At 45.1% G+C, this 115,343-nt stretch carries 112 protein-coding genes, 2 tRNA genes, 3 pseudogenes and 2 riboswitches (2 of these 119 running past the window's edge); of the genes and pseudogenes, 97 read left to right on the top strand and 20 right to left on the bottom strand.

The features are described from left to right. Positions 1–1,614, top strand: the 3' portion of a protein-coding gene (locus tag DESDE_RS13895; RefSeq protein ID WP_014794650.1) for a CBS domain-containing protein. 1,008 nt of this gene lie to the left of the window's left edge; 1,614 of the gene's 2,622 nt are visible here — the last part of the coding sequence; its start codon lies beyond the left edge, outside the window; the stop codon is at positions 1,612–1,614. Then, positions 1,602–2,246 carry a site-2 protease family protein gene (locus DESDE_RS13890; RefSeq protein ID WP_014794649.1) on the top strand — a complete coding sequence of 215 codons (645 nt, stop codon included), beginning with the start codon at positions 1,602–1,604 and terminating at the stop codon, positions 2,244–2,246. The genes DESDE_RS13895 and DESDE_RS13890 overlap by 13 nt, the downstream gene beginning before the upstream one ends. 103 nt (positions 2,247–2,349) lie before the next feature. On the opposite strand, the gene DESDE_RS21490 is transcribed toward DESDE_RS13890, so the two are convergent. Further along, the gene (locus DESDE_RS21490; RefSeq protein WP_148269922.1) at positions 2,350–2,607 is read right to left on the bottom strand and encodes a hypothetical protein; all 258 of its coding nucleotides are present in this window, start codon (positions 2,605–2,607) and stop codon (positions 2,350–2,352) included. A gap of 371 nt (positions 2,608–2,978) precedes the next feature. On the opposite strand from DESDE_RS21490, the gene trpS reads away from it, so the two are divergent. The 4 genes from trpS (at position 2,979) to DESDE_RS13870 (ending at position 6,154) form a co-directional block, all read left to right on the top strand. After that, on the top strand, positions 2,979–3,959 hold the full coding sequence (gene trpS / locus DESDE_RS13885; RefSeq protein WP_014794648.1) for a tryptophan--tRNA ligase: 981 nt from the start codon (positions 2,979–2,981) through the stop codon (positions 3,957–3,959). Then, positions 3,956–4,741 carry a segregation and condensation protein A gene (locus tag DESDE_RS13880; protein ID WP_014794647.1) on the top strand — a complete coding sequence of 262 codons (786 nt, stop codon included), beginning with the start codon at positions 3,956–3,958 and terminating at the stop codon, positions 4,739–4,741. Before trpS ends, DESDE_RS13880 begins: the two co-directional genes overlap by 4 nt. A gap of 3 nt (positions 4,742–4,744) precedes the next feature. Beyond that, the gene (gene scpB, locus DESDE_RS13875; RefSeq protein ID WP_014794646.1) at positions 4,745–5,371 is read left to right on the top strand and encodes an SMC-Scp complex subunit ScpB; all 627 of its coding nucleotides are present in this window, start codon (positions 4,745–4,747) and stop codon (positions 5,369–5,371) included. A 132-nt stretch (positions 5,372–5,503) separates the two neighbouring features. Continuing rightward, a complete protein-coding gene (locus tag DESDE_RS13870; RefSeq protein ID WP_019850883.1) occupies positions 5,504–6,154 on the top strand; it encodes a DUF2953 domain-containing protein in 651 nt (216 codons plus the stop codon). A 74-nt stretch (positions 6,155–6,228) separates the two neighbouring features. Here the strand turns inward: DESDE_RS13870 and DESDE_RS13865 are convergent, their stop codons facing one another. Further along, a complete protein-coding gene (locus DESDE_RS13865) occupies positions 6,229–6,678 on the bottom strand; it encodes a MarR family winged helix-turn-helix transcriptional regulator (protein WP_014794644.1) in 450 nt (149 codons plus the stop codon). Positions 6,679–6,814: 136 nt separating this feature from the next. Here DESDE_RS13865 and ytfJ point away from each other — a divergent pair, with 136 nt between their 5' ends. The 6 genes from ytfJ to DESDE_RS13835 all read left to right on the top strand — a co-directional run bounded on the left by ytfJ (position 6,815) and on the right by DESDE_RS13835 (position 11,647). Beyond that, the gene (ytfJ, locus tag DESDE_RS13860) at positions 6,815–7,264 is read left to right on the top strand and encodes a GerW family sporulation protein (RefSeq protein ID WP_014794643.1); all 450 of its coding nucleotides are present in this window, start codon (positions 6,815–6,817) and stop codon (positions 7,262–7,264) included. A 220-nt stretch (positions 7,265–7,484) separates the two neighbouring features. After that, complete coding sequence (locus tag DESDE_RS13855) at positions 7,485–8,066, top strand: nucleoside recognition domain-containing protein (protein ID WP_014794642.1); 582 nt, start codon at positions 7,485–7,487, stop codon at positions 8,064–8,066. Continuing rightward, positions 8,063–8,602 carry a spore maturation protein gene (locus DESDE_RS13850; RefSeq protein WP_014794641.1) on the top strand — a complete coding sequence of 180 codons (540 nt, stop codon included), beginning with the start codon at positions 8,063–8,065 and terminating at the stop codon, positions 8,600–8,602. The genes DESDE_RS13855 and DESDE_RS13850 overlap by 4 nt, the downstream gene beginning before the upstream one ends. 42 nt (positions 8,603–8,644) lie before the next feature. Beyond that, positions 8,645–9,436: a glycosyltransferase gene (locus DESDE_RS13845; RefSeq protein WP_014794640.1), complete on the top strand. Its 792-nt coding sequence runs from the start codon at positions 8,645–8,647 to the stop codon at positions 9,434–9,436. Further along, the gene (locus DESDE_RS13840; protein ID WP_014794639.1) at positions 9,406–10,824 is read left to right on the top strand and encodes an ArnT family glycosyltransferase; all 1,419 of its coding nucleotides are present in this window, start codon (positions 9,406–9,408) and stop codon (positions 10,822–10,824) included. The genes DESDE_RS13845 and DESDE_RS13840 overlap by 31 nt, the downstream gene beginning before the upstream one ends. A 55-nt stretch (positions 10,825–10,879) precedes the next feature. Next, positions 10,880–11,647: a pseudouridine synthase gene (locus DESDE_RS13835; RefSeq protein WP_014794638.1), complete on the top strand. Its 768-nt coding sequence runs from the start codon at positions 10,880–10,882 to the stop codon at positions 11,645–11,647. Here the strand turns inward: DESDE_RS13835 and DESDE_RS13830 are convergent, their stop codons facing one another. Beyond that, positions 11,648–12,160, bottom strand: coding sequence for a hypothetical protein (locus DESDE_RS13830; RefSeq protein ID WP_014794637.1), 513 nt, complete (start codon positions 12,158–12,160; stop codon positions 11,648–11,650). It lies immediately after the preceding gene. A gap of 165 nt (positions 12,161–12,325) precedes the next feature. On the opposite strand from DESDE_RS13830, the gene DESDE_RS13825 reads away from it, so the two are divergent. The 6 genes from DESDE_RS13825 (at position 12,326) to DESDE_RS13800 (ending at position 19,628) form a co-directional block, all read left to right on the top strand. Beyond that, positions 12,326–12,787 carry a hypothetical protein gene (locus DESDE_RS13825; RefSeq protein ID WP_014794636.1) on the top strand — a complete coding sequence of 154 codons (462 nt, stop codon included), beginning with the start codon at positions 12,326–12,328 and terminating at the stop codon, positions 12,785–12,787. Between the two features lie 143 nt (positions 12,788–12,930). Further along, entirely contained in the window at positions 12,931–14,589 is a 1,659-nt protein-coding gene (locus DESDE_RS13820; RefSeq protein ID WP_014794635.1) for an L-lactate permease, read from the top strand. A 406-nt stretch (positions 14,590–14,995) separates the two neighbouring features. Continuing rightward, positions 14,996–16,663 (top strand): L-lactate permease, encoded by a 1,668-nt coding sequence (locus DESDE_RS13815; RefSeq protein WP_014794633.1) that lies wholly within the window; start codon positions 14,996–14,998, stop codon positions 16,661–16,663. Between the two features lie 123 nt (positions 16,664–16,786). Next, positions 16,787–17,506: a FadR/GntR family transcriptional regulator gene (locus DESDE_RS13810; RefSeq protein WP_014794632.1), complete on the top strand. Its 720-nt coding sequence runs from the start codon at positions 16,787–16,789 to the stop codon at positions 17,504–17,506. Between the two features lie 186 nt (positions 17,507–17,692). Next, complete coding sequence (locus DESDE_RS13805) at positions 17,693–18,430, top strand: FadR/GntR family transcriptional regulator (protein ID WP_014794631.1); 738 nt, start codon at positions 17,693–17,695, stop codon at positions 18,428–18,430. Positions 18,431–18,587: 157 nt separating this feature from the next. Continuing rightward, positions 18,588–19,628 carry a 4Fe-4S dicluster domain-containing protein gene (locus DESDE_RS13800; RefSeq protein WP_014794630.1) on the top strand — a complete coding sequence of 347 codons (1,041 nt, stop codon included), beginning with the start codon at positions 18,588–18,590 and terminating at the stop codon, positions 19,626–19,628. A 98-nt stretch (positions 19,629–19,726) separates the two neighbouring features. Here the strand turns inward: DESDE_RS13800 and DESDE_RS13795 are convergent, their stop codons facing one another. Next, on the bottom strand, positions 19,727–20,035 hold the full coding sequence (locus tag DESDE_RS13795) for a hypothetical protein (RefSeq protein WP_014794629.1): 309 nt from the start codon (positions 20,033–20,035) through the stop codon (positions 19,727–19,729). Between the two features lie 125 nt (positions 20,036–20,160). Here DESDE_RS13795 and DESDE_RS13790 point away from each other — a divergent pair, with 125 nt between their 5' ends. The 9 genes from DESDE_RS13790 (at position 20,161) to DESDE_RS13750 (ending at position 30,352) form a co-directional block, all read left to right on the top strand. Then, a complete protein-coding gene (locus DESDE_RS13790; protein ID WP_014794628.1) occupies positions 20,161–21,420 on the top strand; it encodes a BaiN/RdsA family NAD(P)/FAD-dependent oxidoreductase in 1,260 nt (419 codons plus the stop codon). Between the two features lie 76 nt (positions 21,421–21,496). Then, a complete protein-coding gene (locus tag DESDE_RS13785; protein ID WP_014794627.1) occupies positions 21,497–22,066 on the top strand; it encodes a hypothetical protein in 570 nt (189 codons plus the stop codon). A gap of 83 nt (positions 22,067–22,149) precedes the next feature. Then, positions 22,150–22,244: riboswitch (cyclic di-GMP riboswitch) on the top strand. 147 nt (positions 22,245–22,391) lie between these two features. Beyond that, on the top strand, positions 22,392–23,561 hold the full coding sequence (locus DESDE_RS13780) for a Na+/H+ antiporter NhaA (RefSeq protein WP_014794626.1): 1,170 nt from the start codon (positions 22,392–22,394) through the stop codon (positions 23,559–23,561). 342 nt (positions 23,562–23,903) lie between these two features. Continuing rightward, the gene (locus DESDE_RS13775) at positions 23,904–24,332 is read left to right on the top strand and encodes a HutP family protein (RefSeq protein WP_014794625.1); all 429 of its coding nucleotides are present in this window, start codon (positions 23,904–23,906) and stop codon (positions 24,330–24,332) included. A 17-nt stretch (positions 24,333–24,349) separates the two neighbouring features. Then, positions 24,350–24,715: a chorismate mutase gene (gene aroH / locus DESDE_RS13770; RefSeq protein WP_014794624.1), complete on the top strand. Its 366-nt coding sequence runs from the start codon at positions 24,350–24,352 to the stop codon at positions 24,713–24,715. Positions 24,716–24,799: 84 nt separating this feature from the next. Then, positions 24,800–25,828 carry a 3-deoxy-7-phosphoheptulonate synthase gene (gene aroF, locus DESDE_RS13765; RefSeq protein ID WP_014794623.1) on the top strand — a complete coding sequence of 343 codons (1,029 nt, stop codon included), beginning with the start codon at positions 24,800–24,802 and terminating at the stop codon, positions 25,826–25,828. Further along, positions 25,828–26,739, top strand: a complete 912-nt coding sequence (locus DESDE_RS13760; RefSeq protein WP_014794622.1) for a prephenate dehydrogenase — start codon at positions 25,828–25,830, stop codon at positions 26,737–26,739. Before aroF ends, DESDE_RS13760 begins: the two co-directional genes overlap by 1 nt. Next, the gene (gene aroA / locus DESDE_RS13755; RefSeq protein ID WP_014794621.1) at positions 26,726–28,030 is read left to right on the top strand and encodes a 3-phosphoshikimate 1-carboxyvinyltransferase; all 1,305 of its coding nucleotides are present in this window, start codon (positions 26,726–26,728) and stop codon (positions 28,028–28,030) included. Before DESDE_RS13760 ends, aroA begins: the two co-directional genes overlap by 14 nt. A 591-nt stretch (positions 28,031–28,621) precedes the next feature. Further along, positions 28,622–30,352 (top strand): L-lactate permease, encoded by a 1,731-nt coding sequence (locus DESDE_RS13750; protein ID WP_014794620.1) that lies wholly within the window; start codon positions 28,622–28,624, stop codon positions 30,350–30,352. Between the two features lie 374 nt (positions 30,353–30,726). On the opposite strand, the gene DESDE_RS13745 is transcribed toward DESDE_RS13750, so the two are convergent. Beyond that, positions 30,727–31,008, bottom strand: a complete 282-nt coding sequence (locus DESDE_RS13745; protein WP_014794619.1) for a hypothetical protein — start codon at positions 31,006–31,008, stop codon at positions 30,727–30,729. Between the two features lie 67 nt (positions 31,009–31,075). Between DESDE_RS13745 and DESDE_RS13740 the strand changes: the two genes are divergently transcribed. From DESDE_RS13740 to DESDE_RS13685, 12 genes are all read left to right on the top strand, one after another. Then, the gene (locus tag DESDE_RS13740) at positions 31,076–31,831 is read left to right on the top strand and encodes a CPBP family intramembrane glutamic endopeptidase (protein ID WP_014794618.1); all 756 of its coding nucleotides are present in this window, start codon (positions 31,076–31,078) and stop codon (positions 31,829–31,831) included. A gap of 87 nt (positions 31,832–31,918) precedes the next feature. Beyond that, on the top strand, positions 31,919–32,596 hold the full coding sequence (gene cmk / locus DESDE_RS13735; protein ID WP_014794617.1) for a (d)CMP kinase: 678 nt from the start codon (positions 31,919–31,921) through the stop codon (positions 32,594–32,596). A gap of 18 nt (positions 32,597–32,614) precedes the next feature. After that, a complete protein-coding gene (locus tag DESDE_RS13730) occupies positions 32,615–33,205 on the top strand; it encodes a lysophospholipid acyltransferase family protein (protein ID WP_014794616.1) in 591 nt (196 codons plus the stop codon). 120 nt (positions 33,206–33,325) lie between these two features. After that, positions 33,326–35,311, top strand: a complete 1,986-nt coding sequence (locus tag DESDE_RS13725; RefSeq protein WP_014794615.1) for a bifunctional 4-hydroxy-3-methylbut-2-enyl diphosphate reductase/30S ribosomal protein S1 — start codon at positions 33,326–33,328, stop codon at positions 35,309–35,311. A gap of 108 nt (positions 35,312–35,419) precedes the next feature. Further along, positions 35,420–36,607 carry a putative lipid II flippase FtsW gene (gene ftsW, locus DESDE_RS13720; protein ID WP_014794614.1) on the top strand — a complete coding sequence of 396 codons (1,188 nt, stop codon included), beginning with the start codon at positions 35,420–35,422 and terminating at the stop codon, positions 36,605–36,607. A 26-nt stretch (positions 36,608–36,633) separates the two neighbouring features. Continuing rightward, entirely contained in the window at positions 36,634–37,269 is a 636-nt protein-coding gene (locus tag DESDE_RS13715; RefSeq protein WP_041917276.1) for a hypothetical protein, read from the top strand. Next, positions 37,238–38,599 (top strand): radical SAM protein, encoded by a 1,362-nt coding sequence (locus DESDE_RS13710; protein WP_014794612.1) that lies wholly within the window; start codon positions 37,238–37,240, stop codon positions 38,597–38,599. Before DESDE_RS13715 ends, DESDE_RS13710 begins: the two co-directional genes overlap by 32 nt. Further along, the gene (der, locus tag DESDE_RS13705) at positions 38,592–39,917 is read left to right on the top strand and encodes a ribosome biogenesis GTPase Der (RefSeq protein WP_014794611.1); all 1,326 of its coding nucleotides are present in this window, start codon (positions 38,592–38,594) and stop codon (positions 39,915–39,917) included. Before DESDE_RS13710 ends, der begins: the two co-directional genes overlap by 8 nt. Before the next feature lie 2 nt (positions 39,918–39,919). Beyond that, positions 39,920–40,507, top strand: coding sequence for a glycerol-3-phosphate 1-O-acyltransferase PlsY (gene plsY / locus DESDE_RS13700; protein ID WP_014794610.1), 588 nt, complete (start codon positions 39,920–39,922; stop codon positions 40,505–40,507). Positions 40,508–40,529: 22 nt separating this feature from the next. Continuing rightward, positions 40,530–41,588 carry an NAD(P)H-dependent glycerol-3-phosphate dehydrogenase gene (locus DESDE_RS13695; protein WP_014794609.1) on the top strand — a complete coding sequence of 353 codons (1,059 nt, stop codon included), beginning with the start codon at positions 40,530–40,532 and terminating at the stop codon, positions 41,586–41,588. A 356-nt stretch (positions 41,589–41,944) separates the two neighbouring features. Then, positions 41,945–43,429, top strand: coding sequence for a stage IV sporulation protein A (spoIVA, locus tag DESDE_RS13690; RefSeq protein WP_014794608.1), 1,485 nt, complete (start codon positions 41,945–41,947; stop codon positions 43,427–43,429). Positions 43,430–43,655: 226 nt separating this feature from the next. Continuing rightward, the gene (locus DESDE_RS13685; protein ID WP_014794607.1) at positions 43,656–44,108 is read left to right on the top strand and encodes an ACT domain-containing protein; all 453 of its coding nucleotides are present in this window, start codon (positions 43,656–43,658) and stop codon (positions 44,106–44,108) included. A gap of 101 nt (positions 44,109–44,209) precedes the next feature. Here DESDE_RS13685 and DESDE_RS13680 read toward each other — a convergent pair. Beyond that, a tRNA-Pro gene (locus DESDE_RS13680) sits at positions 44,210–44,286 on the bottom strand. Between the two features lie 277 nt (positions 44,287–44,563). On the opposite strand from DESDE_RS13680, the gene DESDE_RS13675 reads away from it, so the two are divergent. Genes DESDE_RS13675 through DESDE_RS13655 form a run of 4 tightly spaced genes read left to right on the top strand, consistent with a single transcriptional unit; the run spans position 44,564 to position 46,450 of the window. Continuing rightward, positions 44,564–44,908: a PadR family transcriptional regulator gene (locus tag DESDE_RS13675; RefSeq protein ID WP_014794606.1), complete on the top strand. Its 345-nt coding sequence runs from the start codon at positions 44,564–44,566 to the stop codon at positions 44,906–44,908. Continuing rightward, positions 44,895–45,605 (top strand): permease prefix domain 1-containing protein, encoded by a 711-nt coding sequence (locus DESDE_RS20805; protein ID WP_014794605.1) that lies wholly within the window; start codon positions 44,895–44,897, stop codon positions 45,603–45,605. The genes DESDE_RS13675 and DESDE_RS20805 overlap by 14 nt, the downstream gene beginning before the upstream one ends. A 31-nt stretch (positions 45,606–45,636) precedes the next feature. Continuing rightward, complete coding sequence (locus DESDE_RS13660; RefSeq protein WP_242831257.1) at positions 45,637–46,152, top strand: hypothetical protein; 516 nt, start codon at positions 45,637–45,639, stop codon at positions 46,150–46,152. 55 nt (positions 46,153–46,207) lie between these two features. Next, positions 46,208–46,450 (top strand): hypothetical protein, encoded by a 243-nt coding sequence (locus DESDE_RS13655; RefSeq protein WP_041917275.1) that lies wholly within the window; start codon positions 46,208–46,210, stop codon positions 46,448–46,450. A gap of 77 nt (positions 46,451–46,527) precedes the next feature. Here the strand turns inward: DESDE_RS13655 and DESDE_RS13650 are convergent, their stop codons facing one another. From DESDE_RS13650 to DESDE_RS13635, 4 genes are all read right to left on the bottom strand, one after another. After that, a complete protein-coding gene (locus tag DESDE_RS13650; protein WP_014794602.1) occupies positions 46,528–47,220 on the bottom strand; it encodes a TerC family protein in 693 nt (230 codons plus the stop codon). A 394-nt stretch (positions 47,221–47,614) separates the two neighbouring features. After that, positions 47,615–48,364: a Ni/Fe-hydrogenase, b-type cytochrome subunit gene (cybH, locus tag DESDE_RS13645; RefSeq protein ID WP_014794601.1), complete on the bottom strand. Its 750-nt coding sequence runs from the start codon at positions 48,362–48,364 to the stop codon at positions 47,615–47,617. A 19-nt stretch (positions 48,365–48,383) separates the two neighbouring features. Then, positions 48,384–50,096 carry a nickel-dependent hydrogenase large subunit gene (locus DESDE_RS13640; RefSeq protein ID WP_014794600.1) on the bottom strand — a complete coding sequence of 571 codons (1,713 nt, stop codon included), beginning with the start codon at positions 50,094–50,096 and terminating at the stop codon, positions 48,384–48,386. A gap of 17 nt (positions 50,097–50,113) precedes the next feature. Further along, positions 50,114–51,196, bottom strand: coding sequence for a hydrogenase small subunit (locus tag DESDE_RS13635; protein WP_014794599.1), 1,083 nt, complete (start codon positions 51,194–51,196; stop codon positions 50,114–50,116). A gap of 164 nt (positions 51,197–51,360) precedes the next feature. Between DESDE_RS13635 and DESDE_RS13630 the strand changes: the two genes are divergently transcribed. The 22 genes from DESDE_RS13630 to tatA all read left to right on the top strand — a co-directional run bounded on the left by DESDE_RS13630 (position 51,361) and on the right by tatA (position 73,054). Beyond that, entirely contained in the window at positions 51,361–52,515 is a 1,155-nt protein-coding gene (locus tag DESDE_RS13630) for an amidohydrolase (RefSeq protein WP_014794598.1), read from the top strand. A 611-nt stretch (positions 52,516–53,126) separates the two neighbouring features. Further along, positions 53,127–53,504 carry an adenosylmethionine decarboxylase gene (gene speD / locus DESDE_RS13625; RefSeq protein WP_014794597.1) on the top strand — a complete coding sequence of 126 codons (378 nt, stop codon included), beginning with the start codon at positions 53,127–53,129 and terminating at the stop codon, positions 53,502–53,504. A 244-nt stretch (positions 53,505–53,748) separates the two neighbouring features. Further along, positions 53,749–54,504, top strand: a complete 756-nt coding sequence (locus tag DESDE_RS13620) for a polyprenyl synthetase family protein (RefSeq protein ID WP_014794596.1) — start codon at positions 53,749–53,751, stop codon at positions 54,502–54,504. A gap of 126 nt (positions 54,505–54,630) precedes the next feature. After that, positions 54,631–55,383, top strand: coding sequence for a twin-arginine translocase subunit TatC (tatC, locus tag DESDE_RS13615; RefSeq protein ID WP_014794595.1), 753 nt, complete (start codon positions 54,631–54,633; stop codon positions 55,381–55,383). A gap of 11 nt (positions 55,384–55,394) precedes the next feature. Then, positions 55,395–55,802, top strand: a complete 408-nt coding sequence (locus DESDE_RS13610; RefSeq protein WP_014794594.1) for a Sec-independent protein translocase subunit TatA/TatB — start codon at positions 55,395–55,397, stop codon at positions 55,800–55,802. A 22-nt stretch (positions 55,803–55,824) separates the two neighbouring features. Further along, positions 55,825–56,793 (top strand): polyprenyl synthetase family protein, encoded by a 969-nt coding sequence (locus tag DESDE_RS13605; protein ID WP_014794593.1) that lies wholly within the window; start codon positions 55,825–55,827, stop codon positions 56,791–56,793. Positions 56,794–57,199: 406 nt separating this feature from the next. Next, positions 57,200–57,874: a 4Fe-4S dicluster domain-containing protein gene (locus tag DESDE_RS13600; protein WP_019850863.1), complete on the top strand. Its 675-nt coding sequence runs from the start codon at positions 57,200–57,202 to the stop codon at positions 57,872–57,874. Between the two features lie 22 nt (positions 57,875–57,896). Beyond that, positions 57,897–58,838 (top strand): NrfD/PsrC family molybdoenzyme membrane anchor subunit, encoded by a 942-nt coding sequence (gene nrfD / locus DESDE_RS13595; protein WP_014794591.1) that lies wholly within the window; start codon positions 57,897–57,899, stop codon positions 58,836–58,838. 326 nt (positions 58,839–59,164) lie between these two features. Continuing rightward, on the top strand, positions 59,165–60,463 hold the full coding sequence (gene resB / locus DESDE_RS13590) for a cytochrome c biogenesis protein ResB (RefSeq protein ID WP_014794590.1): 1,299 nt from the start codon (positions 59,165–59,167) through the stop codon (positions 60,461–60,463). 31 nt (positions 60,464–60,494) lie between these two features. Then, a complete protein-coding gene (gene ccsB / locus DESDE_RS13585; RefSeq protein ID WP_014794589.1) occupies positions 60,495–61,340 on the top strand; it encodes a c-type cytochrome biogenesis protein CcsB in 846 nt (281 codons plus the stop codon). 149 nt (positions 61,341–61,489) lie between these two features. Then, the gene (locus DESDE_RS13580; RefSeq protein WP_014794588.1) at positions 61,490–62,128 is read left to right on the top strand and encodes a precorrin-2 dehydrogenase/sirohydrochlorin ferrochelatase family protein; all 639 of its coding nucleotides are present in this window, start codon (positions 61,490–61,492) and stop codon (positions 62,126–62,128) included. After that, positions 62,104–63,435 carry a glutamyl-tRNA reductase gene (hemA, locus tag DESDE_RS13575; protein WP_014794587.1) on the top strand — a complete coding sequence of 444 codons (1,332 nt, stop codon included), beginning with the start codon at positions 62,104–62,106 and terminating at the stop codon, positions 63,433–63,435. The genes DESDE_RS13580 and hemA overlap by 25 nt, the downstream gene beginning before the upstream one ends. Before the next feature lie 10 nt (positions 63,436–63,445). Further along, positions 63,446–64,387: a hydroxymethylbilane synthase gene (hemC, locus tag DESDE_RS13570; protein ID WP_041917403.1), complete on the top strand. Its 942-nt coding sequence runs from the start codon at positions 63,446–63,448 to the stop codon at positions 64,385–64,387. Between the two features lie 12 nt (positions 64,388–64,399). Beyond that, positions 64,400–65,914, top strand: coding sequence for a uroporphyrinogen-III C-methyltransferase (gene cobA / locus DESDE_RS13565; RefSeq protein WP_014794585.1), 1,515 nt, complete (start codon positions 64,400–64,402; stop codon positions 65,912–65,914). Then, positions 65,911–67,086, top strand: a complete 1,176-nt coding sequence (nirJ1, locus tag DESDE_RS13560; RefSeq protein WP_014794584.1) for a putative heme d1 biosynthesis radical SAM protein NirJ1 — start codon at positions 65,911–65,913, stop codon at positions 67,084–67,086. Before cobA ends, nirJ1 begins: the two co-directional genes overlap by 4 nt. Before the next feature lie 22 nt (positions 67,087–67,108). Then, positions 67,109–68,089 carry a porphobilinogen synthase gene (hemB, locus tag DESDE_RS13555; RefSeq protein WP_014794583.1) on the top strand — a complete coding sequence of 327 codons (981 nt, stop codon included), beginning with the start codon at positions 67,109–67,111 and terminating at the stop codon, positions 68,087–68,089. After that, on the top strand, positions 68,086–69,084 hold the full coding sequence (nirJ2, locus tag DESDE_RS13550) for a putative heme d1 biosynthesis radical SAM protein NirJ2 (protein WP_014794582.1): 999 nt from the start codon (positions 68,086–68,088) through the stop codon (positions 69,082–69,084). Before hemB ends, nirJ2 begins: the two co-directional genes overlap by 4 nt. Beyond that, entirely contained in the window at positions 69,085–70,101 is a 1,017-nt protein-coding gene (ahbB, locus tag DESDE_RS13545; RefSeq protein ID WP_014794581.1) for a siroheme decarboxylase subunit beta, read from the top strand. A 12-nt stretch (positions 70,102–70,113) separates the two neighbouring features. After that, the gene (hemL, locus tag DESDE_RS13540; protein WP_014794580.1) at positions 70,114–71,406 is read left to right on the top strand and encodes a glutamate-1-semialdehyde 2,1-aminomutase; all 1,293 of its coding nucleotides are present in this window, start codon (positions 70,114–70,116) and stop codon (positions 71,404–71,406) included. A gap of 23 nt (positions 71,407–71,429) precedes the next feature. After that, entirely contained in the window at positions 71,430–71,714 is a 285-nt protein-coding gene (locus tag DESDE_RS13535) for a hypothetical protein (RefSeq protein ID WP_014794579.1), read from the top strand. Positions 71,715–71,903: 189 nt separating this feature from the next. Next, complete coding sequence (locus DESDE_RS13530; protein WP_014794578.1) at positions 71,904–72,680, top strand: SDH family Clp fold serine proteinase; 777 nt, start codon at positions 71,904–71,906, stop codon at positions 72,678–72,680. Between the two features lie 191 nt (positions 72,681–72,871). After that, a complete protein-coding gene (gene tatA / locus DESDE_RS13525; RefSeq protein ID WP_014794577.1) occupies positions 72,872–73,054 on the top strand; it encodes a twin-arginine translocase TatA/TatE family subunit in 183 nt (60 codons plus the stop codon). 405 nt (positions 73,055–73,459) lie between these two features. On the opposite strand, the gene DESDE_RS13520 is transcribed toward tatA, so the two are convergent. Continuing rightward, entirely contained in the window at positions 73,460–74,266 is an 807-nt protein-coding gene (locus tag DESDE_RS13520) for a hypothetical protein (RefSeq protein ID WP_014794576.1), read from the bottom strand. 290 nt (positions 74,267–74,556) lie between these two features. Here DESDE_RS13520 and DESDE_RS13515 point away from each other — a divergent pair, with 290 nt between their 5' ends. Next, complete coding sequence (locus DESDE_RS13515) at positions 74,557–75,621, top strand: tetraprenyl-beta-curcumene synthase family protein (RefSeq protein WP_014794575.1); 1,065 nt, start codon at positions 74,557–74,559, stop codon at positions 75,619–75,621. On the opposite strand, the gene DESDE_RS13510 is transcribed toward DESDE_RS13515, so the two are convergent. Further along, on the bottom strand, positions 75,616–76,650 hold the full coding sequence (locus tag DESDE_RS13510) for a polyprenyl synthetase family protein (protein WP_014794574.1): 1,035 nt from the start codon (positions 76,648–76,650) through the stop codon (positions 75,616–75,618). The two genes, DESDE_RS13515 and DESDE_RS13510, sit on opposite strands and share 6 nt — an antisense overlap. A gap of 163 nt (positions 76,651–76,813) precedes the next feature. Here DESDE_RS13510 and DESDE_RS13505 point away from each other — a divergent pair, with 163 nt between their 5' ends. Further along, positions 76,814–77,551 (top strand): SDR family NAD(P)-dependent oxidoreductase, encoded by a 738-nt coding sequence (locus DESDE_RS13505; RefSeq protein WP_014794573.1) that lies wholly within the window; start codon positions 76,814–76,816, stop codon positions 77,549–77,551. A 100-nt stretch (positions 77,552–77,651) separates the two neighbouring features. Here DESDE_RS13505 and DESDE_RS13500 read toward each other — a convergent pair whose 3' ends face one another. Beyond that, positions 77,652–78,080, bottom strand: a complete 429-nt coding sequence (locus DESDE_RS13500; protein ID WP_014794572.1) for a CBS domain-containing protein — start codon at positions 78,078–78,080, stop codon at positions 77,652–77,654. A 141-nt stretch (positions 78,081–78,221) separates the two neighbouring features. On the opposite strand from DESDE_RS13500, the gene larC reads away from it, so the two are divergent. The 9 genes from larC (at position 78,222) to rsgA (ending at position 85,410) form a co-directional block, all read left to right on the top strand. Then, on the top strand, positions 78,222–79,418 hold the full coding sequence (larC, locus tag DESDE_RS13495; protein ID WP_014794571.1) for a nickel pincer cofactor biosynthesis protein LarC: 1,197 nt from the start codon (positions 78,222–78,224) through the stop codon (positions 79,416–79,418). A 132-nt stretch (positions 79,419–79,550) separates the two neighbouring features. Next, on the top strand, positions 79,551–79,703 hold the full coding sequence (locus tag DESDE_RS13490; protein WP_014794570.1) for an aspartyl-phosphate phosphatase Spo0E family protein: 153 nt from the start codon (positions 79,551–79,553) through the stop codon (positions 79,701–79,703). Between the two features lie 393 nt (positions 79,704–80,096). Beyond that, positions 80,097–80,183, top strand: a tRNA-Leu gene (locus DESDE_RS13485). A gap of 422 nt (positions 80,184–80,605) precedes the next feature. Continuing rightward, the gene (locus tag DESDE_RS13480; RefSeq protein ID WP_014794569.1) at positions 80,606–81,676 is read left to right on the top strand and encodes an HD-GYP domain-containing protein; all 1,071 of its coding nucleotides are present in this window, start codon (positions 80,606–80,608) and stop codon (positions 81,674–81,676) included. Positions 81,677–81,818: 142 nt separating this feature from the next. After that, on the top strand, positions 81,819–82,403 hold the full coding sequence (locus tag DESDE_RS13475; protein ID WP_050981841.1) for a GNAT family N-acetyltransferase: 585 nt from the start codon (positions 81,819–81,821) through the stop codon (positions 82,401–82,403). Next, positions 82,366–82,644, top strand: coding sequence for a hypothetical protein (locus DESDE_RS22590; RefSeq protein ID WP_242831256.1), 279 nt, complete (start codon positions 82,366–82,368; stop codon positions 82,642–82,644). The genes DESDE_RS13475 and DESDE_RS22590 overlap by 38 nt, the downstream gene beginning before the upstream one ends. 458 nt (positions 82,645–83,102) lie before the next feature. Beyond that, on the top strand, positions 83,103–83,552 hold the full coding sequence (locus DESDE_RS13470) for an N-acetyltransferase (RefSeq protein WP_014794568.1): 450 nt from the start codon (positions 83,103–83,105) through the stop codon (positions 83,550–83,552). A 160-nt stretch (positions 83,553–83,712) separates the two neighbouring features. Continuing rightward, positions 83,713–83,991 carry a CD3324 family protein gene (locus DESDE_RS13465; RefSeq protein WP_014794567.1) on the top strand — a complete coding sequence of 93 codons (279 nt, stop codon included), beginning with the start codon at positions 83,713–83,715 and terminating at the stop codon, positions 83,989–83,991. A 135-nt stretch (positions 83,992–84,126) separates the two neighbouring features. Then, positions 84,127–85,410, top strand: coding sequence for a ribosome small subunit-dependent GTPase A (rsgA, locus tag DESDE_RS13460; RefSeq protein WP_014794566.1), 1,284 nt, complete (start codon positions 84,127–84,129; stop codon positions 85,408–85,410). A 107-nt stretch (positions 85,411–85,517) separates the two neighbouring features. Here rsgA and DESDE_RS13455 read toward each other — a convergent pair. Beyond that, positions 85,518–87,636: pseudogene (locus tag DESDE_RS13455) on the bottom strand (thioredoxin domain-containing protein). Between the two features lie 387 nt (positions 87,637–88,023). On the opposite strand from DESDE_RS13455, the gene DESDE_RS13445 reads away from it, so the two are divergent. The 11 genes and pseudogenes from DESDE_RS13445 (at position 88,024) to floT (ending at position 95,453) form a co-directional block, all read left to right on the top strand. Continuing rightward, positions 88,024–88,341, top strand: coding sequence for an ArsR/SmtB family transcription factor (locus tag DESDE_RS13445; RefSeq protein ID WP_014794565.1), 318 nt, complete (start codon positions 88,024–88,026; stop codon positions 88,339–88,341). Positions 88,342–88,360: 19 nt separating this feature from the next. After that, a pseudogene (locus tag DESDE_RS21680) lies at positions 88,361–88,489 on the top strand (hypothetical protein); the annotation flags it as partial. Then, complete coding sequence (locus DESDE_RS13440; RefSeq protein ID WP_014794564.1) at positions 88,489–88,890, top strand: arsenate reductase ArsC; 402 nt, start codon at positions 88,489–88,491, stop codon at positions 88,888–88,890. The pseudogene DESDE_RS21680 and the gene DESDE_RS13440, both read left to right, overlap by 1 nt. A gap of 31 nt (positions 88,891–88,921) precedes the next feature. After that, positions 88,922–89,926 carry a mercury methylation corrinoid protein HgcA gene (gene hgcA, locus DESDE_RS13435; protein WP_014794563.1) on the top strand — a complete coding sequence of 335 codons (1,005 nt, stop codon included), beginning with the start codon at positions 88,922–88,924 and terminating at the stop codon, positions 89,924–89,926. A 21-nt stretch (positions 89,927–89,947) separates the two neighbouring features. Continuing rightward, entirely contained in the window at positions 89,948–90,244 is a 297-nt protein-coding gene (hgcB, locus tag DESDE_RS21265) for a mercury methylation ferredoxin HgcB (RefSeq protein WP_014794562.1), read from the top strand. A gap of 169 nt (positions 90,245–90,413) precedes the next feature. Beyond that, positions 90,414–90,686, top strand: a pseudogene (locus tag DESDE_RS13430) (DUF3102 domain-containing protein); the annotation flags it as partial. Positions 90,687–90,887: 201 nt separating this feature from the next. Then, complete coding sequence (locus DESDE_RS13425) at positions 90,888–92,318, top strand: transposase (RefSeq protein ID WP_014794560.1); 1,431 nt, start codon at positions 90,888–90,890, stop codon at positions 92,316–92,318. Between the two features lie 139 nt (positions 92,319–92,457). After that, positions 92,458–92,610, top strand: a complete 153-nt coding sequence (locus tag DESDE_RS21675; RefSeq protein WP_242831255.1) for a DUF5937 family protein — start codon at positions 92,458–92,460, stop codon at positions 92,608–92,610. Between the two features lie 111 nt (positions 92,611–92,721). Beyond that, a complete protein-coding gene (locus DESDE_RS13420) occupies positions 92,722–93,390 on the top strand; it encodes a PspA/IM30 family protein (protein WP_014794559.1) in 669 nt (222 codons plus the stop codon). 36 nt (positions 93,391–93,426) lie between these two features. After that, complete coding sequence (locus DESDE_RS13415; RefSeq protein WP_014794558.1) at positions 93,427–93,963, top strand: NfeD family membrane protein; 537 nt, start codon at positions 93,427–93,429, stop codon at positions 93,961–93,963. Next, positions 93,963–95,453 (top strand): flotillin lipid rafts scaffold protein FloT, encoded by a 1,491-nt coding sequence (gene floT, locus DESDE_RS13410; RefSeq protein WP_014794557.1) that lies wholly within the window; start codon positions 93,963–93,965, stop codon positions 95,451–95,453. The genes DESDE_RS13415 and floT overlap by 1 nt, the downstream gene beginning before the upstream one ends. Positions 95,454–95,519: 66 nt before the next feature. Here the strand turns inward: floT and abc-f are convergent, their stop codons facing one another. Together abc-f and DESDE_RS23025 are read right to left on the bottom strand one after the other, a co-directional pair. Then, positions 95,520–97,415 (bottom strand): ribosomal protection-like ABC-F family protein, encoded by a 1,896-nt coding sequence (gene abc-f, locus DESDE_RS13405; RefSeq protein WP_014794556.1) that lies wholly within the window; start codon positions 97,413–97,415, stop codon positions 95,520–95,522. Positions 97,416–97,874: 459 nt separating this feature from the next. Then, positions 97,875–97,985 (bottom strand): RAxF-45 family protein, encoded by a 111-nt coding sequence (locus DESDE_RS23025; protein WP_014794555.1) that lies wholly within the window; start codon positions 97,983–97,985, stop codon positions 97,875–97,877. Positions 97,986–98,198: 213 nt separating this feature from the next. Here DESDE_RS23025 and DESDE_RS13400 point away from each other — a divergent pair, with 213 nt between their 5' ends. The 3 genes from DESDE_RS13400 to DESDE_RS13390 all read left to right on the top strand — a co-directional run bounded on the left by DESDE_RS13400 (position 98,199) and on the right by DESDE_RS13390 (position 102,393). Continuing rightward, the gene (locus tag DESDE_RS13400; protein WP_014794554.1) at positions 98,199–100,031 is read left to right on the top strand and encodes an ASKHA domain-containing protein; all 1,833 of its coding nucleotides are present in this window, start codon (positions 98,199–98,201) and stop codon (positions 100,029–100,031) included. A gap of 300 nt (positions 100,032–100,331) precedes the next feature. Beyond that, positions 100,332–101,024: a FadR/GntR family transcriptional regulator gene (locus tag DESDE_RS13395; RefSeq protein ID WP_014794553.1), complete on the top strand. Its 693-nt coding sequence runs from the start codon at positions 100,332–100,334 to the stop codon at positions 101,022–101,024. Positions 101,025–101,058: 34 nt separating this feature from the next. Next, positions 101,059–102,393: a CynX/NimT family MFS transporter gene (locus DESDE_RS13390; RefSeq protein ID WP_014794552.1), complete on the top strand. Its 1,335-nt coding sequence runs from the start codon at positions 101,059–101,061 to the stop codon at positions 102,391–102,393. A 130-nt stretch (positions 102,394–102,523) separates the two neighbouring features. On the opposite strand, the gene DESDE_RS13385 is transcribed toward DESDE_RS13390, so the two are convergent. Continuing rightward, on the bottom strand, positions 102,524–103,213 hold the full coding sequence (locus tag DESDE_RS13385; RefSeq protein WP_014794551.1) for a TerC family protein: 690 nt from the start codon (positions 103,211–103,213) through the stop codon (positions 102,524–102,526). A 392-nt stretch (positions 103,214–103,605) separates the two neighbouring features. On the opposite strand from DESDE_RS13385, the gene DESDE_RS13380 reads away from it, so the two are divergent. The 4 genes from DESDE_RS13380 (at position 103,606) to DESDE_RS13365 (ending at position 108,496) form a co-directional block, all read left to right on the top strand. Next, on the top strand, positions 103,606–104,742 hold the full coding sequence (locus DESDE_RS13380; RefSeq protein WP_014794550.1) for a glycerate kinase: 1,137 nt from the start codon (positions 103,606–103,608) through the stop codon (positions 104,740–104,742). A 458-nt stretch (positions 104,743–105,200) separates the two neighbouring features. Then, on the top strand, positions 105,201–106,640 hold the full coding sequence (locus DESDE_RS13375; RefSeq protein ID WP_041917273.1) for a diguanylate cyclase: 1,440 nt from the start codon (positions 105,201–105,203) through the stop codon (positions 106,638–106,640). 113 nt (positions 106,641–106,753) lie between these two features. Continuing rightward, complete coding sequence (gene lepB, locus DESDE_RS13370) at positions 106,754–107,275, top strand: signal peptidase I (RefSeq protein ID WP_014794548.1); 522 nt, start codon at positions 106,754–106,756, stop codon at positions 107,273–107,275. A gap of 60 nt (positions 107,276–107,335) precedes the next feature. Continuing rightward, positions 107,336–108,496, top strand: coding sequence for an aminotransferase-like domain-containing protein (locus DESDE_RS13365; protein ID WP_014794547.1), 1,161 nt, complete (start codon positions 107,336–107,338; stop codon positions 108,494–108,496). 121 nt (positions 108,497–108,617) lie between these two features. On the opposite strand, the gene cobS is transcribed toward DESDE_RS13365, so the two are convergent. Genes cobS through cobT form a run of 3 tightly spaced genes read right to left on the bottom strand, consistent with a single transcriptional unit; the run spans position 108,618 to position 111,144 of the window. Next, positions 108,618–109,370, bottom strand: a complete 753-nt coding sequence (gene cobS / locus DESDE_RS13360) for an adenosylcobinamide-GDP ribazoletransferase (protein ID WP_014794546.1) — start codon at positions 109,368–109,370, stop codon at positions 108,618–108,620. Position 109,371: 1 nt separating this feature from the next. Next, complete coding sequence (gene cobU / locus DESDE_RS13355) at positions 109,372–109,986, bottom strand: bifunctional adenosylcobinamide kinase/adenosylcobinamide-phosphate guanylyltransferase (protein ID WP_014794545.1); 615 nt, start codon at positions 109,984–109,986, stop codon at positions 109,372–109,374. A gap of 18 nt (positions 109,987–110,004) precedes the next feature. Then, positions 110,005–111,144 (bottom strand): nicotinate-nucleotide--dimethylbenzimidazole phosphoribosyltransferase, encoded by a 1,140-nt coding sequence (gene cobT / locus DESDE_RS13350; RefSeq protein ID WP_014794544.1) that lies wholly within the window; start codon positions 111,142–111,144, stop codon positions 110,005–110,007. Positions 111,145–111,244: 100 nt separating this feature from the next. After that, positions 111,245–111,422: riboswitch (cobalamin riboswitch) on the bottom strand. Between the two features lie 154 nt (positions 111,423–111,576). Here cobT and DESDE_RS13345 point away from each other — a divergent pair. The 3 genes from DESDE_RS13345 to DESDE_RS13335 all read left to right on the top strand — a co-directional run. Further along, positions 111,577–112,968, top strand: a complete 1,392-nt coding sequence (locus tag DESDE_RS13345; RefSeq protein ID WP_014794543.1) for an ATP-binding protein — start codon at positions 111,577–111,579, stop codon at positions 112,966–112,968. A gap of 176 nt (positions 112,969–113,144) precedes the next feature. Then, positions 113,145–114,251: a GerAB/ArcD/ProY family transporter gene (locus tag DESDE_RS13340; protein ID WP_014794542.1), complete on the top strand. Its 1,107-nt coding sequence runs from the start codon at positions 113,145–113,147 to the stop codon at positions 114,249–114,251. Then, positions 114,241–115,343, top strand: partial view of a spore germination protein gene (locus tag DESDE_RS13335; protein WP_014794541.1) — the 5' portion only. Its footprint extends 427 nt past the window's final position; the window shows 1,103 of its 1,530 coding nt (coding positions 1–1,103); the start codon lies at positions 114,241–114,243; its stop codon lies off the right edge, out of view. The genes DESDE_RS13340 and DESDE_RS13335 overlap by 11 nt, the downstream gene beginning before the upstream one ends.

The following is a 115,343-nucleotide window of genomic DNA, read 5'->3' as shown; positions in this document are numbered from 1 at the left end:
ACGGGGGTGCCGGTAGCTCAAGAAAACCAATTAGTTGGTATCATTTCCCGCCGGGATGTGGATAAAGCCATAAAACATGGCTTGGCTCATGCCCCGGTCAAAGGATTTATGACCAAGGATGTGGTGGTTGTAGATGCCGGTTCCAGCTGGGAAGATGTGCAAAGAACCATGGTCCAGCATGATATTGGCAGGGTTCCTGTTTTGGAAGATGGAAAACTAGCAGGGATCGTTTCCCGTTCCGATATCCTGCGGATTGTTCATGGCAGTGCGGTTCCCACAGAAATGTCCTTAACCCGCCATCGCAGTTTAGCTATGCGGGAAGATATCTTACACTTGTTTGAGGAGTTACCGGAGCGAATCCGCTCTTTGCTGGGATCGGCTCAACAGGTAGCCGATGAGTTAGGGTATTCCGTATTTGTGGTAGGGGGATTTGTACGGGATATTCTGCTTAAGGTGCCCACTCAGGACCTGGATTTTGTCATCGAAGGAGATGGACATGCCTTTGCCCGAGCTCTTGCCGATCAGCTTCAGGATGTTCAAGTGGTATTTCATGATCAATTCGGCACCGCTCGCTTGGATTTCTCCGACGGATCTCACCTGGATGTAGCCAGCTCACGTCGTGAGGACTATTCATCTCCCGGCGCGCTGCCTCAAGTGGAAGAATCTCGTTTGCGTGATGACATGTTCCGCAGGGACTTTACGATTAATGCCATGGCCATAGCCATTAATTCTATCCACTACGGGGAACTGGTGGATTATTATGGTGGTCTCAGAGATCTGAAACAAGGAGAAATTCGTTTTCTTCATAATCTTAGCTTCATCGAGGATCCCACTCGTATTCTCCGGGCCCTGCGCTTTGCCGGCCGTTATGGTTTTCGTCTGGCTAAAGAAACCCGTGAAGGGCTTTATACAGCTTTGGATGCAGGTGTCTTGCAGAAACTAAGTATAGAGCGATTCACTGAAGAATTCATGCATATGCTTTCTGAATTGAAATTTGGGGTCATGGGGGAATCCATGCTTCTTATGGGGGTGCTCCGCAAGTGGTTTGGAGCTGAGCTGCCCTGGGATTTTACTCATCCTAAGCTGAATCAGGAAATTTCACCGGAAAGAAAATTACTCATCTCCCTGCGCAGGATGGACAAATCCCAATTCGAAAAAGTTCAGGAAAAACTTCGTCTGCCCAGGGAAATAAAGGGGATTGCCTATAAATACTTTGACGTTATGACCGGACTGATCTCCCTGGGAATAGCGGGAGAACCTTCCGAAGCTTCTTCATATTCTAAGGAAAAGATTTCTTTAAGGAGTTTGGATCAATATCTTGAAGGTATACCGGCCATTCTCATGGAAGTTTTTCTATGGGATGAACGATTCTGCGATTCCGTAGAAACTTACGTAGAAGCAGTCAATGGCATTCATCAGACTACGGATGGAATGACTCTACGACAATGGGGAGTTAAGGAAGGACCGGATATTGGTCGCATTCTTAAAGCGGTTCGCCTTGCTTGGCTGGAAGGTAAAATACATACTGGAGAAGAAGAGAAGGAATTTGTGCTGAGTTTTTTAAAGGGTGGCTTGTCAAACCGACCGAAGGGGGAAACTACGTGTTCAACTTAACCACCATCATAGCTAATATACCTGCTTTACTTGTTGGATTTGCTTTTCATGAATATGCCCATGCTTGGGTTGCTGATCGTTTGGGAGATCCGACCCCGAGAAGTCAGGGACGATTAACCTTGAATCCCTTCGTTCATTTGGATATCTTTGGTACACTTATGGCTGTACTCTACTCCTTCGGCTGGGCTAAACCGGTCATGACCCAACCCCATTATTTCAAAGGAAATAAAGAACGGGGGAGAGTGTTGGTATCCATTGCCGGCCCTTTAGCCAATCTTTTGGCTGCATTTATCGCCATGATTCTTTGGATCATAACTTTAACCTTTATGAAGGATTCATCCTGGACGAATACAGTGTCGACAATATTCATGTCCATGGTATTTATGAATTTAGGTCTTGGGGTGTTCAATATCCTGCCTATTCCGCCTTTGGATGGCTTTTCCATCTTAAGAGGGGTTGTTCCCGGACGGTACAGCAAGGTTCTCAATACCCTGGAGACTTATGGTATGTTCATTTTGGTTATAATACTATTTACCAACTTTTTGGGAGTGGTATTACGGCCTGCTGTATCCGGCCTTTACGTCTTGTATCGTGACACCGCTTTGTTCCTGCTGTCACCTTTTATCAGTTAGGGTCAGAGAGTTTGCGCATGAAAGGTGACGCTGAAAAAGCCCCGAGAGCTAATTCTCCAGGATTTTGCTTTCGGCGTTCACTCCATAAGCTGCGCGGAACAATCTAATCGCTCAATACTTCTGCTCCGTCGGGTATCCGCCCAAATCGCTCCTCGAAAGCACTGCTTTCGCACTTGTTCTCAATGGGCGGTTGGAAACGTCCTGTTTCCAACCCGACTCCGCTGCAGTCTTTTCGCGAAGATTGCTTACCTGCTCGCTTAGAATCCGTTCTCTGCCTTAAAGCAAAATCCTTGGGCTGCCTTACGGGCTTGAGCAGCGCGATGTGGGGTAAGCTACCTGACCGGATTAGCTTTTTCATCATCTGCTGGTGCCGGCCGCGGCATGAAAGGCTACTCTGAAAAAGACCTGAGGGAGAATCGCAAAGGCCCCAGAAAAGCGCTGAAAAGGGACCCGCAAGCGTAGCTTTACGCACAGGAGCGAACGGATTTAGCGCAGGGGCGGTCGGGTCAACGAAGCTTTTTTAACGTAGCGAGCCATGGTTCACATCAGGTATTACCCAGAGGTTTGGCGTAGCTGTTAAGAAAGCGAGTTGACCAGCCCTGGAGCTATAGAGAGAGCGTTGTGCGTAAAGCTACGTGACCCGGATAAGAATTTTCATCTTTTGTTGTGCCACCCAGCGACAGAGACATTTACTAAGCAATAGAAAACCTACAATTGAAAGGAGTCTTACAAGTGAAAGGTAGAATTTTTAGTGGCATGCGTCCCACGGGGAGCTTGCATATTGGACATCTCAGTGTTATCCAAAATTGGGTTAAGTTGCAATCTGAATATCAAAGCTATTTTGGGATTGTGGATCAGCATGCTTTGACCACCGGTTATGAGGATGGTTTGGATTTTGGAACACTTATTCGGGAAATTGCCCTGGATTGGTTGAGTGTGGGAATTGATCCGGATAAGTCGGCTGTTTTCGTTCAATCCCATATTAAGGAACATGCGGAACTGCATCTCCTTTTATCCATGATTACCCCCCTTTCCTGGTTAGAGCGGGTGCCGACCTATAAGGATCAAATGCAGCAGTTAGGAAAAGAAGGGGGAAAGGACATCTCAACCTATGGCTTCCTGGGATATCCCCTCTTAATGGCTGCCGATATCTTAGTATACAAGGCTGATACTGTACCTGTAGGGGAAGATCAAATCCCTCATGTGGAGTTGTGCAGAGAGATTGCCAGACGATTTAATCACATCTATGGTCCGGTTTTTCCTGAACCGAAAGCCCTGATAGGCAAGGTTCCCCTGCTGCCCGGTGTTGATGGGCGTAAAATGAGTAAAAGCTATAACAATACCATCTCCTTAACCGCTTCCACAGAAGAAATCAAAGAAAAGGTTCAACAGATGGTGACGGATCCGGCCCGTTTGCGCAAAGATGACCCGGGTCATCCGGAGGTCTGTGTTGTCTACAAATTCCATGAGATTTATACCCCTGAAGTGGCAGAAGTTGAAGAAAACTGTCGCGGTGGCAAGATCGGCTGTGTGGCTTGTAAGCGTCATTTGGCCGAGAATCTCGATAAGCTGTTGAGTCCTTTCCGAGAGCGCCGTGCGGTGTGGGAAGAGCCGGGTAAGATTGAGAAGGTTTTAGAGCAGGGAGCTGAACAAGCTCGAAGCGTCACCCAAGTAACGATGAAAGAAGTTCGCCAAATGATGGGGCTGAAATGAACAACGGGTTATCGGTAAGTCATAGTACCAATACCGTTCCTTATGTGGAGCTGTCCGTATATCAGGGTCCCATGGATCTCCTTCTTCACCTGATTCAACAGGAAAAGGTGGATATCTACGATATTCCTATTGCCAAGATTACCGATCAATTTATCGATGCCCTGCGCCGGATGGATGATTTAGATATGGAAGTGACCAGCGAATTTCTGGTTTTGGCTGCCCAGCTTCTCCAGATTAAGTCTCGGTACTTGCTGCCAAAACCGGTTAAAGATGTTCCTGAAGAGGAGGAAGGGGATCCACGTCAGGAATTAGTAGAACGACTCCTGGCTTACCGGGCTTTTAAACAGGCTGCTGAAACATTGGGAGAGATTCAAATATCTTCCGGCCAACGGTATTTTCGTGAGGTGGATGTTGATGAGCTGCGCAGCCAATTCACTCCGGTGGATCCCTTGGAAGGAATTCAGTTCGAAGCGTTATGGCATGCTTTTCAACGGATTGTGGAAAGGGCGGAACAGGGGGAAGAGATCAGGACAGTGGAGCCTGATGAAATCCCCATTGAAGTCATGGTGAATGATGTGTTGCGCCGGGTTATCCTACATCCTCGTGGGCTGCGCTTCAGTCAATTGATTCGGGGCACTAAACGTATGGAGATTATCGTTTCTTTTTTGGCTTTACTGGAGCTGTTGAAGTCCGGAAAAGTACACTGTGAACAAAGTTCACAAAACGAAGAGATTTTTGTGTTTCCTACAGAAAAAGCTTGGGAATTTACTGAAGGGGAGTAGATAATGCTGTTTCGGGATAGAGAAATTGCGGGAGTCGAAGCGCTGTTATTTGTTGCCGATAAACCCCTGACCAAGGAGGGTTTAGCGGAGATCCTTCAGTTGAGTATTGAAGATATTGCTGAAATACTGTATGACCTTAAGGAGCGTTACGCTGCGCCGACCAGTGGGGTTACCCTTATTGAAGTCAATGAAGGTTATAAGCTGGGAACCAAACCGGAAATGTCCGCTTATATAGAAACTCTCTACCATCAACCCTCCCAAGGACTGTCGGGAGCGGCTTTAGAGGTACTGGCCATTATCGCCTATAAGCAACCTGTCACCCGGGGGGAAGTAGATTTTATTCGGGGAGTACAATCCGATCGTGCTTTAGGAACTTTGGTGGAAAAAGGTCTTGTGAAAGATGTGGGAAGAAAAGAAGGTCCAGGCCGACCTATTCTCTATGGAACTACAGAACAGTTTCTGATTCATTTTGGACTTAAGTCCCTGGAGGAACTGCCGGATTTAAACTTTGAGAGTATGCAGGAAGCAGCCCCGGCTGAAGAGCTTGCTGAACTATTATGGGAAAAATCCTCTGAAGAGCTGCCGATGGAGACTGCGGAGCCAATGAAAGAGAATGAAAACTGTGATTAAAAGAGGGAGTGTCGCAAAACTGCGTTTTAAAGTAGTGGCGATGCTCCCTTTCAATATCCCCTGCTGCATCATGGTGTATAAATACTCCCTTTTAGGGCATTCTAAACTGTTAAGATGGCGCTCGGAGGGATAATGGTGCAGATTCTCGCTCTTCTACTTGCGATATTCATTTGGTTAATCATGATCCTATGGGTCAAAGCAGTAATAGAATTTCGTTATTCCCGCATTGAAGAAAATGATCATCTGGAAATTAATCTCTCTGCCTTAGGAGGTTTTTGGAAATTCCGAATCACCATTCCGACGATCAAACTGGAATGGGAAGAGGGACCCAAAATAGCGGCAGAGCAGGAAGCACAAGTACGTACTGGCGAAAAGCGAAAAGCCTTTCAAGAATTGAAAGTTCGCTATTTCAAAAATAGTTTTTTCTATGAGTTCTTTCCCAATATCCCTTCCCTGCTCTTGGCCTTTGATCGTCTTAAAAAGAAATTCTATCGCGGAATCCATTGTACTGAGTACGACTGGAAAATCGAATATGGTCATGAGAATCCTGCGGTTACAGCTTTGGTCTCAGGGAGTTTTTGGGCAATGCTTGGCTATTCTCTGGGAAGAATGTATAACCAAGTTACCATGGATACTCAAGAACCGCAGATTATGGTGGTGCCTCAGTTCAAGAAGCCGGGTTTTCGCTGTGATATTCAAAGCACCTTCAATCTGCGCATCGGCCATATCATGTTAATAGGAGCCAATCTTGCCGGACTCATCTTGCGCAGAATCAGAAAGTAGGGTTGAGCTAAGCCTTGCTCTTTAGACGGAAAAAGGAGAGCATTTCCTCTCCTTTAATCATGATGTTCCTTTTCTTATTCTTCAGTAATCCATTCATATCCTAAATTCTCAGTCATCGTCTTTAGATTTTTAGCCAAGATATTGATTTGGTCAGGGCTTAATCCTTTCACCATCATAGAACTCCATTCGCCGAGGATGCCTTCTAGAATGGGCAATAGTTCCCTTCCTTGTTCGGTCAGGTAAATTCGCCAAATCCTTTTGTCCTCCTCGTCCGGTTTGCGGAGGATATAGCCCTCGTTCTGCAGCTTTGTGACTGCCCGGGTTATGTTAGCCCTGTCAATGCCTAATAGGGTGGATAATCTTTCCTGTGTTACCCCATCGTCCTTCTTTAAAGCAAGTAATACGGCGTACTGCCCGCTTCCAATCTTATAAGACTGCAGTTCCTTTGAAAAATGAGCCTGTGACTGACGATATAAAATGGAGATGCAACGTCCAATGGAAACCTCTTGCTCAACTTTCGACATATGACTTCACTCCCGTTTTGCAGATGAATACACCTTATCATAAAGCCGTTATGATTACAAAAACTTAATGCATATTATTAGCGAAAAAAGACCATATTGTTATTATGAATGATTAAGTTAGAAGGGGTGGATAACTATGGGGAATCATCCCATTGAAGCTTTAATGAAAAGTGCTATGGAAAGTATCCAAGCCATGGTTGATGTAAATACGATTGTTGGCGATCCAGTTGAATCCCCAGATGGTTCAGTCATTATCCCTGTTTCCCGGGTGTGTTGCGGCTTTGCCGCGGGAGGTAGTGAGTTTGCGCCTCCTGAAGGGGAGCGAGATGAAGGAGATAAAAAAGAAAAAGCCACAGCTTTCCCCTTTGGTGGGGGTAGCGGTGCCGGGGTATCGGTACAACCTGTAGGGTTCTTAGTGGTGGGACATGGTCAAATACGTCTGCTGCCCATCGATCACAATGTGGTGATTGATCGCGTATTTGATGAGATTCCCAACTTAATGGATAAGATCTCCAATATGATGAAGAAGGACAAATCTAAGGATCAGGCAACCAAGGAAGATATAATTATCGTTGGCGAGCCTTAATCACTTAGGGTAGCAAGTAAAACCAATAACGCCGTAATATCTGCGTGCATTAAAAAACGGTAATACGAAGAGTCGTAGTTACCGTTTTTTTCTATCCCGAAAAAGGCTCCAGAAGCAACACGAAAAAGGCTATTGAGCGAGCGATGTCCATGAAAGCTTCCCCTCCTCAGGTCTAAACCCCTTCATACCGACATAGATATTTACTTAAGGAGGGGAGGACATGGTTAATGCCATCTGGTTGTTTATGCTGATTACGGGCATTATCGTGGCTGCCCTGAATGGGAGGATAGACACGATCACAGAGTCGGCGATGAGAGCAGCAGAATTGGGGGTAGAGACGGCGTTTGGTCTCATTGGGGTCATGAGCCTTTGGCTGGGACTTATGAAGCTGGCAGAGGAGGCAGGCTTCGTAAGAGCCTTAGCCCGTTTTTTTGGGCCGGTAATTCGTCGGCTTTTTCCTACCCTTAGAGAAGATAGCCCAGCCCTTGGGGCTATTATTATGAACCTGAGCGCCAATGTCTTGGGATTAGGAAATGCTGCCACACCTTTTGGGCTAAAAGCCATGCAGGAGCTGCAAAAGGAAAACCCCACCCCGGACACGGCCAGCCCTGCCATGATAACTTTTCTTGCTTTAAATACCTCTTGTATTACCTTGATTCCGGCCACCATCATAGCGGTACGACTGAAGGCTCAATCCATTAATCCCACAGAAATTATTGGTCCGACAATTTTTGCTACAGGATGTGCCATGACGATGGCCATTCTTGTCGATTTTCTGATTCGGCGGAGGTCTAGGCTATGAGTTTTATTGCAGAAATCTCCCGTTGGGCCATTCCGTTTTTACTGTTGTTCATTCCCTTGCTTGCATTTCTACGCAAGGTACCTGTGTATGAATCCTTCGTCACGGGAGCTGAAGAAGGCTTTAAAACGGGGATCAAGATTCTCCCCTTTCTTGTGGGTATGCTTGTCTCCATTCGTATTTTTGTGGATTCGGGTGCTTTAGAGATTCTCGCCAAATTATTGCAGCCTGTCTTTACTGTCTTTGGCTTGGATTCCGATCTTACAGCGATTATACCCCTGGCGATCATGCGCCCTCTAAGTGGTTCAGGGGCTTTGGGGGTAGCGACCCAATTGATCAATCAGTATGGGCCGGACTCATTCATCGGCCGCTTAGCTTCTACCCTTCAGGGGAGCACGGACACCACCTTTTTTGTTTTAACCGTCTATTTTGGTTCGGTAGGAATCAAGAAGTATCGATATGCCTTGAAGCTGGGTCTCATGGCGGATTTGATCGGGTTGATTGCTTCCATGTGGATTGTGCATAGGATGTTTTATTAAAGCCGTTCATGAGCATACTAAGGAGGATAAGGAGGCCTTAGTATGCTTTTTGTTGTGTTGCCCGCTTACAATGAAGAGGCAGGTCTTGAACTGCTGCTTGATGATATCCGAAAGGCATGTCAAGGGATTCCGACTCAGATCATTGTCGTCAATGACGCCAGCACGGATCATACCCTGGATATCGCCCAAAATTATGCACAGAGCTTTCCGGAAGTTCAGGTCCTTTCTCATCCTCAGAACAAAGGATTGGGCGGCAGTTTGATGACAGGGTTCAAACACGCCTTTGCTCAGCGTAGAATCCTAAGGAAACAATGCAGTGAATGGGTAGGTTATGATGATATTATTCTGACGATGGATGCTGATAATACACACCCGGCGGATCGGATTCCTTTTATGGTAGAACAAATTGATCAAGGGGCGGATCTGGTCGTAGCCTCACGGTATGCTCCTGGTGGCAAACAATACGGGCTGAATCCACTGCGGCAGGTTCTCTCCTGGGGAGCAGGTCAAGTCATGACCCTGTTCTTTCCAGTACCGGGACTGAAGGATTATTCATGTGGGTACCGGGCTTATCGTGCTTCTGTCTTAGAGAGCACGTACATGATCTATGGAGAAAGGCTTATTGAAAGCCGCAGTTTCGCCGGAATGGTCGAGCTTTTAGTGAAGGTGGCGGGTTATTGTAGAGAGATACGGGAGATTCCCTTCGACCTGCATTATGAGAAGAAACAAGGAAAAAGTAAAATGAAAATTATGGCCACCATAATGGGCTATTTTGCTTTAATCCTTCGCTTGAAGAAGGAAAGATGGGGTTGGGTGGAATGGGTAGGAGAATAAATGGCATCTTCGTCCTTATTTTGGTTCTGGGAGCAGTGCTTCGCCTCAAAGGAGTCACGAATCCTTATCTGGATGATCAGAGCTGGCGGCAGGCAGACACAGCAAGCATGGCTTTAAATATGCTGGGACATCTGGGGGATTTTCCCGATGTCTTTTTTCCTATGCTTAATTATGATGGAGCAGGACCTCAGCCCGTGGAGCTGGAGTTTCCATTCTTACCCTATCTTCTGGCCTGGACTTGGGCCCTGTTGGGCTGGCAGGATCTATGGGGGAGATTGTGGGGGATTTGCTTTTCCCTGCTTACCCTTGGGGGAATCTATAAATTCGGCAAGTTGGCTTTATCGGAGAGAGCAGGGTTATGGGCTGCGGCTTTTTATGCCTTCATTCCCTTAACCACGTACTATGGCAGGGTGGTTATGCCGGAGCCTGTGGCCCAAGCTTTCAGTATCTGGGCTTTAGTCGCCATTTTCTCCTGGAGAAGAAACCCGACCTGGATTCGTCTGTTAGGGGCTTCAATCCTGATGTCAGGGGCTATTTTAGCTAAGCTTCCCCAATTGATGATTTTTCCGGTGGCCCTGATGCTTGGTTTTTATCCCTTTCAGAGAAGACTGGGAAAAATATTGGTCTATAGCTTTTTATCCTTACTTCTTCCTATGCTATACTATAGCTGGGTTCACCTCGGGGCAGGGGAGGCTAGTCAATTTGTTTCGGGGATCCTGTCCCACCAGGTTATGGAAGGCCCAACGAGCTATGCTGAAAAACTTTATAAAAATTTAAAATATGGATTGGGTTTGCCGATTCTCTTAGCCTTGATGGGGATAGCTCTCATGGTTCGGAAGAAAGTTCTCGGAAATGAAGTGCATCTTGGCTTGATTTTATGGTCTGGGATCAGTGGGGTTTATTTGGTAGTAGTCTGCCTTAAGATTCCCCTGGATTATTATCTGATTCCATTAGCCCTGCCTATGGTTCTGTTAACTGGTTATACATTAGATACCTGGGGCGGAGACAGTGAAGGGAATGGGATTCCTGCTTTTGTGGTGGGAGCATTGCTTGTTGGATTGCTTTGGGTTAATCAAATTTTATATTATGAATCAAAATACCAATGGGACGAGAGACTTCTTACCCAGGCCCAGTGGATTCGTCAACATACAGAAGAAAACAGTGTTTTGATTTTAAGCGGTTCCCAACCTATGACCTTATATTATTCCCAACGCTATGGCTATCGCTTAATCCGTGATGATCTACGAGCCTGGCTTGATTTGCAGGAGCTGCCCGGAGATTATTTGGTTGCTCTTCCCGACTCGCGGGGGGAAGATTTTTGGAAACGGATAGAAAGTGCTTACACCCAGGTTGGTCCCGGTGTGTACCAGATAAAGGACCAACAATAGCTTGGGTTGGGGTAAGGTAGAATGAGAATTTATAAGTATCTAGGAGCGATCAGATTTGAAAAGAAAGAATGAACAGAGTGTTCCAAGGCAAGAAGAGCGTTTGCAAAAGGTCTTAGCCCGGGCAGGGGTCGCCTCCCGTCGGCATGCTGAAGAAATCATTTTGCAGGGGAGAGTTCAGGTCAATGAGGAGGTCGTCCAAGCCTTGGGTACTAAGGTTGTGCCCACAGACCGGATTGTTGTGGACGGCTTACCACTTCAATTGCCCCAAAAAGAATATGCCTATTATCTATTGCACAAACCCACCGGGTATATCACCAGTGTTATCGACCCTCAAGGAAGAAAAACCGTTATGGACCTCATGAAAACAATTCCTCAGAGAGTATACCCTGTAGGTCGCTTGGATTATGATACCTCCGGACTGCTCCTTCTCACCAATGATGGGGATTTAGCTCACCGCTTAATGCATCCTTCTTATGGAGTGGAAAAGACCTACCGGGTAGAAGTGGGGGAGAAGATACCTGAACAAGTCTTAAAGCGTTTAGAAAAAGGAGTCATTCTGGAAGATGGAAAAACGGCCCCAGCCCGTGTAAAAGAAGTTTCACAAAAGGGCCGGGGCTCTGTGCCTACCTATGAGATTACGATTCATGAGGGACGGAATCGTCAAGTGCGAAGAATGTTTAAAACTATAGGTTTCCCTTTAATTACATTAAAACGGATTCGCTTTGGTTCCCTTCAATTAGATCATAATCTGGCACCAGGGGCCTTCCGCGCCTTGTCCCAAACGGAAATCCGACAATTGCGTCAGACAGTAAAGCTTACCTAGCTAGTGAGGCATATGCAAGGCATGATCAAGTGACTTATTCCATTTCTCAATGTCCCGTCCGCCGAACTTTTGGAGGGCGTTGGCTACAGAATTGACCTTTTCCTGTCCCGTAGTAATAAGGACAAGAAAATGTCCTGTTCTTACCTCGTATTCATAGTGACGGGCACGTTCGGGACTGAGGCCATAGCTTAACAAAGCTTCCGTTAACCCTTGCCCTTGAGGGCGATGGAGCAGGTCATTGGCTAGGGGGCCGGCCACCACACATTCCCCAAGATTGGGAATATCCATAGGTGGGGCTTGAACTAACCAAGCGTTAAAGCGGTCAAAATTAATTTCCGGCGGTACAAAGGCAAGCTCGTTAGCGATCTCTTCTTTAAAATCGCCTTGATGAAGATAGCCGGCCCGAACAATGACAGAAATATAGCTATTGGCTAAGGATTCTCCTTGGATTTCTTCCACAGCTTCTTTGGTTTGCTGCGGCCCCTTAAATACGGCAAGAATAGTTCTGGTCATTTTTATCCCCCTTCATGATTTTTGTTAGTATATCCATAAACAGCATGCTTCACACAAAGAGGAGAAGGAGAATTGGAAACCTTGCCGAATTAAGTGATAAACTTAGAGTGTAAGGATCTCTTTATAATCATTATAGAAGGACTAAGCGTGGCAGGGAGATGGAGAATGAAGATTCGTATTGGAAATGAAGTGCTTACAGAACATATTCGGGCTAGAATCCGCTTGGATTTTCGTGGGGAAGGAAAGGGCGGACGCTTTATATTCGGGGGGAGAAGCAACGAGGAAGCGGCAGAACAGGCTCGTGAGCAGGAAGTCGCTTTACTACGAAATGTGCCCTTGCAGGGACTATTCCTGGAAGACATTGATGTAAGCCTTGATGTGTATAGCGTCAATGAATCCGATGGTCGACGCAAACGGGAGGTTGCTTACGCTCCTATCATCCTGACCCTAAGATTGGAGAACCTGGATGATTTACTTCCTTTCATCGTGAAACCGGAATTTCGCAAAATTGAATTCCTGAGTCCGGAGAATTTGCAGATTCACCGGCTGGATGTGGAGCGGCTTTTCTTTCGGGTAAGCCAACATATCCAAGAAGAAATTAAAAAAGCAGAATTGCGCTTTCAATAAGTTACAACCCAGTTCATGAGCTGGGTTTATTTTTTTACCCATTTAGGGGGTATGTATGATATTTTCTCAAAAATTGCTAATAATAACCCGTGAGCATGACTCTTTCAACAAGTAATCTCAAAAAAGAAAGGTGGAATTTATTCATGCCTTGGACTCAAAACTATTCCGCATTAGGGGGAAGTATAGCACTTACTGCTTTAGTTGTTTCAATTCCTATCTTTTTCCTCCTATGGGCACTGGCCATTAAACGTATGAAAGGACATATTGCGGGTATATCGACTCTGCTCATTACCCTTGTCATAGTTGTCCTTGTCTACAAGATGCCTATCTCAATTGCTCTTTCGGCAAGCTTATATGGAATTCTTTATGGGTTATGGCCGATTTCCTGGATCGTGGTTACCGCTGTGTTCTTATATAATCTAACCGTTGAGGCCGGCCAATTCGATGTTATTAAAGGCTCCATTTCCGCAATTTCGGATGACCGGCGGATTCAAGCCTTGTTGGTGGCGTTCTGCTTTGGAGCTTTCTTAGAAGGAGCCGCCGGGTTCGGTGCCCCTGTGGCTATCACAGCCTCGATTCTGATCGGCTTAGGCTTTAATCCACTCTATGCGGCAGGGATTTGCTTAATTGCCAATACGGCACCCGTAGCCTTTGGTGCCATTGGAGCACCGATTATCGCAGCGGGTGCAGTCACCGGGATGGGGGACTTTGTCATTTCCCAGGCTATAGGACGTCAGCTTCCTTTCCTATCGGTGATCATCCCTATCTATCTAATTGTGCTCATGTCCGGTTGGAAAGGAGCCAAGGAGGTTCTTCCGGCAGCTCTTGTGGCAGGGATATCCTTCGCCATTGCCCAGTGGTGGTCTTCTAACCATCTGGGCGCCTATCTCCCGGATATTATCTCTTCTTTGTTTTCCTTGATTGCCCTGACCTTGTTCTTGCGTGTATGGAAACCTAAAAATAACTGGCGCTTTCCTCATGAAGAAGGTAAAGAAAAAAACGTGGTTACGCAAAGATTTACCGCAGGGCAAATTATTAAAGCCTGGTCGCCTTTTGCCATACTCACTGTCTTGGTCGGGATTTGGGGAACCCCTGGGTTCAAGAACTGGGCTACCAATGCAGGGCTTTATATCAATATACAGCATTGGCCGGGATTGGATGGGCTGGTCTATAAGGCGGCTCCCATTGTAGCCAAGCCGACCGTCTATGCGGCAGCTTATAAATGGGATTGGTTTTCTGCCGCTGGGACAGCCATTTTAATTTCCGCCATCATCTCCATGTTTATTCTCGGGGTTAGCCCGGGAAGAGCTTGGAAAGTCTTTGTCAAGACAATTAAGCAATTAATCTTTGCGATTATAAACATTGCCGCTGTTCTAGGGTTCGCATACTTAGCCAACTATTCAGGGCTGTCCTATACCCTGGGTCTGCTCTTTGCTTCGACAGGTTCTTTGTTCCCCTTCTTGTCTCCTGTATTAGGATGGCTGGCAGTGTTCCTTACCGGATCGGATACCTCTGCCAATGCTTTGTTTGGTAAATTGCAGCAGGTTACTGCCGAACAGATTGGGGTCAATCCGGTCTTAACCGTGGCGGCCAACAGCTCCGGCGGGGTTGTGGGCAAGATGATTTCTCCCCAATCCATTGCGGTAGCGGCGGCAGCCACATCCCTGGTGGGGAGGGAGTCGGAGCTTTTGCGGTTTACCCTGAAGCATTCCATAGTCCTTTTGCTGGTTATTTGTATCATGATTACCCTGCAGGCTTACGTGGTTCCGGGAATGATTCCCGTAATTTCAGCAGGACCATAAAGGAAAGTTCAGGTGGAGTTTTGACCCCATCTCTCAGAGGATAAAGCTTAAACAAGTTCTTAAAAATGTTATATATAATTAAACCAAGAGTATCTAGAGGGAAGGGGAGCATCTCCTTCCTTTTAGTTTGGGGAATTTTATATTGAATTCAAAATTAAAATTCTATTCGACATAATAAGTGAATTTATTCTTTTACTTGCTTTTCTATTGCAAATGATGTGAATTTAACATACAATTACGACTGGAGGTCAGACCAAAGTTACATAAAATACTTGGTCCGACCATTATAATTGGCTTTGTTGGCCTGACCATACTATGATAGGAGGAATTAAACAGAACATTATAAAAAATAAGAATATTTAAATCAAATTAAAAAAGACACATAATTTGAAAGGTGGATTAACTCATGCCATGGACACAGGATTACGCAGCACTTGGCGGTAGCCTTGGCTTAACTGCACTTGCTGTTTCAATTCCAATTGTATTTTTATTTTGGGCTTTAGCGGTAAAAGGAATGAAAGGGTATGTCGCAGGACTGATTACCCTTGCTATAACCATCGTGGACGTCATTATTGTTTATAAAATGCCGGTTACTCTGGCGCTTTCAGCGACTGCCTACGGTATGATTTATGGAATCTGGCCAATTGCCTGGATTGTTGTTACTGCAGTGTTCTTATATAATTTGACTGTAGTTTCGGGTCAATTTGAAGTTATTAAGAGTTCTATTGCCTCCATTTCCGATGACCGTCGTATTCAAGCTCTTATTGTAGCGTTCTGTTTTGGAGCGTTCTTAGAAGGTGCTGCAGGTTTCGGTGCACCCGTTGCTATTACCGGTGCTATTCTAATTGGTCTTGGCTTTGATCCTATTAAGGCGGCCGGACTTTGCTTGATTGCCAACACGGCTCCTGTTGCTTTCGGTGCTATCGGGGCCCCCATTATCACAGCGGGTGCTGTAACCGGTATGGGTGACTTTGTTATCTCCCAAGCGGTAGGTCGCCAGCTTCCTTTCCTCTCCGTCGTTATTCCTTTTTATCTCATTGTATTAATGGCTGGTTGGAAAGCCGCAAAAGAAATATGGCCAGTGATTCTTGTTACAGGTGCTTCCTTTGCAATAGCTCAATGGTGGTCTGCTAACTACTTGGGTGCATATCTTCCAGATATTATTTCTTCCTTATTCTCCTTGATTGCTACCACACTCTTCTTAAAAGTTTGGAAGCCAAAAACTACATGGCGTTTCCCTCATGAAAGAAACACCAAAGAACCAGAATACAAGAAGTATTCCGGTGGCCAAATCTTTAAAGCATGGTCTCCATTCCTTATCCTCACGGCTATGGTTACTATCTGGGGTACACCAGCGTTCAAAACATTTATCACCAAAGAATTAGGCCTTATTCTCCAATTCAAATGGCCTGGTCTTGATGGATTAATTTACAAAGCAGCTCCTATCGTTGCTAAACCTACTGTCTATGATGCAATCTTCAAATGGGACTTCTTATCTGCTGGTGGTACAGCAATTCTTATCTCTGCGATAATAAGTATGTTCGTTCTCGGAATCAAACCTTCTGTTGCAGGAAAAGTATTCATCGACACTTTGAAACAGCTCAAATTTCCTGTAATTAACATCTCTGCAGTACTTGGATTTGCTTATCTGGCAAACTATTCCGGTCTTTCCTATACATTAGGATTGGTTTGTGCATCCACTGGCCTGCTCTTCCCTGTTCTTTCCCCAGTATTAGGTTGGTTAGGTGTATTCCTCACCGGTTCCGATACATCGGCTAACGCTCTCTTTGCTAAATTACAACAAGTTACTGCTGAGCAACTTAATCTGAACCCAGTGCTCACCGTTGCAGCGAACAGCTCCGGTGGTGTAGTAGGTAAAATGATTTCTCCTCAATCCATTGCTGTTGCGGCTGCGGCTACGTCTCTAGTTGGTCGTGAGTCCGAGCTCTTCAAATTCACAGTGAAACACTCGCTGATTATGTTGGCAGCAGTCATTGTTATTATTGTTCTGCAAGCCTATGTGGTGCCTGGCATGATCCCTGTTATTGCTGATGCCGCCGCATTACTTCATTAAAATTGAATTGTATATATAGTGGACAACTTATTTCAAATAAGTTATATTAAAATTATTACGAATCAGTAATGGGAAGTAGTTAACTACTTCCCATTACTTTCTATATAGATAGAGGAGGGTATCATGGATTTAAAACCAATCAAAACGAAGAAAATATACGAAGAAATCATCGAGCAGATAAGGGTTTTGGTGGTTAAAGGGGATCTAAAACCGGGGGATCGTTTGCCATCTGAGCGGGATTTGGCAGTTCGCCTTAATGTCAGTCGTGCTTCTGTTCGAGAAGCCCTTAGTGCACTGGAAATGATGGGGCTTTTGGAGATTCGCAGTGGAGAAGGAACCTATATTAAGAAAATCAATTTAGATTCTATTGTGACACCTTTAACATGGGTTTTGAGTATGGAGAAAGATACTATTCTGGAATTACTGGAAGTTCGAAAAATGTTGGAGGGCCAAACCGTGGCTTTAGCTGCCAAAAGAGCAGCTTCTGACGATCTGAGTGAGTTGGAAGAGGCCCTGAAAGCTATGTATGACGATGTACAAACCGGTCAATTGGGGGAAGAAGCGGATCTGCGTTTTCATTACGCCATAGCCAGAGCCAGCAAAAATAAAATCCTGCTCCGACTTATGAATGCTATATCAGATACCATGCATCAATCCTTAAAAGCCAGTCGGGTGCGCCTTTATGAAGAGCATGCTACACCTGAAATCTTATATAAGGAACATGTTCTCATCGTAGATGCTATTCGGATAAAGAATGATGAACAAGCTCGTCATTATATGCTGGAGCATTTGGCGGGGGTTGAAGAACGGCTCTTGAGCTATTACTCCAGTAATAATGTCTAGGATGGTATGACCAAGTTGTAATGCTGATCCCTTATCTTTTGGGTGGTCAGTTTTTATTTTATTTAAATTATAGGTTCAGAATTGAGTAATTTATTTTAATTGACAGAAATATTGCTAGTCAATGCAGAGTTGTTCGTGATAAACTTAAGTGAGAATTGAGGGCTATCCTTAAGGAGAGAGTTAACATTGGAGCTTAAACCGATTAAGACACGTAAAATTTATGAAGAAATCGTGGAGCAAATTCGTGAACTGGTGGCTCGTGGAGAGCTTAAACCCGGCGATCGATTGCCTTCAGAGCGAGATCTGGTGGAGCGATTAAAGGTGAGTCGCGCTTCGATTCGGGAAGCCCTAAGTGCATTAGAATTGATGGGCTTGCTTGAAGTGCGTAGCGGTGAGGGAACTTTCGTCCGCAAATTGCGTTCCGAATCGGTGGTTGCGCCTTTAGCATGGATGCTCACCATGGAGAAGGGGACAGTGCTCGAATTGCTGGAGATTCGTAAGATTCTTGAGGTTCAAGCTGTAGGGATGGCTGCTGAGCGTGCCGAGGGAGAGGATTTAAGAGAATTATCCGCGGCATTAGAGCGGTTACAAGACGATTTAAACAGTCCAACCTCCGATGGCTCCTCGGACCATCGATTTCATTATGCTATTACACGTGCAACAAAGAATAAGATTATGATCCGGCTTATGGACACCATATCGGATCTTATGAAATACAGTCTTAAGACGAGTCGTTCGAAGCTGTATGAAGGAAAATATACACCTGCTCTTCTTTTTCAAGAGCATAAAAAGATTTATGAAGCTATTATGGCAAAGGATATACAAGGAGCAAAGGACTTTATGCTCGCCCACCTTACTGGGGTCGAGGAAGAAATCTTAAAAGGCTTTGATGAAGAAAATAATGCAGCAAAATCTATAAATTGATATGCTTTAGATAAGATATGAAAATATTGGGACAGAGCGTAAAAGGGCTCTGTCCTTTCTTTTCTCTGTTAAAACGTTTATACTAAGCTTGATGAAAATTTTTTTAGGGCTTTTGCAGGATAAAATAGATCAAGCGTTGTTCTAAGAGGTGAAGTAGATGCTAAACACATGTCAAATGATCTATCATCATAAGAATTGTTTAAATACAAAAAAACCCTATGCTAAGCCTTGTCGGTTATGTATAGAGGGTTGCCCTCATCAGGCTATTTCGGAATATCGCGAAATTGATGCCAAAAAGTGTACCGAATGTGGGGTGTGTATGGCCGTTTGTCCTAGCGATGGCTTTGTGGATCGTTCGACAGACCTCCTGCATACTTACATTGAGGAAGGTGAGGAGATTACTCTCAATTGTCCTCAGGCAGCACCTTTAGGATTTGAGATCCCCTGTTTGGGGATAATTGATGGTGATCTGTGGCTTACCCTAATGCACGCCGCGAAGGAGAAGAAGGTTATCATCCATACGGGGAAATGTGCAGAGTGCCCTGATAAAAGAGCCTGTGCTTTAAGTGTGAAGAGCTTCAAAGCCATCCATGAGGATTGGCCGGATCATCCCCCGATAGTCATCCAAGTAAGTCCTGACCAACCAGAAGAAGCTGAAACACCAGGAATTGGTCAAAAAAGCAGAGCTGCCCTACCCAAAAAGCCGGCGGAAAAAAGAGGGTGGAAGCAGAAAGGTTGGGAGAAGCTCGAAAGCATATTACCTGGGTTGACAGCTGATGAAGCCTACCCAATCCCCCGTACGCGCCAATTATTAGTAAGGCGGATGGAAGGAAGTCCCCAGGACAAGATCCCAATCCCTGCTTTGCAGGTGGGAAATAAATGTACTAACTGCGGGGTTTGTGCAGCCATCTGCCCCCAAACAGCACTTGCCAAGAGAGAAAATGGAGAGGAACTAACCCTTATTTATGAACCTTATAAATGCGTCCGCTGTCAGCGCTGTGTCAATATTTGCAACCCGAAGGCCCTGGAATTTGTGCAAAAGCAACTGTCTCATCGTCACTACACGGGTAAAATTCTTCTCCATAAAGGAAGTCCTAAGCATTGTACCCGTTGTGGTAAGCAAGTATTCGATAATTCTGAACCCCCGATGTGTGTCGCTTGCGCTTCTTCCTCAAGTGATAGCATCTTTAATTCTTAGATTCCTAAAATAAATAGAAAACACGGCTAAGCCGTGTTTTCTCTGCCTATCAGTGATTTCGTTTTCGGTAGGGCAACAGTGGGAAGACTCTTTCGTGATTAATGATTGTGATGATTACAGCCACAGCCACAGCTATGGCCGTGCACATGAAGAGCGGGGGAAGCGCCATCTTGTCCGGTGGACTTTTTCTTCGCAGGTTCCCTTAAGAGTTGATTCGTTAAATGCCGAGTATGAGAAAGTGGCTGTTGCTGAACTTCCAAAGCCAGCTCGATGGTTTGGCGCAGGGTTTCATTAGGTACCCCTAAGGCTTTGGCATCCGTAACGGCTGAACGAAGGTTGGCCAGGGCATTCGTAGCTGCGGCAGCAGATATTTGTATTAATAAAGTTGTTTTTTGATCCAATTCCATAGTGACTCCTCCCGTAGTTGAATTTAAACCTAATATAGCATAAGAATGCGATAATCACAAAAACTTTAAGCAAATTTATGTTTGTACAGTCAAAGAGGATATTGAGATTCAAGGAAGGATTAAAGATGAAAGAAGAACGTGTTATTGTGGTCGGAGCAGGAGCAGCCGGACTTATGGCTGCGGGGCAAGCTGCCTTAAAGGGGGCTGAAGTTCTGCTCATCGAAAAGAAAGAACGCCCTGGACGGAAAATCGCCATTTCGGGTAAAGGACGTTGCAACCTAACCAATGCCGAGAATGTGGGAGATTTTATCCGGAATTACCCAGGCAATGGGCGTTTTCTCCATGGGATCTTAAGAGAATTTGATAATGTAAGACTTCGCGACTTCTTCTCCCATTATGGTGTTGAGACCAAAATAGAACGGGGAGGGCGAGTATTCCCTATCTCTGATGATGCCGAGCAAATCGTTGAGGCCTTGCTCAAGTATAATATGGATGCGGGAGTGGAGTTGGCTACCGGACAAACGGTGGAAGAGATACTTCTTCGTGAAGAGAAGGTCTGGGGTGTGCGTTTAGGCAATGGAAAAATCCTTGAAGGAAAGTCGGTGATCATCTGTACGGGGGGCGGTTCTTATCCAGCTACAGGCTCCACAGGAGATGGCTACAAGATGGCTCATAAGCTAGGCCATAAGGTTATCCCCCCGCGGCCATCTCTTGTTCCGTTGAGAACTCACGAAGACTGGGTGACTCAGGTTCAAGGGCTTTCCCTAAGGAATGTGGAAGCCGCTTTGTGGTATAGCGGGAAAAAGCAGCAAACAGAATTTGGAGAGATGCTTTTTACTCACTTCGGTGTCTCCGGCCCGATTATTCTTACTTTGAGCCGCTGGGCGGGAGAAGTATTGGCCCGCGGAGAAAAGGTTCACCTGACTATCAACCTCAAACCTGCCTTGACGGCAGAACAATTGGATCAGAGGGTACAAAGAGATTTTAAGAAATACTTAAATAAGCAATTCAAGAACTCACTGGATGAGATCCTCCCTAAAAGCTTGATTCCCATAATCATCCAATTGTCTAAAATCCCCCCTGAGAGAGTGGTCAATAGTATCAATAGGGAAGAAAGAAAATACCTGGTGCATTTGTTGCAAGAGCTCCCTTTATCCATCAAAGAGACCTTACCTCTAGCTGCAGCCATCGTGACGGCTGGAGGAGTGGATGTCAAAGAAATCGATCCGAAGACCATGGCTTCCAAAAAGGTCAAGGGTCTGTATTGGGCCGGAGAAGTAGTGGATGTGGATGGAGTGACAGGAGGCTATAATCTGCAAGCAGCTTTTGCCATGGGATACCGGGCTGGCCGAGGAGCGGGAGAATACGCTTTAATAAATGACTAGAATCTGCACGCTCTAAAAATAATAATCATGTCTTAGTTCTACACAGGACGCATAAACTGGTGATGAGGTGAAGTTTATGCGTCCTTTGCAATTTTTTAGTAAGAATAAGAAGCGAAATGGATTTATTCCTCGTTCCGGGAGAACCACAGCCCGTGCCAATAAACGTCGGCATAATTATTCGTCAGGTCTGCTTAAATTCGAGAAGGCTATTATTCGGGCGGTCGTTCTCTCAGCTGTCTTCTTGGTTTTAGCTCAGATGGCTTTAGGGTTAGCTAAAGATCCTGTGGATTATTATATTTCCGTGGCACAGAACGTAGAAGCGCCTTCCTTGGACAGTACGCCGGTATCAAGTACGGTCACACCGAATTTAATTCAGGAAGCGACTTCTCAAACATCCCTGATAACCCTCAAAGCTGTTCCCGCCGCACCGGTCCGCGTGATCCAAAATGGAAAAGTTCTCGGAACCTTAGCACGAGGGGAATTGGAGATCCCTGTTCAAGGAGGAATACTTCAGTTGGATGGAACCAATGTATCCGCCATTGTGCGCATACAGGTGATCAGGAAAGATTCCGCCCTGACAGAGCCTCGGCTTAATCAGACGGTTATTATCGAGCATAATGTCCAAACTTTAAGAGTCAGCCGCTAGGACATGGGATAAAAGATGTTGCTCGGTTATTGCCTGAGGCAGTTTATCTATGCTATACTAAATTATTAAAAATTAAATATTTCTAATGGTTGGGGCAAACTTTGTTAAAGCAAAGGACGCTAAAGCTATGGGTCTAAGGTCGTTGCGCAAGATCGACTAAGATCGCCAAGCTACAAGTGCTTAGAACTTCTTAGGGGAGAGTAGTTCCTTTTTGGACTACTCTCTTTTTGTATGCTTTTTTAGGAAAGGAGTGCTTACAGGACCGCGACATTATGAATCTGTCTATCCTATTTACACATTATTATTGACTTGAGGGGGAGATCCAGTGAGTACGAAGAAAAAGACTATTAATTTTTTGCAGGAGTTTTCAATACCATTAATTCTAGGTGTTCTTATTGCACTTGTTTGGGCTAATTTAGCGCCGGAGAATTACCATCATTTTGTGCACAATGAAATTATGGGAGACCTATCCCTTCATTTCTTTGTTAACGATATTTTTATGGTGTTCTTTTTTGCTATAGCGGCTGTTGAAATCACCCAGAGCCTATTGCCTGGAGGGAGCTTAAATCCCATTAAACGGGCCGTCAACCCCTTAATGGCCACCCTTGGCGGTGTTCTGGGCCCGGCCCTTGTATTTATTGGTTTAAATGCCCTGATAGGGAGTTCCGAATTCGCTAAAGGTTGGGGCATACCTACAGCCACCGATATCGCCTTAGCTTGGTTAGTGGCAAGGGTAGTGTTTGGGGCTCATCATGCTGCCGTCTCCTTTTTATTGCTCTTGGCTATTGTCGATGATGGCATCGGTCTCATGATTATCGCCTTCTTTTACCCTGACCCCGCCAATCCGGTGGCCCCGATCTGGTTATTGCTCACTGTGGGAGGGATGCTGGTCGCTTATCTGCTTCGACGCAAAAATGTTCGGAGCTACTGGCCTTATATCGTCTTAGGGGGAGTGCTGAGTTGGGCAGGGCTTTATCTGGCTCATATTCATCCGGCTCTGGCCCTGGTTTTCATCGTTCCCTTCCTGCCCCACCCTCCCAGGGAGGAATTCGGCTTGTTTGAGGATGATCCCAAAGATCATTCTACTTTGAAAACATTTGAGCACGAGTGGAAAATTTTCGTGGATTTTGGCCTGCTTTTGTTCGGGTTAACCAATGCGGGCGTGGAGTTCTCGGAAATCAGCACCCTCACATGGCTCATTTTCATTGCCCTCTTAGGAGGAAAAACTCTGGGAATATTCCTAATGGGCTCTTTGGCAACAGTTATCGGCTTTCCCTTTCCCAAGGGCATGGGGTATAAAGAGCTTCTTGTGGCGGGCGTGGTAGCGGCTATGGGACTCACAGTCGCCCTGTTCGTTTCAGGCGTGGCCTTTATCGATCCGGGTCTGCAAGGAGCAGCAAAAATGGGAGCCCTCTTCAGTGCAGCTTCGGCAGTCATTGCCCTGGTCGCGGGTAAAGTGCTAGGAATTAAGAAAAGCCAAGACACTCAAGCTTAATTCTGAACCCAAATCTGTATGGTCATCCGCAATGGATTTTTCCTGTAGAACTATAGATTCGTGCTTGAAAGTTGATCGGATGCATCATATAATATAATTTAATATCCAATTCAACATCTGATGTAGAGATATGTAGTTGTAGGACGGTTTAGTTTTCTATTTTTCCCCCCAATTGAATAATGGAAGGATGGTAGGACGGTGGAATCAGATAATTGACACCGTAGGTGTCTTTTTTATTCTCTTTTTTAGGAAATGTACTAATGTCTAAAAGTACATAGTGTAGTACTATTAAAGATGGATAATCTAATCAAAGGAATCCCTTAAGGGAAAGGAATGAATAGAATGGTTGCAGAAAGTAAGAAAATTGCTATGGCGGCATTGCGCATGGCCATGGCCGAAAGCCGTGAAGAAGAAGCACACTTGAAGGATGGTTTTGGTCGCCACGGAATTCGTACTGTGGCTGTGGATTATGGCGGTGAGTATCTTACAGCTATTAAAAAAATCGTGGAAAGGGCCATAGTTGCCGCCAAGCGGGAAGGGGTCATTAAGGAAACCCATGGAGATGAAGGGGCTGTTGCCGGAGCCACCCGGGAAGCATTGAGTCAGATTATGCCAAAGGCTATGGGATTAAATATCGGTGGGAAAATCGGTATTGCCAGGAGAGATGAACATTTGTCGGTGGCGGTTTTCTTTGGAGTGGGCTTATTGCATCTGGATGAGGTGGCTGTGGGCCTGGGACATAGGGCGTCTCCGAAAGAAAATATGGATTAAAAGGGAGATGAAGTAATGTGACGAGGGTTCGTGGTATACGTGGCGCCATTACGATTCAAGAAAATGATGTAGAACAAATCCGTCAAGCGACACAGGAACTCTTGCAGGAGATGATGATGCGTAATTCCTTAGCGACGGAAGATATTATCAGTGCCATCTTCACCCTGACCAAGGATATCGATGTTGCATTTCCTGCCACTTTCGCACGTCAACTGGGTTGGGATAGGGTGCCTATGATCTGCCTGAATGAAATTCCTGTTCCAGGCTCGCTGCCACTATGTATTCGAGTGCTGCTTCATGTAGAGTCTTCTTTAACTCAAGAAGAAATCCACCCGGTGTACCTAAGGGATGCGGTTAACTTACGCAGAGATCTTGTGGAGTAGAGTTGTATTATGGTAGATTTTGCTCACGCTGCAAGTGAGTAATATAAACAAAAAAGTAGGATGGTAGTTAAGGAGTGGAAAATTATGATTATCGTATTAAAGCGTGGAGCCGGTGAGACAGAAGTTCAGGAAATCAATGAGCGTTTGAGCCAGGAGGGATTTAAGATTCATCTATCCCAAGGGGTAGAAAAGATTATCATTGGTGCCGTAGGAGATCGTTCGCGACTGAAGGCTCTGGACCTGGAAGCCCTGCCTTGGGTAGAAAAAGTGGTTCCCATTCTGGCACCCTATAAGCTTGTAAGTCGTGAGTTTCAGAGTGAGAATACCATCGTTAAGATAGGGGACTATGAGATTGGCGGGGACGAAATTCACGTAATGGCGGGACCCTGCAGCGTTGAAAGCCGGTCCCAGATTTTAGAGACTGCGCACGCTGTTAAAGAAGCAGGGGCTACCTTTTTGAGAGGAGGAGCTTTCAAACCCCGTACTTCTCCCTATGCTTTTCAGGGCTTGGAAGAGGATGGATTAAAACTTCTCGCCGAAGCCAGAGAAGAGACGGGGCTCCTGGTCGTAACTGAAGTAGTGGATGTGCGGGATGTGGAGCTTGTAGCCCATTATACGGATATCCTGCAAATCGGGGCCCGCAATATGCAGAACTTCTTCCTCCTTAAAGAAGTAGCCAAAACCAATAAACCCATCCTCTTGAAACGAGGACCCTCGGCGACCCTTGAAGAATGGATGATGGCTGCAGAGTACATTATGGATGGCGGCAACTACCAGGTCATGTTCTGTGAGCGGGGGATTCGTACCTTTGAAAGCTACACCAGAAATACTCTGGATTTAAGTATGGTTCCCGCTCTTCAGTCCCTTTCCCATCTTCCGGTTATTGTTGACCCCAGTCACGGAACCGGACGTTGGAATCTGGTGCCTGCCATGACGAAAGCCGCAGTAGCGGCCGGGGCGGATGGTATCCTTGTTGAGGTGCATCCTCAGCCGGAAAAGGCCGTATCTGACGGCAAGCAATCCTTAACCCTGGCTAATTTCGCCGCCATGATGGAGGAATTGGCTGTTCTGTCGCAAGCACTGGGCAGACCGGTGAAAGGGGCTCGTCGGTAATGGAAAAAGGTCGGGAAACTGTTTTGTCCGGAGGATGGACAGGGCAAAGGCAGCCCCGTGCTTGTGTCATCGGCCTCGGCCTGATTGGAGGGTCCTGGGCAGGTGCCTTAGCAGGGCAGGGCTGGACTGTCTGCGCTGTAGAATGCAATGAAGAAAGTCTGAAAGAAGCAGAAGCCCGGGGATGGATCAAAGAGGGCTGGCAGGATATACCGGAGATCCTTGACGTGGATATGGTTATCCTGGCGACACCAATTTCCCTGCTGGCAGAAAGTTTTGCCCAGGTCGTCGGTTGTGTGCCCGCCGGCAGCCTCATCACAGATGTAGGAAGTGTAAAAATAGACATATGCCGAGCAGCCAATCAGATGAATTCGGTCTATTTTATTGGGGGTCACCCGATGACAGGATCAGAGCAGCAGGGGTTTCAAGCGGCTAAACCGAATTTATTCCAGAGTTACCCTTATGTGATTACCCCTCCCCCATCTTGTCCTCAGGAGATGGTGGAAAAGTTTTCCCAATTGGTCCAGGGACTTGGGGCAAGAATCGTCTTGCGGGAAGCTGAGGATCACGATGATGAAGTGGCCTTGATCAGCCACCTGCCTCATGTGCTGTCCCTTGCGCTGGCCTTAACTGCATCAGAAGGGAATTTAAGAGGGAAACCCCTCGAAATAGCCGGTCGGAGCTTCAGAGAAATTACGCGGCTGGTGGATAGTTCACCGGAAATGTGGAGGGATATATTGTTTTCCAACGCCTCGGCAATTCTCCGCTCCCTGGATATCTGGGAAGAAAAGGTTAAGGAGATTCGGGAGATCATTGCAGGCGCTGATGGCGAAGAGATGTTTAAAGTGTTTGAGAGGGCTCAAAGGGCCAGGAGTCAAATGCTGAACCGGAGGGAATCAGATGCAAATAAATAATGAGTCTAAAGGAATACGAATTAATCCTATTCGGCGAATTCAAGGTGAAATAGAGGTCCCTGGAGATAAGTCCATATCCCATCGGGCTGCTTTGTTCGGCGGGATGGCTCAGGGTGAAACCCATATTACGAATTTTTTGCTGGGACAGGATTGCCTAAGTACGCTGGAATGCCTGAAGACACTGGGAGTAGAATGGGAACGGCGGGATGCGGAAGTCTGGATCAGAGGCCGGGGCTTTGAGAATTGGCATGAACCCCAGGATATTTTGGATGTGGGGAATTCCGGAACCACGATGAGGATCATGTTAGGCGTCTTAGCAGGCTGCCCCTTCAGCGCGACCTTGACCGGGGATTCTTCAATCAGGTCACGACCAATGGGCCGGGTTACCCTTCCTTTGCAGGAAATGGGAGCACGTATTCTCGGTAGGCAAGAAGGAAAATATGCCCCTTTGACCATTCAAGGCGGCCTCTTACATGGGGTTCAATTCAATTCGCCTGTTCCCTCCGCTCAGATAAAGTCCGCCATTCTTCTGGCCGGGCTGAGAGCAGAAGGAGAGACCAGGGTCACAGAACCCTTCCTTTCACGAGATCATACGGAACGAATGCTGAGGGGATTTGGAGTTGATCTAAAGAGCGAGGGCTGCACCGCAAGGGTAAAGGGTGGTGCGATCCTATCCGGACGAGAAGTAGCGGTGCCGGGGGATATTTCCTCTGCTGCATTTTTCCTGGTCCTAGGGACCGTCATTCCCCAGGGAGAGCTCCTTCTCAAGAATGTGGGGATAAATCCAACTCGAACAGGGATTTTGGATGCCCTTTGGCAAATGGGTGCAGATATCCAAGTAGAAGGGGAATGGGAAGAATGCAGTGAACCACGTGCCAATCTCCGCGTACGACCAGCCCAGCTCCATGGCATAGAGATTCAAGGCGAAATGATACCCAAGCTCATCGATGAAATTCCTGTCCTGGCAGTTGCGGCAAGTCTTGCCCAAGGTGAAACGATTATTCGTGATGCCGCTGAGCTTCGGGTCAAAGAGACGGACCGAATTCAGACGGTCGTCCAGGGTCTGCAGGATCTGGGTGCGACCATACAAGAGCTTCCCGATGGGTTGCGGATTCAAGGGGTTAAAAGCTTACGAGGGGGTTCTGCTCAGAGTCATGGAGATCATCGCCTGGCTATGGCTTGGGTGGTGGCAGGTCTGCTTTCTGAAGAAGGGGTAAGTCTGGAAGGTATAGAAGCAGCAGAGGTTTCCTTTCCTAATTTCTTGGACTTGATCCATGAGATAGCTCAATAGTGAGATTTTTAACTTAAGAATGGAATACTCCTTATAGAGTAAGAAGGACCGTTTATCCAACGAACGGTCCTTCTTTTTTTGCATCTTAGGATTATATTGATTTAGGAAACCGAATATTTAGATAATAAGTAAAATAATTAATAATTTAAAAAACTTGCACAAGTAAGAAGGATTTGACAATATAACGTCGAATTCTATCGCTCAGTGTTTTAAAATTATTTTTGGTCTAGTGGTCAGTTCGGCAGATGATATGCGTATTATTATTAAAACTTATGACTACCAGAATAGAATTAATTATTAAAATTTTTAGAAATTATTAATTTCACGAAGAAGGGAAATACACCGGTCCGTCGAATAAAGAAATTAAACAAACGTAATTTTCTGATTATTGGAAGTAGTTGGATACTTCGGAACTTGAAAGGGGGGGTGCTATAGAAAGATTTTAAAGCATAGCACTTTTATATTTATCCTAATCCAAGAACTTTATCCTAATGGACTCTAATCCTGTCCTAATCCTAATTATTCATCGAATGTCCCTTTATATAGCAATAACTTAAAGAGGGGATTAACAAAAGGAGGCGTCAACAAACAATGGCGGAGTATTTTCAAAATTATAACCCCACGGGTAATGTGTGGCTATCGACGTTCTTAGCAGCGCTGCCTATTATTGTATTACTCTATTTGCTCGCTTTACATCCGCACAAGGATAAACAAGGTAATAAGCAGCTTGGAATCTTTGCTCCCTATGCAGCTATTACTGCGGCCATAGTAGCTATTTTAGTGGCTATCTTTATGATGAAGATGCCTGTTCCAACCACTTTAGCTGCCTTTGGTTATGGTGCGTTAAGTGGCCTGTTCCCAATCGGATGGATTATCTTTGCTGCTATTTTCCTTTATAATACTACTTTAATCACAGGTAAATTTGAAATTCTCAAAAACTCTGTAGCATCTCTTTCACCTGACCGTCGTTTGCAAGCATTGCTGATTGCTTTCAGCTTTGGTGCTTTCATTGAAGGTGCTTCCGGTTTCGGTACTCCGGTTGCTGTGTCCGGTGCTATCATGGTGGGCTTGGGCTTCCGTCCGATGACAGCTGCGGTAATCTGCTTGATCGCTAATACTGCTCCTGTTGCTTGGGGAGCTATCGGTACACCAATTCTTACCTTGGGTCAAGTTACAGGAATTCCAGCTGAGCTGATCAGTATGCAAGCTGGACGTCAACTTCCTTTCTTCTCCGTTATCGTTCCTTTCTGGCTCGTTGCTACCCTCGTCTTCATGGATAAAGGATCCTGGAAAGATGTCTGGGAAGTATGGCCCGCAACCTTAGTTTCCGGCCTTTCCTTCGCTATCACCCAGTTCGCTATGTCCCAAGCTGGAAACGTTATGCTTGTCGATATCGGTTCCGGTATCGTAAGTATGGTTGTAACCGCACTCTTCTTAAAAGTATGGTCTCCCAAGAATATCATGGGTCACGAAGATGCCCATGAGAACAAAGGTGCTGCTACCCAGCTGAATAAGAAGAAGCTGGAGGTTCCCAAGCACAGCATGAAGGAACTCATCACCGCTTGGATGCCTTGGGCTTTCCTTGCTATCGCAGTATTCTTCTGGGGTATGGGTGATGTTAAGACCTTCTTGAATGGGATCTTTAATCCAAAATTCCCTGTGCCTTTCCTTGATGGAATGGTTCACCATACCGCACCGGTCGGTTCACCTGATACACCGATGGCTGCAGTCTACAGCTGGAATATCCTAACCATGGCTGGTACAGGAATTATGTTGGCTGCAATTCTTTCCAATATTTTTGTCCTGAGACTCTCTGCAGCTCAATGGGCTCAAGCCTTCAATATGACAGCTAAACGGATGGTTGTTCCCATCACCGTTATCTGCTCCGTATTAGGATTAGGTTACCTGACACGTTATGCAGGAACCGATGCTATCCTCGGTTTGGCCTTCACTAAGACAGGATCAGCCTATCCCTTCTTTGCTTCCATGCTCGGTTGGCTAGGGGTGTTCCTGACGGGTAGTGATACATCCTCCAACGCTATGTTCGGTGGACTCCAAAAAATTACTGCTGAACAGCTTGGCTTGAACCCTGTCCTCATCGTTACCGCAAACAGTACCGGTGGTGTTATGGGTAAAATGATCGATGCTCAAAGTATCGTGGTTGCTACCGTTGCTTGCTATGAGAACCATCAAGAAGGTATGGCTGCCGTTGGACCAATCTTCCGTGCAGTTATCTGGCATAGTATTGCACTAGCCGTTCTGCTCAGCGGACTGGTCTGGGCTCAAGCGTATATCTTCCCATGGATGCAGGTTACTATGTAATCTATCATGATTCATACAGGAGCATTGAGCTTCTAAAATAAAGGGGCTGTTGCATTACGAAAATAATTCGTATGCAGCAGCCCCTTTGATTATAGCAACGCTTGAGATGAGTTCTCTGCAACAGTACCCGAAAGCGGATTCTCCTGGATTTTGCTTATTCTACAGAAGAGAGCGAATTGCACGGAAGAACGGCAAGGCGGGCGATGTTTTCGCAGCGATAGCGGAGCCACTGGTTCACATCAGGTATTACCAGGAGGTTTGGCGCAGCTGCTGCGGAAACCAGGCCGCCAGCTCTGGAGCGCCTGAGCGGCGCGGATGTAGGATAAAGCTACCCGACCCGGACAACGTTTTTCATCCTCTGTTGGCACCTGAGTCTATTGGAAATTCAAAGGGGACTCTGTGGGGTAACGGATGGCTGCATCAAGATAAACATAGTCGGAATCATGTTCTTGCCGGACCATTCCAATGATGCCAGAATCTTCGATTTCATCTAAATAACCCTGAACAAAAAACTGATAAGCTTTTTCATCCCAAGGATCTGTAAATTCCCCTACCTTATTGAGATAAACAGAAAGAGGAATTCTCAATCGCTTATGAAAAACTTGAAGTGTGGTAACAGGGGCAGTATCTACAACAATTGAATCTAGAATACTCATGCTTTGACCTCCTGAGGACTTTGTTTTACAATAAGAATAGTATTGCCGTAAACCCAATTAATTAGAGGTGAGAGGAATCGAAAATCAAGAGCATGAACTGGGACAGGAGTCCCTTTTAACGAAAGAGGATGGAACTGAGATTCTACCTAGGCGTTTGACCTGGGTCGACTTATTTTATGCCCTTCTGGGAATCGTCGTCCTTTATCTTGGCGTAGGCTATGTGATGGCTTGGTTCGCCAGTTGGTGGGAATATGAGCGTATCCTGCTTTACGTTAATGGATTTATAACTCAGGGTATGTTTTTAGTCGTTATTTTAGCCATCATGAGAGTTCGCAAATGGACATGGAGTGACTTGGGATGGAAGGACGTGAAGGGCAGATATGCAGGAAATGTACTGGCCTTTTATGCCCTGACTTGGATTATTAATATTTTTTATGCGGCTTATTTATTCCAAAAAGGTTTTACACCTCCCGAAACGGATATTTATTCTAAATTATTGGGCAATGCCACGGTGGTGACCTTTTGTCTCAATCTTATCCTGGCAGGGGTCCTTGCCCCGATTATTGAAGAGACCATGTTTCGCGGGATTATCTTTGGCAGCTTGCAGACCTATATGGGCAAGTGGACTGCCGCCGGGGTAAGTGCAGCAATTTTTTCAGGTTTACATTTACAGTCTTACGGCTTTATACCGCGTTTTGTCTTGGGGATGGTCCTTGCTTATCTTGTCATGAAGCATAAGTCCATTAAGCCTGCCGTAGCTTTACATGCCGTCAATAATATTGTGGCCTTACTTTTGGTTGCCCTTTCAGAGGGATTGTTGTGATGAAACGATAAGGTACGGATTGTTGGTCAAGGGCCATTATGGTATAATAAAATGTCTTTTTAAAGTTGCCAAATTGAGGGTGTTACTATGAAAAAAAATCTTCAGATAGCTATTGATGGCCCTGCAGGTGCGGGTAAAAGTACAATTGCCAAGGCAATCGCCAAGCGCTTAGAGCTTTTTTATGTTGACACAGGGGCAATGTACAGAGCCATAGCTTACAAGGCTCTGAACCTAAATATACCGTTGAAACAGGAAGAGGACATTACAAGAATGGCCCGGCAAACGGATATCACTCTGGAGCACTCAGAGGCAAGAAGGGTGTTTTGTGATGGCTTGGATGTTACTGAAGCCATACGCAGCCCTGAAGTATCCCGTTCAGTTTCTGTGATTGCTGCCTACCCTGAAGTCAGAGAACGATTAGTAGAACTTCAACGTCAGGAAGCCGGGCGCGGAGGGGTGGTTATGGACGGCAGAGACATCGGAACCTATGTCTTGCCTGATGCCGACCTCAAAGTATTTTTGACCGCTTCTTCTGAAGAAAGGGCCAAACGGCGCTGGCTGGAACTTCAGCAATCCGGGAAAAGACTGTCCTTAGATGAGGTGCAAAAGGACATGGAAGCCCGGGATCACCATGATCAACAGCGGGCAGTCTCTCCTTTAGTTCCGGCTTCTGATGCGATCATACTGGATACAACCGGTTTGCAGGTCGAGGAGATTGTTGAACGTATTCTTAACTTAATTAAGAATAAACCGGAGATAGGATAAAGTAAGGAGATAGGACCAATGAGCCTCTATCAGTTTTTTAGAAGATTATTTCGCCTTCAGTTTCGAGTGATGGGCTGGAAGGTTCATGGTATTGAGAATTTCCCCAAGAGCGGTCCGGTGATCATGGTCAGCAATCATGTCAGCAACTGGGATCCTGTGGTAGCGGCCTGTAGTGTTGCCCGTGATGTTTCTTTTATGGCTAAGGAGGAATTATTCGCCAACCCACTTTTGGGAGGGGTTTTCCATAGACTAGGGGCATTTCCTGTCAAACGGGGACAAGGAGATACCAGTGCCATTCGTAACTCCTTGAAGGTTCTTAAAGAAGGGAAAGTCCTTGGGCTTTTTCCCGAAGGAACCCGCTCTAAAACCGGTGAAATGCAAAAGGGTTTTCCCGGGATGATTTTATTGATGGAAAAAAGCCAAGCTCCCATTGTACCTGTGCGAGTCAATGGAACCCAAAACCTCCTTACGCGGGGATGGGGACATCTGGAAGTGATTATCGGAAAGCCCATCACTCCTGAACAACTCAAGGCGCCTGAAGGAGTTGAAAACCGCAGGGAGTGGGCCGCCGAACAAATTATGAAGGCTATTGAGGAATTAAAGGTATAATGATTTGTCCGCAAACGGACAATGAATTTTTTTTCTCGGAGAGGGCAATTTAATTCTGATGAAGGAATTTTGGGAATTATATCGAATTTTAAGCGTAATGCGAGTTAAGGAGGGGCAAACTTGAAAATCATCCGGGCGGAAAAAGCCGGATTTTGCTTTGGTGTTAAACGAGCCTTAGATATGGCAGAGCGAACTGTTCAATCTTCAAGCACCGCGTCTTTAGGACCCTTAATTCATAACAAGCAGGTTGTGGAGAAGATGGAGAGGCAAGGGGTTCGTGTGGTAGGGGAAGTGAAGGAGACTCAAGCGGGTGACACCTTGATTATTCGCTCCCACGGGGTGCCTCCGGATATCTATGATGAAGCCCAACGCTGTCAAGTCAAGGTAGTGGATGCCACTTGTCCATTTGTGCAAAAGGCTCAGCAGCTGGCTGCAGAATCCTCTCAATCCAGTCAAGTGGTAGTAGTGGGGGATCGGCAGCACCCTGAAGTCCAAGGAATCTTAGGCTGGGCCGGTGGGAGTGCCATTGCCATTGAGACCCTTGAGGAAGCCGTGGAACTTCCCTTTTATGAGAAGCTTTCCGTACTTGCTCAAACAACCCAACCGGCAGCTAATTTCCATGGAATTGTGGATGAGTTAAAAAAACATACCCATGAGCTCAAGGTACATAATACGATTTGCAATGCCACCGAAGAGCGACAGACCGTAGCCCGTGAATTGGCGGGTAATGTTGAGGTGATGATTGTGGTCGGAGGCAAAAACAGCGCCAACACCAGAAAATTGGCGGGGATTTGCTCAGAACGAACCCGGACCTATCTCATCGAAACAGCTGACGAATTGGAAAATAACTGGTTTACAGGGGTCGAAACCGTAGGATTAACGGCGGGGGCCTCGACACCAGATTGGATTATTGAGGAGGTTTATAAGAAGATGTCGACAATGGAAAATAACGAAACCCATGAAATGATGAATATGGAGGACTGGGCTGAAGAAATGCAAAATTTGCATCGGGGAGCCTTAGTCACAGGAACCGTAGTGAAAATCAATCACGATGAAGTATTTGTTGACTTAGGTTGGAAATCGGAAGGAGTTATCTCCTTGAAGGAACTCACCGTAGCTTCTGGCCTTCAACCCAGCGATATCGTATCCATCGGCGATAAAATCAGTGCTGTCGTCCTGCGTGTGGAGAATGAAGAAGGAAACCCTGTTCTCTCTAAACGCCGGGCTGATGAAATGGCTGCTGTGGACAAGCTGAAAGAATTGGCGGAGAGTAAAGAAGAGATTCAAGGAAAAGTGGCTGATGTGGTCAAAGGTGGTCTTATTGTTGACGTAGGTATGCGAGGCTTTGTCCCTGCCTCCCAAATTCAGCCAGGTTATGTAGAGGATTTAAATCAATTTAAAGGCCAGACTCTGCGTCTCCGGGTGATTGAGTTTGATCCGGCTAAGCGGCGTGTTGTCCTTTCCCAGAAAGAAATTCTGCAAGAAGAGCAAGCTGCTAAGAAAGAGCACCTTCTTGGGACCCTTCAGGAAGGGGATGTGGTCAGTGGCGTCGTGAAGAGACTGGCTCAGTTCGGTGCGTTTGTGGATATCGGTGGAGTTGACGGATTGCTTCATGTTTCCGATATAGCTTATACCCGGGTTAAGCATCCTTCTGAATATGTTAATGTGGGGGATGAAGTAGAAGTCCAAATCCTCAAAGTGGATAAAGATCAGGGCAAAATTTCCCTGGGTCTAAAACAATTAAAACCCAGCCCATGGGAAAGCGCTCCTGAAAAATATGCCTTAGGCTCTTTGGTTACAGGAAAAGTGGTGCGCATAGCTCCCTTTGGAGCCTTTGTCCAATTGGAGGATGGTATTGATGCGCTGATTCATATCTCCCAGCTTTCTGAAAAACGGGTCAACAAAGTTGAAGATATAGTGAAAGTCGGTGACATGGTTCAAGCAAAGGTCATTGAATGCAAGCCGGAAGAAAAACGGATTAGCTTAAGTATCCGTGAAGCTGCTGCTGAAGCACAGGCTACGGAAGATGCAGAACTTTTAGCCAGTCAGTCAGAAGCGCCTCAGGTTACTATCGGTGATATAATTCAATCTGAATCAGAATCCTAAAGGATAAAACTTGATCATTTGGCATGTATGACTTCTTGCAAGGTTGCAGGAAGTCATTTGCTGTCCATAGAATTATCCTTTGATGGAAGTTAAAGTGAGGGATCAGCAGTGCCGAAAAGACGAAAACGCTCTACTCTCGTAAAAATACCCAAACCTTTGCGTGAGGTGGATTTTTATTTATTGATCTCGGTTCTTGCTATTCTGGTTTTTGGGATGGTCATGGTTCTCACGGCAGGTTCGGTTCGGGGCTACAGCGAGAGTGAGAATGTATTCTTCTATGTGGTGAGGCAGGGGAAATGGGCTTTATTGGGTGGCTTTGCAGCACTGATTATGACAAGGATTCCTTATCCTTTGCTCAAGAAATTGTCCGGTATCGGTATGGGAGTTACGTTGATCCTACTGGTCATGGTCCTTGGCTCAGATAGTGGGATTGAAGCCGGTGGAGCTTCTCGCTGGCTGCAAATCGGCCCTATGAAACTCCAGCCTTCGGAAATTGCCAAAATAGCCATGGTTCTTTTTTTGGCTCATTATATCGATCGTTATCCCGTGAAAAGATTAAGGGATCTGGCCTGGCCGGTCCTCATCCTTATTCCGCTGTTTGCTTTAGTTTATAAACAACCGGATTTAGGAACGACCATGGTCCTGGTGTTTACAGCCGCCGCTCTTTTCTGGCAGACCGAGCTGTCGACATGGTGGTTTATATTAGCCGTTCCTTGTTTTGGTGCCCCTCTTCTCTACCTGATTTATAATACTACCTACCAATGGAACCGTATTCTCGTTTGGCTGGATCCCTGGAAATATGCCTCCAAACTGGGTTATCAAATCATTAATGCGGAGATTGCTTTTGGGTCTGGGGGGATTTTCGGTGTAGGTTTGGGAAGGAGTATGCAAAAATTCGGCTACCTGCCGGAGGTTTATACGGATATGATTTTTGCTTTGATCGGAGAAGAACTGGGGTTAATCGGTACCTTATTATTAATTAGTTTGTTCGTCCTCTGCTATGGAAGGGGATTCTACATTGCAAGACAATGCCCGGACTGCTTTGGACGCTTGTTAGCTTTTGGGATTACCTTTTCCCTGGCAATTCAAACCACCATTAATCTTTGTGTCGTCACGGGAGTATTGCCTGTAACGGGAATTACCCTGCCTTTAGTCTCCTATGGAGGGAGTTCCTTGGTGATTACCTTGGTGGAGATCGGTATCTTACTGAATATTTCCCGATACAGTAAAATATCCAGGCCTCAGAGGCGCTCTTCAGCCATCTCTCCGGTTGAAGGAAAGACTTTGCGGGAATAATAGGGAAAGTCAAGCATGAGGAGGCGATGGGCTTGGTTTTTCCTTTAGGAGAGTGGTTACTCCTTAGTATTGGATTTTTGGCCTGGGCAGAGTGGCCCCTTTTCCGTATCGATAGAAGCTTGAGGATTATCCCTTTGGTTTGGGTTCTCGGATGGATTGTGGAATATAGCTTTACCTTTTTCCCGCCTTGGGATTGGCACTTTCCTCGGATCTTTGTCCTCGTGGCTCTTACCTTAGTGGCCTGGAAGAAGACAGAAGAGCGAAAATACCCAGGTATCCTTTTGGCAAGCTTCTGCATAGTGGCTCAGGATTTGTTTGTGCTTAATGAACCGGGTATTTTAGCCTATGACCAGTGGCTGTTTGCGATAATTTTTGTATCCGTGGCTTTTTTCATTACCCGTGACCTTTGGAGTATGATAGCAGCTCTTTGCGGAGGGATGCTCTTGAGCATAGTCTTTACTATTTTTTTATTTGATGGAGTGGTAAGATATTATACTATCCCCAATGCCTTCCTCTGGCACTTCAGCATTGGGGCTTGCATGATAATCGCTGTTCTCAGAAAAGCCAGGGAATATTATCAAGCCAGAAAAACTTTGATTCCGATAGCTGTCCATCAGGAATCCCAATCTGATGAAGGTATTGCATATAGAAAGGATGACTAACTTGGCACAAGGTTTAGTCGTTGCGGCTGTCCATGGAGGCAGTATCGCCGAGGAGATGGAAATTGAATGTGGTGATCAGATCCTTTCCATTGATGGACAGGAGATCAAGGATATTATTGACTTTCAGTATTTAACCGCTGAAGACGAGTTTACTCTGTTGCTGGAAAAGGCTGATGGGGAGCTTTGGGAGATAGAGATTGAACGGTCCTATGGTGAAGAATTGGGTTTAGAGGTTCAGGCTGTTAGTCCCCATGGTTTAAAACTATGCAAAAACAATTGTGTTTTCTGCTTTGTAGCCCAGATGCCTAAAGGGATGAGAGGCAGCCTCTATGATAAAGATGATGATTATCGTCTTTCCTTGACCCAAGGGAGCTTTATAACTCTCTCTAACTTAGATGATGATGAATTTGAGAGGATTCTCAAGTTCCATCTCAGTCCTTTGTATATTTCGGTTCACGCTTGGGATTCTGAAACCCGGGTCCGTTTAATGAAGAATCCAAAAGCGGGTGATTTATCCTGCCAATTAAAACGGCTTGCCGAGGCGGGGATACATATTCATTCCCAAATAGTTTTGGTACCAGGTTATAATGATGGAGAAATACTTGAGCAGACCGTACGTGAGTTGGGGAACCTCCATCCATCGGTGCAATCCATCGCCGTGGTACCCGTAGGTCTGACAAAGTACCGGGTGAATCTGCCGGACTTACGCCCTTTTACCCCTGAAGAGGCCCGGGATATCTTAACCAAGGGTGAAGGCTGGCAAAGGGAATACCGCCGGCAAACGGGCCGCAGTCTGGTCTATTTTTCCGATGAATTCTATGCTTCAGCCGGGTGGGACTATCCTGCCACAGAGATCTATGATGATTTTGCCCAGTTGGAAAACGGAGTGGGCATGGCCAGCAAATTCCGCCAGGAATTTGATCATGCTCTCAAGCATCTTCCTGCTGCTGTCCCTAAACGGAAGGTACACCTGATTACCGGGGTGTCGGCTGTGCCCTTTTTTGATCATTTGATAAAAAAGTTAAGCCATATTGAAGGTTTGACGATAGAACTTCATACTATTATTAATAACTTTTTTGGACCGACGGTGACTGTGGCAGGTTTGTTGACAGCTCAGGATATTGCCAGGCATATAGGTAATATTAAAGGAGAGATTTTTTTAATTCCACGGGTTATGCTTAAAGCAGATGAAGAGGTATTCCTGGATGATCGAAGTTTGGAATGGTTGGCCGGAGAACTGCAGGGGGTGCCTTTGGTGGTTGAGAACCAGGGGAGAGCCTTTCTGGAAGCGGTGACCGGATTGGATTTGGAGGGTGAAGATTGTGAGTAAACCAGTTGTAGCTATAGTGGGAAGGCCTAATGTAGGAAAGTCTACCTTATTTAACCGCCTGGCAGGGGGACTTGTGGCCATCGTGGAGAATCGGCCTGGTGTTACGCGGGATCGGCTCTATCGGGATTCTGAGTGGTTAGGGCGTAAGTTTACAATTATTGATACGGGAGGTATCGAATTTGTCAACGAAAATACTCCCATAACATCGCAAATGCGCCGCCAAGCAGAGATTGCTATCGAAGAGTCGGATGTGATCGTTTTTGTTATCGATGCGCAAATTTCGCCGACCCCTGATGATGATATGATTGCTCAAACCTTAAGGCGATCAGGAAAACCGGTTATTTTAGCCGCTAACAAAGTGGAGAATTTTTCGAAAACGGAGCTCTATGAGTTTTACAATCTAGGTTTGGGAGAACCTATTCCTATCTCAGCAGTTCATGGAATGAATATCGGTGATTTACTGGACGAAGTGATTTCCCATTTTCCTGAGGAAATTGAGGAAGAGGTGGACCCGGATACGATCCGGATTGCCGTTATAGGCCGTCCTAATGTGGGCAAATCTTCTTTAGTGAACACCTTGCTGGGTGAAGAACGGGTGATTGTCAGCAATATTCCCGGTACCACCCGGGATGCCATCGATTCTGCCTTTGAGCATGATGGCAAGCATTATATCATTATTGATACGGCAGGTATGAGAAGAAAGGGCCGCATTGAGGAATTAACCGAACAATACAGTGTATCCCGTTCTTTGCGTGCGGTGGACCGTTCCGATGTGATTCTGATGTTGATCGATGCCGGTGAAGGAGTTACGGAGCAGGATAAGAAGATTGCCGGATACGCCCATGAGGCTGGAAAAGGGATCGTCCTGGTGGTTAATAAATGGGACCTGATTGAAAAAGATGATAAAACTATGAATCGTTTTGAAAAGGATATTCGAGAGGAATTGGGCTTTATGCAATATGCTCCGACCCTCTTTATCTCAGCCAAAACTGGGCAGCGGGTTGCTAAGCTTTTGGAGTTAGTTGATTTCGTGGCGGAGCAGAATTCTACCCGTGTAGTTACGGCCACCCTGAATACTTTAGTGAGAGAGTGGATCCATCTCAATCCTCCTCCGACGGATAAAGGGCGGCGCTTAAAGATTCTTTATGCCACTCAAGTGGGAGTGAAACCCCCCACCTTTGTCTTCTTTGTCAATGATCATGAGTTAATGCATTTCTCCTACCGCAGGTATTTGGAAAACCAGCTGCGCAGCAGCTTTGGGTTTGAAGGTTCGCCCATTCGGATGATTGTGAGACAAAAGGATGAAGAGAGGGAGTAGGGATGTGGGAATACGCGATATTTATTATCGCTTATCTGCTGGGGGCGATTCCTTTTGCTTATCTGGCAGGCCGCTATAAGGGAATTGATGTTCGAAAACATGGCAGTGGGAACATTGGCACGACCAATGCCTTCCGTTTGTTGGGGGCGAGAATCGGAGTTCTCGTCCTGTTGGGGGATGCTTTAAAAGGGGCTCTGGCTGCCTATTTAGGCTATCGTTTTTTTGGCCCTTGGGGAGGAATTACAGCCGGATTATTGGCTATGGCAGGGCACAGCTGGAATCCCTTATTTGGTTTTAAGCCCAGCGGCAAAGGAGTAGCTTCGGGTTTTGGAATCATACTCATTTTGATGCCTAAGATTACCCTCATTGCCATTGCCCTTTTTGTCTTGATTGTCTTTTTTACACGCTATGTTTCCATGGGTTCCGTGTTGGCCGCCTTAACTGTAGGAATTCTGGTTTTTCTTTTTAAGGAGCCTATTGCTTATAAGGTGTTTGCCGTGGTTGCTGTCAGTGGAGTGGTGATCCGTCATCGGACAAATATCCAAAGAGTCCTTAATGGAACAGAGAATAAGTTCAATCTGAAAAGATAGATTGGTGGGAAGGGGGATTAAATTGGCTAAAATAACCGTTTATGGCGCAGGTAGCTGGGGAACGGCCCTGGCCGTCTCCATGGGTAAAGCAGGTCATGAAGTTGCCTTATTAGGGCGAAATCTCAGTGAGATGGATCTTATGGAGCAGAGACGTGAAAACCGACCTTATTTGCCGGGAGTGGTTCTGCCCCAGACAGTAAAGCCAACAGGTGACAGCGGAGTACTTGAGGAAGCGGAGATGCTTGTGCTCAGTGTACCCTCCCATAGTGTACGGGAGACAGCGCAAAAGATAAGAGGACACCTTAAACAGGGAACCATCGTTGTGAATACAGCCAAAGGGCTGGAGGAAGGAAGTTACAAGCGGCTTTCCCAGGTGTTGACTGAAGAACTTCCCCATAACCCTGTTGTGGTCTTGTCCGGTCCGAGCCATGCTGAAGAAGTGGGAAAAGATATGCCTACCACCGTTGTGGTCGCTTCCCGGGATAGTCAAGCTGCCGAAGCGGTCCAGGATATGTTGATGACTCCTAAATTTCGTGTTTATACGAATCCAGATACCATCGGTGTAGAATTGGGAGGAGCTTTTAAAAATATTATTGCTCTGTGTGCCGGCTTTGCCGATGGCCTAGGCTATGGGGATAATACAAAGGCAGCACTCATGACCCGTGGGATTGCCGAGATTACCCGATTGGGCGTGGTCATGGGAGGGAACCCTCTGACGTTTGCCGGCTTGGCCGGGGTTGGAGATCTTATTGTGACCTGCACCAGTCAGCATAGCCGCAATCATCGGGCCGGGGTTGCTTTGGGGCAGGGTAAACCCCTGGATCAAGTCCTGAAAGAGGTCGGTATGGTGGTAGAGGGCGTTCGCACCACCCGCGTTGCCTATGAGTTAAGCCGCCAGTATGGAATCTCCATGCCTATCACAGAACAGGCTTATGATGTTCTCTTCCAGGGTACCGATCCCAAGGCGGCAGTATCAGCTCTTATGATGAGGGGTAAAAAGCACGAGATTGAAGAAGTGGCTCTCATCGCCATGGAAAATGGCTCCTACCAAGAAAACTGTCAAGATAGCCAGGATAAATAGAATCTGAACTATGGAATGTTTGAGGGAGTATCGCCAAGCTTTTAAAGAAGCAATTGGCGATGCTCCCTTTTTAAGCTTTTCATTCCTATTTTTCATTAAATGGAATATATTGCTTTAAGTTTTCATAGCAATGATAAAGGATTGGGTAGTGGATTTGGATGAATTCAACAAGGAAATTAATTTATCAGGGCAAAAAGAAATTTTGACATAATTGCCCAAGCCGGTCAATATACTTATACTGCGTAACGTGCTAGTCCAGTTATCCGGTATCCATCATCTTGTGTCAGGGAGGTGGGGGGATAAGGTGGGGGCCCTTCCCCGTTTTTGGGACAGCACTCAAAAGGGAGGGAATTTTTGTGGAAAAAGTGGACATTTTTAAAGATATTGCCGAGCGCACAGGGGGCGATATCTACCTCGGAATCGTTGGGCCAGTCCGCACTGGGAAGTCCACCTTTATCAAACGCTTCATGGACCTCCAGGTCCTGCCCAATATCATGGATGTATTTGAGCGGGAGCGGGCGAATGATGAACTTCCTCAAAGTGGTTCAGGAAGACAAATCACCACGACGGAGCCAAAATTTATTCCATCGGATGCAGTAGAAATTCTGATCAAAGACAGCATTCAAATGAAAGTTCGTTTAGTGGATTGTGTCGGCTATGCTGTGGAAGGGGCTATTGGCTACGAGTCAGAAGATGGTGAAGAGCCTCGTCTGGTTCGGACCTCCTGGAGCGATGAACCCATCCCGTTCCAAGAAGCGGCTGAGATTGGCACACGCAAAGTAATTACAGATCATTCGACTATCGGTATTGTCATTACTACAGATGGCTCCATTACCGAAATTCCCAGGGAAGCTTATGTAGAGGCTGAAGAGCGAGTCATTGAAGAGCTGAAACAGCTAGGGAAACCTTATGTGGTTGTCATGAATACTACTCGTCCTTATTCGGAAATGACCATGGAGTTAAGCAGCTCTCTCGAAGAGAAATATAATGTGCCCGTCATTCCGGTTAATTGCTTGGATATGACTCCGGAAGACATTACGCAAATTCTCGAAGAAGTTCTTTATGAGTTCCCAGTAGCGGAAGTTAATATTGAGATTCCCAAGTGGGTTGAAGAGCTGGATTCCAGCCATCCTGTCCGGGCTAGCTTCGAAGAGGCTGTTCGCCAATCCATCGAAGGCATCCGTCGTATTCGTGATATTGATATGGCTCTGGATAAATTAGGAGAATGCTCCAATGCTCAGGATGTTCTGCTTAAGCAGATGAATTTGGGAACAGGTATCGCAGAAATTGAAATGACGGCTATAGAGGGACTCTTTAAGACAGTTCTTGAGGAAATGACCGGGGTTAATGTGGAAGGGGAACATACTCTTATGAGATTGGTTCTGGACTACAGCAGGGCCAAAAAGGAATGGGATAAACTTGCCCCGGCTATTGAGGAGGTTCGTACCAATGGCTATGGTGTGGTGACCCCTCACCTTGACGAAATGTACCTTGAAGAGCCGGAACTGGTGAAATCCGGCGGACATTATGGTATTAAGCTGAAAGCCAGTGCTCCTTCCCTTCATATTCTCCGTGCAGATGTTACCACAGAGATTACTCCCTTGATTGGAACGGAGAAGCAGGCTGAGGATTTAGTTCGTTACATACTCGATGAGTTCGAATCCGATCCTAAGAAGGTATGGGAGTCCAATATCTTCGGCAAATCCTTGCATGATTTAGTCCGGGAAGGGGTTCAGACTAAGCTTTACCGGATGCCGGAGAATGCCCAACATAAGCTCCAAGACACCTTGCAAAGGATTGTCAATGACGGCAATGGTGGTCTAATCTGCATCATCATCTAATCACCAGAGGGTTCCTGCGGGAACCCTTTTTTCATGGAACCAAGGGGAGAGGTGAATGGGCTCCGTATGGTGCAAAAAAACAAATGTTGCTATAGGACGGACATTTGCTTATAATGGTCACTAATAATAATTGTATTTGAATAGTTAAAGGGTAAATGGCACACTTCGCATAAAGTGAATAGAGCAAACCCTTTCTTATGTAAGAATCACTAGGGAGCGAAAGACAGTGGCAGGTCAGAACCGGAATAAAGATTTTTTAATCGTCAGTAAAGATATACTCCCTGAGGCCATCCTCAAAACCTCTCAAGCTAAGGAGCTGTTGGTCAAAGGGGATGTAAATACTATTAATGAGGCTGTGGACCGGGTCCAGCTTAGCCGCAGTGCTTTTTATAAATACAAGGATGGGGTTTTCCCATTCTATGAGGCAAGCAGGGAAAAGATCATTACCTTTTCTTTGATTTTGGAAAATACGGCAGGAGTCCTATCCAATGTATTAAATACTATTGCCCGTTTCAGGGGTAATGTACTGACGATTAATCAAGGAATCCCTCTCCAAGGGATCGCTAATGTTACCATTTCTGTAGAAAATATGGGGATGGTGGATATTCCGGAGAATTTATTATCTGCACTGGGTGAGATTCAAGGGGTTCGGAAAATAGAAGTCATCGGACAAAATTAAGGCTTATTTATCCCATCACAGCTTTTTATCAAGAGCAATATCATTTGAAATATAACACAAAAAAGTCAATCATTTAAGATTGACTTTTTTTAACGAATTTTTGGTCGGAGCGACACGATTTGAACGTGCGACCTCTACCACCCCAAGGTAGCGCTCTACCAAGCTGAGCCACGCCCCGATTGCATCCCGTATTTAAGGGACTTATATAAAATAACATATGTTTAAGAAAAATGCAAGACATAAGTTGGCAAGATAAGCAACCCAATTGAATATGCATACGATGGTGTTAATTTATTGTTTCAGTGCGTCGTTAAAGGTGATGCGGACTTCGTGGTCGCTCGTAGCTCTACTCTACGGAATGACATCATGATTAAGAAAAGTCCCTTGATATACCTTGATCATCTATGTATAATTTACGTAGATGATCAAGGTATATCAATTTGGAGGGTAGTATTATGAAAATTGATAAAGGTTTAATCGGTGGAAGTACTAATCTTTTAGTGCTGTCCTTGCTTCAAGAGCAAGATCGATATGGTTATGAAATTATCAAGGAGCTGGAATCCCGTTCGGATAGAACATTTCTATTCAAAGAAGGGACGCTCTATCCTGTTCTCCATAGACTTGAAAATAACGGATTAGTAACCTCGTATATGGCAAAAGGTGAAACCGGCAAAGAGCGTAAGTATTATAAAATAACGAATAAAGGCCAAAAACAGCTTGCAGAAGAGAAGCGGACATGGGAAACGTTCTCGATTTCAGTAAATAAAGTCATAGGTGGTAATGTTCATGCCTTCTCCTAAGATAGATGATTTTTTGAGGAGTGTTTTATCCCATGTCAAGTTTTCCTTTGATAAAAGGGCAATCCATTCAGAACTTGAAGGCCATCTTTTAGATAGAATCGAGGAATATCTCGAACAAGGATACGATGAAGAAACCGCCGAACGTTTATCGGTTGAGGGTATGGGAGATCCAGAGGAAATTGGAACGGAGTTAAATAAACAGCATAATCCGGTGATCGGCTGGCTGTGGAGGTTGACCCATACTGCGGTTGTTTTATTGGTTGCAGTTAATCTTTTCATGATCGGGATACCACTAATTGATTCTTTGAGAGTTTATGATCCGGCAAAAGACATTCCCCCAACCGACATAGTCTATGATCTTATGGTTAATGAAAAAGTACGTTTGGATGATTCAGTGATTAAATTTACCCGTATTATTCTTAAAAAGAACGGAGAGTTAAGCATTATCTACAAATATTACGATACCCGGTTTTGGGGGACAGGATGGAGCTTTAGCGGAATCGGTAATATCTCGGACAATTTAGGAAATGACTATTGGGCCGGCTCCGGTGCCAGTAATGGAGGAATTGTTACCAGAGGGATACGAACCTTTGAGAATTTTGATAAAACAGCGGAGATGTTAATCATCAGCTATGAAAATTACAATAGAAGTTATAGGGTTGAAATTCCGCTTAAGGCCGGTGATGTCATTGAGTAGATCTAAGAAAATCATGCGAAACATTATCATAATGGTTTTTTTAGGCGCTGTTTTTATTCTGCGTTCGGGCCTCTATCTGAGTCCGCTGTCAGCCCATGAAAATTCTGAACGCAGCATCCATTATGGGCCGTCGAAGGTTGTGCATATGGAGGACTTTGATAAGGGTAAATACATTTTGGGGAAATACGATCGATGGGTCTCCTGTAATACGGTAAGAAAAGAACTCCTCTTCTTTTGGAGCTTTGGTAATAATCCCATCGGCTTCGAAAACGATCCTACTGAGATAATAGATTATACTATTGATGGTTTTCACGATGATGATCATTACGATTTTAAACTTTACGGAATTGTCAATGACCCCAGAATTAAGAAAGTTGAGATTATCCTAAGAGATGGAAAGGTTTTGACTCAGACTGAATTCTACGGGGATTTGTTTCTTATTACTTGGCGGACCAATGACTACACTTCGGATTGGGGTCTAGAAGAGGTTCGTGGTTATGGTGAAGGCGACAGCATTTTGTTTAGAGCAGAGAATGAAGTCTACTAAGGGATGTGGTAATATAGTTATGATGTGATTAGACTAGGGAAGGATGAGTAATGTATTGAAGAGACTGGACTTTAACAAATTTGTGGAGGCAGATTTTACCTATATGCGTTTTGTTCATGTAGCCAAACAGGAGAGTCAGTTGGGAATGAGAGAGCGTATTGATAGGGAACTGGCTGTTATGATCGATGATTTGATGTCCATCAACCTAGAGTATAATAACGTGGGCAAGCAAGTCCTTGCTGTTTGGCAAGGATACTGGATGGCCATATCTGCACTGGATATAGATATAGAGGATTAATTTCTCTGTGAATCAAGCAGGTAAATAAGACATTAAAGGAGCGTGCCCGGGTAGGGCACGCTTCTTTTGGCGATTTATTAGGCTGCATGGTGTTGAGCAGTTTGCAGAGCTTTTTTCTTATTTTTACGGTGACCAAGAAGCAAGACTATGGCTATAAAGATGGCACTAAGGCTCCATTCAATGAGGGTACTTTCACCAATGAGATTCTTTACATAAGGTTCACCCACCAGCATGGTTACAGCTGTATGTGTTATGACTGCAGCGCCGATGGGGATAATGATCGGAAAGCGATTAATGGCCTTGATAACAAGAGTGCTTCCCCAGATCACGATGGGGATGCTGATGCACAGTCCGAAAATAACCAGAAAAGGACTTCCGTGTGAAGCGCCTGCTACGGCTAGAATATTATCCAGCCCCATGACAAAGTCGGCAATGATAATTGTGCGAATCGCTCCCCAGAAATTCGAAGCACTTTTCACATGATCGCCTTCTTTATCATCGGTAAGGAGGTTGTAAGCCATCCAAACCAGGAAAACACCACCGACAAACATTAAACCGGGAATCTTTAAGAGCCAGACTGCCACTAAAGTTGCTAAAGAGCGGATAAGGATAGCACCACCAGTACCAATCAGAATTACTTTCTTCTGGGACTCATGGGGCAGGTTTCGTGCAGCCATGCCGATAACAATAGCGTTATCCCCTCCAAGAACCAGGTCCATAAGTACGATGGATAGTAGAGCTGAGAAAAATTCCGGGCTAAGAAACTCCATTTCTTTACATCTTCTCTCTTATTATTTTTTGCGTTACCAGATGGTATAGGCCCTTTAACAGAGGTGGTAAAGGGGCGGCTGTAACAAAACTGAGCATTAAAAAAACCTTTACCCAAAATGGGCAAAGGTCTCGCTAACAACTGTGTTGCCAACAAAGCCGGGACTTAAGTCCGGGAATGACGACTTTGCTGTACAGCTACTCCCCTTTGAATTTTTACATAATCAGTATATCAAGGTTGAGGACAATCTTCAAGATTTCCCAAAACACTTTTGGGCTTTTTTAGTTGTTTGCCCTTAACCTTCAATCCGCTCAAGGAGGTATTCCCATCTCAGGCCCAGCTAATATATCTGGTATGGCGGACTACCGTTTCAAGGTAGCCGCCATTTTCCCATATCAGGAGGAAGCTGGGTGATCCTCCGATTTTCGATTCTTAGTATCCTCAGGTTTTATGGTTTCAGATAGTTCATACTTATAACCGCTGATCATGGATGAGACAGTACCATCATCATCCAGGATATCCTGACGAAAGACCATATAGAGATGGCCAAGGAGAAAGGCGGCATAACCCCAAGCAAAAAGATGATGGATCATTCGGACTTGATTTTCGCTGCCCATGGCTGGGATCAGCCAGGAAAAAAGGCCAAGGACTCCGTCCGGCGGAGTTGCTGTAGCCCTCATGGCAAAACCGGTCAGAATCATGACCAAGCTGGCAATCCAAATGAAGACAAGATACATCAATTGGGCCATAGAATTATGCCCGACATGGGTTGTATGTTCACGGGTTAAAAAGAGGTAGTATTTTAGGGTGGCTATAGCATCCCGCCAGAACTCTTTGCGCCAAAACCGCAGCTTTGAGTATTCATTGCCGACTATAAACCAGTACAAGCGAAAAAGAAGATTGGCTGTAAAAATATAGGCAGTAACACCATGCCAATAACGACTATTGCCCATGACAAAATTACCGACCGCTTCTCCGGGAGCTACTAGAATGGGATTGCCGATATATAGCCCGGTGACAAATAAAATCACTATGGAGACGGCATTAATCCAGTGAAAGAGTCTGACAGGCAATTGCCACACATAGATGGGAGCGCGAAGTTTTGAGGGACTCCCATAAGGTTGATAGTTTTTGGATTCAGCCATGGGGCACACATCCTTTTGTCTAGAGAACTTTTACTTTTGCTAATTTTTCTCCTGTGGGAGAGATGAGATGAGTTGCGCAAGCTAAACAGGGATCAAAGGAGTGGATGGTTCGAAGCAGTTCCAGAGGCTGATCTTGAACCGCTACAGGAGTATCCAGGAGCGAGGCTTCGTAAGGGCCTTTAACTCCCTTTTCATCCCGGGGAGCAGCGTTCCAAGTAGTAGGAACCACTGCCTGATAGCTTTCCACTTTGCCATCATGGATTTTGATCCAGTGAGCCAAGGCACCACGGGGTGCTTCGGCAAAACCAACCCCTTGAGCGGTGGTCGGCCAACGACTGGGATCCCATTTCTCCGGATTGAAAGTCTGACTGTCTCCCGCTTTTATATTAGCAATCAAATCTGAGTAAAATCCGGCTAAATGGTCCACGGAAAGTTTAGCTTCCAGAGCCCTTGCCAAGGTTCTGCCCAGGGTAGAAAACAGGGCATTAACAGGCAGATCTAATCGCCGTAGAGCATCATCGACCAAACCTTTGATGGGCTTATTACCGCGGGCATACCCTACGACAAAACGGGCAAGGGGTCCTACCTCCATGGGATTTCCTTTCCAATGAGGAGTTTTGATCCAGCTGTATTTTTTATTCTCATCGAGATTATGGTAGGGAGGTCTTGGCCCGTCATAGACTGGGGCAGTCTTACCCTGCCAAGGATGCAATCCGGCCTTGGGATCGTCGTATTGGTACCAGGAGTGGCTGACGAACTCTTTGATGTGTTCGGGATCCTTCAGATCCACGTCATAGACTTTGCTCAGATCGCGGTTTAAGACGGCACCATTAGGGAAAAGGAAGGAGTCAGGCTCCCGAATATCTGTCATAGGGACACCCCCATAACAGAGGAAATTTCCGATCCCGCCCCCCCATAAGTCCCCTTTGTAGAAGCCGGCAATAGCAAAGAGGTCGGGAAGGAGGACTTTATCCACGAAGATTTGGGCCTCATCGATTTTTGATTTGACGAGATTTAAGCGCTCCATATTGATGACATGGACATCGTTCAGGTTAATGGTGGAAGGATGGCCCCCTACACAATAATTGGGATGAGGGTTTTTTCCGCCAAAGATGGTGTGAATTTTGACAATTTCTTTTTGCCAATTAAGGGCCTCGATATAATGAGCTACTGCCAGCAAATTGGCTTCAGGAGGGAGACGATAAGCGGGATGCCCCCAATAGGCATTGGCGAAAATCCCTAACTGTCTGCTTTCAACAAGTCTCTTAACCTTATTTTGTACATCACGGAAGTAACCCTCCGAAGAGTTGGGCCAATCCGATAGGGACATGGCCAGTTCGCTGGTTGCCTTGGGATCGGCCTTCAGAGCGCTTAGAACATCGACCCAGTCAAAACCATGCAAATGGTAGAAATGAACCACATGATCATGAACCATTTGGGTAAGGGTCATGATATTGCGGATAATGTTGGCATTCTTAGGAATTCTATAGTCAAGAGCATCTTCAACAGCACGGACTGAAGCGATGGAATGAATATGGGTACATACTCCGCAGATTCTTTGGACAAAAGACCAGACATCTCTGGGATCTCGATTCTCAACGATTTTTTCAATTCCTCGAAATATGGTTCCCGAACTTAAGGCTTCAGTGATTTTGGTGCCTTCAACTACAGCTTCAATTCTCAAATGCCCTTCCACCCGGGTTAACGGATCAACAACAATTCGTGTAGCCATAGACTTCAAACCTCTCCTTATTTTTCCTGCTTCTGCCTTTTCTCACCGGTTTTTGTGACGATGGTCGCTGCGGCATGAGCCACCACTCCGATCCCCGCAACTCCTAAGGCAGCCATCCCCACTTCGTCGGGATTTCTACCGATAGCATTATTGGGGATATCGGCCAGATGGGTATAAAAGGGTGTGCTGGTATCGTACCAGTTGTTTTCGGAACAAGCCATGCAAGGATGACCTGATTTGACAGGGAAGCTAACCCCTCCATTCCACTCGATAACAGCGCAGGCGTTGTAAGCTACGGGCCCTTTACAACCCATCTTGTAGAGGCACCAACCCTTTTTAGCTCCTTCATCATCAAACTGCTCGACGAATTGGCCGGCATCAAAGAAAGCGCGCCGGGTACATCCATCATGAACCCGTTTGGAATAAAAAGCTTTGGGACGGCCCTGGCTGGTTAGTTCAGGAATTTCACCAAAGGTTATATAATGCACGATAGTTCCAGTGATGACTTCAGCGATGGGTGGGCAGCCGGGTACATCGATCACCGGTTTGTTTTTGACAATACGGCGGATGGGGACGGCTTCTGTAGGATTGGGGTAAGCCCCTTGAATACAGGCGTTGGTGGCACAGGAACCATAAGCAATGACTGCGGCTGCTCCATCGGCACATTCCTTGAGAAGGTCATTGGCGGTCATTCCCCCAATGGTACAATAGATTCCACCGTCTCCTAAGGTGGCGCTGCCCTCGACGACCAAAACATATTTTCCATAATAGTCCTGCATGGCTTTAAGTCGGGCAGACTCAGCCTGTATTCCTGCAGCAGCTTGGATAACTTCCATATAATCCAGGGATATCATATTGAATATGAGATCGGAAATCAGCGGATGAGCACTGCGCAGAAAGGACTCGCTGCAACAAGTGCATTCCTGTAGATTTAAATAGATTACCGGAACGCGGGGTTTTGTTTCGAGAGCTTTGACTATTTTAGGGACAGATGAAGAGTCAAGTCCCAACATAGCAGCGGTCATCGTACAGAACTTTAAGAAGTCACGACGCGAAATGCCTTTGCGGCGGGCCCAGCTATAATAGGTATCTTTGTCCACGGTTATCCCTCCCTGACTCTGGAATTCAAGATATTGTTTTGCAAAAAGTGGAAAACTATACATGGTTGTATGTCCCTTGGCAAAGACCCTAAGGGAAATGAATGTGTTCAATAATGGTTTTTCCGGTAATACTAAGAAAAAGCTAACACAGTAGGGGTGAAGGGATGAGTCTTTTAATAAAAAACGGTTTGGTCTGGCTTCATGAGCAGGAGGATTTTATTAAGGCTGATATTTTCATCGAGAATAATAAAATTAAAGAGATCGGACAGGTAATCGAAGGGGAAAAGGGGGTCCCGTTTATTGATGTGCAAGAGGGTTATATTCTGCCAGGATTGATTGATTGTCATACACATTTGGGGATCATTGAGGAAGCAACAGGAAAAATCGGTGTGGACAATAATGAAATATCTGATCCCATCACCCCGAATCTTAGAGCAATCGATGCAGTCAATCCCATGGATATTGCCTTTAAGGATGCGGTTCGCAATGGAATTACCACAGTTATGTCCGGACCGGGAAGCGATAATCCGGTAGGGGGCTTAAGTATGGCCTTCAAAACCTCAGGGCGAATCATCGATCATATGGTAATCAAGAACCCGGTAGGTTTAAAAGTCGCCCTGGGAGAAAACCCGCTCACCACCTATGGCCAAGATAAAAAATCACCGGTAACCCGGATGGGTACGGCATCTCTGATTCGTGAGTTATTCATGCGAACTCAGGATTATATGATCTTGAAAAAGGCGAATAAAGTGAATCAACGTGACGTCAAGCTGGAGGCTGTGATTCCGGTTTTAATGGGAGAAATCCCCTTGCGAGCCCATGCCCACCGAGCCGATGATATTATAACTGCCGTTCGCATCGCTGAAGAATTTAATATCGAAAAATTGGTTATCGAACATGGAACAGAGGCGGATCTTATTGCCGACTATTTGTTTGAAAAGAAGGTAGCGGTAGCTTTTGGTCCCATGCTGACTCCGCGCATAAAAATGGAACTCCGCAATAGAAATTATGCCTCAGCCCTTAAATTAGTGGGCTCAGGGCTAAAAGTCGCCTTAATCACAGATCATCCCTACAACTCCATCGATCAATTGAGGACCATAGCTATCTTGGCTGTAACAGAAGGACTTTCTCCAAAAGATGCATTAAAATGTCTTACGGTCAGTCCAGCCGAGATTCTGGGATGTGATGATCGCATTGGCAGAATCTCTAAAGGGTATGATGCCGATCTGGTCGTCTATGACCAAGAGCCGTTGAATATTAATGCCAAGGTTCAGCAGACGATCATTAACGGAAAGATTGTCTATTCTAAAAATAAATAAATGGATCCAACAGATAACGCCCCTAATGACCCGTAAGCGTAGCTTTACGCACAAGAGCGAAGGATTTTCACTGTGTATAAGGCAGCTAAGGTTCTGCTTCGCGTCACTCACCATAAGCCAAGCTTTCTTTAAGCGGAAGAGCGGCCGGGTTAACGAAGCTTTCTTAACGTAGCGCAGCCACCGGTTCACATCAGGTACTACCCGAAGGTTTGGCGCAGCTGTTAAGAAAGCGAGTTGACCAGCTCTGGAGCTATTGAGGGAGCGGTGTGCGTAAAGCTACCCGACCCGGACAACAACTTTCCTTCATTAATAATTAAATAACTTTCAGCCGAAAGATTTGGACTCATCCAATCGAGGAAAGCACAGTTCTTAATAATTCTCATAATATAAAAGTGAAATACTGAGGAATGCGGAGCAAACCGGAAGAGAGTTCATCTCATTCCAGATTTGGAGCAGATAAGAGGGTTTTACCGGGATAAAGTTAACTTTTTTATTGACAAGCGGCCACATTGTGCTACAATTGTTTTCGATAGGAATTTGGGTCACCGAACTGCTTTGTTCGGCTCGGATTCCTTCCATTTTGCTTTTGTAAAGGGGGCAAAGATGACAAAATGAGCAATTCTCTGGGACGTCATGTGTTGGCTGAAATCTATGGTTGCAGTTTCGAGATTCTCAATAGCCGCGAAGAAGTCGAAGCAATCATGGTCAACGCAGCCCTGGAAGCAGGCGCAGAAGTACGTGAAGTGGTATTTCATAAGTTCAGTCCGCAAGGTGTGAGTGGTGTGGTAGTCATTTCCGAATCCCATTTAGCCATTCATACATGGCCAGAACTTGGTTATGCAGCAGTAGACGTATTCACATGCGGGGATCAGGTCAATCCCTGGGATGCCTGTAATTATTTGACCGAGCAATTTAAAGCAGGTCATATGACAGCTACGGAAATGAAACGTGGACTCGTAGAAGATCCAAAAGAAGCGGTAAATCTTTAGGAGGGATATTTATTTTATTCCAGACTGAGAGAAGGCTGGCATAATAGACCTTGTGACGGGAGAGTTACAAGGTCTATTGTTTTGAATTATGGAATGTCAATATTTTCTAAGTAATTGTAGGATTATTTATATGAACTTGTAAAAAATAATGTTATTGATCGTAGGAACTGTACTAGGGGCAGGATTTTGATGTAAAGCCTCGAATATTACTTAGATTAGCCTCAAATATTAAGGAGAGATTGCCTTGTTGCTACTGACCGAACACTTCAAGGAGGAGCTTGAAGAAATAAAAAGAACCCTTAGACGTGAAATCAAGCTCAAGGCTGCAGAATTTGACGAACTTGTAGAATTGAATTTTGGTGAACTTGAGAATAACGCCTGCCCTCTTATTGTCCTTTCCGTGAGCCAGACCTTTGGAGGTGCTACACGTTCAGCTATTGGTCTAGCCACAATCTTTCAATACATATTTATGGCTGACCAGGTTCATCGCCTGATGAAGGATGATCCGGATTTAGAAGAAAGCAAACGACAATTTCCGGTACTTGTGGGGGATTTTTTGTATGGGAAATTTTTTCTAAATTTATGTAAGGAAAAAATGCTTCATTTCTTGGCACCTCTGGCTAAAATTATCGAAAGTATGAACCAAGGAGCAATAATTCGTTGGTTATCAAAGGATAAAAGAGTGAGTGAAGGCGAATACATAAAGACAATTGAGATGGAAAGAGCATCGCTAACAGGTCTTGCTGCACGGCTGGGGGCAGAACTGGCCGGCTGTTCGGTGAAGGTGCAGGAGCAATGTGAGACCATAGGATGGAATTTGGGGATTGCCTGGGCCGCATCTCAAGAACGAATTGAGGGTAAGGTGGTTGACTCTGCTCTGACTGAGGCTAGAACTATTCTCCGAGAGCTTCCTAATCTTAAAAACCACTCTTTAAATCAATTAATCGATTATATTGAAAGCAATGTGCAGGTTCAAACGCTGGAGCTGAACTATAGATAACAAAGCAGGGTTGTCTTTGTCATCAAAGTAATTCCATGCTAAAATTGAAGAGAACTTAGAAGTTGCAATCAATATAAAAATGCGCGCTGAATAAAAGTAGAAGGATTATGGGAAGGATGTGTGGGGATGCGCAGGCGGAAACGTGTTGACGAAAATATGCCGCTCATGGAGCATATTAGCGCATTACGCAAAGTTTTCTTATTTGCAGCATACGGAATCATTTTAGGTACGGTTGTCGGATGGATATACAGCGATCAGGTTTACGCATTCCTTGCCAATCCAGTGATTCAACTGGGCATAGAATTAATTACAACAACCCCCATGGAACCCATCATGGTTAAACTGAAAGTATCCATTGTAGTAGGGGTAGTCATTGCTTTGCCAATAATTATCTGGCAGATTTGGAGTTTTATTCTCCCAGCTTTAAAGCAAAATGAAAAGAAATACCTTTATATGATTGTACCTAGCTCGGTTATCTTGATGTTAGGCGGTATAGCTTTTGCTTTTTTCTTTGTAATTCCTATCGGGCTTAAATTCCTGCTTTTCACTGGCCAAGCTGTTGTAGCTTCAACTACCCTAGTGACAAAAGCTTCGTATTTATCCTTTATTATACGTTTTCTTTTAAGCTTTGGTTTGATTTTTCAACTCCCTGTTATCTTGCTGCTTTTGATTCGTATTGGCATCCTCTCCCCAGATAGCCTGGCTAGAAAAAGGAAGTATGCCTTCTTTGGAATTGTAGTGGTGACGATGCTCATTTCGCCAACGCCTGAGCTGGTGACTCAAGGTCTAATGGTTTTGCCTACATATATGCTGTATGAGGCCAGTATTTGGCTCGGTTATATTGTCGCCAGGAAACGAGAGAAGGCGCTGGAAGGATAGGGGGGTAAGAGATGAGTTTTAATGAACTTATTATATTAATGGTTATCGCCTTGGTATTATTCGGCCCAGAAGACCTTCCTGATGTGGCTCGTGCCATTGGAAAAGTCGTTTTTGAGGTTAAGAAAATTGCCGGAGATATGACAAAAGAATTTCAGGATGCTGTCAATACTCCCAGCAATGTCCTGAAGAAGACCTTAGATGATACGCTGAAGACGACCACACCTAAAAAAAGCAGCCAGGAAGAAAAAAAGGCAGCAGCAACGACGTCTTCGACGGTTGCAGCAGCTACACCTGAAGCTGAAAATCCGGCGATAGATGAGAAAGCGACACCCAATCAAGACGATGAAGAACTATTAACCTATGATGATGAGGATCCTCTTGCGGAACTCCCACAAGATATGGTGTCCTACGATAAATAGGGTGTAAGCAGGTGAACCAAGATTGAAACAACTGTGGCTTTTTAACCAAATCAATTCTGATTTGCAGAAGGTTGAAAAAGAACTTCATGCCTATATAAAAACAGATTTCCCCGTACTGGATCAGTCGGCTGTTCAACTATTGGAAGCCGGAGGGAAGCGGTTACGCCCGGCTTTTACCCTTTTAGCAGGAAAATTTTATGGCTATCCCATTAATAAACTCCTTCCTGTGGCTATGGCTTTAGAATTGATTCACATGGCGACTCTGGTTCATGATGATGTGGTGGATGCTTCAATGACACGTCGGGGACGGCCAACAGTTAAGGCAAAATGGGGAAATGTGGTTTCTATCGCTACTGGAGATTATCTATTAGCCAAAGCTTTGGAATTACTTGCTCAGATTAACCATCCTGAAGTATCAAGAATCCTTGCTGAAGTCAGTGTTGAAATGAGCCAGGGGGAAATTCAACAGATTAAAGCCTCCAATGATGTCAACCAGAACTTAAAACAATACTATTATCGTATTAAGCGCAAAACAGCCATGCTTATTTCCGCTAGCTGTAAACTGGGGGCCTTGGTGTCCTCCGCACCACGGAGAGAAGTTTGGGCTCTGGGGGCCTATGGACACGCCTTGGGTATGGCTTTTCAAATTGTCGATGATGTCTTGGATGTTACTGCTGAAGCCTCCGAACTGGGGAAACCCATCGGGGGAGATATTCGTCAAGGAATTATGACCTTACCGTTGATCCTTGCTCTGCATCAATCCAAGGATAGGGATCGGTTGCATGAATTGCTTTCCAAGCCTGAGAAGACTGAAGAAGAAGTCAGAGAGGCCATTAAATTGATTAAGGATTCCGGAGCAATTGATGACTCCATGCATTATGTGGACTTATATATAAGCAAAGCCAATTCTTATCTTCAAGAGCTTCCTAATGTACCTACCCGAAAGGCTCTCGTGGATCTGGCTTATTTTATAAAAGAACGTAAATTTTAGAGTCTAATATAGGCAAAATTTATTGCACTTGCACCTAATTTACTCAAATCATAATTAAGATCGAAAGAAGTTAGTTTGGAGCTAATGAATTTCGGTCTTTTTGTATGTATATTGGAACTTCGGGCATATCTGCTAAGGTCCCGTGCCTGGGGACAGAAGGCTTCTTTATGTAAGATAATGAAATTAATGGGTAGGCAATTATGAATTTTTAGTGAAATAATGATCAGAATGCAGAAATTACCGAAAGCTAATACTTTGCAATAAATAATTTCTATGGTATTCTTTATTACGAAGACAAGAAGCAAGTAGACCTTTATGAACTAATAAATAGATATTATATGTCGAGGCTTCTTGTGTGAAAAAATGGGTAAGTACTAGAGGGAATTAGAGAAAGGGGTTGTTCCATGTGTCAAAGCTCGATGTAAAACTAACACGTCGTACGGCTTTAAAAATCGGGGCTTTAACCGCGGCTGCTGTCGCTGTTGGTGTTCCGATGGGAAGCTTAAAAGAAACGAGTGTTAAAGCCGCAGGGACGGAGTCGGGTGAATCCAAGCAATTAGGGTTTAAGTATGATCAAACGAAATGTATTAATTGTAAGTTGTGTGCCAAAGCATGTAAAGAAACGAACAATTGGGAGCCGGGTGCTGAATGGCGGAAAGTGTATGTAGCTGAGCCGGCAAGCAATAAGGTATATCTCTCGATGAGTTGTAACCACTGTGCCGATCCGGCCTGTATGACGGTATGCCCTGTAAAAGCGTACACAAAACGGGATAAAGACGGTATCGTCGCTCATAATACGAAGAAATGTGTGGGCTGTGCTTATTGCCTCTATGCCTGTCCTTATCATGCACCGCAGTTTGTTAAGTCCGGTACCGGAGCAGTCACGAAATGCGGTTTTTGTGCTGAGATTCAGGACCAAGGGGGTAAACCTGCTTGTGTATCCTCATGTCCGACCGGTGCATTGACCTATGGGGATATTACAGAGCTGAGAAATACTCCCGGTGCTGTAGCTCCGGAAGTCAATGGTCTTCCATCAGCCAGTATCACTAATCCTTCATTAGTGATTATCCCGAAAGCTTAAGGAATAAGGAGGAGGAAAAAACATGGAGCTTCATTGGGGATGGTTAATCGTTATATATCTCTTTTTAGGTGGTTTAGGTGCCGGAGCATACCTCACTTCTTATGCTGCCGGGAGAGGTTGGTTGGGAAATTCACCTGCTTTGAAACGTGCAGGATACTTCATGGCTGCTCCCATCGTAGCCTTTGGTACATTGCTTTTAGTATTTGACTTGGGCCAAGGATTAAAGAAACCCTGGCTGCTCATTGGTCTTTTGAGGAACTTTTCCTCAGTCATGACCTGGGGTGTGTATATTCTTGCTCTCTTCATCTGTGTTGGGTTATTGGTTGCTTTCTTCGTTTGGAAGAAAAAAGAGATTCCCGGCGTTTTAGAACATGTTGGAGCACTCCTGGCTTTCTCAACTTGTGCTTACACAGGTTTGCTTGTTGCAGTGGTTGAGGCGATTCCTTTCTGGAATACCTATGTTATGCCGGTATTATTCGTTGTTTCTGCTTTTTCTACAGGTCTTTCCATTACTGTATTGGTCAGCAATATCATTGATAAAGGCGTACATTCCGATGAGTACAAGGTTTCCAAACTTCACTTCTATCTTGTCAGCATTGAAATTGTTCTTGTAGCCTTTATCTTTAGCATGGCTAATGCCGGTGGCGCAGTGAAAGCTGCTTCTGCCGCCAAAGCAATTTCCGGTGAGCTGGCTCTTTGGTTCTGGCTTTTCCTTGTGGTACTGGGACTGGTCGTGCCCCTTCTTATTTCGGCTTTTGCAGTCAAAAAGCTTGGTAGATCTGCTCATACCGGTCATGCTCTTCATGCGGCAGCGGGAAGCGGAAATACCGTAGCCTTAGAGCAAGGTCAAGGATTAGTCAATGTTCTCCTTCTCAGCGACGCTTTGGTTGTTCTGGGCGGATTTGTTCTTCGCTACGTGGTTATCTTTGCAGCCGTGCCCATTTGGAATGGCATTTTAATGTAGTTTAGAATCCGTAGATTAGGAGATAATAGGGAGGCAAAGCTCGGAGACGGATGTAGAGCTTTGCCTTCTTTTTTATAGGTATTCTTTAATATAATAAAAGGAGTTATTTTTTGTCACCTTTTGTACTTTTTGTAACTTGTTCGGGAATTCTTAATAAATTCTTTTTCAACCCTTAATAAACCCTTACCAAATCCTATGAAAACTCTAAAAGAATCGTGATTTTTCTGTGAAACAGACTTTCAACCTAGGATAACCTCAGAATATATAGTAAAATAATACATAAAATAAACCTTTGAATAATTCCAAAATCAATACTGGAGGGTATTATGAGCAATAGGTCTGATGGATTGATTGAAAAAATTTGGGACATTTTCAGCTCAATGAAAACTGGACTGGTATTACTCGGAGTCGTTGCTCTGGTCTCGGGCATTGGAACCCTTATACCACAGGAATCTCTCGATCCGGAGGGAGCGCGTGCTGTTGCTGAGATTTGGAGAACCTTAGGATTTACCAGGATTTATTCTTCACCTTGGTTTCAATTTTTATTGGGCCTACTCTGTATTAATCTTATTGTGTGTAGTGTACAGCGTTTTGGGGGAATCTATAAGTTAACATTTCATCCCAAGGCTCCCAAAGATAATTCAGGTATACCTCAGAAGATCAGTGCCAAACTATCTGGAGAGAATGAAGATGTTTTAAAGAAAAGAACTCAAGAAGTACTTAAGAAGAAAGGCTTTCGTATTACAGAGTCAGCTAACGAGGGGAAATGGAGCTTTACAGCACAAAAGCATCGTATGGGCAATTGGGGCTCCTTCATTACTCATATTTCTTTTGTGATCTTAATCATTGGAGCGCTAATTGGATCCATCTCCGGCTTTAAAGGCTATATGATGGCCGGTGAGGGAAGTGTGATTCCCATTCAAGAGATTGACATTTATAAAGGTCAAGTGAAAGAGAACTTTATGGTTAAGATTAACTCGGTGGAAGATAGAATACTCGCCAACGGAGAGAGGGATAACTGGTATACTGATCTCAGTATCATTGAATCAGGAACAGAAGTTCACCGCCAATCCATCTCTGTGAATCATCCCTTAACTTATAAAGGCATAACCTTTTATCAAACCAGCTATGCGCCGGGAGCTTTATTTACTGTGGAAATGGATGGAAAGACCTTCCCTGTGGCACTCCAGAATGGGGGCGGGTATTTTAATGCACCAGGAACCAATCTTTACCTTGTTCTTGCAGCCATGAAGGCGGGGCCTCAAGAATCCGTGATCCTTTACCAGGTTTTTGATGAGAACAAGCAGTTGGAAATGGGACAGCTCATTCCAGGAGAATCGGCGAATATCCAGGATGCCTATACGATAACCTTTGACAAAGCCACGGCATTCACAGGATTACAGGTTAAAGCGGATCCCGGAGTATGGGTTGTTTGGCTTGGGTGCGCTCTTTTAATGGTGGGATTGCTCTTATCCTTCTATTGGCGGCCTGTCCGTATAGCAGGCATTTTGGAGCCTGATCTTGATACTCAAAAGCCGTCCTTGGTTTTAGGAGCTTACACCGGAAAGCTTAACATGGGAGTAAAAGAGGAATTCGACCGTATTGCAGCTGAAATAAGGGAATAAATGATAATTTTAGGTAAAGGAGTCGATATCGTTGGGTGGATCCGTGGAAAATTGGGAAGTCATATTATTTTATATTATGGTTGGAGCTTACATAGGAAGTACCATTCTTTATTGGATCGGGATGGCCGCTAAAAAGGACTTTATCAACCATCTGGGTACATTTGCTGCCATCATCGGATTAATTGCTAATACCGGGGCGATCATTTTGCGCTGGGTGGTTACGCAAAGGCCGCCTTTAAGCAATGGTTATGAATTTATCCTTACCTTCTGTTGGGGAATTGTCATCATCTTTTTATTTGCAGAGTTCCGCTATAAGATTAAACCTCTGGGCAGTTTTGTCATGCCGGTACCCTTCTTATTGCTTATGTTTATCATCATGAAAATGGGTCCTTCAGAAAGAGTAGCGGGAGCTATTCCACCGGCCCTGAAAAGTCAGTGGTTAACCTTCCATGTGTTCACTGCTATGCTGGCCTATGGGGCCTTCGCCATATCTTTCGGTCTGGGATTAATGTACTTGCTCAAAACCAATGCCCATTCCAACGAAAAGGAAACCTGGCTCAACCGTTTCCCCCACGAAAATGTTCTGGATGAGCTGGCTTACAAAATGATTGGCTTTGCCTTCCCTATGTTGACCCTATGTATCGTTACCGGTGCTATTTGGGCTAACTATGCCTGGGGCACCTATTGGTCCTGGGACCCCAAAGAAACCTGGTCCCTCATCACTTGGATTATTTATGCAGCTTATCTCCATGCCCGGCTGATGTATGGGTGGAAGGGGAAACGGGCGGCTTGGATGGCCATCATTGGTTTTGCAGCCGTGTTGTTTACCTTCTTTGGAGTGAACTACTTGCTCCCAGGTTTACATTCTTACGCCTAAAGAAGAGCTTGTTCATAAAAACACTTAATCGTCCCATAAAAAATTGATTCTTTTTTAGTTGGGGTTTTCGTTGTAAGATGTGATTAGAATTATTCGAGTTTTTTATCCTCACAGAGGATAAGGGTTATAAAAGGAAGCGGGGGCTGCAAGTGTCACATTATTACCCCATTTATGTTGAGATGCAGAATAAACCGGTTTTGGTTGTGGGCGGGGGAATGGTTGCTTGGCGAAAAGTGAAAACCCTGCTGGAGCATGGTGCTGTCGTTCGTATCGTATCACCTGAACTTCACCCGGAGCTACTGAAACTGGTGGATGATGTCCGATGTTTATGGAAGAAAAAAGAGTACTCTGCCGATGATTTACAGGATGAGGTGTTGGTATTTTCCTGTACCGAAATCGAGGAGGTTAACAGCGCTGTAGCCAGAAATGCCCGGGAATCTTTTCGCCTGATCAATGTGGTGGATGATCCGGAGAAATGTACTTTTATTGTCCCCTCACTATTAGAGCGTGGAGATTTAAGCATTGCTGTCTCTACGGGAGGGAGCAGCCCCATTGTAGCCCGCCAGATCCGGACCGAGCTGGAAGAGCACTACGGGGAGGCCTATAAAGATTATTTGACCTTACTGAGAAGCTGGCGTAAAGATGTGAAAGCCCAGCTGACAGCGGAGCAGAAGGAAACGTTTTGGAATCAGGTTACGGATGGAGAGGTCTTTGAGCTGATAAAAGACGGTCGGCTAGACGAGGCGAAGGGAGTAATGCAGAAGTGTTTCCAATCACTATTGGGTTGAACCACAAGACGGCTCCAGTAGAGATTCGTGAGAAAGTCAGCTTTCATCCTTCGGAGATTGATAAAGCCTTAATGGAATTGAATACTCTATCCGCCTTAAATGGGGTAGTGCTATTAAGTACCTGTAATCGTTTAGAGATTTATGCAGCCACTCCTGAGGTTGAATTGGGAGTCAGTGCGATTAAGAAATTTCTGGCGGGGCATGGGAAGCTTCAAGAAGAAGATATTAATCAATATCTTTATGTGCATACCCTTTATGATTCCGTACGGCATCTTTTTCGTGTCGTGTCCGGCTTGGATTCCATGGTTATGGGTGAGACCCAAATCTTGGGTCAGGTGGCGGATGCCTACGAAAAATCATCACAGCTTAATTTAAGCAATAAAATTATTCATGCTATTTTTCAAAATGCTTTGGCTGTAGGAAAGCGAGTCCGTTCCGAGACACAAATTGACCAGCATCCTACTTCGGTTTCCTACACAGCGGTGGAACTTGCCAGACAAACCTTTGGGGATGTGCGAGGCAAGAGTATTTTGATTTTAGGGGCAGGAGAGATGAGTGCTCTGACTGCAAAGCATCTGGTGGCCAGCGGAGCGGATGCCGTATTGGTTTCCAATCGTTCCTTGCAGCGTGCCCAAGCTTTAGCACAAGAGTTCTCAGGAAAAGCTATCCCTTATGAAGAATTGGACTCAGCCTTGGCAGAAGCAGATATTGTCATTTCGGCAACGGCCGCCACTCATTTTGTCATCCAACCGGAGCGCATGCGGCGGATTATGAAACAACGCAATAATCAATCCTTATTGCTTATTGATATCGCCGTACCCCGGGATATTCATCCCAATGTTGGAGAATTAGAAGGTGTTACTTTGTTTGACATTGACGATTTGCGAGGAGTAGTGGATGCCCATCAAAAAGCTCGGGAGGGTGCAGCCATACAGGCCGAAAAAATTCTCGAAGAAGAGATGGGGCGCTTCGTGAAGTGGCATAATTCCTTATTTGTGGTTCCCACCATTGTGGCTTTGCAGCGCCGTGGGGAAGAGATCCGCGAGATTATGCTGAAAAATACCTTGAATAAATTGGGTTCGATTGATGAGAAACAGGAGAAAATTATTCGGTCCATGGCTAACTCCATTGTGACTCATCTTTTGCATGCTCCTATTACCAACCTGAAGGAAGCAGCTAATACCAGTCAAGGCCATCTTTATTCGGAAATACTTCAAAATTTGTTTGATTTAGATGTTAATGAAATTTCGCCTCATGCAGGATGGAGTGTCCATCATGCAGCCAGTCATCATTCTAACCAAGGTTAAGGGGGAGCACATGCGAAGCATTAAAATAGGTACACGGGATAGTCAGTTGGCCCTTTGGCAAGCTGAATGGGTAAAAGGGAAACTGGAGGAGCATTACCCTGAAGGTGAGTTTGTCCTTGTCCCCATGAAAACGAAGGGGGATAAGATACTTGACGTTCCTCTTGCGAAAATCGGTGACAAGGGTCTTTTTACTAAAGAGTTAGAAGTGGGCCTTCTCAACGGGGAAATCGATTGTGCTGTTCATAGCCTCAAAGACCTTCCCACAGTCTTGCCTCAAGGATTGGAAATCGCCGCTTTTTGCGAGAGAGAAGAGCCGCGGGATGTTTTTCTAAGTAAAGACGGCACACCTTTAGCGGAATTACCTGCAGGTTCAGTCATCGGTACCAGCAGCTTAAGGCGTAAAGCTCAGTTACAGAATTATCGTTCGGATTTGGTTTTTGCGGACTTGCGCGGCAACCTTCAGACTCGTTGGCGGAAACTGCAGGAGTCCAATATGGCAGGAATTGTTCTGGCGGCGGCAGGGGTGAAACGCTTAGGATGGGAAGAACGGATCACAGAATATATCTCTGAAGAGATTATGCTCTCGGCAGTAGGCCAAGGAGCCATTGCTGTGGAAATTGCTTCTCATCGGGCTGAGGTTCGGGAAATGCTTGACCTGCTGAACCACCAAGATACAGAAAGAGCTGTCAAAGCAGAACGGACTCTCCTCTACCGGCTGGAAGGAGGCTGTCAGATTCCCATAGGGGCATGGGCTGTGACCGAGGGTCAACAGATTGTTCTGAAAGGAATGGTCGCTTCTTTGGACGGTCAACGCATCTTGAAGGTCTCTCTGTCGGGAGATAACCCTGAAGAGTTGGGCAGGAAAGCTGCCGATAAGCTTATTGCTCAAGGAGCGATGGAGATCCTTCAGGAGATTCGCACAACCTTCGATAATACGCAACATCAAGGATAGGAGTGTTCTGATTTGGACAAAGGATATGTATATTTGGTCGGTGCTGGGCCCGGAGATCCGAAACTCATTACTGTGAAGGGGGCGGAGTGCATCGCCAAGGCTGATGTGCTTATCTACGACCGCCTGGCTTCACGCCGGCTTTTGACCTTAGCCCGTCCTGATTGCGAGCTTATTTATGTAGGGAAATCCCCCGATCGACATACACTGCGCCAAGAGGAAATCAATGCTCTCCTGGTCCAGAAGGGTTTGGAAGGAAAAATAGTTACTCGTTTAAAAGGGGGAGACCCTTTTGTTTTTGGGCGCGGTGGAGAGGAAGCAGAGGATCTTCTTAAGGCAGGGATTCCCTTTGAGGTTGTTCCCGGTGTTACTTCGGCGATTTCTGTACCTGCCTATGCCGGTATTCCTGTGACTCATCGGGATTTAACCTCTTCCTTTGCCGTCATAACCGGTCATGAAGACCCCACTAAAAACAGTTCGGCTTTGGCCTGGGAACATTTAGCTACTGCTCACGGGACATTAATCTTTTTGATGGGTATGGAAAACCTGTCCTTGATCTCCTCCAAACTCATAGAAAATGGCCGTTCGCCTTCTACTCCCGTAGGAATTATCCAATGGGGGACCCGGCCGGAACAACGGGTGCTTGTAGGTGAACTACATAATATTGCTCAATTGGTAAAGGAAGAAGGCTTCACCAATCCCTCCATCATTATCGTGGGAGAGGTTGTTCAACTGAGGGAGAAGCTGCAATGGTTCGAAAAGAGACCCCTCTTCGGTCAGAGGGTTATTGTGACCAGAGCAAGGCATCAAGCCAGTGCCTTATCCCAAGGCATTGAGGATCTGGGCGGAGAGCCTTGGGAGTTTCCTGCGATCGAAATCGTTCCTCCCAGTGATCCCAATCGGTTGATTCACGCCATCAAGAATCTGAAACGGTTTGAATGGGTCATCTTTACCAGTGTCAACGGAGTAGAAGAATTCTTCAAAGTTCTCATGGAGCAAGGAAGGGACATTCGTGACTTGGCCGGTATGGACGTCGTCGCTATCGGTCCGGCTACCAGAGATGCTTTGGAAAAGCGATGTCTGAAGGTTTCCTTTGTTCCTGAAGAATATAGAGCGGAAAAAATAATCGAAGGTTTGGCCAGCCGGGTTCTGCCCGGTCAAAGTGTGCTCTTGGCCCGGGCCGAGGAAGCCCGGGATATTCTGCCCGAATCCCTGAAAGCTTTAGGGGCGGACATCTGGGATGTTCCTACCTACCGCACGGTTTTGGGGAACGCCAATAAGGAAGAACTCCTAAAACTTTTAGAAGAGAAGGCAGTAGCGGCTGTTACCTTTACCAGTTCTTCAACAGTGCGCAATTTCTTGCAATTAATTGATGGCAAGCAAAGCCTTTTAGAGGGGGTTAAACTCTATTCTATCGGTCCCATTACCAGCAAAACAGCTCAAGAGTGCGGGCTGAGCATTTACCGGGAAGCGAAGCAGTATACCATTAAGGGGCTTCTTGAGACACTGGCAGGGGGGAACAAGGAATGATCAGTTTAACGAAATTGCTTTTTAATACAGAATACTTTGGAGACTCTCTGCGCTACAGCAAAGGGTCAAAAGGGTCCATGCACGGAACCACTTCCGGGTCAGGGCCGGTGGTGGTATGGAACTCGACACGAACCTGCAATTTGAAATGTGCCCATTGTTATATGGAATCCGATGCCCAGAAATATCAAGGAGAATTGACTACAGAAGAGGCCAAGCGCTTTATTGATGATTTAGCCGATTTTAAAGTGCCGGTACTGCTTTTCTCAGGAGGAGAGCCATTAATTCGTCCAGACTTTTTTGAGCTGGCTGAATACGCCGCCGCCAAGGGGATTCGCCCCACCCTCTCCACCAATGGAACCTTGATCACAAGAGAAGTGGCTCAACGCATAAAAAACATTGGGGTGGGCTATGTAGGAATATCTTTAGATGGTTTACGGGAAGTCAATGATAAATTCCGCGGCAAGGAGGGGGCTTTTCAAGCCGCTATGGAGGGCATTCAGAACTGTGTTGCCGTGGGGCAGCGAGTAGGACTCCGTTTTACTATTAATAGTCATAACTATGCGGAGCTGGATAAGATCTTTGATTTTATTGAAGAAGAAAATATCGATCGGGTTTGCTTCTATCACTTGGTCTATTCCGGACGGGGCAACCAAATGATTGCAGAGGATGTCACACCTGAGCAGTCCAGGCAGGCCATGGAAACCATCATCCGGCGTACCATAGATTTTGAAGAACGGGGACTCCAAAAGGAGATTTTAACGGTGGATAATCACTGTGATGGAGTCTATCTTTACCTGCGTACCTTAAAGGAGGATCCTGAGAAGGCACAAAAGATCAAGGAACTGATCAGCATGAATGGAGGGAATCGCTCCGGGATTGCCTTCGGGGAAGTGGATCCCTTGGGATATGTGCATCCGGATCAATTTACCCAACATATCACTTTCGGCAATGTGCGGGAACGAAAATTTGGGGATATATGGACGGACCAGACCCACCCTATCCTGGCGGGGTTAAAGGATCGTAAGCCTCTTCTCAAAGGCCGTTGTGCCCGGTGTCAATACTTGAATAACTGTAATGGCAATTTCCGCACTCGTGCGGAAGCCGTCACCGGAGATTTCTGGGAATCCGACCCAGCCTGCTACTTAACCGATGAGGAGATCGGAATAGTATAAGGAAATGGAGGAGGAATGTACAATGCAACTCATCAGACGTCCCCGAAGATTAAGAAGCAGTGAAACCATACGCAAGATGGTCCGGGAGCATCATGTCCGGGTTGAGGATCTGATCTATCCCATGTTTGTTATGTTTGGGGAGAAGAAAAAGATCCCCGTTTCCTCTATGCCTGGAGTTTATAACTACTCTTTGGATGAGTATGTCGTGGCCTTAAAGGATGTAGTGGAGGCTGGAATTCCTGCAGTTTTACTCTTTGGACTACCTGAGTCCAAGGATGAAATAGGAACCGGTGCCTATGACCGCCACGGCATTGTCCAGGAAGCGGTACGCTTGACGAAAAAACATTATCCGGATCTTTATGTGATTACCGACGTTTGCCTCTGTGAATACACGGACCATGGACATTGCGGAGTCATTCAGGATGGGCAGGTTCTCAATGATCCTACCCTGAAATTGCTGGCTCAGACGGCGGTTTCCCACGCTGAAGCCGGAGCGGATATGGTGGCACCCTCAGATATGATGGATGGCCGGGTAGGGGCGATCCGGGAAGCTTTGGATGAAGCAGGCTATACTCAACTTCCAATTATGTCCTATGCGGCTAAATTCGCCTCTGCTTTCTATGGACCCTTTCGTGAGGCTGCCGGTTCGACCCCCCAATTCGGGGACCGTCGCACTTATCAGATGGACCCTGCCAATGGCAATGAAGCCATGCTTGAGACCGACCTTGATATCCAGGAGGGGGCTGATATGCTTATCATCAAGCCTGCTCTGGCCTATGGGGATATCACGTATCGGACCAAGGAGCAATTCGGGCTGCCCATAGCCGCTTATAATGTCAGTGGCGAGTACGCCATGGTCAAAGCGGCTGCAGAAAAGGGCTGGATTGATGAAAAACGGGTGGTCATGGAGAGCCTGGTCAGCATGAAACGAGCCGGAGCGGATCTCATTATTACTTACCACGCCTTAGATGCAGCACGCTGGATAAAGGAGGAACAATCATGATTGTATCTTGGAATACCACTAATGCCTGCAATATGTATTGTGATCATTGCTACCGTGATGCCGGCTGCAAGGCTGAAGAAGAGCTGAGCACTGCCGAAGCCAAGACACTCCTTGAACAGATTGCTAAGGCCGGATTTAAAATTATGATTTTTAGCGGCGGAGAGCCTCTCCTGCGCCCGGATATCGTGGAATTGGTAGCTCATGCCACCTCCTTGGGCTTGCGCCCGGTTTTCGGAACCAATGGGACTCTGATTACTGTGGATATGGCTCGCCGCTTGAAAGAAGCAGGGGCCATGGGGATGGGAATTTCCTTGGATTCCCTGCATATTGAAAAGCATAATCAGTTTCGCAAGTATCCCAGAGCCTGGGAAGAGGCAGTGCAGGGCATGCGTAATTGCCGGGAAGTGGGACTTCCTTTTCAGATTCATACCACAGTCATGGATTGGAATCGGGATGAGCTGGAAGCCATTACGGATTTTGCTGTAGCTGAGGGGGCGGTAGCCCATCATTTCTTTTTCCTGGTTCCCACTGGGCGGGCTGTATCCATTGAAGAAGAGTCCCTGCGGGCTGAGGAATATGAAGATGCCCTGACCCGTATCATGAAAAAGCAGCAAGAGGTTGATATAGAGCTTAAGCCGACCTGCGCTCCGCAGTTTATGCGGATTGCCAAGCAGATGGGTGTTAAGACCCGTTTCGGACGGGGATGCCTGGCCGGTACCTCCTACTGCATTATCAGTCCAAAGGGGCAGGTACAGCCTTGTGCCTACCTCAATATCCCCTTAGGGGATGTCCGGGAGACACCCTTTGATGAGCTTTGGAAGACTCACCCAGTTCTGAACGAATTGCGTACTTTGGATTATAAAGGGGGCTGCGGTATCTGCGGTTATAAAACCATCTGCGGCGGCTGCCGGGCCCGGGCTGCTTATTATGAAGAAGGAGATTTTATGGCAGAGGAGCCCTGGTGCCTTTATCACGGGCGTAAGGGGGGAAAATAAATGGATGCTCTTGACCGGGCTCTGCTGAATATTGTTCAAACGGATTTTCCCATTACATCACGTCCCTACGAGACTTTAGCCGGCCTTACCGGAAGCACAGAGGATGAAGCCTGGGAAAGAATACAATCCTTTCGCCAAGAGGGAATTATCCGGCGCTTAGGTGGAGTCTTTGATTCCCATCGTTTGGGATATAAAAGTACCTTGTGCGCGGCTAAAGTGCCCGAGGATAAGATTCAGATTCTAGCCGATCTGCTTATGGATATTCCCGGAGTGACTCATAATTATTTGCGTAATCATGATTATAATATTTGGTTTACCCTTATCGCCACTTCCCAGAAGGAAGTGGAAAAGGTTCTAACCACCATCAAAGGGATCATTGGCACGGAAGAGGTGTATTCTCTGCCGGCTCTCCGTCTATTTAAAATCAGTGTGGATTTTGACTTTAGTCCGGAAGATCAGGAAGAGGATAGCCGCAATTTAGAAGAATATGAGTGTTCATCAGCTAATCCACGGGGTTCTCAAAAGTTAGAACCCTACCCGGTGGATGAAGCTGATAAATTAATCATACGGGAACTGCAGGGGAATATCCCTGAGTCCTTAACTCCCTATGCAGAGATTGCCGAAAAGCTGGCTTGGCAGGAGGAGCGGGTTCTTAAACAGACTCAGCATCTGGTTAACAACCAGGTGATTAGGCGTTTTGGAGCTGTTCTCCGTCATCAAAAAGCCGGATTTACCGCCAATGCCATGGGGGTTTGGCAGGTCCCCGAGGAAAAAGCCGAATCACTCGGCAAAATTATGGCATCCTTCCGAGAAGTGAGTCATTGTTATCAAAGACCTACCCTCAAAGATTGGCCATATAATCTCTTTACCATGATCCATGCCCGTTCCCAGGAGGAATGCGGTGAGGTGATGGCCAAGATCGCTCAAGCAACGGGAATCAAAGACTATGCCATGCTCTTTAGTATTAAAGAGTTAAAAAAGAGCAGTATGCAATACTATATGGAAGAAGACGATTAGGAGGGTTTAATCTTGAGTTTTCAGGATCAACGAAGTAAGGAAGCTTTTGTCCGGGCCAATGGCGTCCTTCCAGGTGGAGTCAACTCTCCGGTAAGGGCTTTTAAATCCGTAGGGCGAGAGCCAATATTTATTGCCAAGGGACAGGGCGCGCGTCTATGGGATATTGATGGCAATTCCTATCTGGACTACGTTCTGTCCTGGGGGCCGCTGATTCTTGGTCATGCTCACCCGGCGGTAGTCGATGCTATTAAGGCTGCCGCAGAGCGAGGAACCAGTTATGGAGCGCCCACTGAGATCGAAACAGAATGTGCTGAAGAAGTGCTTAAAGCCTTCCCTTCTATGGAAATGGTCCGTATGGTCAGCTCCGGAACTGAGGCAACCATGAGTGCGCTGCGTTTAGCACGGGGAGTGACGGGACGTAACAAAATTGTTAAGTTTGAAGGGTGTTATCACGGCCATGGAGATTCCTTGCTGATCAAAGCGGGAAGTGGAGCATTGACCTTTGGGGTCCCTACTTCTCCGGGTGTACCCTCCCCTATCGCTTCAGAAACTATCGTTGCTCAATTTAACGACCTGGAAGGTCTAAAAGAGATTTTTGAGCAATGTGGGGAAGATATTGCCGGAGTAATCGTCGAGCCGGTTACCGGGAATATGGGAGTTGTTTTACCTCAACCGGGTTTTTTGGAGGGCTTGCGCTCACTGACCCGGGAATATGGCAGCTTACTTATCTTTGATGAGGTGATGACCGGCTTCCGGGTTAGTTATGGAGGGGCACAGGGCCGCTTCCAAATCGACCCGGATTTGACCTGCCTAGGTAAAATTATTGGAGGAGGTCTGCCTGTAGCAGCCTATGGCGGAAAAAGAAAGTACATGGAGCAGGTAGCTCCCAGCGGTCCTATTTATCAAGCGGGAACCTTATCCGGCAACCCGTTAGCCATGGCGGCAGGACTCATCACCTTAAGGCTCTTGCAGCAGGACGGGGTCTATGAGGGACTCGAAGAGAAAACCACCCGCTTAGCTGAAGGCTTGAAGTCCATTGCCCAAGAATTAGGGTTCCCCATTTGGGTCAACTCCGTCGGAGCCATGTTCTCTGCGTTCTTTACCAATCAACCTGTCGTGGACTTTAAGAGTGCCTGCTCTTCTGATGTTGAACTTTTTGGGTCATTCTTCAGAGGAATGCTGGAGCGAGGGGTCTACTTAGCTCCCAGTCAATATGAAGCGGTATTCCTTTCTTCCGCTCATACTGATGAAGATATTGACTATACCTTAGAACAAGCCAGGGATGTATTTAAATCCTTGGGCTAAATTGTTGAGAAAGGATTAAACGGATGGAAGGTAAGAAAATTATTCGCATGATCATATCCATAGGTTTATTCGTGGCCTTGATTACCATAATTTTTGTTTCTCAAGGACACGATCCCAATAACCCCCATGCCTCAATTCCTAAAGAAGAGTGGATCAGCGGGGAAAAGGGTCATGGATTTGCGGTTATAAATAATCAAAATCCCCAAAAGCAATGTTATCAATGTCATGAAAAACAAGGTTTGGGCGGAAAGAGCTATTGCCTATCCTGTCATGACCCATCCAGGGTGGACTATAATCTGCCGGATTAATCCAACGCCATCAACCGAATTAAGCCGCCGGTCCTCGGACCGGCGGCTTTTTGATGAGGGTGCTCTGGGATTAGGGCAGATGGGCCTGTTTAATCAGCTAATCAATTTGGATACTGTAAGAAATACAGTCACAGCCCTCTTTGCAATGGAATAATATGGTATATAATTTCGTCTGCATGGGGGTATTCTATGGATAAGGATGAACGACTTCACTATTTAGACAGTCTGGAGAAATTAAGAGGCTCAAAGGTCCTAGTATACTTCGCTTATACGCCCCTCGATGATAGCATTCTTGTCCCCTTATACGAGCAGCTCAAAGCAATCGGGCATACAGAGAAAATTGATTTACTCTTGCACAGTTATGGTGGAGCAGTAGACACCCCCTATAAGGTTGTCATGCTGATTCGTGAGTTCTGCAACGAATTTGGCGTAATCGTCCCCTTTGTAGCCAAATCTGCAGCATCCATGTTAGTCCTTGGAGCAGATGAAGTTGTTATGGGACCCGTCTCGGAGCTGGGGCCCATTGATCCGCTGATTAAGCATCCTCTTTATAAGGACCTATGGGTTCCTGTTCAGGCGATTCGTTATTGCATCGATTATCTTCAGCGCTCCATCGAAGATAATCCCAACCCTGAACTGGTTACCGGCATCATAACTCCTATGATCAATAAACTTGACCCTTGGTTGATCGGAGATTACGAAAAAGCCTTGAAGGCATCTCATCAATACGCCGAAGCCCTGTTATCCCGCTATATGTTAAAGGACAATCCTGAGCTCGTTCCTGTGGTTACCCGGGCTCTGACGGAAGGTTATTTTTCCCATGGCTATCCAATTGGACGGCAGGAGGCGAAAGAGTTGGGGCTGCGGGTGACGGAAGCTGAGGATGAGCTTTGGGATGTAATTTGGAGCTTGTATCGGGGATATGAAGAACTTTTTAGCACTAGCGATAGTGGAGAGAGAGTCTGAATTCAGGCTCTTTTTTGCTGCAAGAAAGTAATTTCACGGTGCACATTAAGAATACCCAATAAAATCATATTGAAAAAGTGGACATAATCCTGTAGGATAAGGAATGTAAAGAGAATGCGATATTATTCACGTTCTATTGAATTTATTAAAACAAATACTTGTGGTATATTAGATTATGGAGGTGTAGGATTATGTTAGTAACATTTGGTATGGTAACCCCAACTGTAATGATCATTGTTTTAATTATTGCATTGGTTCTTTTCGGGCCTGGTAAACTTCCCGAGCTCGGCAAGGCTTTAGGACGAGGAATTTCTGAATTCAAATCAGCAACCAATGGTGAAGAGAAGGAAGAAAAGAAAGAAGTTGAAAGCTAAGAGGTTGAAAGCTAAGAAGTTTAACCCTAAGGCAACTGTAGTACACTTTCTTTTCTAAGTACTGTAAATTGATGGATCAAATATGCAAAAAGCAGGCAAACCAGCTGTGAAGTGGGTGCCTGCTTTTTTTCGCTATGGGACAGGGGTGATCCCCGAAATAGCAGCTCTCGTGAACCTAAACAAAAAGAACGTGTCGCTCTACATCTACAATAAATGATTCGCGATACGTCCTTATACCTACTTTGCAAATAGTTGAGCTAATCCTAGCGCTATTACTAGTCACCATCCATTTTTAACACCTCTTCAAGTATATTCAACTTTATTATATATGCTTTAGTATGGACAAGCAAATTATTTGTTATACATTTTTATACATAATATGTATTTGTATTAAAAAGGTGAGAATCAACTAAATTCCCAACTTATCCTGTAGTAATACAATAGGCTTGGGTTATCAATTACCCATTCATATACATCATTATTGCCAATGATTTTACGATGTATTATTTGTGGTTGCGATAAATTAATTTGAGCAAAACTATCTGCATAAACACATCTCTTGACACTTCTTACCATGTTGTTAGGGACACAAAGTCTTAATATTATTCTTTCCGTTGGATTTCTTACTAAATGTCCTATAATAGGTTGCATTATTTTTGATGAATCACCTAGTTCATATTTTAACTTAAAAGTTGTAGGTTCGTTTTTTTCTAAGGGTACATCAAATATGATTTTAGCCGTAGTCAACGAGCTAGCATCCTTGCATAGTTCTACTTTATGATTATGGGGCGATTCAAGAATTGGTGAACTAATATAATCACCTGTCCAGTTATGAGAACGTTTCATTTCACTTAAGTCTTTTAGAGCAAATATATTATAATTTGAAGAATATGCGATATTTTCCCGCGTTTTAAAGTGTAATTCTGTTTCGATCTCTTTGTAAACATAATCCATTGAGAGAGAAGGGAATCTAGGTTTGAATTTATTGGAGCTATTCTTATAGATCTGAAAGGATCCTACTAACATTGCTCCTATAGAAATCCCAGCAATCAGGTACTGCCAAAACAAAACAACTTCACTATGCCATAATGAAATTATATTTGCCGCAATTAATGACCAAAGACTAATGAGAATAACCCAGATAATAGATGCAGATAAACTAGATACAATGCCAACTTTATACTCCACAGCAAATTTCTTATCTAGTTTCATTATATCCCCTCTCAGTAATACCATTTTTTGTCTAATTGGTAGAATTCGGCATATTGAAGATAATTCCTTCTTGTAATAGGAGAATTATTGATCAAAGTTTAATTGCCTATTTTCGAGCAATAGTTCAATCCCTGGAGGTTGGGCTTTTTTGGTTTTTTTAGAGTAGACCCCCATGTCGCTGCCGTAGCCCCAGCAGAGAACGAAAAAGCTGCTGGGGCGGGGTTAGGGGAGGGAGGACTGGTTAAACTAAGACTAGAGTAGAATTTGAAAGCCATTAAGGAAGTGTATTTGTGGATATTGCCAAAGAAGTTTCTAATCCCCAATTGATTTATTCCTTTGTCAGGACCATATTTCCGGAGGTAAAGGCTCAGCTGAGCTTCTGGGAACAGAAAGCAGGTCGATGTCCCGACCGGGTACTTAGAGATCAAGCCCTGTCCAGTATAGCGCACAAAGAATTCCACTGTTTAGGAGGCAGCATTTATTCCCTGTATCCCGGTGTCAGGATTTCTGAGGTTATTGAGTTTGTGGTGGCGTATCAGACCATAAGCGATTATCTGGATAATCTGGTGGATGCTCTGGAGATTCAGGATGAACAAGCTTTTCGACAGCTCCATCTGGCCATGACTGAGGCTCTGGATGCAGGAACTCAGTGTTCCGACTATTATGCTTATTACCCCTATCATGAAGACGGGGGCTATTTAGTTGAATTGGTGCAGACATGTCAGAGAAGGGTTCAAAAATTGCCTTCCTACGGAGTGATTCGTCCTTTCATGATGGAACTGGCAGAGCTTTACTCGATGCTCCAAGTCACCAAACATTTGCATCCTGCTGAGCGTGAAAAGAAGATGTTATCCTGGTTAGATAAAGTAATCACCAAGTATCCGGGACTATCCGCCTGGGAGCTGGCAGCCGCTACGGGATCTACGCTGGGGACCTTTTGCCTTTTTGGCATGGCCTATGATCCTCGGCTTACGGAGAACGAGGCGAAAAAGACCAAAGAGGCCTATTTCCCATGGATTACGGGATTACATATTCTTTTGGATTATTTTATAGATCTTGAAGAAGATAGAAAGACCAACCAATTGAATTTTGTGGAGTATTATGGTTCAAAAGAAGAGCAGCAGGAACGGCTGCTGCTCTTCGTGGAGACTGCTCTTAATCGGGCCAGGTCTTTAAAATACCCTAACTTCCATGAAGCTATTATCAGAGGCTTATTGGCTATGTACCTATCCGACCAAAAAGGGAAATCCGGAGATTGCGGTCAAGTGACTCAGGAGCTAATAAGGGCGGGGGGAAGGCCTGTTAAGGTTCTGTATTGGATATGTCTTCAGCTAAGAAAAAAAGGTAGACTATGAATTGCGGTAAAGGATAGTATGGGTGAGCTTTATAAGGAAGGTCTTGGATGGTGAAGGGGGAAGGGAGTTCAAAGCCTGAATGGCAGTTTGGGCGCAATGCAAGGCGGTGGCAAAGGCTTCATCCAGAGCCTCCGAGGAAATAAGAGCCTGAATAATTTTCTGAACATCCGCAGGGGATAAATTTCGGGTTTGCAGGATATCTCTAGCCCAAGGTCCATAGAGGGGCTTGTCTAAAAGATAGATGACGGGTAAAGTAATATAACCATTGGCCAGATCTGCGGCTACGGGTTTACCTGTTACTTGGGGATTTCCAGTGAAGTCCAGTATGTCGTCAATAATCTGATAAGCATAACCGAGATTCATGCCATAATGACCGAGGGCTTCGATGGCATCCTGGGATGCTCCCACACTGGCCGCGCCGGAGCAACAGCAGCTTGCCAGAAGAATTCCTGTCTTTTGGGCAATCCGTTTAAAATATTGGCTGGGTTCAACCGTTAAGTTATAGCGTTGTTCAGCCTGCTCTACTTCACCATCACACATGGATTGGATGGCGTCTACCAGATAGGACATACTCGTAAGGAGATGTTTATTGGATAAGATGCGAAAGGCCTCGGCAAATACATAGTCCCCGGCCAAAACTGCAACCTGATTCCCTTCTTGAGAATTGATCGTCGGGACACCTCGCCGCCGATCCGAGTGATCGATGACGTCATCATGAATCAGAGAAGCCATATGAATTAATTCTGCGGCTACCGCAGCATCAAGTGCTGCCGAATTGAGAGGGCCAAAACACTGGGCACTTTGTAGTGTCAAAAGGGGTCTCAATCGTTTTCCTCCCGAGGCCAGGAGCAGGAGACAGGAGTCCTTGATGGTGTGACCGGCCTTCAGGAAAGATTCCCGAAGCCGATCTTCAACAATGAGCAATTCGGGAAAAGAAATAACGGGGTTCGAAGATTGGACTTCTTCTCCCGTTAATAATTCAAGGTTTGAAGATTTTATCGTGATGGGGGCCATATCCAGAGAAGCCATGAAATCAGTCCTTTGCACTAACCTTTTCTCTAGTATTCCATGTTGACGCAAAAGGATACCTCAAAGGATTGAGATCTTGAACGTGCTCTCCTTCTGGGCTATACTGAAGAAAGAAAACGATGGATGCTTGCGGAAATACATAGTCGTTAAGGAGGAACCGGTGATGCTACAGGGAAAAACAGCTTTAATCACAGGAGGGGCTACAGGAATTGGCCGTGCAATCGCTTTAAAGCTTGCCCAAGAAGGTGTAAATATTGCTATTAATTATTCTCGTTCCCGGGAAGATGCCGAACAGACTTCCGAGGAGATCAAAAAGCTCAATGTAGCCTGTAGGATTTACCAAGCCAATGTGGCAAAGGATCAAGAGATTCGGGAAGCGGTTAATGCAGTAGTCCAAGACTTTGGACAGCTGGATATTCTTGTCAATAGCGCAGGGATGACTCATTTTGTTGAACATGCCGATCTTGAAGGCATGAAAGATGAGTATTGGGACGAAATTTTTAGCGTCAATGTTAAAGGACTTTTTAATACCTGCCGTGCCGCTGCAGAAGCTTTAAAGAAGCAAAAAGGCTGTATCGTTAATATTACTTCCATCGCCGGTCTGACAGGATTGGGAAGCTCCATTGCTTACAGTGCTTCCAAAGCAGCTGCGATCAGTGTGAATAAATCCTTGGCTAGGGTCCTTGCTCCCGAAGTTCGGGTTAATTCGGTTGCCCCAGGGGTAGTCTTGACCCGATGGGTGAGCGGCAAAGAGGATCATATAACCCGGATGGCTGAGGGAACGCCCTTACAGAAGGTATGTACTCCGGAAGATGTGGCTGAAGTCGCCTATTCTTTAATCGCCCATGCAGGGTTTGTTACAGGTCAAACCTGGGTTGTGGATGGGGGCAATTTTATCTAATCTTGTTATAAGTTTTGATTATTTTTGCAGGATTAATGAGAGGATAGTATGTTCATCATAAGAGCATATATCCTTTTTTTTCGCAAACAAAAGTCCATCCCTAATCATCAAGGGATAAGGATTCCAACATACCTAAGGCTTTGGAGCAGTATTCCAGGATTTCGCGGCGGCGTACAATGCCGATAAAGATTTTTTGGTCATCCACTACCGGGATGAAGTTCTGTTCAACAGCTCGTGAGATAAGGTCTTCCATACGGGAGTTGATGGAAACCGGATAGTTTTGAATATGTTGTTCAATCTCTGTAAGTCGAATGGTATGGGTGTTTTGAAAGTCAAGACCGGGAGTATTTTTGAGCTTCCACAAGAGATCCCCTTCGGTAATCGTACCGAGGTAGTGACCCTGATCATCAATAAGGGGAATGGCTGAGTAGCGATGGAACTCCATTTTCTCTATGGCCTGACGCATGGTAGAATTGACTTTAAGGTAAATTACATCTTGCTTAGGTATTAAGAAAAAGGCAACATTCATGGTTTTGAACACCCCTCTTTATTTAACAAAAAAGATACATGGAGGATTCGACCGAGTAAGTAAGGAATTGAGATTCATTAGCCTGCCCTAGTATAGAGCAGCCTAAAATAATTTGCAAGATCTTTGTTAAGGAGAATTGATATGAAAGCAGCTTATTTGGATTGTTTTTCTGGTATCAGCGGGGATATGCTTCTAGGCGCCCTCGTTGATGCAGGATTAGATTTTAATCTTTTACAAAGAGATTTAGCAGGTCTGGATTTGGACGAGTATGAACTGTATGAGCAGAAAGTAATTAAACAGGGAATCAGCGGTACCCAAGTCCATGTTCACTCCTTAGAAGGCCATGTCCACCGCAATCTGTCGGATATTCGGGAGATCATCGGCAGAAGTGTTTTGCCTGCCCAAGTCAAAGACAGAAGCCTGGAGATATTCACCCGCTTAGGGAAAGCTGAAGCTAAAATCCATGGAACCGACATAGAACAGATTCATTTTCATGAAGTCGGAGCAGTCGATGCTATCGTGGATATTGTCGGAGCCGTAATAGGTTTTTGGCGTTTGGGAGTTGAAAAGGTGTTCTCTTCGCCAATTCATGTGGGGAAAGGCTTTGTCAAGGCTGCACATGGGCTGTTACCTGTACCTGCCCCCGCGACTTTGGAATTATTGACCGGAGTCCCGATTTATTCTCAAGATGTTGAGGGAGAATTAGCCACCCCCACCGGAGCTGCCATAGTCACAGCTTATTGTCAGGATTTTGGTCCATTTCCGAAGATTAAAGTGGAGAGAATCGGTTACGGGGCGGGAACGAAAGATTTAATTATCCCTAACCTATTAAGGCTGACTGTGGGAGAGCTGGCCAATGAGGATAGTCAACATGAAGGGATTCGGGTAGGGGAGGCTTTAACCCTGGAAGTAAATATCGACGATATGAATCCTGAGCTTTACGATTATCTCTTTGAAAAGCTTTTCCAAGGGGGAGCCATGGATGTCTATATCCAGGATATCCAAATGAAGAAAAACCGTCCAGCCGTACTTTTGACTGTGCAAACTCCTTATCATAAACTGGAGGAAATTCGCAGGATTCTTTTTGAAGAGACGACCACTATTGGATTACGGGTTTATCCTATAAAGAAATACATGCTTCCTTATGAGCTTCTTACAATTGAAACGAAGTACGGCTCAGCGCAAGTAAAGGTGGCTTTTTGGGAGGGGAGGGCCTGCACTGTGAGTCCGGAGTACGAGGATTGTCGCCGGCTTGCTCAACTAACAGGGAAACCCTTAAAGCATATCTACGAGGAGATAAAAGAGAAGGCAAAACAGGATATAATTATTACTAGATAGTAATGAGGTGGGAGTAGTCTCGATATTTTTCTTTATTCGACGAAATGTCTTATGGATTAATCGGGATAGATTCAGTAAAATAGATTTGTTAGTCTGTTTTAGTCTGTTATCAATAGAAAGGGAGTCAAATCTATGTGGAACCATCAATTGCTTAAGCTCATTGAGGATATGAGAAAAGAGCTTAATCAATTAGGTAAGAGAAAGCCTCTTACTGACCCTGAGGTTGTCGATTTAAGTCAAAAACTGGATAAACTTCTCAATGAATATTACCTTACAGCAAAGTAATTAATAATTGATATTTTAGCCCTATCAGCGGATAGGGTTTTTTTGTACCTATCAGATCCCCAATATAGTTTTTAACAGTAACCATAGCTTCTCTATATCCTTTGCTCCATATCCTGGACTCATAGCTGTGATCTTCCAGTGGCTTTTCGGCCTCAATGTCAACAAAAATCGAGCAATATTTTTATTTGCGTAGAACCCATCGACCATCATTTTACTCACTCCCTGCCTGCCCTCTATTTAATGTGTGCATATGGGGGAAGAGAAGTGTACAAGCTCTTAGTGTAAAAGTTAATTTTGTATATATAATTTCGTAGTAAGGAAAACTTTCATAAATAGATTCAAAATTATTCTATTGACAAGTAGGTTCAGCTTTCATATAATATACATTGTTACGCGGTCGTGGCGGAACTGGCAGACGCGCTAGATTCAGGTTCTAGTGAGTGTACGCTCATGGAGGTTCAAGTCCTCTCGACCGCACCATAATGAAAATGTCGAAACCCTTGAGGAATCAAGGGTTTTTTGTTTTTATGCTTTGATTTCATTTTGCTAAATTGCGTGTCAAAATTTAATGATTTCCTGAGGAGAAGATATTTCGGGACAGATTACAATTTTTAATTATTATAAATATAAATTTTTTATTAATCCTTTTATTTAGTAGTTCATTTTTTTAAAAAGCAAAAGTATAATGGTTTTAAAGCAGACGATAAAAAACTGAATGAATTGTTTTGATTCTTTGATTATGAGGCGATAGGACTAGTTAAAGGCTCATAGGACTAAAGGGAAAATATTTCGCAGTTAAAAAATAGAAGAGGATTAGAAATAATTTTGGCGAAATTGTATATACGTTTTGTTTAAATTGAGGCAAAATGGGTGCAATTGTAATACGGAAGCAGGAGTGTTGTATGCGATTAGTGAATATTGCCTATGTGGACGAAGGTGAAGTGCTTGCCCGGCCGCTGGTTAGTCCTAATGGAAAGGTCCTATTGCAGGCAGGAGTTAAACTCACCCGTAATTATATAGATAAGTTATCCCGTTTAGGGTTTGATACCATGTTTATTGAAGATGACACATTTCAGGATGTGGAGATCTATTCTGCCGTATCCACCAAGACACGTGAAATTGCATACGCATCCTTAGAAAATTTAGGCAAAAATCTTAATGAATCGCAGCTTCATGCCGTGAATCTGGATGAAGTTAAAAAGGCAGTACAAAACATCATCGCCGACCTTCTCTATAGCAAGGATATGTTGGGAAATGTTATGGAGATTCAGGGTTATGATGATTATACTTTTCATCATTCGGTGAATACCACAATTATCGCATTAATTATGGGGATATCCATGGGCTGGAATAATGGGAAACTGCTGGATCTTGGTATGGGTGTGCTCATGCATGATGTGGGTAAGATAAAAATTTCACCGGAGATTCTTAACAAGAAGGGACCTCTTACCCCTGAAGAGTTCGAAGAGATTAAGAAACATGCTGAATATGGATTTGAGATCCTCCGCAAAAATCAGGATATTAATTTATTATCTGCACACGTCGCTCTTCAGCATCAAGAGCGTTGGGATGGCAGCGGTTATCCGAGGGGATTAAAGGGGACCCAGATTCATGAATATGGCCGCTTGGCAGCTGTCGCGGATGTTTATGAGGCGTTAACCAGCAAAAGGGTATATCGGAATGCTCTGCAGCCTTATGAGGCTTATGAATACGTTATCGCCAATTCAGATAAACTTTTTGAACCTAAAGTAGTACAAAACACCTTTTCCAAATGCATTACACCCTATCCTACAGGTTCAGGGATCCGCCTCACCAACGGCCTTCGTGGGAATGTAGTAAAGCAAAATTCCTCTTTTCCCACGCGGCCTTATGTCCGAATGACCCATGAAGGAGAGGTTCGACTCATTGCTCCAATTGATTATAACTTAGTGGAACACCCTTCCTTGCTCATCGTCGGCATAGAGAATAAGTAAAGATGAAACATAATCCAGTATAATATATTTTAAGATTTCTTGCTGAGCTTGTTCAGGGGTCTCATTTGCAACCTGAATAAGCTTTCTTTTTAAAAGAGTTTATCATATATGATGCAGTAGAAAAGTTAAGGAAGATGATTATATGAAGTTTATCTTGACTAGCAACATTAAGGACAATGACACATTGAGGCATAGTTATAACAGTTTAGCTGAGAAAACCTTTGGCCTATCCTTTGAGAAATTTTATCAGAACGGATATTGGACAGATAAATATATTCCATATTCCTTAGTTGATAATGGAAAAGCAATAGCTAATGCCTCTGTGAGTATTATAAAATTTCTGCACTATGGACAAGAAAAGCTATGCCTTCAAATCGGTACTGTAATGACAGATATTGATTATAGAAATCAGGGTTTGTCGCGCTATTTAATAGAAACCATCCTAAAGGAATGGAAAGACAAGTGCAATAGTATTTACCTTTTTGCTAATGATAGCGTTCTTGACTTTTATCCTAAATTTGGATTTGAAAAAGTCATTGAATACCACTGTAGTAGTCCAATTACTCCAACAAAAGGACATGTAAGGAAACTTGACATGGGGAGTGCAGATGATCGCGCTTTCAATGGAAGACAACTATGGATTACTCATGTTTTATTGTACGTCCTTTATGAAAGACTGCATATACTTCTTGGAAGATTTCGATACTGTAATAATTGCTTCCAATGAAAATGCGGTTATAACCTGTTACGATGTTTTTGGCAGCGGTGACCACGCTCTCCTTGATGTAGTATCTAGAGTGGCAGAACATCAAATAAGCACAGTAGTTTTTGGTTTTACACCTATAGCGAATACTACTTTTAATTCTCAAGTTCTTATGGAAGAGGATACAACACTTTTTGTTTTAAAAGGAAAAGATAATTTATTTGTGAACAATCAGATGATGTTCCCTCTTTTGTCCCATGCATAATCGATGATTAATCATGCTGAACATTTTGAGGATAAATCAATACAACCTAAAAACATCTTCCAAAGTTAAGAGAAATTTGTTATGATAGCTTTGATTATATAAAGGGTGGTGGCTTGATGTCGTCTATTCGCTAAGATAATGAACAATAAAAATTTTAGCTCTCATATCACGAGGGGTTTTTGTTGTGCTTATTTTGCGGATAGATAAAGCTTAGGCTACCTGTAATTGATTGAAAAAATTATAGGTTATTTACGCAGGGGAGCCAAGTGAACATGAATACATGTTAACTTGGTGACTGTCGCAATAATGTGAGAAACTCGCAAAGCGTTTTTCTTTATGTTAGTGTGCTATAAGCAAGCAGATAGCTCTAAGTGATAGAGTTATCTGCTTTTTTGTTGTTCAGAATGTTACTTTATTGAAATAATTTATTTTAATCAAAAGGAGAAAGATATTTAATTATGATCAGAGATTTTAAAGAAACCGATATCGAAAAAATTATGAAGATATGGCTTAATACGAATATTAGGGTGCATCATTTTATCGACAGCAGCTATTGGATAAACAGCTATCCCACAGTTGAAAAAATGTTGCCGCAGGCGACTATTTATGTGTATGATTCCAGCAGTCAGATACAAGGGTTTCTTGGACTGAATGGAGATTACATTGAGGGAATTTTTGTTGATGCAGAATATCAATCCAAGGGAATTGGCGGTCAACTGCTCAATTATGCCAAAGAGAGGCATAACAAACTTCTTTTGAATGTTTATCAAAGAAATGAGCGGGCAGTAAGATTCTACTTGAAAGAAGGATTTGTAATTTTGTCGGAACAGATTGAGGAGGAAACCAAAGAAAGCGATCTCACGATGGTATGGAAGCACAGTAGATTAGAGTCAAATCCAATTGAGTAAAGAAGAATTATTTAATGTTGAAGGCATATAAGGGAGGAAGCATTTTTATGAAGTTTAGTTCGGCGCGTTATGCATAGCAAAGGCTATCGCATAGCATCAAAAAATTGATACTTGTATAGCCTTTGCTCATTCCTGAACACCCAAATTAGGAGGAGCATAAATGAGCTATATCAAAGCAGCCGATGTGCTGCCCAAAGAAATAATAGATCTAATTCAAAAATATATTGACGGTGAATATGTTTATATCCCAAGAAAAGAAAGCAATCGTAAGGCATGGGGAGAAAACACCAAAGGCAAAGAGATGATTCTTTTCAGAAACATGGAGATTTACGAAAAATATACAGAAGGAATGCCGGTTGACCATCTTTCGGAAACTTACTATTTATCACCGAAAAGCATACAGAAAATTATTGCAAAATTTAAACTGGAGAACCAGTAAACAAAGAAGCGCCATGGCGCTTCTTTGTTTCTGAAACGTCAATTCGGTTGCTCCTATGAGTAAACAGAATCTATACTATTTTATGAAAGAGTAAGTGCGCCCCAAAAGCCTGTCCCTTATTAGGAGGAAACTAAGATGAAGAAGAAAGCTACTGTTGTAAATATCATGAATAAACAAGTCCAAGTATTAGCGGAAGGTGAAATCATTTCCTGCCTGCTTCCTGGCTCTTTGGTCTCGAAGAAGAATGCATTGATTGTTGGTGATCAGGTTGAAATAGGACTTGCTGGGAATGATCAATATAAACTGATTCAAGTTCTGCCAAGAAAAACTGCCTTATATAGGGGAAATCGTCGTTCCACAGAAGAGAAAGTCCTGGTAGCAGCGAATGTTCAGTATCTTTTGGCGATCGTGACCGCCGATTACCTGCTCAATCAGGCAGGTTATTTGGAAGCGGCGATTATCGCCGCCAAACGAGCAGGAATTCAAGTCGGTATATTTATTAGCAAATGGGATTTAATTGGGGAAAGCACTCAGGCTCTGTTAGAAGCCAAACTGGCTCTGTATCAAACTTCCGTCGACTTCGTATTTGTAGGTTCAGCTCGTGAACGGCAAGAAGAACTAATTAAAACAGTTGAGGGAAAAACTGTGGTTGTTGTTGGTGATAGGTCTTGCGGCAAAACGTCTTTGATACATGGGAGTCTAAACGAACCATTAGAAAAAGAAGATTCCCGCTGTACTATGTCAAGCACTCATACCAGTGTTTTGCAGGTTGGCTCCAGAGGAACCTTATGGATTGATACACCGGGCTTTCGCGATTTTGCCCTGCAGGAAATTTCCGTGGAGGAACGAAACGCGGTATTCCCTGAAATAGCGCAACTCATTGAAGGTTGTTATTTTAGGAACTGTACGCATGTCCACGAGGAAGGGTGCCAAGTTCTTGAGGCGCTTCGCGCGAAAAAACTCAAAAGAGAACGATATGATGCTTATCAGAAAATGGCGGATACCAGAGTCGTTACATGTACTTCCCCTAGAACTGATTATCGGCATTCAGCTTGTACAGAGAGCTTTACATGCAAGGCATGTGGGACGCTTGTCGTGCCGGAAGGTGCTGGGAGCCAGCATCGCAACCATTGCCCGAAGTGTTTATCGAGCGTACATGTAGACAATGAGCCGGGCGACCGTGCTTCCCTGTGCAAAGGAATAATGGAACCGGTCAGTGTGTGGGTGCGTAAGGGCGGTGAATGGGCGATTATTCACAGATGCCGAACGTGCGGCACTTTGAATTCGAATCGAATTGCAGCAGATGATAATCCGGCCCTGCTCATATCCATTGCAGTTAAGCCGTTGGCTATGACACCATTTCCCCTCGATAAATTGTCAATTAAAGATGGCTGCAGCGAAATTAGTTTTGGTAGATGATGAGTCCATTTCAGGTGAATATGAACAATACGGTGAAAGTGCGTTTCCAGGCCATGGAAACGCACTTCCTAATTTTCAATATTGAAATGATGCTTTTTTTGTTGTATCTAAGTCAGTAATGCAGAGAGATCCTCGGCCTGATGTACGGGTTTGTGGCAGGCGTAATTTTGACATAGATAAGCGGTAACCTTGTCAGAATCCAAAGGATAATCCTTTAACCAGGGGATAAGCTCAGAAAGGGTACCATCTTCATAGAGAAGAGTAGTATAGGGACGGAATTCTTTAAAAATCATAGTCCTCATGTTCCTTAGCTCAGGCTGCTGCAGAGAGCCGGCCAGGATAATCTCCCTGCTTTCCTGGAGAGCGAACTGGATGGCTTGCAGAAAAGCGCTATATCCTGAAGGGTAAGTTGAAAGAGTGGATCTAAAAGCCATTATCTGTTCAGATGCCCTTTTCTCCAGATCCCCATCTCCAGTAAGCCGGGCAAGCCGAATCAGATTTAGGGCAGAGACGGAGTTCCCTGAGGGAGTTGCCCCATCATAGATTTCTTTCGGGCGGATCAGCAGTTCCTCAGCGTCTTTGCCTGTTAAGAAGTATCCGGTCTTTTCCGAATCCCAGAAAAGTTCATCCTGCTGACGTTGCAGCTTTAGAGCGAATTCCAGATACTCCTTTTTTCCGGAAACCTGATAAAGTTCGATGAGCCCCCAGATTAAAAAGGCATAATCATCCAAATAGCCTAAATGGGCGGAATCGCCATCCCGGTAGCGGGCCAACAGGCGTTGATTGGGGTAGAGGTTTTTTTGGATAAAATGAACGGCTTTCTCTGCTCCTTCACCGTAGGCGGGATCGCCAAGGATTTGGGCACCTTTGGCTAAGGCGGCGATCATTAATCCATTCCAGGAGGTGAGGATTTTATCATCCTTGTGAGGATGGATTCTTTTCTTGCGGACAGCAAAAAGCTTTTTCCGGGATTCTTCGAGGTGTTTCTTGAGGCTTTCAGGAGATTGATTCCATTCTGACTCCAGAGCTTCCCAATCCGTATCCAGAAGATTGGGGATATTTTCCCCTTCAAAATTGCCTGCCGGGGTGATTCCGTAGGCCTGGCAATAGAGCCGGCCTTCTTCGTCCCCAAGAATTTCGTGGATCTCCTGGGGAGCCCAGACATAGAATTTTCCTTCCACTCCTTCGGAATCCGCATCTTCTGCAGAATAAAAGCCTCCTTCCGGAGCGGTCATATCCCGGAGGACATAAGTGAAGATTTCCCGGGCCTTTTGCTTATCATGAGGGTTATGTTGGACTTGGTAGTTCTCAAGATAGGCAATGGCTAACAAGGCATTGTCATAGAGCATTTTTTCGAAATGAGGAACAAGCCAATGACGGTCCGTACTGTAGCGGGCGAAGCCAAAGCCCACATGATCATAGATCCCACCTTGTCCCATGCGCTCCAGAGTGGTACGGACCATAAGGGCGGCCTGCCGGGCCGCGGAGTCATCCCCATGGTCATGGGCATAACGCAGAAGGAAGGTTAAATTATGGGGGGTGGGGAATTTCGGTGCCCGCCCAAATCCCCCATAGTGGGGATCAAAGGACTTTTGCAAGGTTTGAAAGGCTGTGTCCAGAATCTCCTTTGCCCAAGGAATAAAATCGTCCTTCTGAGCAGGAGTCAGTGAATCCACAGAGGGCTCTTCACGAGAAGTAACAGCCTTATAGATGGCTTCAGCCGAGTCGCGAATCTTTGGCTTATCTTTTTGCCAAAGCTCTCCCAGCTGGGACAAAAGATCGAGAATTCCTGGTCTCCCGTAGCGGCTTTCTTTGGGGAAATAAGTCCCGGCATAGAAAGGCTTCCGCTCATCAGGAGTCAGAAACAGGGTCAAAGGCCATCCCCCTGAGCCAGTGAGAGCCTGACAGAATTCCATATAGATATGGTCTACATCGGGGCGCTCTTCCCGATCCACTTTAATGGGAACAAAGTAACGGTTAATGAGTTGGGCGACCTCCTCGTCTTCAAAGGATTCCCGCTCCATGACATGACACCAATGACAAGTCGCTTAGTATAGACAACTACGAATACCCAATAGATAAAAATATCGGCTTATCTTCGGCTTTTGCTTTAGCAAAAGCTTCTTCACTCCAAGGGTACCAATCGACGGGATTATAAGCGTGTTGAAGAAGATAAGGAGACTTTTCATTGTTTAATCTATTGGGTATGCTTTTAACGTTTGTCATAGGGCATCACCTCCTTGTTTTATAAATTTCTTATATTATCTCACAATGGGCAATGAATATGTTATGGCCGCTATAAAATCTTCTTAGATGATGGAATATGTGAGAAACAAGAGTAGCTACATGAGTGACAATAATGAGAATCGGAGAATTTTCTTCCGAAACGTCCGAAAAGGTCGGAGAAAAAAATTCTTACTATAACCCGGATCACGCAACGACCTAGGCCAAAGTTAACTGCATGTTGAAACTTCCAGATCCGTTCAGCTGTGCAGCCTATTGCGAGTAGAAATAATTCTGCGAAAAAAATGTGGGACTCCTAGTTAATATTGACGTTCTTCGATATGAGTCATATAATAAACATATTGATAAAAGTAGATTTGAGGTATTGATATGGAAAATAAATATCAAAATAACGCAAAAATTTTTAAAGCACTCTGCGATCCAAATCGGCTCATGATTATAGAGATGTTGCAAAGTGCTGAGAGATGTGCCTGTGAAATCCTCGAGGATATGAAGGTCGGGCAATCAACCTTATCACACCACATGAAGATTCTTTGTGAATCCGGACTTGTGGATAGCCGAAGGGAAGGAAAGTGGATGTACTATTCTCTTGATAAGGAGGGATGCGAAGCTGCCAAAAATCTGTTGGATGAAATAATAAGCCAAAAGGAAAATAATAATGTAGGAGGTCGCCAATGTGAGTGTTAAAGACCCAGAGAAATTATTAATGCTAGATCACTTTCTCTTGCCAAGTCTTGCTAAGAAAAAATATAAGGAGATTGGGAAAGTTGCCCAAAATAAAAAGGTTCTCCGTCCGTCTTTAGTTCAAAACTGGATAATAGGTCCTGTGTTGATATGTACAAAGTAAAGGTTGCTTTCATCTGTGTTCATAATTCTTGCCGTTCACAGATGGCAGAAGCCCTTGGTAAAAAGATGGCTTCCGATGTATTTGAGCCCTATTCAGCGGGCACTGAAACCAAACCTTCTATCAATAAAGATGCGGTCCGAATTATAAGACAGCTTTATGATATCGATATGGAAAAGACGCAGTTTTCCAAGCTTATCCAAGATATCCCTCAACCAGATATCGTGATTACGATGGGATGTAATGTCTATTGTCCCTATGTACCCTGCAAATACCGAGAAGACTGGGGTTTGGAAGATCCAACCGGAAAAAGCGATGAAGAATTTATTCTCACGGCAAGAATAATAGAAAAAAAGGTTTTAGAACTGAAAGAACGGTTAACTAGCGGCTGAAATTAATGTCTAAGTGAGGAAGAGGTGGAGTATGTTATCCATCGAAACGAATAGAGAAATTAAGATCATGCAGACATCAACTCAATTAACCTTTCACGATAGATTGGGTTCGTGGAAGGCTCGTTGGGGTATTAACAGAATGAATTATAAAGTAGAGGCGGGGCTTTATCGTGTGGGAGACCCTAATGAGAATTCCCCGGTTCTCGTTACAGCCAATTACAAAATGAGTTTCGATAGTTTGCGGAAAGAGTTATCAGGCCTGGACACTTGGATTTTGGTTCTTGATACTAAGGGAATAAATGTATGGTGTGCTGCCGGCAAGGGGACATTTGGAACAACAGAGCTCCTTAATCGTTTAGCGATTGTGCAGCTTGATAGGGTTATTTCACATCGAACGCTTATCTTACCTCAGTTAGGAGCTCCGGGTGTAAGTGCCCATGAGATTACAAAGTATTCCGGGTTCAAGGTCATTTATGGGCCGGTGAGAGCCAAAGATTTAAAAGAGTTCATTCAAGCGGGAATGAAAGCCACGCCTGAAATGAGAAAGGTGCGATTTAGTGCGTATGATCGTCTTGTTTTAACACCGATTGAACTTGTGGGCACGTTAAAGGCATCCTTAATGATTTTTGGAATACTTTTTTTGTTAAATCTTATGGGGCTTGGGCCTTTTGGTTTGGTCGACTTTTATGGATATATGGGTGCCGTAATTATCGGCTGTGTATTGACGCCGGTATTGCTACCCTGGATTCCAGGGCGGGCCTTTGCGTGGAAAGGTTGGTTATTGGGACTGGTTTGGACTGTGTTTGTTAATGCCACTAATGGATGGCCCTATGACCCACAATACAGCATGCTTCAGGCTCTTGGGTATGTACTTGTTTTTCCTGCAGTTTCTGCATATTTAGCCATGAATTTTACTGGTTCTTCAACGTACACTTCCTTCTCAGGGGTTTTGAAAGAGATGAGGATAGCAATCCCGGCTATAATTGTATCAATTTTTATAGGTTGTGTATTGATTTTAGTCAATAGTTTTATATAAGAATTAAAGGGAGATTAAAGCATGAAGAATCAATATTTAAGAAACGTTTCAACCTTGAAATTGGAACAAAGCCTATGCACAGGCTGTGGAAAATGTATCGAAGTTTGTTCTCATCAGGTTTTTGCGATCGTTAACAGTAAATGTTCTGTTGTCAATAAAGACGGTTGCATCGAATGCGGTGCCTGTGTTAAGAACTGTCCGTTTCTTGCATTAGAGGTCAAGCCTGGCGTAGGTTGTGCTTCAGCTATTATTAAAGGTTGGTTGACTGGCACAGAACCTAGCTGCGACTGTTCTTCTGATAGTGGAAGCTGTTGTTAAGTTGATACCACAACAATTCTTAGTGAATTTACAACATTGCATGGTTGCATAAGTACTAATACTCGAAATTTATGTAGTGAGCTCCCTGCTTTTGTCTGTGAATTTCACGATCCCTGGCCCGTCGGCATATTCTGCATTAGATCAATTAAGGAAAGGGCGGGCATAGGGAGTGAATGATTTAGCAACCGAACGGACGCCGCTGGTGATAGCGGCTGAAATAAATATGATTACCCACCAAACCAAAAAAATTCTGCTTGCTAGTGCCGTTGAAATCGGCCGCCGGCTGAAAGAAGCGAAGAGCTTGGTCAAGCATGGGGAATGGGGTAAGTGGCTGGAAGAGTCGGTGAGCTATTCCCAGCAAACTGCCGGGAGACTGATGAAGCTCTATGAAGAGTATGGGTCCAGCTTCCCTGACGGATCCGACAGCTCAAATTCGTCACCAGGGGTCTGTTGACAAAAGCACAGATGCTTGTCAGCCAACATCGAGATATGACAAGTAAGTTTAAGATTAGATCATTTCGAAATTACTCATCTAGATGACTCGTCTCAAAACCGGCGTTTTTTCACCATCACTCCCCTTAGACCCTAGAAAATCAAAGGGTATCTCCTTCGACATGGTATAATGGTGTAGGGGGTGGCGCCAATGATGAAAGAGCAACAACACAAACAAAACCGGATGCTTTGTGTCTTTATGGAGGACCTCGTGCCGAAAGGGCACTTTCTGCGCAAGCTGGACGCAGCCATAGATTTCAGCTTTGTCTATGACATCATGAGACCGTTATACAGCGATAAAGGAAGACCGTCGATTGATCCGGTTGTTCTGGTAAAAATGCTCCTGATCGGCTACCTCTACGGAATAGACTCCGAACGGAAGCTGGAACAAGAGATCCTCGTCAATATCGCCTATCGTTGGTTTCTAGGTCTTGACTTAGAAGATAAGGTTCCGGATCACTCGGTCTTTTCTCAAAACCGCAGACGCCGGTTCAAAGATACGGAAGTGTTTCGGGAGATCTTTAACACCGTGGTTGAGCGTTGCGCCGAAGCAGGACTCATCGGCGGTGAATGCGTTGTCATGGATTCCACCCATATTAAAGCCAATGCCGCTAACGGACATGCAGAGAAAGTCCTTCTTGTGGAAGGTCCCAATGACTACTGGCTCAAGCTCAACGACGAGCATGGCGGTCATATCCGGCAAAAAACAGAAGAGGCAGACATGACCTTGACGGTTAAAAAAAAGTCTCTCTCTGATCCTGAAGCCGGGTGGATGCACAGACATCCCAAGCCGGCAGGCTTTCACTACCTTTGCCATCAAAGCTCAGATATCCGCTATGGTATCGTAACCGACGTCCATGTCACGCCGGGGGATGTGACCGACGCCCCCTATTGTGTGGAACGGATAGCTTACCAAAAGAAAGAATGTCGACTTCCTTTCCGCTATGCGGGATTGGATAGCGGCTATGATACAGTGGCAGTTCATCATGGATTACATCAGCTTGGAATAAGAGCCTATATCCCTGTCAATCCTGGTCATACAGCCCATTGGCGTAAAGAAAGAGGACTGTTTACCATTGAGGATTTTCACTATGACGTTCAGAATGACCGTTATATCTGTCCTAACGACTGCACACTGCGTTACATAGGTGTAAGAAAAGCACATTACAGAGTGGGTAAAAACTATGTCACACGATCAGAAGATTGTAAAAACTGTCCTTTGAAAAGTCAATGTATTGCCGGGAAGGCGAATTACAAAGAAGTCAGACGGGATTTCTATCAAGAAGATCAGGAACGCCATCACGCCTTAGTCGGAACAGCCTTATACCGCTACGTCATGCGCAAGCGGCAGGTAATATGTGAAGGGAATTTTGCTCTTCAAAAGCGATGTCACAATCTAAGGTTCACTCGCAAGCGAGGCATTGAGAAAGTCCAGGAACAATGCCTCTTTTCGGCAATGGCCCTGAACCTGAAAAGATTGGTGAAGTATGGGACAGCACCGCTCAGGCCAGCTGTCTCCTATCCGCAAATTAAGCTGAGGATAGTAAGTCTGCAGAGAAATCTCTCAGTTAATTATTGTTGATGGTCCTTAATCGCTATGATTTACCCTATTTGTCAACAGACCCAATTTAGGCAATTTACCTAAATCCAATCAAGGATTAGCCAAATGGCTAATCAAATGGAGGAGGAGCAAACTGCTCGGCAATTGGCTGCAAAAACATGTGCTGATCGAATACTCGCCATTTTTAGAAATGGTTGCCAGCCTTCATGTTTTACAGGATCCGGAACACCACCTGGGGAGACTGAACTGGGCACGGGAAACAGAGGCCTTACTTTCCCATGCTCTGAAGACTGGGAATATCAATTTGTTCTAAACTAAATTTCCACAATATTCATGCTCTGGAAAGGAATATAACATAAGGATGACGAAATAGAGTAGTAAATAAGGTGACTTCTATTAGAAATAATGTAAAGGAGTGAAGTGTATGAGTTTATTTAAAAGGGTAAGTGACAACATCAGGGCCAATCTTAACAGCTTGCTGGATAAAGCCGAGGACCCGGAAAAAATGTTGGATCAATATCTTCGCGATATGGAAGAGGATATCGCCGATGCCGAAGTGGCTGTAGCCAAGCAATTGGCAGTGGCCTGGAAATTCAAAGCTCAGTTGGATGATGCGGTGGCACTGGTCGAGAAACGTGAAGCTCAGGCTATTGAGGCCCTGCAAAATAACCGTGAAGATCTGGCCCGCAGAGCCCTTGAGGACAAAAATATCAATAAAGCCAAGACCGAGGAATACCGCCTGCAATACGAAAACAGCAGTTCCATGGCCGAACAGCTTCGCTCTGAGTTAAAAGATATGAAAAATGAATATGAGAAGTTGCGTGTTAAGCGGGATACCCTGATAGCCAGGGCCCAAGCTGCTAAAGCACAAAAAGAAATCTACGGGGCCACGAGCGGATTGAGTAAGGACAGCACCCGGAGGAATTTTGATAGAATGGAGGATAAAGTCCTGCGTATGGAAGCTGAGGCCAAGGTCGCGGGGGATTTAAAAGAAAAAGATCTTGATCAGGAGCTGGAGTCCCTGGGCAAGGATGCCGAAATAGAAAAGGAATTGGCAGCCTTAAAGGAACGCCTTATGGCAAAAAACGAGTAAGAGCCGGAGGTTAAATAGCGAGGGGAGGGGATAGTTATGCTGGAAGTATACTGGATGTGCTTAATCGGCGGAGTAATTTTCGCCCTGGTGAGTGTCATTTTTGGTGATGTATTAGGCGATATTTTTGATGGATTATTTGATGCTCTCTCCTTCGATAACGTTGATTTTCTCCACCCGATGGTTCTGATCGGGGGAATGACCATCTTTGGTGGTTCCGGGGTGATGCTGAGCCGATATACATCCATGGAGCCCGTTCCTGTCGCCCTGCTTTCCCTGATGATTGCTATTGCCCTCTCGATAGTGGTCTATTTCGCCTATGTGAAGCCTATGAAAAACAGTGAGAATTCCACGGGTTTTTCCATGAAGGATCTTGTGGGCAAAATCGGTGAGGTAACGGTTCCTATTCCGGTGGGAGGTTATGGAGAGGTGATCCTTAAGGTTGGGGCGGGCAATACCAACCAGATCGCGGCCACTCTTGATCAGTCGGACATACCTGCCGGGACGAGAGTCGTGGTGGGGGAAACAAAAGAGGGAGTGCTCTATGTTTTTCCTTATGATAAGGAGGAGATGTAATGTTTGATTTACTGGTTATTCCTATGATTGTGCTGGGGGTCATCATAGTCCTTGGGTTGGCCTTTTGGGCCAGATATAAGACGGTAGGGCCTGATCAGGCCATGATCGTTACCGGTTCTTACCTGGGCACCAAAAATGTTCATACTGATGAATCAGGCCGCAAGATTAAAATCGTTCGTGGGGGCGGGGCCTTTATTCTGCCTGTTTTCCAGCAAGCAAAATTTATCTCTCTGCTTTCACACAAGCTTGATGTAACCACTCCGGAGGTGTACACGGAGCAGGGGGTTCCGGTTATGGCGGATGGGGTGGCTATTATCAAAATCGGCGGTTCTGTGGAAGATGTGGCTACGGCAGCCGAGCAATTTCTGAGCAAGCCCGCTCAGGCCTTAAGTCAGGAAGCCCAGGAAGTTTTGGAAGGACATCTGCGGGCGATTTTAGGGACGATGACCGTCGAGGAAGTCTACCGCAATAGAGATAAGTTTGCTCAGGAGGTCCAGGGGTCTGCAGCCAAGGATTTACGGAAAATGGGTTTGCAAATCGTATCCTTTACCATCAAAGATATCCGCGACAAAAACGGTTACCTTGAGGCCTTAGGTAAACCGAGGATTGCTATCGTCAAGAGGGATGCTGAGGTTGCGGAAGCGGAAGCAGTGCGTGACGCCCGGATTCAGAAAGCGAAAGCCGATGAAGAAGGTCAGAAGGCGGAGCTGTTGAGAGATACGAGCATCGCAGAAGCAACGAAGGAAAAAGAACTCAAAGTCGCTTCATTTAAGAGAGAACAGGATACAGCCATGGCAGAGGCCGATCAGGCCTATCATATTCAAGAGGCCCGTTCCCAACAACAGGTTACCGAAGAACAGATGAAGGTTTCTCTTGTCAAGAAAGAAAAAGAAATCGAAATCCAAGATAAAGAAATATTGCGCCGCGAGAAGCAGTATGATGCTGAAGTCAAGAAAAAGGCCGATGCCGATAGGTATGCCGTGGAGCAAGCCGCTGAAGCGGATAAAGCCAGAAGAATGCGGGAAGCCGATGCCCTTAAATACAAGATCGAGGCTGAAGCCAAGGCCAATGCCGAACAAAAACGCCTGGACGGTCTGGCCATAGCAGAGGCTGAAAAGGCTAAAGGAACTGCGGAAGCCGAAGTCGTCCGGCTTAAGGGATTAGCTGAAGCCGAGGCTAAGGAGAAACTAGCCGAAGCCTTTGAAAAATTCGGTCAGGCTGCCGTTTTGGATATTATCGTGAAGATGCTGCCCGAGTTAGCCGGAAAGATCGCCGAGCCTTTAAAAGCCATTGATAAATTGACGGTCGTCGATACCGGAACAGGGCAAGGAGCGGCTAAGTTAAGCAACTATGTCACCTCACTTATGGCAACTGCTCCGGAAATGCTCAATAATGTATCAGGAATCGATTTGGAAAAGCTGGTGAAGCAACTAACCGGTGAGGTTGTCGATTCTGTGGAGCCTGAGGATAAAAAAACAGACATGGAATAAGAGAATAGGAACGAGAACTAAAAGACACTTAGCCAAATCGGGCTAAGTGTCTTTTGCTGGATTCAGCTACTCCATCAGATCAAAAATCTCGTGCCAACGCTTTTCCAATCCTTCTTTCTCCGCATAGACCTGCTGTAATCGCTCCAGATCCCCAATATCCTGGAGCTCAAGATCCAGGGATGAGATCTTTTCCTCTAAGTCCTTGAGTTCTGATTCCAGCTCTTCGAGACGATAGTCTCGGGTCACTTTATTCTTTACAGGGAGAGACCTGCTTCCACTCTGATTAGGGATTTTCTCATTACTCCTTTCGTTAAATATATCGGTTTTGTCGGGGAGGAGGGCTCTCATTTTTTCTTCCGCATAGTCAAAGTTTCCTTCAAAATGGTGCAATACTCCGGCTTCAATCCAATACACCTTATTAAAGAGCTTATTGAGAAAGTAACGGTCATGAGAGACTGCCAGTAAGGTCCCATCATAGTTTTCCAGGGCATCTTCCAGAACTTGCAGGGAGTCGATGTCCAGATGGTTGGTGGGCTCATCAAGAATCAGCAGATTGGTATCCTGATACATAAGTTGTGCCAAGCGGAGCCTCATCCGCTCCCCGCCGCTAAGCTGAGATACTTTCTTATAGACCATGGGACCGTAAAATAGGAAGCGGGCGAGAATGCTTCTGGCCTCTCCTTCAGCCACGGGAATTTCGGCGCGGAAACTATCCAGGACTGTTTCTTCTTTAGTATCTGAGAAAACATGCTGGGATAGATAGCCGATTTTTACATTGCTCCCGATGCTCACTTTCCCTTCATCCGGACTGAGTTCCTGCAATATCAATTTAATTATAGTGGATTTTCCCGTTCCGTTTTCACCGACGATGGCAGCCCGTTGGCCAAAGGAAAGGTGGATATCAACATGGGTAAAAAGAGGTTGCTTGCCAAATCCCTTAGCTACCCCTTGGAGCAGAACCACATCCTTACCGCTTCGCTCGGACGCTTCCATCTCCAGATTTATTTTTTTGCGGATAAGCTGAGGACGAGTAAGCTTTTCCATTCTTTCCAGGGCTCTTTCGATGTTTCTGGCTTGCCGATGGAGTCCTTCATTGGGGGGATTAGCGCGATTTGCCCATTCCCGTAAGCGCTTAATGGCTTCCTTCATCTTTTTGATTTTCTTTTGCTGCTCTTCGTAATCATGGAATTCTTTAAGAAGGCGTTCCTCTTTTTCTTTCACATAGCCCGTATAGTTGGTATGATAGGATGCCAGTTCGCCATCTGCTAAATCCAAGATCTTCGTTGCCACTTCATCCAGAAAAAAACGGTCGTGGGAGATAACCAAGACAGTGCCCCTGTAGTTTTTGAGAAAACTACCAAGCCATTTTATGGCAAACAAGTCAAGATGATTGGTGGGTTCATCCAGTAATAAGAAATCGGGATTCCTGAGAAGGGTGAGAGCTAAGCCGACCTTGGTTTTTTCCCCTCCGCTCAGAGTCGAGAAATCCCTGGGCAGCAAGTCCCTGATGTTGAGTCCATGGGCTATTTTTTCAAGGTTAGGCGCGATTTCGTATCCGCCTTGGAGTGTGAATTGATTCAGGTAATGGCCGTAACTTTCCATGAGTTTGTTCAGTCTATCTTGGTCTTGTTCCAGAGACATGGCTTCTTCAAGCAGTCTCATCTTCTCTTCCATCTCTAAAAGTTCATCATAAGCTGTCATCAGGACCTCTTTCGCTGTTAATCCATCCTCAAAGTCCGGAATCTGCATAAGATAGCCGATCTTTAAACCTTTCTTCCAATGGATGTGCCCAGCATCAGGGTCTTCTTGACCAGCCAGCAGTTTGAGTAAGGTGGTCTTGCCGCTGCCATTGGGGCCGACTAAGCCCACTCGCTCATTTTCCTGGATCTCCAAGGATATATTTGAAAAAATAATATTGCCCCCGAACATTTTGGTCATTTTATTAACACTGCATGCAATCATAGTATACCTCCGTTATTCATTTAAGATCAAAACTAAACTCCGCCGGTGCCGCCTGCGGCATGACCGGCTACCCGGAAAAAGACCCGCAAGCGTAGCTTTGCGCACAAGAGTGAACAGCTTTAGCGGAAGGGCGACCGGGTCAACAAAGTTTTCTTAACATAGCAGAGCCACTGGTTCACATCAGGTATTACCCGAAGGTTTGGCGTAGCTGTTAAGAAAGCGAGTTGACCAGCCCTGGAGCTATGGAGTGAGCGTTGTGCGTAAAGCTACCCGACCCTGGTTGGTCTTTTCATCATCTGAAAACATAAAAAAAGCTATGGAGAAGACACTGCCCCATAGCTTAAAAAAGACGTGATGATGGCACAAAAAAAGAGGAGCTTCTAAACTCCTCCATAGCCATCCTATAAATATATGAGTAAATAGGGGTAAGAGATGTTTTCGCCGTTTTAGATTTGCTATTCAATTGCTAAAAAAGGACATAGTAATCCCCTTGAAAGCAAAAGTGGCAAATTTTGCACGGTTAATATAAAGGAATTCCATTAAAAAGCCGTGCCTTAAAACAGCTTGCATCGTTACCCACCTCCTCAACAACTCATTTCTGATCTTTACTATTATATCATATCAGGAATGATATAACTTTCAAGAGCCTGGGAAGAATGATTGAAAAATTTTAGGATATAATCAATAAAAAGGCTTGTACTACAAAAAACATTCAAAATATTAGGAAAGATGATAAAATAGACTAAAGGATAAAGAGAGACCTAAGGGAGAGGAGAGATCGTGATGGCAAAGGTTACATTTTTTCCTGGAAAAAAAACAGTTGAAATTTCTGAAGGGACGACCCTATTGGAAACAGCCATTGCCGCAGGGATTCAATTGGAAAGTACCTGCGGAGGTAGAGGAACCTGTGGGAAATGTAAGGTGCAAGTAGAGCCGGGAAAACTGGATTCTCATAAAGACTATGGAAATAAGTTCCTGAGTGAGAGTGAGAAAGAAGAGGGATGGGTCTTAGCTTGCAAGGTCCAGGTACAGGAAGACTTAACGGTGCAGGTAAAAGATCAGCAAAAGGATGCCCATCGGCGTAAAACCGGCCTGGATCAATCCATCGATGTGGAGGTTAACCCCAGCGTTGAGAAGCATTTTCTGCAGCTTTCGAGACCGACGGTGGCTGACCAAACTCCGGATTGGGATCGTTTAGTAGCTGCCCTGCCTAATCAAGCCACCCTTTTTAACCGTCGGATTGCGGTAAATCTGCCTAATGTTTTCCGTGATGCCAATTTCCAAGTTACGGCGACAGTAGCCGGAGATTCCCTTTTAGCAGTGGAGGGAGGGGATACCACCCAGAGAAGTTATGGATTGGCCATCGATATAGGGACCACCACCACAGTGGTTTACCTTATGGATTTGAATAGTGGGAAAGCCGTGGATAGTGATGCTGTAACCAACCCTCAACGGGTATTTGGTGCCGATGTTCTTTCACGGATTACCTATGCTTCTAAAGGGCCGGAGCAATTAAAACAATTGCAGACCTTAGTCATCGAAGGTTTGAATAAAATCATCGAGGGGTTATGCAAGAATAATCAGATCCGTCGTGAAGAAATTTATCAAGCGGTCGTGGTAGGAAATACGACCATGAGCCACTTGTTTTTGGGAATTGACCCAACCTGCCTGGGCCCGGCACCCTTTATTCCGGTGTTTCGCCAGTCTGTTCAGGTGGAGGCCCTGGAGTTGGGATTAAATATACTTGAGACCGGTCATGTGGTAGTCGTTCCCAATGTAGCGGGGTATGTAGGTGCGGACACTGTAGCGGTAATGATTGCGGCAAAAGTGGATCAACTACCCGGATATACCCTGGCCGTTGATATCGGTACCAATGGAGAAATTATTCTTGCCGGCGGGAAGCGGATTCTTACCTGCTCTACGGCTGCAGGTCCAGCCTTTGAGGGAGCAGAGATCAAATACGGCATGCGGGCAGCCGATGGAGCCATCGAGCGGGTTAAAATTACCGATGATGTGGAACTGGCCGTGATCGGAAATACGAAACCCATCGGGATCTGCGGTTCAGGATTGATTGATGCCATTGCCCAAATGGCTGAAGCCGGTGTAATCTATGAAAGCGGACGGATTGTCAATGTACCGGAGGATTTGGCAAAGCTTCCCCCTAAGATTCAAGAGCGGATTCGTCAAGGGGAGGGAGGATTTGAATTTGTCATAGCCTGGGGAAAAGACAGCGGCTCAGGGGAAGATGTGGTCCTCACTCAGAAGGATATTCGGGAATTGCAACTGGCGAAAGGGGCTATTCTGGCCGGAATCAAGATTCTTATGAAAGAGATGGGAATTGGGCTGGAGCATCTGGACCGTGTACTGTTAGCCGGGGCTTTCGGGAACTATATCAGTAAGGAAAGTGCTCTGCAGATTGGTTTGCTGCCGGATGTACCCGTAGAACAGATCAAGGCGATTGGAAACGCGGCCGGCAATGGGGCAAAAATGGTCTTGTTATCGAAAGAGGAACGAAAAAAGGCTGTGGCCTTAGCCGGACTTTCCGAGCATTTGGAACTGTCTACGCGAAGCGATTTCCAGGATGAATTTATTGATGCTTTGGCATTTGAAAGGTAAAACAGCAAAATATATCCTTGGTATGGTGTAGTGATGGGCATCGGTCCATTATTTTATCAAAGAAGAGAAACATAGTTAGAGTATTTTAGCTATGTTCCTCTTCTTTTTTATTTATACCTGGGTGGTGATCCGAGTAGGGTTCTCAAGGCTTTTTCTTGTTCACATGCTCAAGCAACCAGGGAAAAAACCACTTCATTCATAGAGGCTGAACAATTTTGGGGCTAACTAGCAAGATTAATGCATACATGCTATAATCATATAAACCAATCATCCTACGTTTGGAAAGGGGTAAAATAATTTATGGTGATTGAAAAAGCAAGCCGTTCAACCCTTGTGGATCAGGTCACGACACAGATTGAACAAATGATAGAAAGTGGTCAATGGAAAATCGGAGATAAAATCCCCGCAGAGCCGCAATTGATGGATATGTTTGAAGTCAGCAGAAACACATTGAGAGAAGGGATACAATCCTTAGTTCATGTTGGTTTACTTGAAACCCGTCAAGGTATCGGTACTACGGTAAAATCCAACAGTAATTTAGCGCTTGCCTTGGAAAAAAAGATTCGGAAAAGCGATCTTTTGGAAGCCTTAGAGGTACGTTTGGGATTTGAACGTGAAGCGGCCCAACTTGCATGCAAGAGAAGAACAGCTGAGGATTTAATACAAATGAAAATTTGTCTTGATGATTGTAAAAAGACTGCTAAAAGTCATGATCCGTTTCAATTTGCACTGATGGATATTGCGTTTCATAAATCGATTGCTAAAGCCACACACAATAAGATGTTCAGTGAGCTGTATGAACATATCACAGATGCTTTGCAAAATTCTATTGATAGAATTATGCGTATCAAAAAACCAGCCAATTTTGAAAATGAAATTCATACAGATCTTTTTCAAGCAATTGAGGCAAGGAACTCCCAGTTGGCCTTCGAAAGTGTGACTCATTATCTGAACGATGCAATAGAAACTCTAAGTACGATAATTAATGAATAGAAGAGAATATAGCATACAAGGAGAAACTATACCAATGAATCAAATAGGCATCAAACACGAAAAAAGCTTATATCCCTATTCAAAAGGAACTGCACCCGTAATGCTGATAGTAGGAATTGTATTTATTGCAGCAAATCTGCGGGCACCTTTAACGTCGGTTGGGCCTTTGGTCGATTTGATTCGTGACAACTTGCATATTTCAAACACATTAGCGGGCATGATTACAACCCTCCCTCTATTTGCCTTTGCCCTGTTTTCACCTTTTGCGCCGGGATTGGCGCGTAGGTTTGGAACAAATTTGGTACTGCTTTGGTCGGTTGCCTTTCTTACAGTTGGGATTTTATTGCGTTCGTGGTCAGGAAGTTTTGGTCTATTTCTTGGGACAGCAATTCTCGGGTTGTCCATTTCTGTAGGAAATGTATTGATACCCAGCTTAATTAAAAAGGAATTCCCTGAACGTATTGGGGTTATGACGGGCGTTTATTCTGTTTCTATGAATATATTCGCAGCAATGGCCTCCGGCATCAGCATCCCCCTAGCGGTAGGATTGGGGTTGGGGTGGATGGGAGCCTTAAGAATTTGGGCTGTACTTAGCTGTCTATCCATTATCCTCTGGATTCCCCAGATGAAACGGAGAAACCGGAAAACATCAATTGTCGAGGAAACAATCAATGTCGACATCGTAACAGATACTCTTAAAATCCATGACAAACTAGATGAAATGGCAGTTGTGCAAGGATCGGTCATTGAGAAAGTGAACTTATGGAAATCACCTTTAGCCTGGCAGGTTACTTTGTATATGGGATTGCAGTCTATGGTGTTCTATTGCATGGTTGCATGGTTGCCGGATATTTTAATCAAGCAGGGTATGAATCCGAGCAAAGCCGGATGGATGCTTTCCCTCATGCAATTGGCGTTGATCCCCATTACATTTTTAGGCTCTGTCCTTGCCGGACGCAGGGCCAGCCAACGTTCATTAGTAATAATTGGGTCAACATGTGTATTAACAGGGCTTTTAGGGCTGCTTCTCGGAGGGGCAGAGCTAGCTTTCTTATGGATTATCATATTGGGAATTGGCGGAGGGTTTACCTTTAGCCTATCTATGATGTTTTTCAGCCTGCGAACGGGAAATGCGGATGAAGCGGCAAGGCTATCTGGCATGGCTCAATCCATAGGTTATCTGCTGGCTGCTTTTGGTCCGATGTTTTTCGGGTATCTGCATGATGCGACTAACAATTGGACGATGCCGCTTGTTATCCTGATTGGAGTTGCCGGTATATGTTTGCTTGCAGGATTAGGCGCATCTCGTGATCTGTATGTTGGTTCAACTGTAAGAAACAATCATCTCTCGAAGCTGTTGATGCCGTAATAGTCAGATTGGTGGCGAAATGGTTCCGAGTAACCCGGCAGCATGATTAAAAAAAGAACCTATAGACATAGGCCACTTTTTGCGGTGTCCATTCTATAGGTTCCTTTTTATTTACAATATTCCTTTTGGACTAAGCGGCATTTTTTGCCGATTCCAAGACTTTTTTCTTATTTATACGATGACCAAGGTATAAAACACCGGCGATGAGGACTGCGCTTAACCCCCATTCGATGAGGGGGCTTTCTCCTATGACATTGACGACGAATTTTTCATGCACAAGCATGGTCACAGCGGTATGAGTAATAACAGCGGCTCCAATGGGAATAATCACCGGGAAGCGGTCAATAGCCTTAATGACAAGGGTACTCCCCCAAACCACGATGGGGATACTAATGAGTAAGCCGATAATAACAAGGATGGGGTGGCCATGGGCAGCACCGGCAACAGCCAGAACATTATCCAGTCCCATAACGGCATCGGCTATGATGATTGTTCGCACAGCACCCCAAAAATTTGCGGCACTTTCTACCTGTTCATCGTGTTTCTCATCGGTAAGGAGCTTAAAGGCCATCCAAACCAGGAGAAGGCCGCCGACAAACATCAACCCGGGAATCTTTAAGAGGTAAACGGCCACTAAGGTAGCTAAGGTCCGGATTAAGATAGCTCCTCCTGTGCCGGCGAAGATCACTTTTTTTTGCTGCTGTTTCGGCAGATTGCGGGCTGCCATGCCGATGACAATGGCATTATCGCCGCCTAAGACCAGGTCCATAATAACGATAGATAATAATGCTTGAAAAAATTCAGGGCTGAATAACTCCATCTTGTTCTTCCTTTCATTCTTTAAGATAAGCCATAATCCTTATTATGTGTTTTCGGAGATCGTATTATTGCATCAAAAAAGACCTTCACCCCCCTAGTGGGCAAAGGTCTTGCTTACAACAACGTTGTCAACAAAGCCGGGATGTTAATCCGTAATGACGACTTTGCTGTCCAGCTACTCCCCTTTGAACCTATTACTTTTTTAGTATAGCCTATAGGTGCATTTACCGTCAAGGATAATTTTGTAAAGTTAAGCCAACCTTAGGGAGCCGATTCCCGACCATTCACCTGTTTATACATTGTGTTTTGCAATATTTTAGTATAAAATTCGAAATAAATACTCAAGGTGATATAGTATAGGTGCTCTATTTGAACTATAGGAGAGAGATAATAATGCATGTACTCATAGCCGTTGATTCATTTAAAGGAAGTTTAAGCAGCCAAAAGGCCGGAGAGGCCATTACCCTGGGAATTCAGCGGGTTTTTCCCGAAGCTACTACAGAGATTATCAGCATGGCGGATGGAGGGGAAGGAACAGTTGAAGCCATTGTCCATGCCGGTAAAGGGGAGCTGCTTAGGACCAGGGTTACCTCACCTCTTGGTGAGGAGGCAGAGGCCATAATGGGCCGGCTTCCCGATGGAACCATCGTTCTGGAAATGGCTTCAGCCTCTGGCTTGCCCATGGTCCCCCCCGACAAGAGAAATCCTCTGGTGACCACCACAAGAGGCACAGGGGACCTTATTCGTGCTGCCTTGGATTTGAAGCCCCGGGAAATTCTCATCGGTATTGGGGGCAGTGCAACCAATGATGGCGGAGCAGGAATGGCTCAGGCCCTTGGAGCAAGACTTCTTGATCGGGAAGGACAGGAACTGAGCCCCGGTGGAGGTTTCCTGGATCAGCTTGATAAAATCGATATTTCGGATCTCGATCCACGCTTAAAAGAGACAAAGATAACGGTAATGTGCGATGTGGATAATCCATTGTGCGGCCCTCGGGGAGCTTCTGTAGTTTATGGACCGCAAAAAGGAGCGACACCGGATAAGGTTGAAATTTTAGATCGGAATCTTGCTCATTTTGCTCGGAAAATCCAGGAAGATTTAGGTCTGGATTTAAAAGACGTTCCAGGAGCAGGTGCAGCCGGAGGTCTAGGGATGGGGCTTTTGGCCTTTACAGGGGCTCAACTTAAGACCGGTGTGGAAGCTGTTCTCGATACAGTAAATTTTGATAATAAACTTCAAAAAGCGGATATTGTCATCACAGGTGAAGGGCGAATCGATGGCCAGTCAATTTATGGAAAAGTACCCATGGGTGTTGCTAAACGAGCCATTAACTGCGGGAAACCCACTTTGGCCATCGTTGGTTCCATCGGTGCCGGCTCTGAAGCACTGTATGAGCATGGAATAACCTCTATCATCACTATTGTCAATGGCCCTATGACCTTAGAAGAATCTATGGAAAGAGCTTTTGATTTAACCGTTGACGCTGCGGAGCGGGGATTCCGTATCTTGAAGCTGGCTTATCCGGGGTAATCTACCTAAAAAAGACCTGTAAGCGTAGCTTATCCTACAGAAGAGAGCGATTTGCGCGGAGGGGTGGCCAGGCGGACGATGTTTCCGCAGCGATAGCGAAGCCACAGGTTCACATCAGGTATTACCCAAAGGTTTGGTGGAGCTGCTGTGGGAACCAGGCCGCCAGCCCTGGAGCGCCTGAGCGGTGCGGATGTAGGATAAGCTACTCAGCCCTAGCGACTTTTTCATCCTCTGCTGGTATCACTTTTTTTTGTGACTTAGAAATAGTTCGATTTTCAGAAAACCGGCATATATTAATTGTAGTTATACCGAGTTAATAGAAACCAAAGTCCTTCAACTTAAATCGTTAACTAATTTAAAATTAATTTGTTAAAAGAATTATCAAAATCAAAACCAATTTATTAATAGAATGTGGTAAAATATTTACTGTATAAGCCTATCATTCAAATTGCTCTTAAATGAAGGGTGAGGAGTCAGTGCAATTACAGAGAATTGAAAAGAGGGAATTTCCCGATAATAGCCCTTCGTATGCAGAGATTTTACTGACTACCATTCAAGAGATGAATCGTGAGGAAAATCTCTTGACGGCATTAGATCTCTTTACTCAGCGAAGTCTGGAGCTATTTAACTGTGATTTAGCTGCAATCTACCTTTTTGAGCAAGGAAAATACAAACTTTATTCTATCAGCTCTCGTGATGACAAGTACAGAGAAACGGTGATGTTAAGCGAATTTCCCCAGGATTTCCGGGAAACCTTTACCGAAGTCGTGGAAATGGACGAGGAATGGGTTTTGCCCTTAAGCCATTTTGACAAAACCTTAGGAGCCTTTATCCTTAAGGGTAAGCGGGCTCAGTCCAAAGATGAACGATTAGCGGTTTTTGTAAAACAAGTTATTTCGATTATATCTTCTTTTATTTTTGAAAGAATGCTGAGAATTGACTCTTTAGATAGGGAACAAGCCCTTACCTTGCTATTGCGGGGAACAGAAATTCTCGTCCGTGCTGACTCAGAAGAGCAGCTTTTATCGGAAGCTGGAGAAATGGCCATGGAAATTCTGTTTTTGCCCGGAGGATTTTTTCTGTTGGAGAGTGCCGAAGGGACCTGGGAAATGCGTTCACCTTTTGGGCGGCTGAAACAAGAGATGGAATGGGATTGGCGAACTTGGGTCAGGCAATATATCTCTAAGGAGGAATGTTGTCTTAGAAATGCCAAGGTTCACTTTCTTGATATTGAAGATAATCCCTTTAAATGGGAGCGTGTGTGGATACATCCTCTCCAGACCCATAGCGGGGTAGTTGGTGAGCTTTGGCTTATGAATGCAGGTAAGCACCTCAACGACCAAAAACAAGAGATACTGGCGGCCTTTATTCGCGTAGTTGGGGTTGCTTTAGAGACGATTCGCCAGCGTGAGGAGCTTGCTCGTTTGGCCAATACGGACCGCTTGACAGGAATCCTTAATCGTCAGGGTTTCGAGCAGCGTGTTCGTGAAGAAATAGCCAGTACCCTAAGGAGAAATTCACATTTCTTATTATTGGTTCTCGATTTGGATCTGTTCAAACAACTCAATGATACAATGGGGCACCCTATGGGGGACCGGGCCCTGAAAGAAATCGCTCAAAACTTACGAGCCGCAGTACGGGAGCAGGATATTGTCGCCCGAACGGGTGGCGATGAATTTACCGTGGTGCTGACAGAGGTTTCCATGAATGACGAATCTCTGGCAGTTATTGAACGGATGAGAAAAAGCATGTGTCTTGAAATATATAATTTAGGAGTCAGTATCGGAGTTGCCGAGTTTCCGACGGAAGGCCGTAGCTATGATGATCTGTATCGTTTAGCTGATCAAAGGCTTTATAGAGGTAAAAATTTAGGGAAAGGGAATATCATAGCGGACTGACCCTCCAAGCGGAGGGGTCTTTTATTTAGTAGGGATTTCGTGGTATTCTGAAACAAGTAAGCAAGCTTCGTATATCCACACAGTGGACAACTATTGCAGAGGGTGTGACTTGAATGAAAAAATATTTACGCACAATTTTTGAATGGGGGATTTTGATCGTAGTCGCCTGGGTTTTATCCTTTGGAATTAGAACCTATATCATCGACACCCGCATTGTCCCTACCGGTTCCATGCTCCCCACTATCCAACTTCAAGATCGCTTAATCTTCGATAAGGTATTTTACAAAAGTAAACCCCTCCAGCGTGGAGATATCATTATGTTTACTGCACCAGAAGGCTCGGGAGAGCACGATGATTTGGTTAAACGTGTCATCGGTTTACCCGGGGAGACCTTGGAAGTCCGGGAGGGTAAAGTATGGATTAATGGAGAACCCCTGGAAGAACCTTATTTGAAAGAGGCTCCTGAATATGACTATGGGCCTATCCAAATTCCGGAGCAATCCTACCTTGTTTTCGGGGATAATCGCAACAACAGTAAGGATAGCCATGTCTGGGGCTTCGTTCCCGAGAAAAATATCGGAGGAAAAGTTTTAGTGCGTTATTGGCCTATGGAACGCTGGGGTTTTCTTGAGTAATGAAGGAATAATATCTTTGGGTATTATTACTATAGATTTGAGGATGGAAAGGAGAAGCTAATGAAGTACGCCAAGTGGATGAAAAATGTAGGAGAAGGATTTATCGGGGAAATGCTCAGAGCAGCCCAAAACCCCGAGATGATATCTTTTGCCGGAGGGTTACCTGCCCTTGACCTTTTTCCTACTCAGGATTTACAGGCAGCCTTCCAAAAGGTTTTTGAGGAACAGGGCAATTCCGCCTTACAGTATGCTCAGACCGCAGGATATCCGGAGTTGAGATCATGGGTTGCCTCTCAGCACAAACGCAACCAAAGACCTGCCCAGACCAGCGAGGTGATTATCACCACCGGAAGTCAGCAGGGATTGAGCCTATTAGCCCAAACTTTTTTGGATCCGGGAGATACGGTTTTCTTGGAGACGCCTACTTATTTGGGTGCTATTCAAGCTTTCGAGGGATTTCGGGCTAATTTTCAGATGATCCCCTGTGATGAGGAAGGAATCATTCCCAGTGAACTGGAGAAAGCTTTAGCTTTCACCACGCCCAAATTTCTTTACTTAATACCGAATTATCAAAATCCCTCGGGAAGAGTTATGGGGCTGGAGAGAAGAAAAGAGCTTCTCAAAGTGTCCCAAAAATATGATCTGCTTCTTATCGAGGATAATCCTTACGGAGAATTGCGTTATGAAGGAGAGGCAATCCCTCATCTGGCGGAATTGGGGGAAAATGTCATCTATCTTGGGACCTTTTCCAAGGTTTTGGCACCGGGGTTGCGGATAGGTTATGTTCTTGCCGATGAAGATATTATTATGCATCTGGAACAAACCAAAGAAGGCGTGGATCTTCATAGTAATAACTTAACTCAGAGAGCGATCTATGAATATCTGAAAAAGGATCTTTTGCCGGATCATATCCTCAAATTGCGGAAAGTTTATAATGATCGCCGTCAGGCTATGGTGGAGTCCATCCATACTTATCTGGGAGATAGAGTAGAGATGATCGTCCCCTCAGGTGGTTTATTCCTTTGGGCCAAGCTGATTGGCGTGAACAATAGCTTTGACTATGTGGAAGATATGATTCGCCAAAATGTTCTTTATGTTCCCGGAGCTCTCTTCTACGCCGATGGCCGGGTGTCCAATGAAATGCGCCTCAATTACTCCTGCTCGACACCGGAGATTATTGAAGAAGGAATGAAGCGTTTAGCCAGGGGGCTGAATAAATAGGCTTGAAAAAGCTTTACTACCTGTACTAAAACTAAGAGACCGTTGCCCAGTGAACTTCACAGTTCGTTGAGCAACGGCCTCTTTTGTTAATTCGGAACGGATTACGAATTTCGGACAAGTTCTAAGAAATCAGAGGGAATGCCCCCAAAAGAAAGAGCAGTTCGGAGAGTTCAATGCTGGCGCCATAAAGATCCCCGGTTAACCCTCCCAGAAGACGGGACACCTTGCGAGTGAAAAAGAGGATGAATAGGGTGGCTAGAATAAAGCCGGAAATCCCCGGCCAGTGCAGAACCCAATAGGTGAGGAAAAGGAGCAGCAAGCCTTCACCTAAGAATAACCACCGGGTTTTAAGGGAGGCTTCATGAAATCCCTGACCGAAGCCCTGGGCCCGGGCGTAAGGGAAGAAATGAACCCCAATCTGAAAAATCCAGCGGGATAGGATGGGCATGAAAAGAATGAGGTAAGGAACAAAAGGTGAGGGGAGGGCAAGGAGTCCGGCCAGGAGAGTGAATTTGAGCAGCAGGTAAACCATGGCACTTACGGCGCCGAAGGCTCCCACATGGCTGTCCTTCATAATCTCCAGCATGCGTTCAGGTGTCCGTGCTGAAAGCAATCCATCCATGCTGTCCATAAATCCATCAAGATGGATTCCCCCGGTGAGAATGAGTTCCAGGGTAAGGAGTAAAGCGGCCGTAACCAGAGGTGGGTAGTGGGGAAGGAGCAGGATGAGGGCCAGCCAGAGTGTTCCCCCCAGAATTAAGCCCACTAAGGGATAATAATGCTGGCTTTGAGTGAACTCCTCCGTGGTCACATTTTCCGGCTGTGGAAGAGGTATTCGTGTGAGAAAGGTCAGGGCGATCCATAATTTGCGCATGCTAGGAATCCTCGCGCCGCAAGGAATCCAATAAAGCCTGGCCGGTGGCTTTGATCTCCGTCGGATAACCGGCAACGACCGAATAGACCTGTTGGGCACCTTGACCGAGGATCTGGTTGGCCCTGCCGGCCAGATCCCGATACACTCTGGAAAGAGGATTATCGGGAACGATACCGTCTCCCACCTCATTGGTGACCATAATCACCTGAGGGGTAATATCCTGGGCTATATGAGCGATGGTGCGGACCTGTTCCAGAATCTCCTGCTCTATCCTATGGAGGGCTCGGGTATACTCCTGCTCAGGCAAATCATCCTCTGCCGGATAGTTGGCAAGAAGAAGATTGGTCAGCCACAGGGTCACACAGTCCACCAAGAGTACCGCCTTGTCCTGGGCATGTCGTTCCAACACCGATGAGAGGGCAAGGGGCTCTTCCACTAAGTCCCAATGGGAAGGACGCTGGTCTTGATGTTTTTTGACACGCAAAGCCATTTCCTCATCGTAGACTTGTGCTGTGGCAATGTAGATTACGGGCAGACCGGGATGGGCTGCCAGGAGCTCGGCAAAGCGGCTTTTACCGCTGCGGGCCCCGCCGGTTATGAGAACAAAATCCGACATAGTTACCTCCAATGATGCTTAGTTTTTACTGCTGACCCCTGCGGATTCAAAAGTAGCCATCTCATTGAGAATGCGGATGGAGGCATCCAGGAGATGGAAGCCGATAGCGGCCCCTGTTCCTTCTCCCAGTCTGAAATCCAGGTGCATGATGGGTTTCAGATCCAGTTCTTTCAAGGCGGTAATATGGCCAATTTCCACGGAAGAATGAGAAGGAATCAGGAAGAAGCGGGCCGTGGGGCAGAGACGTGTAGCAATGAGTGCGGCTGCCGTGGAGATTACTCCATCTAAAAGGATGGGGACACGGGAAAAGGCTGCTTGAAGAATTGCTCCAGCTAGGGCACCGATCTCTAAACCGCCTATTTTGCTGAGAACATCCATCCCATCCTGGGGATCCGGCTGATTGATTTCGATAGAACGGGCGATAACCTCTTGTTTGCGGATGAGTCCCGCATCATCCAGACCTGTTCCCCGTCCGGTAACCTCTTGGGGGGGCAAGCCCGTAATGAGAGAAATAATGGCTGCACTGGGAGTCGTATTGCCAATCCCTACTTCCCCAGTAGCCAGGACATTTACTCCGGAATCAATAGCCTGGCGGGCGATTTTAGCTCCGGTCAGCAGGGAGAGGAGAGCTTCTTTGCGGCTCATGGCGGGTCCCAGAGCCATGTTATGAGTTCCGTTCATGATGCGGTGAACCATGAGCTCAGGCGGGTCCAGAGGAAAAGCCATTCCCACATCGGTGCAGATCACATCAGCGTTGGCATGGCGAGCCAGGACATTGATCCCTGCACCGCCACTTAAAAAGTTATAGAACATCTGCGGGGTTACTTCTTGAGGGAAGGCACTGACACCTTCGGCCACCACACCATGATCTCCGGCCATGACGAGGATGGCCTTTTTTTCTACTTCCGGCCAAGGTTGCCCTTGAATCCCCCCCAATTGCTTGGCAATTGTCTCCAGGACCCCTAAACTGCCCTGAGGTTTGGTCAGGGAATCCAAGCGTGCTTGTACCGCTTCCATAGCCTGTTCGTCAAGACCGCGTATTCCCTGGATAAGATGGTTCAATGCGGCTTCACATTCCTCAAGGGAAGCAGCACCCAGGTTCTCCTGTTTAAAGAAATCATCCCATAGCTTGTCCTGTTCTAATTCGGTTTTACTCATCTTTATTCCTCTCCTTTGTAAAAAAAATAAAGTCCCGCCACTTAATAAGTGGTCGGGACTTTGCCTTCATCGCCGCTGCTTTCCAAATTCACCCATGGAAAGGCTTTATACATTCCTGGCAGGTCTCCTGGCTTGGATTCAAACGCTTTTTACCCCTTCCCGGCGTTGCCGGTGGTTATGGTTTAAGCTCATCCTACACAGTGGTGGGTCCGCACCGGAATCACACCGGTTTCCCTATTCTCCCCCCCGTGGGGGCACCAAAGAATGGTTTAATTTTTAATTAATTATAGAATACCAAAGAAGGAGAGTTTGTCAAGTAGTTGGCTTGTATTAAAAGAGAGATTCCGGTAAGATCAACCCTTTACTTAAGGAATTGAAGGATTTATGATAGTGTCTAGGAGTTGTACTAGAACACATAAGGATGTGCATTGCGTGAATAGGACAAAAATAACTCGATTATCCCTTCTTTTTGATGGAATGGTTGTGTTCCGTGGCTTAATAGGAGACCCAGTGGCGGCTTCTTGCCAGAGTCTGCTTCAGAAAATTGGGAGCAAAGAATTTGATCTTATGGAAATCTATAAAGACTACCATCATTTCTGCTCCTTAGCTACCCAGGTTCATTGGCCGGATTATCTTTGGGAACGTATTCTCCAGGATGACAATGAGCTCACCAGGCAAGCAGCCCAGGGGGGGAAGAATAGGGTATCGACCGGGCTTCGCCAACTGGCAGGGCGGGAGCTGCTGTATTTACGAGAGATCGCTGAACTGACGGCTGAAGAGATCAAGGATGCGGTTAATGCGCGGTGCGAAGAGCAGGAGATGGAAAACCTGGCTCTCTGGCAAGAAGCTCCTTTGCACCCTAAAACCTGGCCCATATGGATAAGTCTTCAGGAGATGAAGATGGGGGATGCTTATCCTACGGAAACCTATGGGCAAGAAGAAAGTTATGCTGAGGGTTATCTCTGGTCTTGGCAAAGAAGGCTGAAGCAAAGTCTGCTTCAAGGGACGGCAGAAGAAATGGTGGAGGCTCTCCTTTCTTATTATCAAACTATGGGTACAGGATTGTTTGGTCAGTGTATAGCTCTCAAATGGAGGGGCGAGACAGAAAGGCTTGAAGGGGTACGCCCCGATCCCATGCGCATAAACAAATTGATTAATCAAGAACGGGAGCAGGGAATCATCCTTCAAAACACTGAATTTTTCCTGAAAGATCTTCCGGCCAATAATGTGATTCTTTACGGCAACCGTGGGACGGGTAAATCTTCCTTGGTTAAGGCTCTATTGCAGGAATATTGTGATCAAGGACTACGTCTCGTTGAATTATCGAAAACAGATCTACAGGACTACCCTAAGATTATTCGGCTCCTGGCTAAGCAGCCTCTAAAGTTCATCTTGTTTATTGATGACCTTTCCTTTGAAGATACGGAAGGCGATTATAAGAATTTGAAGACCTTATTGGAGGGGGGCTTGGAAGGAAAGCCTCAAAATGTGCTGATTTATGCCACCTCCAATCGGCGTCATTTGATAAGAGAAACCTTTGGCGAACGCCAAGTTGATGAAGTCCACCGACGGGATAATATGGAGGAAAAGCTGTCTTTATCCGACCGCTTCGGCATTACGGTCACCTTCCCCACACCGGACCAGGAAGGATATCTGAAGATTGTCGAGAAATTAGCGGCTCAGGAAGGGCTGGCAATTCCAAGAGAGGATCTGCGGCAGCAGGCTCTGCGCTGGGTTATGAATCATAACGCCCGTTCCGGGAGAACCGCTCGTCAGTTTGTGAATTTTTTACTGGCCAAGCAAGGGATGGCGACTCATCCATAGTTTTTTCAACCGGCTCACAGGCCGGTTTTTTTATGGTGCGGTGTGCGCAAAGCTGCATAGGGGTCTGCCCCCGACACGGCAAAGGAAAGAGATTAATCCCTTCGGAAGATGCATAGTATCAGGCTGAGTGTTCATCCTAATACTAAGCTATCTATAATGGTGAAAGTGTGAAATCCATGAATGTAAAAATCTCAAGCCGCCAATCCTTTTGTACATATTTCATTATTGTCTCACTATCTTTAGGCATGCCCAATCTACTAATAAGAGAGTTGAGGCAGGATTTTTGGCAGGCCATCCTAGTGGCTATGGTTATAGAAGCAATGCTGGGTTTTTTCTTATATAAAATGGGGAGGAATTATATCAATCAGACGATTTTCCAGTACAGTGAGAAAATCCTCGGCAAAACCTTAGGAAAGATAAGCGTTGGAATTTTTAGCATTTACTTTATTAGTGTAGCCATCACTCTTACCCAAGCTCTTATCGACTTCTTTGGTTCGGTGGTGATGCCGGAAACTCCGAAATACGTCTTTGCTTTTTTGCTTTTACTGGTGAGTACATATGCCTGCTGTTCCGGGATTGAGGTGATTATGAGGCTCTCTGAGATTATTGCCCCTTTTGTCCTTGGCTCCTTTCTTTTTGTGACGCTGTTTAATATAGGGAATCTGGAGTTTGATAATTTGAGACCGGTTTTCCGGCACGGAATAGGTGAGATTCTAAGGGGGTCCATGCTTCCTTCTGCTTGGTTCGGAATCTGCATTATTATGGGTGTTTTAATGGCTTATCATAATAATCCTAAAGCCATGTATAAGGTAAAGCTCATGGGAGTCGGACTGGGTATTCTGGCGATCACCACGTCCATGTTCTTTGTCATTATGGTTATTGGCGTAGAAGTCAGTTCCAGGCAATTGTATTCTATCTACAATCTTGCACGCAAAGTCGATGTAGGAAACTTCATCCAAAGGACGGAAGCTTTTCAAATAGTATCGTGGACAGCGGGAGCCTTTTTAACTTTAGCTTTGTTTCACTATGCCGCTGTGGAAGGTTTAAAGCATATTTTTTCAAGCAAATCCCGTATGTTTTTGGGGATCGGCATTGCGGTGGTTATATTTGTCTTTGCTATCTTTATTAATCCTACCAGTATTGATAAAACTGTGTTTTTTAAAAATATCTTTGGAGTCTATGGTTTAACCGTCGAAATATGTGGAGTCTCTCTCCTTTATATAATTTATAGCTTAAAACAAAAATTTAAGGTATTTAAAAAGAGGTCCTCAAATGAGCGATAAGAATTCATCAGACATATCCCCCAACCTTGAAGAGAATCGAAGTCGTTTAGAAGATATCTTCAAAAACTCTGCGGATCTTTCATTTCGTGAATTGTGGTTTGACAAAACGAGCAAAGGTTTTTTGGTGTATCTTGATGGATTAGTGGATCGGCAATACATGAGTGCTTTTGTGATCAGGCCTCTCCTAGATTTTCGAAGCGCTGAGAAGAATTCGGAGCAAGCAGAGGGTTCTGAGCCAATCCTCTCTCTCAAGATTTTACACAGAGATGTCCTAAGTAATAGCTTAATTAATACTGTGAAGACCCTTGATGAAGTGGTGCGGGGGATATTATCCAGTCGAACGGCTCTTTTTTTAGAGGGAGCGGGGGAGGTTTTGCTTCTTGAGACCTTCGGTGCTGAGACCCGTAATGTTCAGCAATCGGAAACTGAGTCCACCATCCGGGGGCCCCGGGAAGGATTTGTGGAAAGAATTGAGGTGAATGCTTCTTTACTCCGACGTAAAATAAAGGACCAGCATTTACGTTTGGAAGCCATGAGCCTTGGACAAAGAACCAATACCACCATCTATGTGGCCTACATCGAAGGTATAGCTAACCCAAAGATTGTGGATGAAGTGAAGAGGCGCCTTCAATCCATTGATATTGACGGAATTCTGGAGAGCGGTTATATTGAACAACTGATTGAAGATGCTCCTCAATCAATTTTTCCTACTGTGGGAACTACAGAAAAACCCGATAAATTGACAGCAAAACTGCTAGAAGGCAGGGTAGGAATCCTGGTGGATGGAACCCCTTTTGTCATCACGGTGCCCTACCTTTTTGTGGAGGCCTTTCAAAATCCTGAAGATTATTATTCCCGGCCCTATTATGCTTCCCTGGTTCGGCTCATCCGCTACCTGGCTTTTTACTTCTCCACCACACTTCCTGCTTTCTATGTAGCTATCCAGACCTATCATCAGGAGATGGTTCCTACCAGCCTATTAATAAGTATGAGTGCCGGTCGCGAAGGAATACCATTTCCGGTGATCATCGAAGCTTTGGGTATGGGTATGGTCTACGAGATTCTTCGGGAGGCAGGCATACGTATGCCCCA

The sequence above is a fragment of the Desulfitobacterium dehalogenans ATCC 51507 genome (genome assembly GCF_000243155.2).
GTDB classification, from domain to species: Bacteria; Bacillota; Desulfitobacteriia; order Desulfitobacteriales; family Desulfitobacteriaceae; genus Desulfitobacterium; species Desulfitobacterium dehalogenans.
This window is presented reverse-complemented; position numbering and strand designations above follow the sequence as displayed.

Coding starts and splice junctions, on each gene's coding strand:
- DESDE_RS13730 (WP_014794616.1), top strand. CDS start 32,615: ATGAGCCTCTATCAGTTTTTTAGAAGATTATTTCGCCTTCAGTTTCGA.
- DESDE_RS13340 (WP_014794542.1), top strand. CDS start 113,145: ATGAATGTAAAAATCTCAAGCCGCCAATCCTTTTGTACATATTTCATT.
- cobT (WP_014794544.1), bottom strand. CDS start 111,144: ATGAGTAAAACCGAATTAGAACAGGACAAGCTATGGGATGATTTCTTT.
- DESDE_RS13760 (WP_014794622.1), top strand. CDS start 25,828: ATGGAAAAAGGTCGGGAAACTGTTTTGTCCGGAGGATGGACAGGGCAA.
- DESDE_RS13385 (WP_014794551.1), bottom strand. CDS start 103,213: ATGGAGTTATTCAGCCCTGAATTTTTTCAAGCATTATTATCTATCGTT.
- DESDE_RS13800 (WP_014794630.1), top strand. CDS start 18,588: ATGCTAAACACATGTCAAATGATCTATCATCATAAGAATTGTTTAAAT.
- DESDE_RS13785 (WP_014794627.1), top strand. CDS start 21,497: ATGCGTCCTTTGCAATTTTTTAGTAAGAATAAGAAGCGAAATGGATTT.
- DESDE_RS13790 (WP_014794628.1), top strand. CDS start 20,161: ATGAAAGAAGAACGTGTTATTGTGGTCGGAGCAGGAGCAGCCGGACTT.
- DESDE_RS13630 (WP_014794598.1), top strand. CDS start 51,361: ATGAGTCTTTTAATAAAAAACGGTTTGGTCTGGCTTCATGAGCAGGAG.
- floT (WP_014794557.1), top strand. CDS start 93,963: ATGTTTGATTTACTGGTTATTCCTATGATTGTGCTGGGGGTCATCATA.
- aroA (WP_014794621.1), top strand. CDS start 26,726: ATGCAAATAAATAATGAGTCTAAAGGAATACGAATTAATCCTATTCGG.
- DESDE_RS13530 (WP_014794578.1), top strand. CDS start 71,904: ATGGATAAGGATGAACGACTTCACTATTTAGACAGTCTGGAGAAATTA.
- DESDE_RS13750 (WP_014794620.1), top strand. CDS start 28,622: ATGGCGGAGTATTTTCAAAATTATAACCCCACGGGTAATGTGTGGCTA.
- DESDE_RS13400 (WP_014794554.1), top strand. CDS start 98,199: ATGGCAAAGGTTACATTTTTTCCTGGAAAAAAAACAGTTGAAATTTCT.
- DESDE_RS13425 (WP_014794560.1), top strand. CDS start 90,888: ATGATGAAAGAGCAACAACACAAACAAAACCGGATGCTTTGTGTCTTT.
- tatA (WP_014794577.1), top strand. CDS start 72,872: ATGTTAGTAACATTTGGTATGGTAACCCCAACTGTAATGATCATTGTT.
- larC (WP_014794571.1), top strand. CDS start 78,222: ATGAAAGCAGCTTATTTGGATTGTTTTTCTGGTATCAGCGGGGATATG.
- ytfJ (WP_014794643.1), top strand. CDS start 6,815: ATGGGGAATCATCCCATTGAAGCTTTAATGAAAAGTGCTATGGAAAGT.
- DESDE_RS13365 (WP_014794547.1), top strand. CDS start 107,336: ATGAAGTACGCCAAGTGGATGAAAAATGTAGGAGAAGGATTTATCGGG.
- resB (WP_014794590.1), top strand. CDS start 59,165: ATGAGCAATAGGTCTGATGGATTGATTGAAAAAATTTGGGACATTTTC.
- DESDE_RS13465 (WP_014794567.1), top strand. CDS start 83,713: ATGAGCTATATCAAAGCAGCCGATGTGCTGCCCAAAGAAATAATAGAT.
- DESDE_RS13640 (WP_014794600.1), bottom strand. CDS start 50,096: ATGGCTACACGAATTGTTGTTGATCCGTTAACCCGGGTGGAAGGGCAT.
- DESDE_RS13830 (WP_014794637.1), bottom strand. CDS start 12,160: ATGACCAGAACTATTCTTGCCGTATTTAAGGGGCCGCAGCAAACCAAA.
- plsY (WP_014794610.1), top strand. CDS start 39,920: ATGTGGGAATACGCGATATTTATTATCGCTTATCTGCTGGGGGCGATT.
- cmk (WP_014794617.1), top strand. CDS start 31,919: ATGAAAAAAAATCTTCAGATAGCTATTGATGGCCCTGCAGGTGCGGGT.
- hemB (WP_014794583.1), top strand. CDS start 67,109: ATGCAACTCATCAGACGTCCCCGAAGATTAAGAAGCAGTGAAACCATA.
- tatC (WP_014794595.1), top strand. CDS start 54,631: ATGCGCAGGCGGAAACGTGTTGACGAAAATATGCCGCTCATGGAGCAT.
- scpB (WP_014794646.1), top strand. CDS start 4,745: ATGCTGTTTCGGGATAGAGAAATTGCGGGAGTCGAAGCGCTGTTATTT.
- DESDE_RS13610 (WP_014794594.1), top strand. CDS start 55,395: ATGAGTTTTAATGAACTTATTATATTAATGGTTATCGCCTTGGTATTA.
- abc-f (WP_014794556.1), bottom strand. CDS start 97,415: ATGATTGCATGCAGTGTTAATAAAATGACCAAAATGTTCGGGGGCAAT.
- DESDE_RS13865 (WP_014794644.1), bottom strand. CDS start 6,678: ATGTCGAAAGTTGAGCAAGAGGTTTCCATTGGACGTTGCATCTCCATT.
- nrfD (WP_014794591.1), top strand. CDS start 57,897: ATGGAGCTTCATTGGGGATGGTTAATCGTTATATATCTCTTTTTAGGT.
- DESDE_RS13390 (WP_014794552.1), top strand. CDS start 101,059: ATGAATCAAATAGGCATCAAACACGAAAAAAGCTTATATCCCTATTCA.
- DESDE_RS13490 (WP_014794570.1), top strand. CDS start 79,551: ATGTGGAACCATCAATTGCTTAAGCTCATTGAGGATATGAGAAAAGAG.
- DESDE_RS13745 (WP_014794619.1), bottom strand. CDS start 31,008: ATGAGTATTCTAGATTCAATTGTTGTAGATACTGCCCCTGTTACCACA.
- DESDE_RS13815 (WP_014794633.1), top strand. CDS start 14,996: ATGCCATGGACACAGGATTACGCAGCACTTGGCGGTAGCCTTGGCTTA.
- nirJ1 (WP_014794584.1), top strand. CDS start 65,911: ATGATCAGTTTAACGAAATTGCTTTTTAATACAGAATACTTTGGAGAC.
- hgcA (WP_014794563.1), top strand. CDS start 88,922: ATGTTATCCATCGAAACGAATAGAGAAATTAAGATCATGCAGACATCA.
- DESDE_RS13650 (WP_014794602.1), bottom strand. CDS start 47,220: ATGGAGTTTCTTAGCCCGGAATTTTTCTCAGCTCTACTATCCATCGTA.
- DESDE_RS13660 (WP_242831257.1), top strand. CDS start 45,637: ATGGTTTTTTTAGGCGCTGTTTTTATTCTGCGTTCGGGCCTCTATCTG.
- DESDE_RS13440 (WP_014794564.1), top strand. CDS start 88,489: ATGTACAAAGTAAAGGTTGCTTTCATCTGTGTTCATAATTCTTGCCGT.
- DESDE_RS13710 (WP_014794612.1), top strand. CDS start 37,238: ATGAAGGTATTGCATATAGAAAGGATGACTAACTTGGCACAAGGTTTA.
- DESDE_RS13845 (WP_014794640.1), top strand. CDS start 8,645: ATGCTTTTTGTTGTGTTGCCCGCTTACAATGAAGAGGCAGGTCTTGAA.
- DESDE_RS13795 (WP_014794629.1), bottom strand. CDS start 20,035: ATGGAATTGGATCAAAAAACAACTTTATTAATACAAATATCTGCTGCC.
- rsgA (WP_014794566.1), top strand. CDS start 84,127: ATGAAGAAGAAAGCTACTGTTGTAAATATCATGAATAAACAAGTCCAA.
- DESDE_RS13810 (WP_014794632.1), top strand. CDS start 16,787: ATGGATTTAAAACCAATCAAAACGAAGAAAATATACGAAGAAATCATC.
- DESDE_RS13445 (WP_014794565.1), top strand. CDS start 88,024: ATGGAAAATAAATATCAAAATAACGCAAAAATTTTTAAAGCACTCTGC.
- DESDE_RS13480 (WP_014794569.1), top strand. CDS start 80,606: ATGCGATTAGTGAATATTGCCTATGTGGACGAAGGTGAAGTGCTTGCC.
- DESDE_RS13375 (WP_041917273.1), top strand. CDS start 105,201: ATGAAGGGTGAGGAGTCAGTGCAATTACAGAGAATTGAAAAGAGGGAA.
- DESDE_RS13675 (WP_014794606.1), top strand. CDS start 44,564: ATGAAAATTGATAAAGGTTTAATCGGTGGAAGTACTAATCTTTTAGTG.
- DESDE_RS13535 (WP_014794579.1), top strand. CDS start 71,430: ATGGAAGGTAAGAAAATTATTCGCATGATCATATCCATAGGTTTATTC.
- cobS (WP_014794546.1), bottom strand. CDS start 109,370: ATGCGCAAATTATGGATCGCCCTGACCTTTCTCACACGAATACCTCTT.
- DESDE_RS13825 (WP_014794636.1), top strand. CDS start 12,326: ATGAAGATTCGTATTGGAAATGAAGTGCTTACAGAACATATTCGGGCT.
- DESDE_RS13880 (WP_014794647.1), top strand. CDS start 3,956: ATGAACAACGGGTTATCGGTAAGTCATAGTACCAATACCGTTCCTTAT.
- DESDE_RS13820 (WP_014794635.1), top strand. CDS start 12,931: ATGCCTTGGACTCAAAACTATTCCGCATTAGGGGGAAGTATAGCACTT.
- DESDE_RS13840 (WP_014794639.1), top strand. CDS start 9,406: ATGGGGTTGGGTGGAATGGGTAGGAGAATAAATGGCATCTTCGTCCTT.
- cybH (WP_014794601.1), bottom strand. CDS start 48,364: ATGGCTGAATCCAAAAACTATCAACCTTATGGGAGTCCCTCAAAACTT.
- DESDE_RS13420 (WP_014794559.1), top strand. CDS start 92,722: ATGAGTTTATTTAAAAGGGTAAGTGACAACATCAGGGCCAATCTTAAC.
- lepB (WP_014794548.1), top strand. CDS start 106,754: ATGAAAAAATATTTACGCACAATTTTTGAATGGGGGATTTTGATCGTA.
- DESDE_RS13500 (WP_014794572.1), bottom strand. CDS start 78,080: ATGAATGTTGCCTTTTTCTTAATACCTAAGCAAGATGTAATTTACCTT.
- cobU (WP_014794545.1), bottom strand. CDS start 109,986: ATGTCGGATTTTGTTCTCATAACCGGCGGGGCCCGCAGCGGTAAAAGC.
- DESDE_RS13510 (WP_014794574.1), bottom strand. CDS start 76,650: ATGGCTTCTCTGGATATGGCCCCCATCACGATAAAATCTTCAAACCTT.
- aroF (WP_014794623.1), top strand. CDS start 24,800: ATGATTATCGTATTAAAGCGTGGAGCCGGTGAGACAGAAGTTCAGGAA.
- ahbB (WP_014794581.1), top strand. CDS start 69,085: ATGGATGCTCTTGACCGGGCTCTGCTGAATATTGTTCAAACGGATTTT.
- DESDE_RS13870 (WP_019850883.1), top strand. CDS start 5,504: ATGGTGCAGATTCTCGCTCTTCTACTTGCGATATTCATTTGGTTAATC.
- DESDE_RS21490 (WP_148269922.1), bottom strand. CDS start 2,607: ATGATGAAAAAGCTAATCCGGTCAGGTAGCTTACCCCACATCGCGCTG.
- DESDE_RS13715 (WP_041917276.1), top strand. CDS start 36,634: ATGGGCTTGGTTTTTCCTTTAGGAGAGTGGTTACTCCTTAGTATTGGA.
- DESDE_RS13380 (WP_014794550.1), top strand. CDS start 103,606: ATGCATGTACTCATAGCCGTTGATTCATTTAAAGGAAGTTTAAGCAGC.
- hgcB (WP_014794562.1), top strand. CDS start 89,948: ATGAAGAATCAATATTTAAGAAACGTTTCAACCTTGAAATTGGAACAA.
- DESDE_RS13520 (WP_014794576.1), bottom strand. CDS start 74,266: ATGAAACTAGATAAGAAATTTGCTGTGGAGTATAAAGTTGGCATTGTA.
- DESDE_RS13855 (WP_014794642.1), top strand. CDS start 7,485: ATGGTTAATGCCATCTGGTTGTTTATGCTGATTACGGGCATTATCGTG.
- DESDE_RS13415 (WP_014794558.1), top strand. CDS start 93,427: ATGCTGGAAGTATACTGGATGTGCTTAATCGGCGGAGTAATTTTCGCC.
- nirJ2 (WP_014794582.1), top strand. CDS start 68,086: ATGATTGTATCTTGGAATACCACTAATGCCTGCAATATGTATTGTGAT.
- DESDE_RS13775 (WP_014794625.1), top strand. CDS start 23,904: ATGGTTGCAGAAAGTAAGAAAATTGCTATGGCGGCATTGCGCATGGCC.
- DESDE_RS13470 (WP_014794568.1), top strand. CDS start 83,103: ATGATCAGAGATTTTAAAGAAACCGATATCGAAAAAATTATGAAGATA.
- DESDE_RS13395 (WP_014794553.1), top strand. CDS start 100,332: ATGGTGATTGAAAAAGCAAGCCGTTCAACCCTTGTGGATCAGGTCACG.
- DESDE_RS13475 (WP_050981841.1), top strand. CDS start 81,819: ATGAAGTTTATCTTGACTAGCAACATTAAGGACAATGACACATTGAGG.
- DESDE_RS13850 (WP_014794641.1), top strand. CDS start 8,063: ATGAGTTTTATTGCAGAAATCTCCCGTTGGGCCATTCCGTTTTTACTG.
- hemC (WP_041917403.1), top strand. CDS start 63,446: ATGCGAAGCATTAAAATAGGTACACGGGATAGTCAGTTGGCCCTTTGG.
- DESDE_RS20805 (WP_014794605.1), top strand. CDS start 44,895: ATGCCTTCTCCTAAGATAGATGATTTTTTGAGGAGTGTTTTATCCCAT.
- DESDE_RS23025 (WP_014794555.1), bottom strand. CDS start 97,985: ATGCAAGCTGTTTTAAGGCACGGCTTTTTAATGGAATTCCTTTATATT.
- DESDE_RS13505 (WP_014794573.1), top strand. CDS start 76,814: ATGCTACAGGGAAAAACAGCTTTAATCACAGGAGGGGCTACAGGAATT.
- speD (WP_014794597.1), top strand. CDS start 53,127: ATGAGCAATTCTCTGGGACGTCATGTGTTGGCTGAAATCTATGGTTGC.